Here is a 115,343-nt window from a genome sequence, read left to right on the forward strand (position 1 = left end):
AACCCTCTGAACCGGAAATTTTATCTTTCAAATCGCAATATCGACGTCAACTACTTATTGCATACTCATGCATAAGAGCATCTATATATAGTGCGTCTACTGGAACTTTCGCACTATATATCGTGCCATTCTAAAAAAACTGTTCTCCAAACAAATTAGTTTAATAATTTTTTGATCCGTAAAAAATGCTTGCATTTAGTTAAGCGGAGGGTTGAATGACGCTTTTAGGTGAGTTACCACTAACCAAAAATTTGCTTGCGTTTGATCGCTGTAAAAACCACCAGATATTGGGTTGCAATAAGACTAAAACCTCACTATCTTGTGCCATGTCCAGAGCGTTAAATACAAATAATTAATAACAGTTAAACAACGCTCGGTACTGCAAAAAAACCACGGATAAAACACAGGACATGACTTTTTCGACGTGACAAGTAGTCACCTGTGTGTGGAAAAACAAGATTGAAAAATAATAATGCGGCTTCCTTAAATTCAATGGATAGACACTGCCAAATTTTACGAAGTCCACTACAACACGCGCTAACTAAATTACGGCCAGCACTATGAATAATAATTTGTATGTCACCAAACGAAATGGTGAGAAAGAACCCATTGATCTGGATAAAATTCATAAGGTTATTACCTGGGCAGCAGACGGATTAAATAATGTTTCTGTATCACAGGTAGAGATTCGTGCTCATATTCAGTTTTATGATGGCATCACCACCAGTGAAATTCATGAAACGTTAATCAAGTCCGCAGCGGATCTGATTTCTACTGATGCACCAGATTATCAATATCTTGCGGCGAGACTTGCTATTTTTCACTTGCGCAAAAAAGCGTACGGTCAATTTGAACCGCCGGCCTTGCTGGATCATGTGAAAAAAATGGTTGCCAGTGGCAAGTATGACGCGCATATCTTAAAAGATTACTCAGAAGCTGAGATAGCCGAGATGGGCAGCTTTGTTGATCACTGGCGTGATATGACGTTCAGCTACGCAGCGGTCAAACAACTGGAAGGTAAATATCTGGTTCAAAACCGTGTTTCTGGCGAAATTTATGAAAGTGCACAGTATTTATACGTGCTGGTTGCTGCCTGTTTATTCGCTAATTATCCAAAAACAGAGCGTCTCAACTATGTACGCCGTTTTTACGATGCCACCTCAACCTTTAAAATTTCATTGCCTACGCCGATCATGGCGGGGGTGCGTACCCCTACCCGTCAGTTCAGTTCCTGTGTATTGATTGAAACAGGTGACAGCCTGGACTCGATTAATGCTACCGCCAGTGCGATTGTTAAGTACGTCAGCCAGCGAGCGGGAATTGGTGTTAACGCAGGTCGAATTCGTGCGCTGGGCAGCCCGATACGCGGCGGAGAAGCTTTCCATACTGGTTGTATACCCTTTTATAAGTATTTCCAGACAGCCGTGAAAAGTTGCTCACAAGGCGGTGTCCGGGGTGGTGCAGCTACGCTATTCTATCCGCTGTGGCATATGGAAGTTGAATCACTGCTGGTACTGAAAAATAACCGCGGAGTTGAAGAGAACCGTGTACGTCACCTTGATTACGGCGTGCAGTTCAACAAACTGATGTATCAGCGCATGATGAAAGATGACTACATTACTTTGTTCAGTCCTTCAGATGTGCCCGGGCTTTACGATGCATTTTTTGCTGATCAGGCCAAATTTGAGGCTTTATACGTTCAATATGAAAACGACGACAGTATTCGTAAAAAGCGCATTAAAGCAATGGAGCTGTTTAGTTTGTTTATGCAGGAGCGCGCCAGCACAGGTCGCATCTATCTGCAAAATGTTGACCACTGTAACACTCACAGTCCTTTCAACCCCGAGGTTGCGCCAGTACGTCAAAGCAACTTGTGCCTTGAGATTGCATTGCCAACCAAGCCTCTTGAGCACGTGAATGACGAAAACGGTGAAATTGCCTTATGTACTCTGTCAGCGTTTAACTTAGGTGCCATTAAATCGCTGGATGAATTTGAAGAGTTAGCCGATCTGGCAGTGCGTGCACTGGATAGCCTGCTTGATTATCAGGATTATCCGGTACCCGCTGCATATAATGCCACCATGAACCGCCGTACGCTGGGCATAGGGGTGATAAACTTCGCCTACTACCTGGCCAAAAACGGGGTTAAATATTCTGATTTCAGTGCAAACGGGCTTATTCACCGCACTTTCGAAGCCATGCAGTATTATCTGCTTAAAGCCTCTAATAATCTTGCAAAAGAAAAAGGCGCGTGCCCTAAATTTAACGAGACAACTTACTCTCAAGGCATACTGCCAATTGACAGCTACAAAAAAGAACTGGATCAGGTTTGCAACGAGCCTTTGCAGTACGACTGGGACGCATTGCGTGAAGATATAAAAACACACGGTCTTCGCAACTCGACGTTGTCAGCGCTTATGCCCTCTGAAACGTCATCACAGATTTCAAATGCAACCAATGGTATTGAGCCACCTCGCGGTCATATCAGTGTTAAGGCAAGTAAAGACGGTATCCTTAAGCAAGTCGTCCCTGAGTATGAAGAGCTTAAAGATAAATACGAACTATTGTGGGATATCCCCTCAAACGATGGCTACTTACAACTTGTCGGTGTAATGCAGAAATTTATCGACCAGACTATTTCTGCCAATACAAATTATGACCCGGGCAAGTACGAAGGCGGAAAAGTGCCGATGAAAGTTTTGCTGAAAGACTTGCTTACCACGTATAAATTAGGTGTGAAAACACTCTACTACCATAACACCCGTGATGGAGCTGCTGATCAAAGCACGCAAGATGTGAAAGCTGCAGAGCATAAACCACAGGAAGCAGTAATAGTAGAAGATGACGATTGTGCCGGCGGTGCGTGTAAAATTTAACACGCACCCTGCTAATCTATCTCTGTTTTTACGTTAATCAAAGATTTCTATTGAGCATTTATGAAATACACAACGTTTAACCAAAAAATTGTTAACCCTCTTGCTGAACCGATGTTTTTCGGAAATCCTGTTAACGTAGCGCGTTACGATCAGCAAAAGCATGACATATTTGAGAAACTCATTGAGAAACAAATCAGTTTCTTCTGGCGTCCAGAAGAAGTTGATGTTTCCAGGGACAGAGTTGATTTTCAAAAACTCACTGACCCTGAAAAACATATTTTTATCTCCAATTTAAAGTATCAGACACTACTGGATTCTGTGCAGGGCCGTAGCCCCAACATCGCGATGTTACCGATTGTTTCTTTGCCAGAATTAGAGACTTGGATTGAAACCTGGTCATTTTTTGAAACTATTCATTCGCGCTCTTATACCCATATACTCAGAAATCTGTTTTCTGATCCCAGCAGTGTGTTCGATGACATCGTTGCTAATGAAGAAATCAAGCGTCGAGCGACAGATATCTCTCGCTATTATGATGATTTGATCTTTGCCACCCAACTTTGGCAGACACAAGGCGAAGGTGTGCATACCGTTAATGGTGAAACACATGAAATCACCATGCGTGAACTGAAGAAGAAACTGTATCTTTGCATGAACTCGGTCAACGCTCTGGAGGCAATTCGCTTCTACGTGTCTTTTGCTTGTACTTTTGCTTTTGCAGAGCGCAAGTTGATGGAAGGTAACTCAAAAATCATTCGCCTTATCGCCCGTGACGAAAATTTGCACCTGACGTCTACCCAACATATTTTGAATATATGGGCCAAGGGCAAAGATGACCCCGAGATGGCTGAAATTGCCCAGGAATGTAAAGAGGAAGCCACTGCTATCTTTCTGACCGCAGTGGAACAGGAAAAAGGGTGGGCCGACTATCTGTTCCAGCATGGATCAATGATTGGTTTAAACAAAGATATTTTGTGCCAGTACGTAGAATATATTGCAGTACAACGTATGAGTGCAATTGGTCTTGAAGCACCGTTTTCAGTCAAGAGTAACCCCCTGCCCTGGATGAATAACTACCTGAATTCAGACAATGTACAGGTAGCACCGCAAGAGTCAGAAATCAGTTCGTATCTGGTTGGACAAATTGATTCATCCGTTAGTGGTGATGATTTCGCGGATATGGAAATTTAGGTCAGACATCCTTCATCATGTCGAACCGAAAAGATGATGCATTCCACATTGACGTTGTTGATGTGGGATGTGCCACATCATCATCTGATAAGACACTGCTGGAATCCCTTGAAACCGCGAACATTGAGATTCACTTTCATTGCCGTGAAGGGTTTTGTGGGGCCTGCCGTACACAGTTAATCGAGGGTGAAGTGGATTATACAACCGACCCACTTGCCTATATTAATGATGATGAAATACTCCCCTGCTGCTGCATCGCAAAGAGTAATCTCAAGATAAAAGTCCCGCTTTAAAGAATCCCAAACCGCGTTTGATTTCTGCCTGCCTGTTTAGCCTCATACAACAACTTATCCGCTTCTTCAATCATTGGCGTAATCGCATGGGGAGCTACAGCAGTTACACAACCCACGCTGAGAGTAACTCTTCCAACTTCGGAGTCCGCGTGCTCATGTTTTCTTTTCGCTAATGCCTGATGAATATTCATTGAAACCAGTTTGGCGCCTTTATCGTCGGTGGCAGGCAGCATCAGAATAAATTCCTCACCACCGTAACGGGCAACAAAATCCGTATTTCTGGCGGCTGTTTTAGATAATACCTGGGCTACGGAACGAAGACATTCATCCCCCTGCTGATGCCCGTATCTGTCGTTGTAACGTTTAAAGTAATCAATATCCAGCATCATCAGTGTGAAAACCTGATAATCTCTCTTTTCCTGAACATCATGTTCCTTTAAGTAATTTTCAAGATAGCGGCGGTTATAAACGTTGGTCAATCCGTCAAGCATTGCCAGTGTACTTAAGCGGTCGGTAATCAATTTTAACTTGATATGGGTTTGCAGGCGATAATTAAGCGTTTCAAACACGATGGGTTTGGGAACAAAATCGACACAGCCCACTTCCCAACACTTTAACTGCGTTTCCTTATCGTCATGGCCAGTTAAAAACACCACAGGTAGGGTTTCAAGTTGTGGTGTAGTTTTGATTTGTTTGCACAATTCGAGACCACTTAACGAGGGCATTTCCATATCCAGCATGATCAGATCAGGTTGCGCCTCTTTCATTTGTCTGATGGCGTCAAGAGGATTGTTGCAGCCAATCACGTGATAATCTTTACCCAGGTTATGCAGCAACATTTGCAAAGTTATTTCATCATCTTCAACAATAAAGATTTTGGCCCCTGAATTGGGTGTATTTAACACATGCTTAAGAAATGATGACATCTAACCCCTCATTAAAAATGTGCAGAATTATGACCTTAGAAATCATACATTAAATGAAAAAACCTTTAATTGCGAAAGGTTATTGTCAGTAACACAATCAGAATCGAATCTGGAATTCAGAGGTAGAAACATAAACACCCGCAAAATGCGGGTGTAATAAATTCCGCTTTAAAGCTCAACGCCCAACCGGTTAGCGACTTCGATATAGGTTTCGACCACGCTACCCAAACCCTGCCTAAAACGGTCTTTGTCCATTTTATTCTTGGTTTCAGCGTCCCATAGACGACAACCATCCGGGGTAAACTCATCACCTAGAACAATGTTACCTTCACTGTCCGTTCCAAACTCCAGCTTGTAGTCAACCAGTACCATTCCGGCATCCGCAAACAACGGTTTTAAAACGGCATTTACTTTAAAGGTTAATTCTTTCATCTTGGCAATTTGCTGTTCGGTTGCCCACCCAAATGAAAGAATGTGGAAGTCATTAACCATAGGATCATGGAGCGCATCATCTTTCAGAAAAAATTCGAAAACAGGTGGATCCAGCTCCTTGCCCTCTTCTACGCCCAGTCTTCTGACTAAAGAACCCGCTGCGACATTTCTTACCACACACTCGACAGGGATCATATTTAGTTTTTTAACTAATGAGTCGGTATCAGAAAGCAATGCCTCAACCTGAGTTTTGATACCCGCCTGTTCAAGCTTAGACATGATAAAATGATTAAATTTATTGTTCACTTCACCTTTGCGTTCTAATTGTTCAATCTTTTGCCCATCAAACGCAGAAGTATCATTTCTGAAATGCAGAATGAGTTTATCTTCTGCATCTGTCAGGTACACTGTCTTCGCTTTACCACGATAAAGTTCGTCGCGCTTTTCCATCATACGTCTCAAGTTAAATGTCTAAATCGTCTTCTGACATCACCTTTTTAAAAGGCTCATAAATGTCAGCAATCATATTGGCTTCAAATGGGTTACTTTCATTATCCATGAACGTAACCGAGGTTTTTTCACCTGCTTTCTTAACCTGCAGGCGGTAATCATCTTCTTCTAACAGCTCGTCATCGCTACTAAACCAGTCTGAAAACCAGCTAGAATCGTCGCCTACATAGGAAACGAAAAGTAAGCCTGTTGACTTATCTAAATCTTTTACGTCAAAGCCCAGTTTGCGCAATACCAGTAGCAACCGTGGCCATGTGATGTCATATTTTTCATCAATCACAAAGGCCGGATTGCCATCGGCGTCAAACCCCATGGACATCTCTAAGCCCTGCCGAATTTTGGTGAGCTTGCGACTGTCTTCCAGCTGAATCTGATACTCATAATGATTAATAACCTGATTTAAGATATCGACCTCTTCACGGCGTCTTTGTGCGTCACTGATAGACGCTACAACGTCATCGTTGGTCGTTGCCATATAATCTTTTAGTTCAACATGTAGCGCAGCTGTGCGGCCATGAGATTTTTTCTCTAATGAAAACTCAAAACGCTTGCCTATCTGGCTCTCTGTTGAAGACCATTTATACCACTTGCTATCGACTTCTTTGGTAATTACCATCCAGTCGGTAACCAATGTGTTAGCATCGGGATCAAATTTGTCGATACCGATGCCCTGCTCTTCAAGAAAACTTAACAACGAATTCCAAATCGCACGTTCAAGCGGCTGGCTGTCGTCAACCTGATCGAACCAGACTGTGGCAGCAGTTTGTCCTTCCTGCACGTGCGACCCGGTGACGAGAGGAAGAACCAGCGCAGGCGACTGCACGGAAAGATCTCTACCGAGCATGCGTTTGTCAGCTTTTTCTCCCAAGGGAGGAAGTTCGTAATCTCGGGAAAATTCAGGTTGATCGACGTCGTCTGGAATTTTCAGCGATGCCCTTTCCTGCTCTTCTAAATATTCATAACTGCCAGACGCTGTCGTGCGTTCCAGCTGGCTTGCACAACCTGTAAGTACGACTACTGTACCACTTACTAAAGCCAGAAGTGTTTTCATTTATTGTCCTTTATTACGTGCAACGAGTGCATGTTCTTCAAGTAAGGCTTCGATTTGTTTTTTACTTTTTAGTTCCGGAAGGACCAGCGGCAAACGCAAATTGGCAGACATAATTTTGCCCATTTTATATAGCGCCCATTTTGGCATAACCGGATTGGGTTCGATAAACAGCGCATGATGGAAGGCGTGAATTTGCTCATCCAGCACTTTACATTGGGCGAAATCGCCCTGCTTTGCTGCATTGCAAATAGCGGCGATAGTCGCAGGCAGGATATTGGCCGTTACCGAGATGACACCATGCCCACCTTCACATAAAAATTCGCAACTGGTTGCGTCGTCTCCGCTCAACAGAACGAAATCTTCAGGTACCAATGGCTGTGTTTGCTTAAGCCGGTTTATGTCACCCGTTGCATCTTTTAAACCGACGATATTTTTATGGTGCGCCAGCTCAGCAACTGTTGCGGGTAACATATCGGCAACCGTTCTACCGGGCACATTGTACAATATAAGGGGTATATCTGTCGCGTCTGCGATTGCATTAAAATGCGCAATCATTCCAGCTTGCTGAGGCTTGTTGTAATACGGTACAACGCTGAGAAATCCGTCCACTCCCAACGTCGCCATTTGCTCGCTAAGATAGATAGCTTCTGCGGTAGAATTTGCACCGCTGCCTGCAATAACAGGAACGGTTCCGCCGGTCATGGCAACTGTCTGTTTAACAACTTCAATGTGTTCTTCAAACGGTAAGGTAGCAGACTCACCGGTTGTCCCTGCCGCTACAATTCCATGTGTGCCACTTTCAATATGAAATTGAATCAACCTTTCTAAAGCCGAATAGTCTATCCTGCCTTGATCATCCATCGGCGTAATAAGTGCAACATAGCTGCCTTTAAACATTAGAAACCTCATCGTTGGGAAGGCAACATGGTAATTACCTAAACTAGTAAAAACAAGCGCTCTGTAGCGCACAATTGCAAAAACCGAACTTTTTTTTTGCATTTCAGATTGGATGTAGTAACAGGAAAAAACTCTGTGCTACCATTTGTGCTTCCCCAGACTGGAAATGTTTTCATGAAGCAGCAATTGATAGTGACAATCCTCGGTACTGACAAAAGTGGGATTTTGAGTCAGATAGCGGCAACGGTCTCTGAAGTACAATGTAATATTTTAGATAGCCGACAGGCCATTTATGGTAAAGAGTTTTCGCTTACCATGATTCTGGAAGGATCACACACGGCAATTACCCGAGCGGAATGTACGCTTCCAGCAGTTTGCCAGCGACTCGACTTACTCTCGCTGATGAAGCGTACCAGCCATCATGAAAAGCAAAATCTTGAGCACTTGTTTAATGTCGAATTCAGCGGTGCCGATGCAGCAGGGTTAGTACAAGCGGTCACGGGATTTTTTGCTGAACGTAATGCGTCAATCAGCGCATTTCGGCAACGCACCTTTCGCGACAGCCAGACACAACAGGAAACAATGCGATGTAAATTTGTGGTCAACGCGCCCAATTCGGTTGATTTCAGTGAGCTTAAATCAGCATTAAACAGGTTATTTGAGACATTAAATGTAACCGGTAAGGTTACCGATAAGCAAAAGAAGGAAGAAAATGAACACACTACAAGCTGGTGACAGCGCACCTTTGTTCACCTTACCTGATCAGAATGGTGATCAGGTGTCATTAAATGACTTCAAAGCCAAAAAAGTACTGGTTTACTTCTACCCTAAGGCAATGACGCCAGGCTGTACTGTCCAAGCCCAAAATCTTCGCGACAGCAAAACTGAATTGCAAGACAAAAATGTGGTGGTTCTAGGTATCAGCCCTGATCCGGTAAAACGTCTGCCCAAGTTCATCGAGAAAGAAAATCTGAATTTTACGCTGCTATCAGATGAAGATCATGCGGTAGCAGAACAATTTGGCGTATGGGGTTTAAAAAAGTTTATGGGCAAAGAGTACGATGGAATTCATCGTATCAGTTTCTTGATCGACGAAAACGGAAAAATCGAGAAAGTTTTCGACAAGTTTAAAACCAAAGAGCATCATCAGGTGGTGCTGGATTATTTAGCCTGAACAGCTTCGTTTTGCCCATCTAGGCTGGCGCTTCAGATGGGCAATTATACCTAGACGCTTTCTACCTTGGTGGCGTTTGGATTACTCGACCAGGCGGTGATAACAGCTTTCACCAGGGTTGCCAGTGGAATGGCAAAAAATACGCCCCAAAAACCCCACAAGCCTCCAAAAAACAATACCGCAACGATAATATACAGAGGATGCAGACTCACTGCTTCTGAAAATAGAATGGGTACCAGCACGTTGCCATCCAATGCCTGAATGATGCCGTACGCAGTCATCAGGTACCAAAACTCCGGGCTTATTCCCCATTGAAACATCGCCACTACCGCTATTGGAATCGTTACCACGGCCGCGCCGATATAGGGGATAAGCACCGACAAACCAACCAACACCCCTAACAACATGGCGTAGCGCAAATCCATTAGCACAAAAGTAATGCATGAGACGGCACCGACAATCACAATTTCAATGACTTTACCGCGGATATAATTAGCGATCTGCGCATTCATCTCGTGACCAACCTGGGTGATTAAACGACGTTCCTTAGGCAACAAACTGGAAATACTGGTTAGAAAAAACGCTTTGTCCTTAAGCATGAAAAACACCATCAGCGGGACCAGAATCAGGTACACCAGTAATGCAGCCAGATTTCCAATTGAACTGAATGAAGCCGATAATAACTGTTCTCCAAACTCAACCAGTTTATCATTAAGACCTTCCATCATATTGTGAATCTGATACACCTGCACATAGTCTGGATACTTTTGCGGGAGCGTAATCAACCAATCCTGAGCGCGCTGCCATATCAGCGGCGTTTCCTGAATAAGGTTCACGCTTTGCTTGGAAATAATTGGCATCAGCCCAATTAAGATAAGCACCGTAATACCGATGAAAAGTGAAAGCACCACGCCGCATGCCAAACCGCGCCCCACCCCGATTCGCATTAACCTGTTGACCGGCCAGTCAAGCAGATAGGCTATCACTGCAGCTACCAGGACGGGCATGATAAGCCCTCCCCAGAACACAATTACCGCTGTGGACAAAAGAATCAGTACAAGTAACATCGCTGCATCGGGATCGGAAAACTTTCGACGATACCAGCGACCAAACACACTTAGCATAATTATTCCCGCTAAAACGACCTCGGTTTCAGGATTGGCATGATAGGTAAATGCTTAAGCACCCGCAATATAATTATTCCGTTTGCTGATGCAAATATTATTCTCTCAACATGATATTTTATTGAATCTACGTTTGAAAATTAGGATAAGATGACCATTTAATACAAAGTCTTACACCAGACGTATTACTTTTTGCATTGGGGCATGCTCAGTACGGCTGCGTTAATTTGTCGTCAGTGTAAGACGAAATGCGAAACCTACTGATAGTAAATGACTCTAAGGCAGCATATACGCAATTGCAGTGCTCGATTTTGGCAGGATTAATGAGATTATTAGCGCGAACATTACGATTAACAGGGTGTTTAACTCTTGGCTTAGCATTAGCCGCAGTAGCCCAGGAAGGCACATTTAGTAATAAAAATGCGCTCCCGGAAATAGGTGTCGTCGCATCCGACGCCTTGCCATTAGATAAAGAAATCATCATTGGCGACGCCGTGATGCGTCAAATGCGTGCGCAGTCGCCGATTGTTGCTGATCCGCTACTTGATGAATACCTTCAGGATTTAGGTAACCGATTAGTCGCTCAAGCTGAAAACGTAAAATTTCCGTTCAAGTTTTTTTGGGTCAATAACAATGCACTGAACGCCTTTGCGTTTTTTGGCGGTCATATAGGCGTGCATACAGGGCTGATTTTTAAAGCTCAATCTGAAAGTGAACTGGCTTCGGTACTGGCTCATGAAGTGGCCCACGTTACCCAGCGGCACTTAGCGCGGCGCATACAGTCACAGCAACGCTCTACTCCTATTGCTATTGCTTCTTTGATTGGCGGAATTCTTGTTGCTATGGCCGATCCGCAGGCGGGTATGGCGGTGATGCAAACCGGACAGGCGGCGTCGGCGCAAATGCAAATAGACTATACCCGCTCAAATGAGCAGGAAGCTGACCGCATCGGTATTGCCATGTTGTCGCGCGCAAACTTTGATCCCGAAGGCGCCGCTTCGTTCTTTTCGACACTGGCAGAGGAATATCGTCTGGTTTCACGTCCTCCTGCGCGATTGCTCTCGCACCCGCTGACGGAGACCCGTATTGCTGATGCCAGAACACGAGCCAGCAGTTATCCCAAGGTGCATGTAGCTGAAAGCCTTTCATTTCATTTAGCCCGCGCGCGCGTGATGGCGCGCTATGTGTTTGAGCCAAACTATGCGCTGGACTATTTTAAAGCTGCGGTGGATAAGAAGGCATTCAAAATTGATCAAGCCGCGCATTACGGGCTGGCACTGGCATACTTGCGTGCAGAAAAATATAAAGAGGCAGAACAGGTATTAGCGCCATTGCTGAAACAGCACCCTGAAAATTTATTTTACCTTGATGTTGCAACCGACATTTCATTAGCCCAAAAACAATACGAAGAAGCCATCGACAGATTAGCGCCGCATCTTGCGCGTGCGCCACGAAATCAGGTGCTGGCCTTAAATCAGGCCAACGCAATGATTGAGGCGGGCCAACATCAAAAAGCCATTGCAATATTAAAAGATTTTTTGCTGGTCAACAGCCAGTATCAGTTGCCTTATCAGCTCTTAACCGAAGCTTATAGAAATTCTCGCCAGATGAAAGATATGCATCAGAGCAAGGCGGAAACCTTTGCACTTTATGGCGCATATTCTCGCGCCGTGGATGAGCTTCAACATGCCTATAACTTTGCTGAAGAAAATCATTTGGAAAAGCAAAAGATTCGCGCCCGCATCAAGCAACTGCGCGAGGAAGAAGAACGCTTAAAGCGATTGTGATTTAAGCGCATCGATTTTTTGGATAAGCCCGGCTTCAGTTTGCTCACCGAATAATGAAGCGGCGACTTTGCCCTCTGGCGAGATAATAAATGTTGCCGGTAAATAGCTTGGCGTTGGCGTGGGCAACGTGTTTTCCGGGTCATTTGGGATCACCTCGAACTGTATATCGAATTCAGCGATCATAGCTGCTAAATCAGCTGCTGCCATAGGGTCATAGTTAACCCCAAACAGCTTGATGTTATTTCCCGTCGATTTGGCAAAGCGATTTAACTCAGGTAACTCGCGTAAACAAGGCGCGCACCATTTGGCAAAATAATTCACTACTACCCACTTCCCTTCAAATTGCTGCCAGCGATATTCAACGCCGTTGGCAGTTTCAAAGTCAGCATTAACTCGATTAGCTGCGATAACTCCCAATACCAGACTGGCGATGCCGACTAAAAGTGCAATAACGAAAAAAACCCCTTTAGTTGGCGACGATTTACCCGTTTCTTGCATCGTCATTGATTACCTCTTGATAATTGTTTACAAAATCGCAATAGTGTCCGCATTCATATCATCATAGAAAAGAACATTATGTCTACTGTTAAAATTCTTCACAATCCACGCTGCTCGAAAAGTCGACAGACACTGGCACTGTTAGAAGAGAAAGGGATTCAGGCCGAAGTCGTCGAATACTTAAAACAGCCATTAAACAAGGCTGAGTTACAGCAACTCTTCCAACAGTTAAATATCAATGAAGTCATTCAAATGATGCGGCCAAAAGAGGTGGAATTTGCACAAGCGGGGTTGAGTAAAACGACTTCGTCTGATGACGCGCTGTTCGATGCGATGGTAGCCTATCCTAAACTGTTAGAACGCCCAGTAGTGATAAAGAATAATCAAGCACGCATCGGACGGCCGCCAGAATCTGTTTTGGAAATTCTTTGATGAATCCAATATTAGTGTTGTATTACAGTCGCAATGGCAGTACCAAAAAGCTAGCCGACGCCATCACCAAAGGGATTGAAAGTATTGATGTGCCGGTAATGGTAAGAACCGTTCCCTCATTAAGTCAGGAAAGCAAGCCAGCCGCATTAACGGGTATTCCTCCTGAAGTTACGCTGAAGGATCTTGAGTACTGTAGTGCACTGGCTATGGGTAGCCCAACTCGCTTTGGCAATATGGCGGCGCCGCTGAAACACTTTCTCGACAGTACCAGCGAAAGTTGGCTGAAAGGTGCATTAATCGATAAACCCTGTTGTGTGTTTACGTCTACCAGCAGTATGCACGGCGGACAAGAGACAACGCTGCTAAGTATGATGCTACCGCTAATACATCATGGCATGCTATATTGCGGGTTACCCTATTCCGAACCTGCGCTTCATGAAACCAGAACAGGAGGCTCACCTTATGGTGTTTCTCACGTTGCGTTTGATAATAACAGCGACCTATCTGAGCACGAGCGTGAATTGTGTTTCGCCCAGGGTAAACGACTGGCTGAGTTAGCCAAAAAACTCAATTGAATATGAAGTGATTGCTGTATGAATTTATCCACGTCTTTTTATCGTTATCTAGCGTTACTTTCTTATGCAGGGTTACTCATTTTGGTTGCCAGCTGGAATTTCGTAGTAGTAGAAGACACCCCCTATTCCGGACTGTTTATTTTTCTGGTCTATATTTTACCGCTACTACTTCCTCTTAAAGGCATCATCCAGGCAAAACCTTACACTCACGCGTGGGCAAATTTCATTGTGATGTTCTACCTCCTGCACGGTTTCACAATTAGTTACGCAGAACCCGCACTGCGTGTTTACGGCATTATTGAAATTGTATTGAGTACGCTCATGTTTATCGGTTGTAGTTTTTTTGCGCGAAAGCGGGGAAGAGAGTTAAACTTAGGATTGAAAAAACTAAAACAAGAAATGCAGGAAGAGCGCGACAGGTTTAAAGGAGTGTAGTAATGCGTTGGGTTTCATATCTAAGTGTGGCTTTTGTTGTCGGCTGTGGTGGCTCGGGAGATAACGATGGTCCGACTAACAGCCCTCCTCCCGCAAACGCCCCTGAATTAGTCATTTCTGGTCCCAGTGAAGTGGTTGTAGGTGACTCAGTTGGCCTGGTGGTCACAGCGAGCGATAATTCGTCTTTATCGTCGGTCAACTGGCGGGTAGATCAGGAAAATCTTAAACTGTTGACCGCTCACACTCAGGTGGTGGGTTTCGATGCCCCAACAGCAGGTGATTATCTGTTTACCATTAGCGCAAGAACCGCCTCAGGCCGTGCTATTAATACAGACTACAGCCTGACCGTTATTGAGGGGGAAACACCAGATGCGGTTGTCAGAGTAGACCATCAAGCTGCTGAAGGCGGACGTATCTCGTTGCGAGTGGATAACAATTCTACTAAAACGATAGAGTCTGTTAGTTGGCAACAGACCGCAGGGCCTGCTGCAGTTGATGTCGTGTATGACGACAATGATGATCCGAAACAAAACATTTATTTTGATGCACCCCGTGTCACTAGTGACGTGATCATCGCCTACCGTGCCACCATCCAATACGATGATGGTTCCGATGCATCGGATGAAGCACAGGTGCTGGTCAAAGACATGGAAATTGTCGATGATGCATTTTTCACCCGCAGCGAAATGTATACCTCCAGTCATATGCAGGCCTATCGTAAAGATAGTCCTTATGCTGACGCTCTGGATGAATGCGTTTATAACAACAGAATCACTTATCCGTGCGAATTTGAAACCCTTCCGCTGATAGGACAAGAAACAGAATCGCCAACCATCGACGACATTTTAAACAGAACCTATGTCTCTCACCCCTGGATGGGAAATGCATTTAAAAAGTATCTTGAGAACGCCCCGGCAGGTGATGACATGCTGTCATTGCTCAGGGCGGTGACAGCCGTAGTCATATCGTATGATATTCGCCCCTCGTTTTATTGGGTGGTAACCGGAGCAATATACCTGGATGCCAGAAACTTTTGGCGAACCCCCGCTGAACGAGATACGTTAAATACTGAACCGGATTACCGCAGTGCCTTTGGCAATGAGTTAGCTTACCGCACAACCTGGCGGTATGTAAAAGACGGTGAGTACTATTATCCGCAACCCGGTCTTGCCCCCGAACTTCGCAACACGCGCACACAACTGGGCGTTGAGCAGGCCATTGACTGGTTGCTGTACCACGAACTGGGTCACGCAAACGACTTTTTCAATTACGCCAGTTGGTCGCAGATCCCTCTTTCTACAACGCCATTCGACTGGTTTGAAGATAATGCCCCAAAATCAGATGGCCTGGAAACCAGCTTGCCGCTGATGTCACCTGAATTACATGCCTTGGCGCAGGTAAATTTTGGCGGCGAGACCGCCACTGCTGAACAAAAAGCCTATACCGCCGCCGATGTCGCCGCTTTTTACCAGGATGATGTGGCGTCATCGTTTTATTCGTATTACACCAGCAGAGAAGATTACGCTACGCTATTTGAGCAGTTTATGATGCTCTATCGTATAAAGGCATCGTCAGATGTAGGTGTGTTTACCGCCGAGACATTTGAAAACGAAGAATACGTTCTCACCTGGGGTCAGCGTAACCGCATCAATCAATCAAGCGTGCAACCACGGGCGAAGTATGTGGTAAACCGGATTTTGCCAGAATTAAACGTGGATGAGATCCAAGCTAGCCTTCCCGAGCCGCAGCTGTTACCTGAAGGTGAAGACTGGTACGAAACACTTGTTCTGGATGGCGAAACCATTGAATCCACCGAATCATTGTCGCTCTTCCGCTCACAAAAAGTATTGGCGAAAGACAGGCCTGAGATTCAGCCATTGTTACCGGTTGCCGTGATGGAAGGTAAGTTAAATTAATCGCGTTTGCAAAATGTTGTAACGCATTTCACTGCGGTTGAAAAAATAATTACGAAAGTTAAACCGGCTTGGGTTTAACTTTCGTCGTCAATGACTTGCCTGACCAGCGTTAATGTAAGACGCTTCTTCTCTTGCAGCGACCTTTCATCAAGACGATCAAGGACACTCAGTAACGAGGGGAGATCGCGATCACTTCGATTGAGCAGATAATCCAGCGCAGGTTCTGACAACTTCAATCCCCGCTGTTTAGCACGTAAGCGGATAACGGTTTTGCGGTCTTCTTCTGACAACGCCTGTAACTGAAAGGTAATTCCCCACCCCAGCCGTGAGCGAAGATCGGGCAAATTAAAATCTGGATGTGCGTGGCCGAGTTCAGATGTGCAGACAAGCGTAGAAATCCCGCCTTCTGATACCCGGTTGATTAAGTCGAACAAACCCAGTTCCCACTCACTGCTCCCCGCAATCGCATGAATATTATCAAGGCAAATAATAGTGACCTGCTCAAGACCATCGAGCACCTGGGGATGTAAATGTATGTAATCTTCAAGATTTAAATAGATATGAGTAGCCTGTCGCTCAGCCAGCTCGTGACATATAGAAAACAACAAATGACTTTTTCCTCGTCCTTTGCCGCCCACTATATTAATTAATGGCAGATTTTGACCCGAAATTAAGTCCAGTACCTGTCTGCCATTATCGAACGCCGTGTCCGCCAGTTGACTCAACAAGTCAACCAGTAGATCATTTTCCCCAACCACAAAACTGGAGAAGGTTTCATCTACGGGTAAGCTTACAGGCAATGGAAGTTGTACCGCCTGATTAGATATTTTGCTATTCATCCCAGTAAAAATTCAATCCTTCCAACGGCTGCCCAAAGGTATCGTTAACAGGCAATAGCCGAGACTGTAACGACAGATTTTTAATAAAATCGTCCACCGTGCCAACCAACTTCACATCATATGTGGCTACCGAGCCTTTTTGTTGTACTAATGTTGCGTTGCGTACCACGCTTAAACTTTCCAAATACCGTTGTGAATGAACATATTTTTCCAGCGAATTGATATTGGCGACGGATATTTGAATGATATCCGACTGCCCATCACCTGTGCCGGCAACCACAGCGAACTGCTGGCCAAGATGATCGGCAAACGCATTGATTATTGCTGCGGCTAACTCTTCAATAGAGTCACCGTATAAAGTGCCGAATTCAGATTGTGAACGACCAATGAAAATCCAGTCTGTGGCGTACTCGCCCTGCGCTTCATTGTCAGTTTCAGCACTGTTGTCGGCGGTCACCGCATAGATTCGCGCACCGATCACATAATCGGCACTATAGCGTTGTGAAGCCTGAGAAAGCGTTCTGGCAAACCTTCCCCACACATCATAAACAGAAATCGCGTCGTTGTCCGCCAGATCCATCAATGGCAAGCTAAGCGGTACGCCGCGTTCTACTGCGTTTTGTCGAATAGTACGGGTAATCGTTGACCGCTGCGCTTCATCGACGATAATGCGTTGTCCCCGTTCTCCCTCTATCGCCAACCACAATAGCGATTCGGGACGCCGATTGCCCCATACCGGTAAACCTTCCGCATGCAAACGCTGAAGCAGCGATTCGTAATCAAACTCGGCTACGAACATTAATTGATTCTGATTGGTTTCATATTGGTAAGAGCGCAAAAACCGTTGCGGATTAGCCAGCCATTGCTTGACCGAGGCCATTTCAAGGATATCTGCGCGCCCGCTCATTTTTACCAACGTTTGTTGCAGCGCTTGCTTTTCAGCCTTTTTCTGAGTCTGGCTGGATTGATCCTGTACCGGTACTTTCGCAATATTTGCCTGAACTGTCACACTGGCGTAAACGGAAGAAACCAGACTCAATGATATGATGCATGTAAGCGCAAAAAAGAATGTGGATCTAACAATAAAAGACATCAAACGATTGGCAACCTTCACAGAAAACTGAATTCGAAAAAATGAGGCGTTATTGTGTGCTATTTGAAAAAGTTTTTCACCTGCTAAAGTGTTTTTTATCCTTAATGAGCGTGCATGAAAAATCCGGTAACATGATTGGACTTACCATCACTACCTGATAGAATTCGCGTTTTTCCTACCACTACCGAACCAGGGCGATATTGTGAGCGATAAAACCACCCCACTTAGCTATAAAGATGCTGGCGTAGATATTGATGCTGGAAATCAACTTGTCGAGCGAATTAAAGAAGTTACCAAACGCACGCATCGGCCAGAAGTCAAAGGCGGCCTGGGCGGTTTTGGCGCACTTTGCGAAATTCCCGCCAAATACAAGCGACCGTTACTGGTATCGGGTACAGATGGTGTTGGCACCAAATTACGCTTGGCGATGGATGCCGGGGTGCATGATGGCGTTGGTATTGACCTGGTCGCCATGTGCGTCAACGATTTAATCGTTCTTGGGGCAGAACCACTCTATTTTCTGGATTATTACGCCACCGGGAAACTAGATGTGGATGTCGCCGCAGAGGTGGTTGCTGGCATAGGTAAGGGATGCGAGCAGGCTGGTTGCGCGTTAATTGGTGGCGAAACTGCTGAAATGCCTGGAATGTATCACGGCAGTGATTATGATATTGCTGGGTTTTGTACCGGCGTGGTTGAAGCTGACAAAGTGATTGACGGCAGTCAGGTTAAGCCCGGTCAGAAGATTATCGCATTAGCTTCATCGGGGCCGCATTCAAATGGATTTTCGCTGATTCGAAAGATCATAGAGGTGTCTGAAACCGATCTGTCCACTGAGTTTGATGGCAAGGCCATTAAGGATCATTTACTGGCCCCAACAAGAATTTACGTTAAGTCTGTGCTGGCCTTGCTGGAAAAAGTTAATGTTTCAGCAATAAGCCACATTACCGGAGGTGGCTTCTGGGAAAATATCCCAAGAGTTTTGCCTGATAATTGTAAGGCGGTGATTGATGAAAGCAGTTGGCACTGGCCGGCCATCTTTAACTGGTTACAACGTAAGGGCAATGTTGAGCGTCACGAAATGTACCGTACTTTTAACTGTGGCGTCGGCTTGATACTGGTGGTTGATGAGCATGATGTTGACCAGACCATCGCCTTTTTACAGGATCAGGGTGAAAATGCGTGGCTGATCGGCCAAATCGAAACAAAAGATACTGACAAGGCGGTTGAGATAAACTAATGACGTCTGCTGTACCTTCAATTTGTGTATTAATTTCTGGCAACGGGTCTAACCTGCAAGCGATGATTGACGCCATAGCCGCTGGAAAACTGGAAGCAAGCATCGCGTGTGTGATTGCCAATCGCGCTGATGCATACGGGCTGACCAGAGCCAAATTAGCCGATATACCTACGCATTGTCTTGATCATAAAGCCTTCGACAATCGTGAAAGCTACGACCAGGCGCTGATGGAATTAATAGACCAACATCAGCCCGACTGTATTGCGCTCGCTGGATTTATGCGCATCTTAACCGCAGAGTTTGTTAATCACTATGCTGGCAGAATGTTTAATATTCACCCATCTCTGCTGCCCAAGTACAAAGGTTTGCATACCCATCGGCAAGCCATTGACAATGGTGATCAGGAACACGGGGTCAGTGTGCATTTTGTTACGCCTGAGCTTGACGGTGGACCCGTGGTGATACAAAGCCGGGTGCCCGTTTTTGCTGATGACACGGAAGAGGAACTCGCCGCACGCGTCCAGGAGCAGGAACGACATATATATCCGCTTGTTTTGCAGTGGTTTTGTAAAGGCAGGTTGGTAATGTCTGAAAATGCCGCCATAATGGATGAACGACGTCTTCCACAATCAGGCTATGCCAGTGAGTAAATTGAGTAAGCTGAAATCGATTAAACATAGGGGCTTCTTTGCCATTATATCTTTGATTTTGGCTGCTCAGGTCAGCGCCGTGGCTGAGCCCCTGATCCCGTTTGAAGCCGAGTACCGAGCCTACAAATGGGATGATGATATTGGTACCGCAGCACTTAAGTTGGAAAAGCTTTCTAAAAATCAATACTCACTCACCTATTCTTCCGACGTATCGAAATTTTTCTTATCTGATAAACGTTACGAACACTCAATTTTTACCTTTGAGGATGGTCAATTTATCCCATCGCAGTACTACTACAGTCGCTCTGGAACGGGAGCTGACAAAAAATTAAAACTGAAGTTTGTTGAACAACCTGAGCGACAAATTTTAGTTAATGAATCGTCTGCTCTGGATTGGAAAGCAGAATTAGATAATCAGCTCTATCGGATCGATTTACCTCGTCAGATTGCCGCTGGGAAAAAATCACTGACCTACGATTTCATCAACTATCGCGGTGAGCCTAAAACCTATCAAATCGACGTAGTGGGTACAGAAACCTTATCCTTACCCTACGGCGAATTGAGTACCATAAAGGTCGAGATAGTCAGGCAATCAAGTACACGAGAAACTTACGCCTGGTTTGCGCCCGAACTGGACCATAACCTTGTGCGACTTCAACAGTTTAAAGACGACGATGAACAAGGGGATATAAAGTTAACAAGCTATTCCCGGCTGAACTAATTACCCTGCCCTTGTCGCACCGACCTAATCAGAATTGCCGTACAATTCGTATTCAATCACATTGAATTAACCTTGATCTTTTCCCGCTTTAATTATAGTTTTAAACTATTCTGGTCTGACCTCATTTCACGCTATAGAGTCGTGTCTGAGTAACCAATTCACGTTATGCAAAACTGAATTGCCAAGCCGTTTTTTGAGGAGACATACTAATGGCTGAATTTATCTGGTTGTTAATCATTCTGGTTGCCCTGAGTATAGCCAGTTACAAACGCGCGAGTCTGACCACCGCAGCAGCAGTGGTTGCGGGGATCATGGTCATCGGTACCTTGTTCTCTGAAATTGACTGGTTAGGCTGGCTGGTATTTCTGGCCATTGCCATACCACTGGTTGTGCCGTCATTACGTAAACAACTCATCACGAGCAAGCTTTTGGCATTTTATCGGCGCGTCATGCCTGAGATGTCCAGCACCGAGCAGGAAGCCATTGATGCAGGAACAGTATGGTGGGATGGTGATATTTTCAGCGGCAACCCCAATTGGGATAAATTACACAGTATCCCCAAAGGACGCTTAACCGCTGAAGAACAAGCTTTTCTTGACGGTCCGGTCGACCGTGTCTGCGCTATGGTTGACGAATGGCAAATTAACCATATCGACGCGGACTTGTCGCCTGAAATATGGGCGTACCTGAAAGAGCACAAATTCTTTGCGATGATCATTAAGAAGAAGTACGGTGGTCTGGAATTTTCAGCCTATGCTCAGTCACGGGTATTACAAAAATTGGCCGGCACCAGTGCAGTATTATCCAGTACTGTAGGTGTGCCTAATTCATTAGGCCCCGGCGAGCTGCTGCAACATTACGGTACGCAGGAGCAGCAGGATTATTATTTACCGCGTCTTGCCAGCGGCGAAGAGATCCCGTGCTTTGCTCTCACCGGCCCGGAAGCGGGTTCTGATGCAGGGGCGATTCCTGACGTTGGCGTCGTTTGCAAGGGTCAATGGGAAGGGAAAGAAATTGTTGGTATGCGTTTGACGTTTAACAAACGCTATATCACTCTGGCCCCGATCGCCACGCTCATCGGGCTGGCATTTAAACTACAGGATCCTGACGGATTATTGGGCGAAGAAGCGGACCTGGGCATAACCTGTGCGCTCATTCCTCGGGATACCAAGGGGCTGGAGATCGGTCGTCGCCATTTTCCGCTTAATACGCCATTTCAGAACGGTCCTATTCAGGGCGAAGATATATTTGTTCCGCTCGACTACATCATCGGCGGTCAAAAAATGGCGGGACGTGGTTGGCGCATGCTGGTGGAATGTTTGTCGGTTGGGCGCTGCATTACCCTGCCATCCACCGCTGCCGGAGGTGCGAAGCAAGTTGCTTTGGCAACCGGTGCATACGCACGTATTCGTCGCCAATTCCGTATTCCGGTAGGACAAATGGAAGGCGTCGAGGAGATGCTTGCCCGGATAGGCGGTAATGCTTATCTGATGGATAGCGTTACCCGTTTTTCTACCGTGGGAATTGGACTGGGTGAGAAACCCTCGGTTATTTCAGCAATAAGCAAATACCATTTGACCGAGAAAATGCGTCAGGTCATTAATGACGCCATGGATGTGCATGGTGGTAAAGGGATCATGCTTGGGCCAAACAACTATCTTGGCCGTGGTTATCAGGGCGCACCTATCTCAATTACCGTTGAGGGAGCGAATATCCTGACCCGCAACATGATGATATTTGGCCAGGGCGCCATGCGCTGCCATCCTTTTGTGTTAAGTGAAATTCACGCGGCCAACCTTGAAGATCGGGAAGAACGGTTAGATGAGTTTGATAAAGCCGTGTTTGGTCATATTGGTTTTACGCTGTCGAATTTCGTTCGCAGCAAGTGGTTTTCATTTACCGGAGGCTATTTACATAGTAGCCCATTCAAAGACAGTACAGCCCACTATTACCGACTTCTGCAAGGCTTCAGTGCAAACCTGGCACTACTCTCAGATGTCTCTATGGGCGTGCTGGGCGGCGATCTCAAGCGAAGAGAAAGATTGTCTGCACGATTAGGTGACATTCTCAGTGGTTTATTTTTAGCCAGCGCTACCCTGAAGCGTTTTGATGAAGATGGTCGTCTGCACGAAGATGCGCCACTGATGCACTGGGCCATGATGGACACACTGCATGATATTGAAACTGCCATCGATGATTTTCTGGCCAACTTTCCCAATAAACCCGTCGCGTTCTTCCTACGCGCAGTGGTAATGCCATTTGGTCGCCGATGCAGCAAACCGTCAGATCATATCGAGCATAAGATCGCCCTAATACTCCAACAACCCTGTGCGGCGAGAAGTCGTCTTGGAGAGGGGCAATATTTGGCTCGAGAAAGGGGCAACCCATTCGGTGAATTGGAGCAAACATTGGACGATATTTTAGCCAGCGAGCCAATTTTTGAGCGGATCAGCAAGCACAAAGGTGAAAAGCTCTCTTTCACCCGATTGGATAAACTAGCTGACGAAGCGCTTGAGCAGGGTTGGATAAACGAGGATGAGGCTGCACAACTTCGTAAGACCGAAGCAGGCCGTTTGCACATTATCAATGTAGACGATTTTGAGCATGAAGAATTAATCGCCAATCAGACTACCAAGTCTAAATCAAAAAACGGGCGTAAGACGAAAGCGGCTTAGCCACGCTGCCACCGTCTATTTTAATATGAAATAGAATTTAAGGGCTGCGTTTGCAGCCCTTTTGCTATCTAGCGTGACAAGTCAGTGTGATCAAAGGATGCTAACGGTATCGATAAGTAAACTGGGGTAACAGGTAAATAAAAGTAAAAATTAATCTGTTGATTTGCGTTTTTTTATTTCGTTTTTTTCGGCCTCAGGCAAAAACGCTTGCTCCAACGCATTTAACTGAATCTGCGCTAATTCCGCTTTGTTGAACCCAATCACGTCATGCGCAACCTTATATTCATGAGCTAAATCAATAGCCGACACGCCTGGATCATCGGTATTCAGCGTGACCGCAATCCCCTGGTCGAAAAACGAACGCATTGGATGACGGGCAGTATCTACCAGTGTAGTGGTTTGATAATTCGAGGTGGGGCAACTTTCAATACCAATTTGGTTAGTAGCCAGGTAGGCTAAAAGCTCAGGATCATCCTTTGCTGCCACGCCATGACCAATTCTGCTAGCGCCCAGTATTTTGATTGCATTCCAGATACTGTCACTGCCAGCGGCCTCGCCTGCATGCACGGTTATGGACCAACCCGCATCTCTTGCTTGTTTGAAATGTCGGTCGAATAAGGGAGCAGGAAAACCAGCTTCATCGCCGGCCAAATCAAGCGCGACAATCTCCCCCTTATGCGCAAGCAGACCCTGTAATTCTATCTGGCAAACGTCCGCGCCAAATGTGCGACTTAGAATGCCAATCAGATTAGCCTTCACCCCGAACTCAGCTTCACCATCGCGCACCCCCTGAACAACGGCCTCCACCACTGCTTCGACCGACAACTGGTGTGTTTTCGCCATATAATATGGCGAAAAGCGAAGCTCAACATAGTCAAGTTGTTCTGCTTTTGCGTCCTGCAAGTTTTCATAGGCAACACGATAACAGGCATCCAGATCAGCCAGAACTGATACGCCATAATCGAGTTTTTTCAAAAACGCCAACAGGTCACTGGTACGATCGTGAATCTGGGCAAGCGCAGAAACTTCTTCAGCATTGTTTGCTGGTAAAGCAATATGATGTTGCTGCGCTAAATCCCAAATAGTGGAGGGTCTGATGTTTCCATCTAAGTGCCGATGCAGATCAATAACGGGAAGCCCATAATCAATCATGCTAAACCAATTGCAATTTGGTCATTATCAGCACTGCCTGAGTACGTGTTTTGATGTCTAGCGTACGCAGCACTGCACTGATGTGAGCTTTTACCGTTGCTTCTGTCACATTCATCTTCTCTGCAATTTGGCGATTCATCAAACCCGCATGCAAATGCTGCAACACTTCCACTTGTTTTCCGGTCAGGCTTCTAAACCGATACAAAATATCGATTAAGCTGGTATCCGCATGCTGGATTTCATCATCCATCGAGTCAGGTAACCACTTTTCGCCTTCTTTTACTGCAGAAAGCGCTTCAGCAACCTGGGCAATTGAACCTGATTTTGGAATATACGCATTGGCACCTAAATCCATCACTAAGGCAACTACATCCACCTCTTCGGTAGCTGAGATGACAGCTATTGGAATTTTAGGGTATTTTTCACGTAGTGTAATGAGACCATTAAAATACGCACAGCCAGGCATGGTTAAATCAAGCAAAATGAGCTCAATAGAGGGATGTTCTTGCAAAGCAGTCAGCATGCTTTCCAAGTCATATGCCTGATACATGGTTGAATCAGGAAAGTGAGGTTGCAGGGCTGACATCATCGCTTCCCTGAACAGTGGATGATCATCTGCGATTAATAGTTGCGTCATTGAATAATCAGTCAGCTATATTATTATTCTCTAAGGGTAATACGTATAATGCTGAAGTTGAAGACTTAAGTCAAAATTGTTGCAAAATTAACCACAAAAATGCGAAAAATTTGGCAATTCAGTCTAAGCAGGTAAAATAAGCGCCCTCAAAACCATTGGTGAATAACATGGCACATAAATCGGACAACATATTTGCAAAACCCATGCAGTCAGTGAGAGATTTTGCATTTGATGAAGCGGTTGCAGATGTCTTCCCTGATATGATCCAACGCTCGGTCCCGGGGTATGAATCCATCATTCACACCATTGGCGAAATCGCCAGCCGCCATGTCAGCACGCACTCAAGAGTTTATGATTTAGGTTCTTCGCTGGGTGCAGCCAGTTTATCAATCGCGCGCGCCACCGCAGACCATCCCTGCGAAATAATTGCCGTAGATAATTCACCAGCCATGACTGAACGCTGTAAACGTATCGTCGCCGGCTTCTCGTTACCCAATCCAATAAAGGTTATCTGCGACGATATTCAAAATGTAGTGATTGAAAATGCGTCTATGGTAGTCATGAATTTCACTATGCAATTTATTCCTCCTGCTGACAGAAAAGCTTTACTAAACAAAATCTACGCGGGATTAAACCCAGGTGGTGTGCTGGTGTTATCGGAAAAGATCCGACATCCGTCAACTGCAGGTAACGAACTGTTAATTGATTTACACCATCAATTCAAGCGCAATAATGGTTACAGCGAGTTAGAGATCAGCCAGAAAAGAGCGGCGCTGGAGAAAGTCATGTTAATTGACACGTTCGCTGACCATGAAAAACGCTTACGTGATAGCGGTTTTGCGGATGTAGTGATGTGGTTTAAGTGCTACAACTTCACTTCGCTTGTGGCGATAAAGTAAATCCACAGTACAAGAATAAAAAAGGTAAAAAAGATTTTCATGAGTCGTTTACAGGATATCTGGTTCGCACACTGTTATCAGAGTTTGCTCAATACCCCGCTCGCCCACTGGCTGCAAACCTTGCCTGCACAGATTGAACACTGGCAGAAACACGAGTTGCATGGCGAATTTAATAAGTGGTGTAAATTACTGCAAAAATTACCTGCGACCTCTCCCGATGACATACAACTGCACGACAGTGTCACCATCGGCAAATCTGAGGACATCACCGATTATCAGCATAAGCAGATCACAGGGTTACTGAAGCAATTTATGCCATGGCGGAAAGGTCCGTTTCACGTACATGGCATTCACATAGATACTGAGTGGCGCTCAGACTGGAAATGGGATCGTGTGTCACCCCATATTTCTTCATTAAAAGACCGGTATGTGCTGGATGTGGGTTGTGGTAGCGGTTACCACATGTGGCGCATGCTGGGCGAAGGCGCCAAAGGTGTGTATGGCATTGACCCGACACAGCTTTTTTTAATTCAGTTTCACGCCATCCAGCATTTTATTAAACACGAACATATCCATTTTTTACCCTTGGGAATAGAACAGATGCAGCCGTTAAACGCTTTCGACACAGTGTTTTCCATGGGCGTGTTATACCATCGTAAAGATCCCATGCTGTTTTTAAATCAACTGAAGCATCAACTTCGGCGCGGCGGTGAGCTTGTGTTGGAAACCCTGGTAGTCGACGGCGATGAAAACACCGTGATGATGGCAGGTGAACGTTACGCACAAATGCGCAATGTCTGGTTTTTACCGAGTGTTGAGGCGCTTAAAGTGTGGTTAAGCCGACTGGGCTTTGAAGATATCAAAGCAGTGGACGTAAATACCACGACGTTAGAAGAACAGCGCAGCACTGAGTGGATGACCAATAATTCGTTGAAAGATTTTCTTGATCCTAACGATGTGTCAAAAACGATCGAAGGAGCCCCTGCCCCAAAACGTGCAGTTCTGGTTGCAACGCGAGCTTAATCCGCTGGCTGACTTCACGCTAATCTTATCACTAGACTAAATCGTTATTACAGTATAGGTGTGCAGGAGTTGCACACAGCGGTAAAAAGCGCCACCAGTTCGCCTTTGGGTAATCCGTTCTTTGTTTACAAATTTTCGCAATTGGCACATTTGTTGTAACCTCAACGTATTGATTTTGTGCATCAGAATCATCACGAGGTTGCATCATGGATATAAACGACTTTCTCACACGCCACCAACTGCCTGAAGCTTACCAGGCAGTTGCACAACAATGGTTCATTCCCCTGGCTGAATCGCTGGTATTGCAGCTTAATGGTGCATCACGCCCTTTTTTTATTGGTATCAATGGGTGTCAGGGGTCCGGAAAATCAACGCTGACCGATTTTCTTTCTGAGTATCTGCAGTCTGAACACAAGCTTCAGGTTGCCAGCCTGTCACTGGATGATTTTTACCTAAACCGTGAAGCAAGACTTAGCTTAGCCGATACGGTTCATCCACTGTTAAAAACCAGAGGTGTCCCCGGTACTCATGACGTTGAACTGATGAATACAGTTTTTGCCCGGTTAACCGCACAAGGTAAGACCGCCCTGCCCCGATTTGATAAAGCAAATGACAACCCGGTACAGAAAGAAGCCTGGCCGGTGATCAATACGCCGCCCGATATCGTTATAGTAGAAGGATGGTGCTGGGGTGTGCCGCCGCAATCTGAGCATGATTTAGTCCAGCCAATTAATACGCTTGAACAAACCGAAGACCGCAAAGGTATCTGGCGTCGTTTCGTCAACGAGCAGCTTACCCAGCACTATCAGTCTTTGTTTTCAAAAATGGATTATTTCATTATGCTCAAAGGCCCATCGTTTGAGCATGTTTACAAATGGCGATGTGAACAGGAACACAAACTTGCCGCACGGTTGTCGGCCAAGGCGAGCGGTATAATGAGCGATGAACAGATCGCGCGATTCGTACAACATTACCAACGTCTTACTGAGCACAGTTTTACTGCGTTACCGGCAAAGTGTAATCTGGTGTTTGAATTAGACGAAAACAGACAAATTGTTAACGCAATTAAAAAAAATATCAATAACAATCAATGAAAGGTACGCAATTGAAAACGGTTATTTTTACAGACATGGATGGCACCTTACTTGATCATGAGACTTACAGTTTTGAACCCGCCAGGCCAACTCTGGAGGAACTTGCTGCGGCAAAGATTCCTGTTATTCCCACCACCAGCAAAACCTTTGCTGAGTTAATTGACCTTCGCACCACGATTGGTCTGAACGGGCCGTTTATTATTGAAAATGGTGCCGCAATTTACATTCCCCACGGTTTTTTTGAACAGAAGCCGTCGGGTACAACCTGGCAAGATGGCTTTTGGTGTAAAACTTTTATTTCCAATAAAGGCTACTGGTTGAAACAGTTAGATATCGTAAAACTGGAATTTGGCAGTGAGTTTAACCATTTCAGCAACATGGACATCAGTGAAATTCAAAAAGTGACCGGCCTGGATGAAATTTCTGCAGCCAAAGCGGCGCAAAGACAATTTGGCGAACCCGTCCTGTGGCTGGGGTCTGATGAACGCAAGCAAGCGTTTATCCACGCGATGACCGAAAGAGGCGCAAATCCTCTGGAAGGGGGGCGCTTTATTCACATTTCAGGAGAATGCAATAAGGGCACTGCGTTGACCTGGTTTATGGAAGAATATCAACGCCAGCTGGCTGAGGCAGCGCAGGCAATTGCCCTGGGTGACGGCAAAAATGACATCGCTATGCTCGAAGTTGCGGACATTGCGGTACGTATCAGGTCCACTCATCACCAGCCTCCCCCGCTGGACAAAGAAGACAACGTATATACCAGCACTCTCACCGGCCCAGAAGGCTGGCGAGAGATGCTTAATCAACTTGTATTAGAAATCTAGCAGGAGCGCTAATGGCCGATTTTCATCAAAATGGTATCGTTACTACTCTCCACAATCTGGCAAACCGCCCAACCGAAGATGTAGAAGCGGATCTACTGCGTTTTTCCCAGAAGCGTCCGATGGCGCTTATTCTGCCCTCGCTTTATTCCGAGCTGGAAGGTGAAGCCCTACCCCTGATTGTAGACGAGTTAACCAATGTGCCCTATCTTTCTGAAATTGTCATCGGCTTAGATAGAGCAAACGAAAAACAGTATAACCATGCGTTAGAATTTTTCTCCACCCTGCCCCAACACCATCGTATTTTATGGAATGATGGGCCGCGGTTAAAAGCGTTGGACAAGGAATTAGCGGATCTTGGTCTAGCACCCAAAGAGCTCGGCAAGGGGCGAAATGTGTGGTATTGCATGGGATATATTCTCGCTTCGAATCGCGCTGAATCGGTCGCCTTACATGACTGTGATATTGTGACTTACAACCGCGATCTGTTGGCGCGGTTAATCTATCCTGTCGCCAACCCCATGTTTAACTATGAGTTCTGTAAAGGATACTATGCCCGTGTGGCCAATGGGAAAATGAACGGTCGGGTCTCGCGACTGCTGGTAACGCCGTTGTTACGCGCGCTCAAGCGCATAATTGGTGACAATGAGTACTTAGAATATATGGACAGTTTCCGCTATCCACTAGCCGGAGAGTTTTCGTTCAGACGCGATGTGTTAAGCGATATCCGAATTCCCAGCGATTGGGGGCTGGAAATCGGCGTGCTGTCTGAAATGCACCGTAACTACGCCCACAACCGTCTTTGTCAGGCTGATATTGCCGATGTTTACGACCACAAACATCAGGATTTGTCCTATGACAATGATCAAGGTGGCCTGTCAAAAATGTCGATTGACATCACCAAAGCTATTTTTCGCAAATTAGCCACGCAAGGATTTTCATTCAGTAATGAGATGTTTCGCTCGGTTAAAGCGACCTATTTCAGAATTGCATTAGACTTCATCGAGACCTACCACAATGACGCCATCATGAATGGGCTCACCCATGATGTTCACAATGAAGAGAAAGCCGTGGAAATGTTTGCCAGCAATATCATGAAAGCGGGACAAAGCTTTCTGGAAAACCCAATGGAAACGCCTTTCATTCCAAGCTGGAACAGGGTCACCAGCGCTGTACCTGATATTCTTGATCGACTATTAGAGGCCGTAGAAGCCGATACTTCTGAGCATTTAGGGTAAATTATGACCACCAACTGGACCATTCTTCATGAAAAAGTCATGCACCACCTGGACGCAATTTATGCAGATATACCGTTGGATTTGCCTGTTGACACACTGGCTTCCCAGCTAATTAAAAGCATAGGAATACACCAGGAAGAAGACATTGTCATGCCAGACGCCTATGTAAATTACTGGGATGAGCAGGACATGGTCATGATCACCTACGGTGACAGTGTCATTAACCAAGGTGAGTTGCCCCTTACCACCCTATACAACTTTCTCAACAAATACTGTAAGACAACGATCAATAACGTCCATATTCTGCCCTTTTTTCCGTTTAGTTCAGATGATGGTTTTTCCGTTATTGATTACTCCAGTGTGAATGAGTCGCTGGGAGACTGGGAGCAAATCTCCCTTATCGCCAGGGATTATGGTTTGATGGCAGACCTGGTCATTAATCATTGTTCCGCAAGAAGCGCCTGGTTTGAAAACTTCGTCAAGGGCGAAGGCCCCGGTTCCGATTTTTTCTTCACCGCCTCACCTGACGATGATCTTTCGATGGTGACTCGTCCGCGGGTTTCGCCATTACTAAGAGAAACCCAGACAGCAAATGGAACGCGACACGTGTGGTGCACCTTTAGTCACGATCAGGTCGATTTTGATTTTCGTAACCCCAGGGTACTGCTGGCATTTATTGACATCATTCGGCTATATATCGACAAAGGTTCGAAAATTTTTCGTCTGGATGCAGTGGCTTTTTTATGGAAGGTGGTGGGCACCAACTGTATCAATCTGATGCAGACCCATGAAGTCATTCGATTAATCCGCACGTTGGTTGAGCACGTTGATCCTTCAATTCTGCTGATTACAGAAACCAATATTCCCAATAGTGAAAACCTGACCTACTTTGGTAACGCTAACGAAGCCCATGCTATTTACAATTTTTCGTTGCCCCCCTTATTGGTCAACACATTGGTTACCGGAGACTGTCGCTATTTAAAGAGCTGGATCATGAGTATGCCGCCAGCACAAAACGGCACTACTTACTTTAATTTTATTGCATCCCATGATGGCATTGGCCTTCGGCCCGCAGAAGGATTGCTGGACGAAGAAGAAATCTCAGAATTAGTTCACACCATGCAACATTTTGGCGGCAAAATTTCCTGGCGTGCATCAGCGCATGGTCAGCAAAAACCCTACGAAATTAATATTACTCTATTTGATGCACTACAAGGCACCACTAAGGGGCCAGACAAGTGGCAAATTGACCGCTTTATTTGCGCGCATGCAATCATGCTCGCTATGGAAGGCATTCCCGGCATATACATTCACAGCATGTTGGGTACCTCTAACGATTATGAAAAGGTAGCGAATACCGGGCAAAACCGCTCCATCAACCGCAAGCGCTGGGTATTGCCTGAGCTGGAAGCGTTGTTGGACTCGCCTTATTCACAGCACCACAAAGTCTTAACGCGAATGTCGCAACTTATTCGCATCCGCAAAACGCAGGCGGCGTTTCATCCCAATGCAACTCAGTATACTTTGCAAATGGGAGACCAGATTTTTGGTTTCTCACGGCAAAGTCTGGATCGCAAACAAAGCGTCTTCTGTATCAGCAATATCAGTGATCATGAACAATCTATTTTGCTTTCGGATATTAATCTGGTAGGAACGGATAACTGGCTGGAACTGATCTCACGTGAGGTAATCCATGATATTAACGCCTTTATGACGCTGCAGCCTTACCAAACAATCTGGATCAGCAACCAGGACAGCGAATAAACTTTAGCAGTTAGCGTTTACCCCGCTCAAAAAGTGGGAGATAATTTCTGTTTGCCCAGCGTTTCAAGGAGTTGATGTCATGCAGCAAACTGTTTCGTCCTCATTACTGCCATTAGCTGAGGCCCTGGCTAAAATACATCAAATTGTTGCACCGATCACTGCTACAGAAATTGTTCCACTTAATCACGCGATAAATCGCGTTATCGCCCAAGACGTCTTTTCAACCATTGATGTCCCAGGTAGTGACAGTTCTGCAATGGACGGATACGCTTTATGCTTTCATCGGACTGCAGACCACCTTCAATTTGAAGTGATCGGAGAAATCACCGCAGGTATGGCAGCCTCATTCTCACTCAACCAGGGTCAGGCCGCTCGAATAATGACTGGCGCACCACTACCCCCAAATACCGATGCGGTGGTGATGCAGGAAAATGTCATTGCGGATGATAAGGTGGTTGAACTCAAGTCACTACCGATTCGAAACGCAAATATTCGCCGCAGTGGTGCAGATATTTGTCGTGGCGAGACACTCTTGCGACCGGGCGAACGATTAACCGCTGCCAGACTGATGCTGTGTGCCAGTGCTGGAATTGACACTGTTGAGGTGTATAAAAAGATTCGAGTGGGTATTGTATCTACCGGCAACGAGGTAATTGAGCCCGGAACCCCGCTTTCACAAGGAATGCTGTATGACTGCAACCGGATAGGGATAGCCAGTTTACTTCAGCCACTGAATGTCGAAGTTACTGATTACGGTATCGTCCCTGATCGACTCGCGGCATTACAAACCGTATTTACGCAGGCTGAAAGCGAGGTTGACGTGCTTATCAGTAGCGGAGGCGTATCCGTTGGTGCAGCGGACCTGGTAAAAGAAGCGTTGAGCCAATCAGGTCAAATCGACTTTTGGAAAGTCGCGATCAAACCAGGTAAGCCATTCGCGCTAGGTCGCATAGGGACATTGTTATTTTGCGGGCTGCCCGGCAATCCTGTTTCTGCATTTGTCACCGCCCAAAAACTGGTTATTCCGGCAATCAAGCAATTACAACATGAGCTAATGCCGCACCCCATTGAGGGGTATTTCATTCACGCAAAACTGATGCGCGACATTGACCGCCAGCCCGGTCGGCAGGAATTTTTGCGGGCAAATTTAAGCCAGAATGAGCAAGGTGAATTAGTTGTAGCGCCTCAGGCAAAACAAAGTTCAGCTGCCTTACAAGCATTGGCATTGGCAAACTGTTATATTGTAGTACCTGCCGAGGTAAGTAGAATTGCTGCGGGTAACTTCGTAGATGTTGAACCCTTTTAAATAAATGTGAGCCGCTTTAGATGCTTCTAGTTTCAAGACGTTTTGCCTTAGAGAGCAAACGCCTTATTAGCCTTGCCTGGCCTTTACTGATCGCCCAGATAACGCAGATGTTGATGGGTGTTAGCGATACAGTGATGGCGGGCCGATACAGTGCCGTAGACATGGCTGCAGTGGCGTTAGGGTTCAGTATAACTATCCCATTGCTGTGTTTTCTACAGGGTATTGCGTTTGCACTGCCGCCATTTATATCGCGGCTGCAAGGAAAGCGTGCGTTTCACGATATTCCACATATTACCCAGCAGTCTGCTTATTCATTGATTTTAATCAGCCTTCCTATGTTGCTGCTCTACCCTGTGGCCGACACGATGGTGGGCTTTTTCCCCATGGAGCCAGAACTGTCAGCGATCACGGTTGAGTACACACGATACGTCATACTTGCCCTGCCTGCATTCGGGTTGTATCAATGGCTGCGCAATTATTGTGAAGGGCTGGGCAGTACCAAACCCACGATGGTGATAACCGTTATTGGTTTGTTAGTGAATATTGCCGCCAACTATGTACTGATTTATGGTGTCGGGCCTTTCCCTGAAATGGGTGGCGCAGGCTGCGGCGTGGCAACCGCATTAGTGTTTTGTGCCATGTTGATTGCCACATTCGTCTATACGTTAATTGCGCCTAAAATTAAACAATATTCGTTGTATACGGTGTTTCACAAACCAGACCTGGCGTCGCTTAAGCGCATTTTCAAACTGGGGCTGCCTATTGCGATGACCCTACTGTTTGAGGTCACTTTATTCGCGGTAGTCGCCCTGTTACTCACGCCGTTTGGGGCCATCACTATTGCTGCTCATCAGGTAGCCTTAAACTTTTCATCCCTGATGTTTATGTTTCCCCTGAGTATGGGCATGGCTGTGTCTATACGCATAAGCTACCGCATGGGACAACAGCGTATCGAACAAGCCAGAACCGTGGTGCGTAGCGCATTGACCATTGGATTATCTGTGGCTTTTGCCACTGCCACATTCACAGTATTGGCGAAATCATTCATCATCGGGCTGTATACGTCAGATGAGGAGGTTTTTCTAATTGCAAATTCATTATTAATTTATGCCGCCTTGTTTCAGTTTTCCGATGCCATTCAGGTTATCTCAGCAAACGCGCTAAGAGGATATAAAGACACTACCGCGATGTTTTACATTACCTTTTTTGCTTACTGGATTATCGGCTTACCGGTTGGAATAATCTTAGCTAGAACAAGCTGGTTTACCGCTCAACCCATGTCCGCAGCAGGTTTCTGGATTGGGTTTATTGTGGGGTTAAGCAGCGCCGCAGTTATGCTGGGAGCTCGGGTGATGTATATTCAAAAACAATATGCCGCTGGCGAGCGTGCGTTTAGTCTCGATCATGTGTAGAGGAGTGATCCTGTTTCCATAAATCGCCGATAACAGGATCATCGTTTTCCTGCTCTTCCCACGCATATTTCTTCAGTTTGGGTTTAGGATCGTTTCGCCATAACATCAGCGCAGCAAGCGTCCCTCCTACGGCCCCAAAAAAGTGGGCCTCGTAAGAAATGCCGGGTTCCCGGGGAAAAATTGTCATCACCATACCGCCGTACATAAAGAACGCGATCATCATCAAACCGACCGACCGCGCGTCTTTTCGTAAAATGGAGACAACAAACAAATAGAAAAATAAGCCGTGACTAACGCCACTGGCACCAAGATGGACCGAGTCACGTCCGAATAAGAAAATTCCAGAACCTGAGACCAGCCATGCCAACCCGATTGCCCACCACCGGGTGCGAGGGTAACCATAAAGCAGTGCGCTACCGAGAATAATTAACGATAACGTGTTGTTAAACAGGTGTTCGTACGAACCGTGAACCAGCGGTGCAGTCAGAATTTTCCACACCCCCGCCACATCAAATGGCCTCACACCAAAATAATGCAAAGGCAAGTCGAACAACACACCGGCTGACTGTATTACCCATAGCAGACTGACTGCAAATGTGCTTAACAGCACCGCCCGTTGAATTGAATAGTGTTTCGAGGTCTCATTCATTTATCTGATATAAGGATAAAATCGTGAATCACAATTGTTACCGGTGATATAAGATGTCGTATTGGGTTATGCCTGAGTTTATTTAACGGCCTGACGACGTACATCAAGTACCAGCGTTTCAGAAATTTTATCCTGAATGGCTTGCCGATTGGGATCCCAGTATATCTGCAAAAAACCTAACAACCCGGTTGCAAGACCAGCGCCGTAGCCTCCATAGCGACCAAAGCTTTCCCACAATGTCAAAGGGCTGTTATCCAGCTTAACCACACGCAATCCGCATAACTTTTTACCCGGCGTAATCCCGCCCCACCAGGCAGTGAACACGCTAAAATACAATGCCGCCCAGCCAAAGCCTAACCCAAGATCGGCAGCAATTCCTTTGACCCATTTAATAACACTATAGGTATCGTTTTCGGCAGTTCCCTCATCGGATATCTCTGAAGGAAAAAAGTCCACTGTCATTTCCACTTTTGTTCTTTCCTTTTCAGTGGCGTATGCAGTTAAATAGTGAGTAATAATTTCTTTTTGGTCCAGATCAGAGATTTCTTTATCGGCTAACTGACTTTTGATCAACTGCTCTACGCTCGCCCTGCTCATCCCCGTTTGAGCCAACTCTGGAGAGAGTGTTAGCGCCAGTTCACGATGGCAGGATACCTCTGAACCGCATTGCTCAAGGGCTATCAAGCCAATGCCGGTAGCGAGCTGTTGACTTACCTCGTCAGAGGACGAACTTGCTGACGTTGTAATATCGTCATCAATAGCATCTACGACGCCAAAGATAGTGATAAATAATAATAAAGCCGCCCCTGCTTTTAAGCATTTACGCGCCAAACCGCGTTTTGGCCGGTCACCCAGATGACTGCCCGCCCGTAAGAACGTGATGGCAGCAAAAAACGCTAAGACCAGGGCACTGGCGAAGCTCACTACCGCTATCAGCAAGAGGTCCACCAGCAATGCCAGGCACCGCTTGCTTGGTGAGGCCAGTGGCTTACCTAATAACGCCGGGGATACCTGAAAAGCATAAGGGGTAACAGTCTCTTTGGTTTCCGATAAAGTGGCTTTTTCTGGTAACGCAGTATCCTTCATTGAATCGGTGATAAGCTCGTTCATGGCGCAATGGGTTTTGTTTTCTAATTTGATTTTATTTTCAACTAATTAGCAATACAGCGCAACATTGAAATCGTCGACCCTGCGGCAAGCTTTTCATAGACTGGAGTCAGCACTTTCAGGACAATGATGTCAGGTCTAGCTAATTATCGCGGGCATCCACTACCATCTTAGCGGTGCGTTCAAAGGTGATAGTCATGCGCGCGAACATCCCTTCGATTAAGGGCAAATACTCTGATGCATTGTCGTCGGTGTTTAGCTCCTGTAACACTTTGTCGCAAGCAGACTTAAATGCTGGCGAAGTCTGTCCTTTCGCGGCGTGATAAAAAGCTGTGGCCAAGGCTTGTTGCCATTTATCCAGTATCGGTAACATCTCCTCATCTATGGCTCCTCGCATTAACGCGCGTAGCCTCAGCGATGAATGACCAAGGTTTAATGCGGTAAGCCCCAGGTCGGTTACCACCCGTTTTTCGCTCTTTACACCCTTTTCATAATTTGCGATGCGTAGCAGGCGATCCCCCATACGCGCATTGAACCAGTCTTTAGCAGAACGGTGACGCCCCGCCCGCCTGATATCGCGACGCATGGCGTTAAGCAGCCGCCACTGCACGCGCGACACGCCAGGCCCGGTGAACAATTTGAACACCCAATACAGTACTGTTACACCCACCACAATCGCAAAGGCGTTGCTCAAAGTAAAATCGATTTCAAAAGATGACGCCATATCATTGCCCGGTCTCACCAGTACCGCAAAAGGAATACAAAATCCAATTCCGTACGGTAGCGATTCCTGTTTAGAGATCGCCATCAGGCCAAGAAAAAATGGTCCTGCCAGCACCAGGATCAGCATCTCAAAATCACCGCTGCTTTGTGCCAGCAATCCCAGCGCAAAAAAGATTGCTACAGGAATGGCAATAAATACACCAACGAGTACTTTCCATAATGCTTCTCTCACCCCTTCTGGAGGAAGGCGGGCAAACATGATCGAATAAATAACCGGTAGTATCATCAGCATGATCGCAGCAGGTGAACCGGTACCTGTCCACAGCAGGGCACCAATACCGAAAACGAGAAACGAGCGAAACCCCGTAGTCAGGCCGATCAGCGGATCACGGTAGGGCAACTGACTGGACGCTTTGAGCAACGAATCCTTGCCCTGCTTCATCGCATTGAATGCACGCAATACCACAACTAAATCAGATACCATTTCCTGCGCCGCGCGCAATAGTCTGAGTTCAAGTGGCGGTACATCGGTCGTCTCATTGACAAATTTCAGCAGTTTTCTGCGCTGAGCCTGCGCCGTGTTGTAACAGCGTTCAAAATCTTCAGATTCTGAAATGGTTGTAAAGGCTTCACGCAAGCCGTCTATTAACTCAGCCAGCACGTCGGTAACCAGTTCTGGATTATTACGTTGAAGGCGGCCAAAAATCTGAATGGTGGCCACCAGCGACAACACGCGATTAGAAATAACAATGGCCGCTCGCGAACGCCCTGGGCCGTCAGGCCCTTCGTATACCACTGCGCTGGCATCATCATTAAGCATGGCCAGGGTGTCGAGAATTTTATCAATCCGTTCATGACGGGCTTCATGAGAACCAGCCGGATCGAGCTCCAGCGACAGATACTCCATGGTCTGATTAATAACAGTCTGCGCCTGAGTATACAGGCCATCAAGGACGCGCCTGGGCCACAACAAAAAACTCACCAGCATGGCGCATAATGCGCCGACGATGATTTCGCTGGTGCGGGCCTGGGAAATGTGAAAAATGGCCGCGCTTGTTACCGTTTCTGGCTGTGCCATGACCAGCAGAATAATGATACACGGTGTGACACAAGCCATCGCAAACAAATAAATAAAATTAACCCTGCGCACCATGGCAGAGAGGGTCGAATTAACTCCCACCCACAGGGCCAGCGACATTAAGGCCGGAAGCGGGCTGGCATGAAAGTGTTGTAGTATGATCAGGCCTACCACCCCACCGATTAAGGTGCCGCCTATCTGGCACAACGCTTTTTCAAGCACCATGCCGCTTTCCGGACGGGTTTGCAGAAACACCGCCGACACCATGGCCCAATAAGGCCGCTCCAGGTTTAAAAACATGGCGAAGTACAGCGCCAAGGCCATGGCAATGACGCCCTTCAAAGCAAACGTCAATGTCGCCCTGTCGGGTGTCAGATAGGTTGCCTGAAGTGGGGAAAGTGTCACTGGGGTGTTATCTCCAAATGGACTGACACTGTCATACCGGCTACCAGTTTACGTTCCGCTGCAACCGAATCGAGTCTAATATCCACCGGAATTCGTTGCGCCAGCCTGACCCAGTTGAAAGTCTGCTGAACCTGGGGTAAAAGCTGATCATCTTTGGTGGTATTAGTATTAGCGATAGCGTCACCGATACTTACCACGCTACCGGTAAGCGGCTCTCCACCGCTCATGAGTTTGATGGTAGCCTGCTGCCCTACTTCGATCAGAGGCAGTTTGGTTTCTTCGAAATAGCCGGTAACGTAAAAAGAGCCGGCCTGAACAAGCGAAATCACCGGTTCTCCTTTTTCAACGTAATTCCCTTGCCTTAGGCCTAAATTGATCACCGTACCATTAGCAGGGGCTTCGATGCGGGTGCGGGCCAGGTTAATTCTGGCGGTTTCCAGTTGTGCCTTGGCCAGCTCGTAATCTGTTCTGGCAAGTTGCGAGCTGATACGCTTAGCTTCGCGACTTTCTTCACTAATACCGTCTTCGCCATTCAATTTTTTACGCCGTTCGTATTCGTGTTCCGCCAGCTCCCAGGCGTACTTTTTGTTTGCCACCATTGCTTTAAACTCTTCAATAGCTGCCTGATAGCGGGTATCGTCAACGACAAACAAGGTTTCACCTGCCTTAACCCGCTGATTGTCCTTAATTGATATTTCTGTCACCCAGCCAGACACATCTGGCGCAATAGTAATAACTTCCGCCCTGACACGCCCATCACGGGTCCAGGGCGAATACAGATAGTGCTCCCATACCCAGCGACCTGAGAAAATAGCCAGGGCGACCACCAGCAATGTAATGAATATGCGTAAAATAAGTTTCATCGGTGTGCTAACTCCCTAACCAAACAACGACTGCCAGATAGCAAACATAGAGTGATACTTCCACCCAGGCGGGCTTCCACAACTGGCTGTAAACGCCAGTTTGATACATAACAATCCGAGTAACCACCGACATCAAAAATGCCAGTGGCATCATCAGTAACAACGGGCTAAACAACATGCCGCCCAGAGCAAGCTCCTGAAACATGATTTCTCTGAGTTAAGTGTTTGTTTTAATAGATTAGCAATAATCCAAGCCAGGGATCACCTCTTACAATGAATATATAGAACAAACACGTCAATGCGACATAGGTCGCAACCTCCCGGTAATGGCTCTGATTTACATATCGAAGAAAGGCGTTATTGCGACGAAAACCGCAACTTCCCGGGAATGGCTCTGCTTTACGTCTCGAAGAAAGGTGTCATCGCGGCGAAGGCCGCAACCTCCCAAGCTATCTGACTGAGCCAAAAAACACTGCTTTCACCACTTATTTTTTTGACTTATCGTTAAACGATTAACACTCAATCGGATGGTGAGACAGACAAGGTAACTATCATTAAAATATATTTTCATTCTGTAAAAAATGATAATTTATCTTACCTGTACATATTTATACTTGGCACGTTCATGAAATTAGTTGTGTTACTGTTTAGCTTATCGGTATTTGGGATCCACTCCAGTTACGCCAGCACTGCGCAAATACAAGTCAGTAAAGGCCAGCTTGAAACCATCGACAATTTTAAGTCCGAATATGTAGATGATCGCTTTTTATATGTGTGGCTACCGCCGGGATTCACCAAAGATAATAGCTACGATGTACTTTACATGCATGACGGTCGCATGTTGTTTGACAGCAAAACCACATGGAATAAGCAGGAATGGCGCGTCGATGAAGTAGCCGGAGCCTTAATAGAACAGGAAAAAGTATTTCCTTTTATCGTGGTAGGTATTCCCAACGCAGTGGAAAATCGTCATAGCGAGTATTATCCCCAACAGCCGTTTGAAAACCTGAGCAGAGAAAAACAACACGCTTTGTATCAGCTTGAGAAATACCCAGGCTACAAACTGTTTGCTTCTAAGGTATTTTCAGATAACTACTCGCGTTTTTTAGTACAGGAAGTCATTCCCTTTATTGAGTCGCACTACAACGTAAACAGAGGCGCACAGCACCGTTACATTGCAGGCTCCAGTATGGGCGGGCTTATCTCATGGTATACATTACTTAACTACCCTGATGAGTTTGCAGGCGCTATCTGCATGTCTACCCACTGGCCTGGTATTTTTGAAGAAGATAGTGAAGTATTTGCTGAATTTAAGCACTACATTGCCGACAACATTTCAAAGTTGAAGAATCACAAAGTGTATTTCGATTACGGCGATGCCACCCTGGATGCCCTGTATCCACCGTTACAAAAGGAAATCGATTCGCTATTTAGCAAACAAGAATACCCTGCAAAGCTTTGGCAGAGCCAATACTTTCCGGGAGAAGAACATACCGAAGATGCATGGGCAAAACGCTTACACATTCCTTTAAAATTTATGTTTGGAAAACCAGACAATTAATACTTAACTGATCGGGAGATTTCCGTTGTCGCGTGGCCGTACCCCCTCGCGCGACAACGTAATACCGCTATATCATCTGACTACTTCCACAAAGTCTTTTAGCGCAAGTAATCTGTTTTCCCATACTTTTTCCAACTGGGAGATAAACCGCTGCGCCTGCTGAAGCGATTTAATGTCTAATGCGACTTTCGTTTCTCTGCCTACACTATTGAGCGAAGCAATATTTGCATTCACTAATATCTGCAATTGCTTTCTTGCGCCCTGTCTGGAGATCCCTAAATCCTGGCAGAGTTCGCCGATTGCACATGAACGTTTACTGGAAAGACGTTTAACAATTTCCAACCGAATTGGATCGCCAAGCGCTTTGTAAATTTCTGCCTCTGTCGTCATATTTTGTTAAAGTGCTCCTCTAACCTTTCGAGCATATAATTCCAGCCGTTGGAATTCTGCTTGAGCGCATCGTCTATCATTTCAGGTGGAAGATCCGCAAAACCCGACTCTAGCAAAATTACTTTGCATTTTTGTCCTTTCAGCTGCTCCAGACGAAACTCCACCAGGGTTGTTGGGACACTTAATACATCACCCACATAACATTCGCTACCGGGTACCCAGCGAAAGGCGAAATAGTCAGGTGCTCTGGCGTCCACAATATAAATCTGACATTTACCATGTCCACCAAACCCCAGGATGGGCTGTTCGCCAACCGTGAAGCGGCCTTCAATGCTATCCGGGAACCAGTTAGTGATCTGTGCCGGATCTGAAATCGCTCGATATACCCGCTCAATTGGCGCATTTACAACAATCTCTCGCCGAATAGCCTGTTGCATACGTCCCCACTTTTCAAAGAACCTTCTGGTATCTATTAGTAAAGCACAGATATGCAAACATGCAACCAAATGGTTGCATGTTTAATATTTCAGTTGAAGTAAAATGCTTTTAATTTTTAAGGCGAAAAAGGCCAATTGCCGCGTTCCTGCCGGCATATGGCTTTCTTTTTACCGTGATCGGCTCAATGCACCAATGCCTTCGGATAAGCCATCAAGGGTGAGTGGATACATTTTACTGTTTACCAGATCACTGATGATATTGATTGAGTGATAATAGGACCAGTATTGTTGAGGTTGGGGATTTAACCAGATCACCCGTTCAAAGTGCTGGGTCAGCCTTTGCATCCAACTCGCGCCTGGCTCTTCATTCCAGTGCTCTACACTGCCACCCGGATAGGTTATTTCATAGGGGCCCATGGTCGCATCACCAACGAAAATCACCTTATAATCGCTGCCATAGCGATGAATGATATCCCAGATTGGGATACGCTCTTCATCCCGTCTGTGATTGTCTTTCCACACTTCTTCGTACACACAGTTGTGAAAGTAAAAGTATTCCAGATATTTAAATTCAGAGTGCACGGCGGAGAAGAGCTCCTGGGTAGCCTGTACATGCGAATCCATTGAACCGCCAATGTCAAAAAACAACAGTACCTTGACTGCGTTATGCCGCTCCGGTGTCATATGGATATCCAGCATACCGCCTTTACGGGCCGTCTCCCCGATGGTAGTGGACACATCCAGTTCTTCGCTTGCGCCTGTACGTGCGAATTTTCTTAACTTACGTAACGCCATTTTAATATTGCGCGTACCTAATTCGACATCGCTGGAGAGGTTTTTAAACTCGCGTTTATCCCACACTTTGGCGGCTGAAAAGTTGCGATTGCCATCCTGACCAATACGTACTCCTTCCGGATTATAACCGTATGCGCCAAACGGCGACGTGCCGCCAGTGCCAATCCATTTGTTGCCGCCCTGATGGCGCTTTTTTTGTTCTTCCAAACGCTGTTTCAGCGTTTCCATTAATTTATCCAGGCCACCTAATGCTTTGATTTGTTGCTTTTCTTCCTCGCTAAGCTGTTTTTCAAACATTTTGCGAAGCCACTCCTCTGGAATGTCATTGTCGAAGATATCGATGCTTTGCACGCCATCAAAATACTCGGCAAACGCCCTGTCGAAGCGATCATACTGGGTCTCATCTTTTACCATAATGGTGCGAGCCACATAGTAAAAAGCTTCAATATCTGCATATACCACTTGCTTGTCCAACGCTGCAAGCAGGTCCAGCAATTCACGCAGGCTGGTTTTTACCCGATATTTTCTTAATGTATAGAAAAAATCAATGAGCATTAGCGACGAGCCATAAACGCCAGTTTTTCGAAAAGATGGATATCCTGCTCATTTTTAAGTAGCGCGCCATACAGGGGTGGAATACTGTGTTTCTTATCTTTATTATGTAACGCTTCTGGCGGGATATCTTCGGCAACCAGCAACTTTAACCAGTCAATTAATTCTGAGGTGGACGGCTTTTTCTTTAAACCCGGTACGTCACGTAAGTCGAAGAACGCAGTAAGCGCTTCATCTAACAATCGTTTCTTAATGTCGGGAAAATGAACGTTAACAATTTCACGCATTTCATCTGGCGTGGGAAATTGAATATAGTGAAAAAAGCACCGGCGCAAAAAGGCATCAGGCAGTTCTTTTTCATTATTGGACGTAATAATCACAATCGGTCGCTGTTGGGCCTGAATCCGTTGCTGTGTTTCATAAACGTAAAATTCCATCTTATCCAGTTCTAACAGCAAATCGTTAGGAAACTCGATGTCCGCCTTATCGATCTCATCAATCAGCAATACCGGCCGCTGCTGCGCTTCGAAGGCCTGCCACAATTTACCTTTTACAATGTAATTTTTAATGTCATGAACCCGTTCGTCACCTAATTGAGAGTCGCGCAGTCGAGAAACGGCGTCGTACTCATACAGCCCCTGCTGCGCCTTAGTGGTCGACTTAATGTGCCACTGAATTAATTCCGTTTGCAGGCTGTTGGCCAGTTCTTCCGCTAACATGGTTTTTCCCGTACCAGGCTCACCTTTGATCAGCAGAGGACGTTGCAACGTGATAGCGGCATTTACCGCCAGGCGGAGCTCTTTGCTGGCGATGTAGTTGTTGGTCCCGGTAAAATTCATGTAGAGTCCTTAACGTATTGTAAATGAATCGCTATCATGAGAATTAGCGATAAGATATAGCGAAAAAACACTTTGCATTTTATCAAATGCAACCAATGATATAAGGGTAAAGTGGGATAAACCAATAAGATGTCGATATTGCCATGTTGGCTTGGGCGCATAAAAGACGATTATCCCGGAATTAGCTAAGGAATAACTATGCAAATTTTTGACGACAATTCAATTTCAATTGGCCGCACCCCACTGGTGAAACTCAATCGCGTAACCTCGGGTAACGTATACGCAAAAATGGAGTCTCGCAACCCCAGCTTCAGCGTTAAATGTCGCATTGGCGCCAACATGATCTGGGATGCTGAAAAACGCGGCGTGCTCACTGCTGGCAAAGAAATTGTAGAGCCTACCAGCGGTAATACCGGCATTGCGCTGGCGTTTGTTGCAGCATCACGTGGCTATAAGCTTACCCTGACCATGCCAAGCAGCATGAGTTTAGAACGACGTAAATTGCTAAAAGCGTTGGGTGCTAACCTGGTACTGACAGAAGCGCCTAAAGGCATGAAAGGTGCAGTTGCGGCAGCACAGGAAATTGTAAACAGCGATCCTGAAAAGTATGTTTTGCTACAGCAATTTGATAACCCCGCAAACCCGGCGATCCATGAGAAAACTACCGGCCCGGAAATCTGGGAAGATACCGAGGGCAAGATAGATGCATTCGTAGCCGGGGTTGGTACCGGCGGTACGATTACCGGTGTCAGTCGTTACATTAAGAAAACCCAGGGTAAAGCGATTACGTCTGTCGCCGTCGAGCCTACCGACTCCCCAGTCATTACTCAAGCGAAAAGAGGCGAAGAGCTGACCCCGGGTCCACATAAAATTCAGGGTATCGGCGCAGGCTTTATTCCGGGTAACCTGGACCTGGATATGGTGGATGAAGTTGAACAAATCACCAATGAAGAATGCATGGAGATGTGCCACCGTCTGATGAAAGAGGAAGGTATTCTTGCTGGTATTTCTTCTGGTGCTGCGGTGGTTGCTGCAAAACGCTATGCTGAAAGACCTGAAAATAAAGATAAGGTGGTGGTGGTATTGCTTGCCAGTGCAACTGAACGTTACCTTAGCAGCCCACTGTTTGCTGGTGCGTTTTCAGATCAGGAAGAAATGCAGTAAGGGGTTATTTATGCAGGAGGGGTATGCCCTCCTGCTGCTCTTTGACAGCCATAAGTTTAGCGCTTCTTGCGACCAATAAACTAATCATAGCCCCGCAGGTTATTATTTGGTATCATGCGCCCTTAAGTTGTAGGTGCTCATTGAAGCCGAGCAATGCTTTTTCCACGAAATCGCCGTAAGTCCCGCAAGTGATTCACTGTCTGATAGTAACCGTTCTAAGCACTACCCAATCTACAAGCCCGTCAACACAGCTACACTTCGTAGCCTGAAATTTTTGGAACGAACTATGTCATTTGAAACATTAGGACTTAACCAGTCTTTACTTGATGCGATTACTAAGCAGGGTTATAAGACCCCTTCTCCTATTCAACTAAAAGCGATCCCGGTCATTCTCGATGGCAACGATATTTTAGCCGCGGCGCAAACAGGTACTGGTAAAACAGCAGCGTTTACCTTACCTTTACTACAGCGACTTACGAGCAGTGCTAAAAAAGTAAAGTCTAACAACGTAAGAACACTCATCCTCACCCCAACAAGAGAACTTGCCGCACAGGTAAGTGAAAACGTGACAGCCATGAGCGCCACACTACCGCTTACTTCCACCGTAGTTTTCGGTGGCGTTGGCATCAATCCGCAAATGAAGCGACTTCGTTCGGGGGTAGATGTTTTGATTGCCACACCGGGTAGACTGCTTGACCTCTACCAGCAAAATGCGGTGCGGTTTGATCAGTTAGAGGCGCTAGTATTGGATGAAGCCGATCGTATGTTAGATATGGGTTTTATCCATGATATAAAACGCATTCTGAAACTGCTGCCATCAAATCGTCAAACATTGCTATTTTCAGCCACCTTTTCAACTGAAATTACACAATTGGCAGAAACGATTACCCGTAATGCGGTAAAAGTCTCAACCACACCGGCCAATACCACCGTGGAAAAAATTGAACAGCGCCTGATACCCGTTGATAAATCAAGTAAAATAGCCGCATTAACACACTTAATTAAAGACAAAGAATGGCAGCAGGTTTTAGTATTCAGCCGCACAAAACATGGCGCCAATCGCATTGCGACCAAGCTAAGCAAAGCGAATATTTCCAGCGATGCCATTCACGGTAATAAAAGTCAGGGCGCGCGAACCCGTGCATTGTCCAATTTTAAAAGTGGTGACATTAAGGTGTTAGTTGCCACCGATATTGCAGCACGCGGCATAGACATTAGCGAGCTACCCGTTGTAATCAATTTAGATTTGCCTAATACCGCAGCTGATTATGTGCACCGGATTGGTCGTACAGGTCGTGCAGGATCGGCGGGTCAGGCGTGGTCGTTTGTCAGTATCGATGAGCTGCAGCAACTGAAAGATATTGAAACCCTGATTCAGTCACTTCTACCAAGAGAGCATCTGGCAGGCTTTGAACCACAACAAACCGTACCAGATACGCATTTAACTGCACCTAAAAAGCCTAAGAAACCCAAGAAGCCGAAAGCAGCCAACGTACAGGAACAGGACAACGCACGAGCAAAAACTGCGTCCCCTTCACGCAGAAGAAAGCCGACCCAGAGCGCCCGTCGCAGGCGTCCGTCACACGTGGACGCATAAAAATAAGTCAGTTTATTGCACGGTTATTTGGCAACACATTGATTTAATCGTGCATAGTCAGTTATTTTTTCTTAAACTAGCATTACAACGTCAACAATTTACAGTTTACTTAATGCAAAACAAACGGTTACTTTTTATATTCGGCATGCTTTTTTTGCTGCTTTCCTGCAAAGGGGACAATGAAGAAGGGCTAGGCAAATATGGCATGCTGGATGAAAGCACACCAGAATATGCTGCCGTCAGATTCATGACCAGTATCTATAACGACCCGAATATTGACGTGGCGGTATCATTAAGCACCCCTAAAATGGCGCGTATTTTGTCGCGATACCATACCAACCGTAACGTTCAGCGCCATCTGTTAAATCTTAAATTTGATACGGTGACTATCTCACCTGAAGAAAGAAGTCGGGTAGGACGAAATGAGTTCTCAGAGAAAGCGACTATTACGTTGTTTTTTAGTGGCAAATTGAATGACAGCAAACAGGAAGACTTGCGTCGAATTGATTTAGTGAGAGAAGATGGTCAGTGGCTGGTCGAGCGCATTCATCCTGATCACTTTATGTAAGTCGAAGTGCGCACATCCACTCTATCCTGTTGTGAATATGCACACCGCGGCCATTTATAACTTACCCATGGCGCTTCAAAAGCTTTTTAATACAGTCTTTTCTCGCAAATAACTTCACGAATATTTGAGCCAGTGGCCGACTGGCTGCGGCATTTCAAATCTTTTGCATCAGCACCATAGGTAGCGATATGTTCAGCCACAAGCGGCTCCATCGCCTGGATGAATTCTGTAGGTAATGCTTTTTCTACTCTATCGTAGAAAGTTCGCCACTTAGCCGTTTTTTGCTCCATCGCCACGTTGAGCCACAACCAGCCCACTTGATAATCTTGCTCGACATGCAGCCCATTGAAATACATTTCAGCCAAATAAAACTGCGCCGTTTTATTTCCCCAATTGGCTGATTCGCTGAGTAATTCAAATGCTTTTTCATGTTTACCGGCGTTTAGCGCAGACAAGCCATTATTCAATGTATTGTTATATTCCATCGCCCATATATTTTCTTTAGTTCGCTTTTGCGCAGCAGCATCAAAACAGGTGAGCCCAAGGGCAACCAGCAAAACTCCATGAATCAATTTCATCTTTCTTTCCTTTTCAATTAGATGCATAAAGTTTAGCCAGATATAATGTGACGATCTGTTCGATAATGTAAGCGAATGTTACCGCCCCACTGCAATGCCTTCTCGCCGGGGGTCAGCACCACCAATAAGCTTGCCATTGCGCAACTCAATGCCGTGCAACCCACTATTCAAATCCATTATTCTAGTTTTATGACCCCGACTGCTGAGTTCCGCTTCTAATTTTTCCAGAACCGTGCCTTTTTCCAACGCTGTATAGTCGTTTCTATTGGTGACTTTAGGCAGGTTTATCGCTTGTTGAATGTCCAGCTGATAATCCAGTACACCAATAAGCGTTTGCGCAACGTAGCTGACAATACGGCTACCACCGGGCGATCCCACTAGCAGTTCAAGCTGGCCCTGGTCATCGAACACCATCGTTGGACTCATTGCGCTACGCGGCCGCTTTCCTGGCTCGACCCGATTGAGTACCGGATAGCGATCTTTTTGTGGTTGAAATGAAAAATCGGTCAGTTGATTGTTAAGTAAAAAGCCTTCTACCATCAATCCTGAGCCAAACATAAATTCAATACTGGTCGTCATTGAAACTGCATTGCCTGCTTTATCGACAATGGTCACATGGCTGGTATTCGGTTGTTCAAATGACATACCGACGCCAATTTTGGCATCAGCATAAGGCCGCCCAGCCCTTACAGGGTGCCATTTCTCATCTAGATCAATGCCCTGACCACGGCGATTCAGGTAAGCCGTATTGATCAGCGCGGCATAGGGTAAATTGGTAAAATCAGAGTCAGCAATAAATTGTTCACGGTCTGCATAAGCCAGTCCTGTGGCTTGAGTAAATAAGTGGATAAAGTCAGCACTCATCAATTCAACTTTCGATAAGTCATGGCGTTCCAGCATCTTCAAAATTTGATAAACGTTTATCCCCCCAGAACTAGGTGGTGCCATACCACAAATAGAGTGCTTTCGGTACATGCCGCAAACCGGATCGCGCTTAACAACCTGATAATCTGCCAAATCGCGCTCCGTCATATTTCCCGGATTAATCTTCGATGAATTAACCGCTTTGACAATTTTCTCCGCCAGGCCCCCTTCATACATATAAGCTGAACCTTGTCTGGCAATCCTGAGCAAGGTTCGGGCTAAAGCACGATTCTTGCGAATGGCGCCCTCTTGTAATGGTTTACCTGATGGATAAAAATAGGCCGCACTTGCCGGGAATTTTTTTAAGCCGGGATGGTAGTCCATCGCAATCAGATCAGCTAACCGTTTTGATACCCTAAACCCCTTATCGGCGGTATTGACCGCATCATCGAATAAATCTTCCCAGGCTAGCTTTCCAAAGTCACGTTGTGCAACTTCAAGCGCTTTCATCACACCCGGTACGCCTACAGACTTGCCTCCCGCAACCGCATCAATCCACTCCATGGGTTGTTTACCCTGCATAAACCAATAGGCATTGACATTTGCTGGGGCCATTTCACGGCCGTCGTAGGTATGCAATGTTTTATTCTTGTTATCCCAGTAAAGAATGAATGCACCACCACCAATTCCAGAAGATTGCGGCTCTACCAGCGTTAACATTGCCTGAACAGCAACGGCAGCATCAATGGCACTCCCGCCTTTTTCAATGACATTACGCCCAGCCCACGACGCATAAGGGTTAGCCGCAACCACCATATACTCTTTGGCTACGAACGCCTGCTTCTCCGTGTAACCCGTCGCGGCTTCAGGTTCTGCCCGACTTACCGTTTCCTGAGCAAATGCGCAGCATTGCAACAGGATAAATACCATCCCCGTGGAAAGAGTACGTGATAACGTTGCTATCAAAATTACACCTTTATATTTTGTTATAGTTATTTGAATTTAGTGCGATCGACCGGCCGTTTTTCTAAAAACGCTGAAAAGGCTTCTTTCGCCGACTCAGTCGCCATGGCTTCAAGAAAAACATCTAACTCAGTATTCATTTGCTGTTGTATTGCATCCGTTTCATTCGCCATCAATTGCTTGGTCTGCGTTAAGGCAAATGCAGGCTTCTCAACCAAAGATTGACAAATTGCTGATACCGTACCTTCCAGCATATCGGATTCTATGATTCGACTGACCAGACCGAATGTAATTGCTTCTCGTGCATCAAACGGTTCGCCTAGCATCAGCCACTCACTCGCCTTGCGCCTTCCAGCCAATCGCGGCAAAACATAGCTTGATGCGTATTCGGGCACCAGGCCCAGATTAATAAACGGAAGCACAAAGCGCGTGTCTGGTGCACAATAAACCAGATCGCAATGTAGCAGCATGGTCGTGCCAATCCCTACAGCCATTCCATGTACCTGCGCAACAACGATTTTCTCACATTCAACCAGCGCCTGCATAAAGGCAACCGTGTCAGTCACATTTTCACTTTGACTCTGGTTGGCAAAATCATGAATATCATTTCCCGCAGTAAAACAGCTTCCTGCACCATCTATCCTTATTACACGCACATTTTCATCGGATCGTGCCTGCGTAATTGCCTGTGCCAGCTTCCTGTACATGTCCCGGGTGAGAGAATTCTTTTTATTCTCACGATCCAGAGTGAGCCGCATAACGCCTTTATCTACATTTATTTCAATACTCATAGTGCTCCCTTTTTACTACACCTGACCAGAAATTTAATCTGGTGTGAAAATCGTTAACCGTTAAAAATTGCGCTTTATCTAGTTTAACGTGTCTTCGGTACTATAATTTACGTTATGATAGCGCGCTTAGCCAATTACCCAATGCCAAGCTTAAGATATGTTTAAAAAACCTGCCCGCCCTGCTAATTTTGTCGGTCCTCTGATTATTGCATTTGTCGCCGTGGTTCTCTACCTGCTGGAACCGGCCTCCGGACAATTATTGGCATACGACCGCTACGCCATTCAGGGTACTGAAACCTGGCGCATGCTGAGTGGAAATCTGGTGCATACCAATGGCGTACATCTCCTATTGAATTTGGCCGGGCTGGCGCTGCTGTGGGCATTACATGGGGAGCATTATTTTCTGCCGACCTTTTTAAGGGTGTTTTTGTGGACCTGTGTGGGTTGCAGCGTAGGTATTTACTTCTTTTCAGAAAATTTGATTTGGTATGCTGGATTATCCGGCGCCTTACATGGAGTTTTCGTCTGGGGCGCATTGAAAGATATAGAAAAAAACATTCTTTCCGGGTGGGTATTACTGGCAGGCGTTGGGTTAAAAATTATCTACGAGCAGACAACAGGAGCCAGTGCGGAGCTGGAGCAATGGATTGATGCTGCCGTAGCCATCGATGCACATCTATATGGTGCAATAAGCGGTTTGGCATTGTTTATAATAATGCGCCTACTAAACGCGTTCGGCGCACGCTGGACGTTATTAACTCAAAAGTAAACATCAGTAACCGAACCGCCATCACGAATGATGACGGTTCGGTTGGCTTAGAGGTTCGTTTCGAACAACTTATAGATTCTGCGGTATTCATCTAACCAGGAGCTAGGTTGGACGAATCCATGTGGTTCCACCGGATAAATAGCGGTTTCAAAATCCTGTTTTTCAAGTTCAATCAGACGCTGTACTAAGCGAACGACATCAACAAAAAACACGTTATCATCTACCATGGGAGCATTAATCAATAAAGGCTTGGTCAGCCCTTCCGCAAAGTAAATAGGCGAGCTTCGCTCGTAAGCAATTGGATCGACATCAGGGGTATTTAAAATGTTGGCAGTATACCCCGTGTTATAGTGTGCCCAGTCACTCACAGGTCTCAACGCGGCACCCGCCTGGAACAAATCAGGCTCATTAAACAGTGACATAAAGGTAAGGAAGCCACCGTACGAACCGCCGTAGGTGCCGATACGTTGTCTGTCTACATTGGCGTTTTCAACCAGCCAGTCTACCCCATCCTGCAAGTCTTGAACTTCCGGTGTACCCATTTGACGATAAATCGCCGTTCGCCAGTCGCGACCATAGCCAGCTGATGCCCGATAATCCATATCCAGCACCACATAGCCTTGCTGTGCCAGCATGCTATGGAACATATATTCACGGAAATACCCTGACCAGCCTAAATGTGCATTCTGCAAGTAGCCGGCTCCGTGATTAAACACCACTGCTTTGCGCGGTGCACCCTGCTTGTAATTTTCGGGTAAATATACACGCGCGTATATGGGCTGTGTGGTATGACTGGATTCAACCGCCACTACCTGAGGCACTGTCCATGGCAGCGATAAGTACTGCTCACTCACTGTATTGGTAACCTGTACAGGCGCTGAATTACTATTGACGTTACTCAGATAAAGTTCAGGTGGCCGAGTGACCTTACTATGCGTTAGTAAGAGGTGCTGTTCATCCGGCGACAACTCGTATTCAGTCACGCCATTCAAATCGGTGAGTGTTTCATGTTGCTTGGTTGTCAGATTAACGCGATATATTTCGTATATGCCTGGATGTTTCTTGTTGGCTTCAAAGTAGAGCCATTTATCATCACGCGTAAGTACGGGATTGTCTACTATGTACTGACCGGAGGTCAGAGCAACAGGTGCCTGGCCGGGCTGTTGCAGATACAGGTGTGAATATCCGCTATGTTCAGACTGATAAAACAGCGTCTCACTCTGGTGAAGCCAGCCGAATTGATTAAACCGATAATTCACCCACGCATCATCATGTAGACGATGCTGATTGACTAACTTTTTGTTGCCAAAATCAACAGTCGCAATCCAGCGATCTTTGTTGTCCCAGGCTTCCAGCATAAGTGCAACTTGTTGGCCATTCTGGTGCCAGCGAACCGATGGTTCTGACCAGTACCAGCTTTCCAATAAGGTGATTTCTCGCGGCAGACGATTGACCTGATAGGTTTCGCCTTTAGCTTTGGCATTTTCAGCTTTTACTTCTGCTAAAACATCTTCGTTATAGCCGGGTAAAGCAGTAAACTCGAGTTGGTGCTTTTGATTGGTCGACAGGTCAACTAACCAGACTTCATGATTTTCGGGTTCTGCATCCGCTACTCGCTGACGCGCATTGATTGAAGCAATGCGTCCATCTTCCTGAATATAATGAGGCATGATGTCGGTATCATTGCGCCAGGGTTTGTCTTCGGTAGTCACCACAATGGCGTAGTTGCCAGCGGGAGAAACATTTGCCGTCACCAGTCGGTGCTTTTTATTAAAATAGACAGACTCAGGCGCGAAGGCCTGATTTGCGTTGGTGAATTTTTTGTTTTCGTCATACATCAACTGCCGGTCATCCCGTTTATTTTTGATGTACTCGATTAATTCGATCTGTTGCTCAGCGATGTAATCCTTCGGCGCTTTTACTGCTTCAGGTTTATCTTCAAATTTCCAACTGACCAACTGTTCACGCACGCCAGTATTTACATCTATTGCAATCACCCGGTTGGCAGTTTGCGCCATCAGGCGCCCGTCGGTCATAAAGTGTATCCCGCGTAACGCACTGCCACCACGGGTTAACTGGCGAAGTTCATTATTGGTGTAGACAAAAATACTGTCACCGGCCCTGATAGCAGTAGTATCACCGCCTGCACTCACCGCTTTTTCATCAAATTTATACAGATGGCGTTTATCGTATGGAACATCAGTGGCCTGTGTCGGATTGGTCAGGCTGGCCGCAAATACTTCCTTAATAGGAGAACCTTGTTGCTTACGGGAATACACGAGCGATTGACCATCAAGCGAAAATCCGGGATTTTCCGGCTGACGGCCTAACCAGTCAGGGTCAGACATGATTTGCTCTAGGGTAATTACCCCGCTTTCGTCACCCGTCGGCGTTACCTCAGGTTTAACGACTTTTACCACCTCACGTGCATCCGTCGATGGCGTTGCATTGACCGGCTTCTCTGTTGTCATACAAGCTGACAGTGCCGTTGCGACTGCTCCGACAGCAAAATAAAGGGTTATTTTCTTCATATATTTTTCTGTTAATTAGTTCATTAAGAGTCCCGCCCCATTATACGCAGCCTTCAAAGTAGATGGTCAAGTTTGATCTACAATCCTGTGGCTTTGGTCTTGCAGCGCGAACAAAAACCGCGCAGAATCAGATTAATCATCCAATACGAGAATACCTTTATGAAAAAAAGAACATTAGCGATTGTCTTGGCGTTATTGTCACCGGGTGCACTAGCAGACACCTGTCCTTCGGTGCTTAAATTCATGAAGCGTAAATTAAATTCTCAGGAAACGGTCAATCTGTGTAACGAGTATCAGGGCAAAACACTGTTGATTGTAAACACCGCCAGTTATTGTGGGTTTACTAAGCAATTTAAAGGGCTGGAGGCGATGTACGAGAAATATGCCGATAAAAATTTTACTGTGCTGGGATTTCCTTCTCACGATTTCAATCAGGAAGATAAAGATGAGAAGAAAACAGCCGAGCTGTGTAAACTGACTTATGGCGTGAAATTCCCTATGTTTGAACCCACCGCAGTTAAAGGTGAGGATGCGGATCCCTTGTACAAAATGCTAGAAAAAGAAACAGGTGAAGAGCCATCATGGAACTTCAACAAATATTTGGTGGATAAACAGGGAAATGTTCTTAAACACTACGGTAGTAGAGTTAAACCCACCGATCCAGAACTAGTCAACGACATTGAACGCGCAATAGAGATGTAAATAAAAAAGCCCCGCAACTCCTGCGGGGCAATCAAGCACACTCAACTTGGAACACACTTTAGCGAAAAGGCGTATTCAACATGATTTCAACATGACCGCAAAATAACGCTTTTTGCTAACTGCATAAATTTAGTCAACACCGCTTAAAGTTAGTTCCGTTTTATACACTAAACCAGAAACACAGCAACGTTTCTTTAAACTCTACAAACCTTTACTTTTCAAATAATTAGAACAACAAACATTAGGTTACTCAGGCAGGTTAAATTTATTTAATGCCTGTGAAAAATCATTGACCAGATCATCTATATCTTCAATTCCCACCGAAAGCCTGACCATGTTGTCATCAATTCCCATTAACTTTCTTTCGTCTGCCGAGTTTTCAGCATAAATGGTTGCTGCCACCGGCAGCGCCAGTGTACGGTTGTCACCAAGATGGGTTGCACAAATGACTAAATCCAGAGCGTTTAAAAATTCGACCAGATCGATTCCTTCGCCAAGGGTTATGCTCAGAATAGCACCGTAGCCCTGCGGAAAATGCTCTCGGGCCAGAAAGTGTTGTGGATGATGAGATAGGCCTGGGTAAAAAACATTCTTGATTTTTTCGTGATTATCTAAAAATGTAGCCAATTTAAGTGCATTGTCGCAGGATTTCTGGATACGTAACGCCAACGTCTCAAGACCGATAGAAATGGCATGGGCACTTTGCGGTGCCAGGGTTGCGCCCAAATCTCTTAATCCTTTCTTTTTTATCTGCGTCAGCCCCCATTGGATGGGATCGCCAACTTTGTACTGTTGCTGGATGTTGGGATAGTGCTGCCAGTCATAGTTGCCAGTATCGATTACGGCGCCGCCCAATACATTACCATGCCCTGACAGATATTTGGTAAGAGAGCTGAGAACCAACGAGACATTCATAGCCTTCGCATCAAAAATAATCGAGGGCGTCATGGTGTTATCTAATATAAAGAGTATATCTCGCTCTTTGCAGTAACGACCTATCGATTGAACGTCGGCGACCTGAGTGACGGGGTTGGCAATGGTTTCACAAAATACTGCGCGCGTGTTTGGCTGATACGCATCAATCACTTCGGTTAATCTGGTTACATCAACGTAACTGATGTGAATACCAAACGACTCAAGGGTACCCATAAAGCTACGTGTATTGCCGAATAAATACCGGCTGACTATAATGTGATCACCCTGTTTAAGCAGCGCCAGTAAGGTACTGGAAATCGCTCCCATACCGGTGGCAAAACAAAGTGCGCCGGCGCCTTTTTCTAAACGACACAGCATCTCCTGCAACGCACTGACCGAAGGTGAAGATGAGCGGGAGTACACATGGCCCGGTTTTTTGCCCTGAAATACATCAATGATGTCCTGGGCATTTTTATATTCAAACAGGACCGAATTAGTGGTCGGTGAATGCACTGCACCATGCTCAATGCTGCTGTTTTTTCTATCAAGATGGACTAGCTGTGTCGTCAAGCCTTGCCTGGTCACCTATTCTTACTCCGTCACTTTGCACTGGGCTGGATATCTGGCATTCACCGTAGCATAAAATCTATAAATTGTTTGCATTTGTTGTTCGATATTTTCATCAACGCATATCACTGGCCCAAATATTAATTTTTTGCGTTTATAATCCAGTCCCACGCACTGTACAGGCACATTCGCGGTTTGAGCGATATGCAAGAAACCTTTACGCCATGGGAAGACAGCCTTGCGTGTCCCTTCGGGTGCCAGTACTAGCACAATTCTTTGCTTTTGACGTATGTCTGCTGCGGCCTGGGCGACTACACCATGGGACCGGCTTCTATCGATAGGTATGCCACCTATACGCTTCATAAACCACACCAGAGGTGGCCTGAATAGGGTGTGCTTACCGAAAAACGACACCTTTAACCGCATTGCCATAATAAACAAGACGCCGAGTACGAAGTCCCAATTGGATGTGTGGGGGGCCACGGTCAATACGACCTTGGGTGATTTAATCATTTCACCTTCCGCTCGCCACCCTGATATCCTGAGAAGCCACTGGCACAACGTCGACATTGGCAAATTGCCCCCCGACTGAAAGGTGTCAGGTTTGATTTTTGGCGTGATCAGGACTGAATTTGACATACTGTTAAATTTGTAACACGTTGATACTTTGTATATTAGCAAAACCAGCTCACTGATCTAGCTTTACAAAGGCAAATGTCATTGAAGCCACCTCCAAATAGAGTACTATCCCCCCTGACAACAAGCCTTTGGGAAACCACGCCAGCTATGGTGTATCAAAGTAGTACCCGCTTTTCGCTGCTAATTTGAAGCAGGGATAAAAAGAATTTATTCGTGACAATACTCGATCTTTTGCCGAGCGATGGCATAATGCGTTTCATCAACGATCATTTTCTCAGCCTAAGGAACCATTGTGTTTGAAGTGTTAACTCCCCTTGCACCCGATCCCATACTAGGACTTTCTGTTGCATACAACGAAGACAGCCATCCACAGAAGATAGATTTAGGTGTGGGCGTATATAAAGATGAGCAAGGCAACACCCCTATTCTAAAAGCAGTGGCAAAGGCGCAACAGAAGCTATTAGCATCAGAAAAATCTAAAACCTACATCTCGCCACAAGGTCATCAAGGTTATATCGATGGCATGCTTACATTACTGCTTTCGAACAAGAGCAAGGCTTTGTTGAGCAACCGGGTTGCAGCAGTGCAGGCACCGGGTGGTTGTGGGGCATTGAGAATTCTGGCCGAGTTAATAGCCCGTGCTAACAAAGAAGCCAGAGTGTGGGTCAGTGATCCAACCTGGGCTAATCATATTCCGCTGATTGGCTCTGCTGGTCTGGCTATTGAAACTTATCCGTACTTTGATAAAGACACCGCCAGTATTAATTTTGACGCAATGATCAGCACATTGCGACAGTGCAAAAAAGGTGACGTGGTGTTACTGCACGGCTGCTGCCATAACCCTACCGGTGCTGATTTGACTAACGCACAATGGGATGAAGTATTACAAGTCGCCAAAGAGCGCGAGTTTTTACCCTTTCTGGATGTTGCATATCTGGGATTCGGCGATGGGCTCGACGAAGATGCTTACGGTATACGATTGTTAACTGATAACTTGCCAGAAGTGCTGATTGCAGCTTCATGTAGCAAAAACTTTGGACTTTATCGTGAACGGGTTGGTTTAGCAGCCATCGTTACCAGAGACACGGCTAGCAGCCGGATCGTTCAGGGTCAGATCCAGTCAGTCGCCAGAGGCATTTATTCCATGCCACCCAGCTACGGCGGCGCCTTAGTCGACATGATATTAAATGACGAACAACTTAAACATGAGTGGGTTACTGAAGTTGACGAAATGCGCGAACGTATGAAATCACTGCGCGCCATGCTGGTTGATCAACTGGCTGCCAACGGTGCCGACAGAGATTTCAGCTTTGTGAACAAGCAGAAAGGAATGTTCTCTTTCCTGTGCATTACCCCGGAACAAGTCAGAGAAATTCGTGCTAATCACAGCGTTTACTTTGTTGAGTCAAGCCGCGTGAACATTGCCGGAATCAATCAAAGCAACGTCGAAGCCCTGGCTAAAGCACTCGTTGCAGTCGTTAAGTAAAAAGTAAGGCAGTGATGGGGAGCTGAAATATGCTCCCCACCATTTACTGTGACCATGCGCGAGCACATCCTTCATTTCCCAGGCCAAACGCCCACAGGCTCATTTTTTATTTAGTTCCCCTTCCCCGCTATTACGAGACGTCTATTGGTTCGTCGGCAACAAACGAGAAACCAGATTTATGTTCTGCAAAGATTCATTTCGTGATTGTGCTGTTCAATTTGTAATTTACTCATTTATAACAAAACCTGAACCAGCGATTAAAATTCAATCAATTTGAGGGTATTTTAATCCGTTGACAATATTTAAAGCTGCGCAATACTCTATTAGTTAAATTGAATAAACTTTCTGCAACGGCTTTATCTATCAGAGGATGGCGTGAGATATGTGGAAGGTTTTGTTCAACTTTTTATAATAATTTGAAGAAAATTTAATGCGGCACTGGTATCATTCGCGCCCGCAGTGATAGCTGATTTCCAACATCAGCGAAACATTAAATATCGGTTGTCGTTTTAAAATTATAACGGTACCGCGTCAGATAAATTAAAAAATAATAAAAATATTTGAGTCAACAACGCATATTGCGGAGAAAACACATGCTTAAATTTACCCGAGTAGCCCTACTGGTCACAAGTGCACTTGTGACCGCTGGTCAGGCTTCGGCACAAGAAACGTCTTCAGAAATTCGTGGTCAGGTTGTTGATACTTCCGGCAACCCAATTTCTGGCGCAGTGGTCGAAGTAATTCATACCCCTACAGGAACCAGAAAGGTATTAACCACTACGGAGAGCGGAATATTCCAAACTTCAGGTTTGACCGTCGGCGGCCCCTATGTTGTCCGCTTACAAGACGGTTCTCAGTATGAAGCACAGACCATTGACGATCTGTTTTTGCAATTAGGTCGCACGGCCAGCGTCTCGCTAACCGCTGCAGAAAGTCAACCTGAGTACGAAAAAATTTCAGTCACGGGTCAGGTTGCTATGTCTGGCGCGTTTAAGAAAGGACCCAGTTCAGAATTTACTGAAGGTGACATCAATAAAACACCTTCGATTAGCCGTGATATCAAGTCGCTGCTAAAGCGTGATTCTAAAATTATTGTCGACCCCACGGCTGATGGCGGTCCGGCTATGTCGATTGCTGGCGGTAATGTGCGTGGTAACAGCTTGACCGTAGATGGCGTAAAGCAAAACGACGATTTTGGTTTAAACAAAAATGGCTACCCGGGTCGTCGCACGCCTATTTCATTAGATGCTATTGAACAGTTATCAGTGAATATTGCGCCGTTCGACGTGACTTACGGTGACTTCCAGGGTGGTAACGTTAACATCGTGACTAAGTCGGGCACTAACGAATTCCATGGCTCTGCCTTTTATTTTCGTTCTGACGACAGCCTGATTGGCGATGAAAGTGAAGGTCAGGATCTTAACATTGGTGAATTTAAAGAAGACACCTACGGTTTCTCCATTGGCGGACCTATCCTGGAAGATAAACTGTTCTTCTTTGCCTCGTATGAAAAATTTGAAGCGACCTCGCCCTACTCTTTCCCGCTGGACAACCAGAACGGTAGCATTGAACCCAACGAGCGTATTGGAGTAACACAAGCTGACTTTGACCGTATTGCGCAGATTGCACAAAGTGTGTGGAACTACGACATCGGCGGTTACAATGTTCCCAAAGAGGAAGAAGATGAAAAACTGCTGGTAAAATTAGACTGGTATATAAACGATGATCATCGTGCGTCACTGACCTACCAGGATAACGAAGGCAATACTGTTCGTGATTACTGGGTTGAAACTTTCCCTAACTCAAACATCGCCAGTGCGCAGTCAAACCGCTACAACCAGGCTGAAACGTTAGAAGCAGTCAGTTTGCAGGTTTTCTCTGACTGGAATGAAGATTTTTCATCAGAAATTAAAGTATCCAACAAAAAAGTTGTGACTGCACAGGACCCTTTATTAGGGGCTAATTTCGGTCAGATGCTGATCACTACGGACAATGGTGGCCAGCTTTACATCGGTCCAGACCAGTTCCGTCATGCTAACGAGTTGGATAACAATCGCTTTGCGCTTAAGTTAAAAGGTGATTACTACCTGAATGACGAACACAAATTGACTTTCGGCTGGGAACACGAAGAGCTCGAAATTTACAACTTGTTCGTTTTCGGTTCAAAAGGGATGTCAATGTTTGAAAGCGTCGAAGCGTTTGAAAACAACCTGGCATTCCATGTGTTCCAAAACTCACTGGACGGCAATCCTCGCAGTGCGGTAGATGAATTTGAATATTCTATTGATACGTTTTACTTACAAGATGAGTGGAATATCAATTTCGACCTGACACTAACCTACGGTTTCCGTTATACCACCTACACGAATGATGACAAGCCTGTACTAAATGAAAATTTCGTTACTCGCCATGGTTACACCAATCAGGAAAATTTTGACGGTCTGGACTTGTTTGAGCCTCGTGTTGGCTTCACCTACAACTTTGACGATGAAACTATTTTCCGTGGTGGCGTTGGCTTGTTCGGTGGTGGCGGTCCCAATGTATGGCTGTCAAACTCTTACGGTAACGATGGTGTAAGAAAGGCATTTGCTGGCTGCTTCGGCAGTTGTTTCGACGGCCGCAATACACCACAGGAAGTGCTGGACATGCTGGACATGGGTGGCTTTGCCGGCGTTCGTGGCGCGGGTGATACCAATTCTATCTCCCCTGACTTTGACATTCCGAGCGTATGGAAGCTGAACCTGGGCGTAGAACGCAAACAGGACATCCCTTTCCTGGGCGAAGAGTGGACATTAAGCGCAGACTTCATCTTAAGTGAAGTTAACAATGCAGCCATTTATCGCGAACTAAACCTTGAGCAGGTTGATACTGCTCCAGACGGACGTCCGGTATTTAGTGAAGTTGCTCCGTTTGACCTTTCCTTAGAAAACACTGGTAAAGGCGGCGGTCAGGTATGGAGCTTTGGTGCTAATAAAAACTGGTATACCGATTACGGTATGTTTGGTTTGGATCTGGGTTATACCTATCAGGATATCGACGAAGTCAATCCTGGCAATGCATTCGTCGCGTTTGAAGGCTACTCTATGCCTGCCAACTTCGACTTCCAGTCTGAAACGCTGTACAACTCTGAATATGAAGTACGCCATGCTTTATCAGCCAACTTCAGTTGGAGTGAAGCATTGTTCGGCGACAATATGACTACCGTTAACGTATTGTACACCGGCCGTTCTGGCAGACATTACAGCCACACCATGCGTTCGACCACGGCTGAGTTCGGCGGGTTTGTGGCGGCACCTTTTGCTGACTGGACTGCCTATAACTCACAATCTCTGTACATTCCGACAGGGCCTAACGATCCTATTGTGAGCTTTGCACCTGGTTTTGATCAAGCTGCGTTCTTCAGCTATATCGGTGATAATGATTGCTTAGCGGATAATGCCGGCACCATTTCTCGCCGCCACGCCTGTGAAAGCTCCTGGATAAACCGTATTGATGTGCGTTTCATGCAGGAAATCATGATCACAGACGAGCAGGCAATCGAAGTTATCTTCGATATCGAAAACCTGGGCAACCTGTTAAACGATGACTGGGGCCGTGCTGAAGGCTATGTACAGCCGTTTAATGCACCTGTTGTTGACGTATCTATTAACGATAACGGACAGTATGTGTATGATAACTTCTCAGAACCTCAGCCATCTGTAGCGTCAGTGGCATCGGTTTGGAAAATTCAGTTAGGTGTACGCTACAAGTTCTAATTAACACCTGGCATTTAGCGAAGCTAATTAAGTAAAAAAAGACCCTCGAGTGAGGGTCTTTTTATATCTGCATTACGTGTTGTTTTTAACTTTCTTCCGTTTCCTGTTTTTCCGTACTTTGCATGTTATAGGTGAAATTTAGTTTCTCACCGTCATACTCGACCGTCACATTGCCACCTTTATTCAGTTCACCAAATAAAAGTTCGTTGGCCAGTTCTTTCTTGATTTCTTCCTTAATCAAGCGAGACATAGGACGTGCACCCATCGCTTTGTCATACCCTTTTTCAGCCAGGTATGCACGGGCGCCTTCGGACACCTCAAGCGACACCCCTTTCACATCCAATTGGGCCTGTAACTCAATGATAAACTTATCTACTACCTGCAGAATGACTTGTGCATCCAGATGGTTAAACCAGATGATGCCATCAAGACGGTTTCTAAACTCAGGCGAAAATACCTTGTTAATTTCAGATAAGGCGTCATGGCTATGGTCCTGCTGGCGGAACCCAATTGACTTGCGTACCGTTTCCTGTACGCCCGCATTCGTAGTCATTACCATCACCACATTGCGAAAGTCTACTTTACGGCCATTGTTATCGGTCAGGGTACCGTGGTCCATTACTTGAAGCAGTATGTTGTATATATCACTGTGTGCCTTTTCAATTTCATCCAGCAAAACCACTGAATACGGATGCTTAATGACTGCATCCGTAAGCAAACCGCCCTGGTCGAAACCTACATAGCCAGGAGGTGCGCCAATCAATCGGCTTACCGCGTGACGTTCCATGTACTCAGACATATCAAAGCGAACCAGTTCTACGCCCATGATTTTAGCCAATTGCTGGGTAACCTCTGTTTTACCAACCCCGGTGGGGCCAGCAAACAGGAAACTACCAATAGGTTTCGTTTCTGTCCCCAGACCGGAACGAGACAAGTGAATGGCATCAGTTAAGGTTTCAATCGCTTTATCCTGGCCAAATACCACCATCTTCAGGTTGCGCCCTAAGTTTTGTAGCACCTCTTTGTCAGAGGCGGATACCGATTTCTCGGGTATACGTGCCATTTTCGCGATAATTTGTTCTATATCACCTACGTTAATGGTTTTCTTCCGTTTCGACTGTGGTAGCAACCGTTGACTCGCACCCGCTTCGTCAATGACGTCAATCGCCTTGTCAGGTAAATGACGCTCATTGATATATTTGGCCGAGAGCTCGGCAGCAGCCTGTAAGGCTTTTTGGGTAAAACGCACGCTGTGATGTTCTTCATAGCGCGACTTCAGCCCTTGCAGAATTTTGGTGGTATCACTCACGCTGGGTTCAGATACATCGATTTTCTGAAAGCGGCGAGCCAGTGCACGATCTTTTTCAAAAATCCCCTGATATTCCTGAAATGTAGTGGAACCTACGCAACGCAGTTCCCCACTGCTTAACTTGGGTTTGAGCAAATTTGATGCGTCCATCACGCCACCTGAGGCTGCGCCGGCACCAATTATGGTGTGGATTTCATCAATAAACAAAATTGCGTTTTCGTCTTTACTGAGCTCACGCAAAATTGATTTTAAGCGTTTTTCAAAGTCGCCGCGGTATTTGGTTCCGGCCAGCAAACCACCTAAATCAAGTGAATAAATGGTGCTGTTTTCAATAACCGCTGGCACGGTTTCATGCTCGATACGATAGGCCAGACCTTCTGCGATCGCAGTTTTACCCACCCCGGCTTCACCCACCAGTAGCGGATTGTTTTTACGTCGACGGCAAAGGATCTGGATAGTGCGTTCCAACTCAGCATCGCGACCGATCAAGGGGTCAATCTTACCCTCTCTGGCAAGCCGGTTTAAGTCAGTTGCGTATTTTGATAAGGCAGAGCCACCTTCTTCTGCATCTGCGGTGTCTTCCGCTGCATCAGGAGCCGCCCCACCTTCTTCATCGGCTTTGCTGACGCCGTGGCTGATGAAGTTCACCACATCAAGTCGGGTCACGTCAGACTTTTTGAGTATATAAACCGCCTGTGACTCCTGTTCACTAAAAATAGCCACCAGTACGTTTGCACCAGTCACCTCATCTTTTCCAGAAGATTGCACATGAAACACCGCACGCTGCAGCACGCGCTGAAAACCCAGCGTAGGCTGCGTTTCGCGTTCGTTGCTTTGATCTTCCAAAATCAACGGTGTGGTATCTTTTACAAATTCAATCAACTCACTCTTGATAGAGTCAATATTCGCTCCGCAAGCTTTTAGCGCCTCCCTGGCAGCGCTGTTATCCAATAGTGCTAGCAGCAAGTGCTCTACTGTCATGAATTCATGGCGATGTTCTCTGGCAAAAACAAACGCTTCATTTAAGGTTTGTTCTAATTCTTTATTCAACATAATACGCGCCCTCTATCGGTTAACTACGCCTGCTCCATGGAGCACATAAGCGGGTGTTGATGCTTACGCGCATACTGATTGACCTGCATAACCTTGGTTTCGGCAACTTCAGCGGTAAATACGCCGCAAATCGCCTTGCCCTGATAATGAATTGTCAGCATCAGCTGATTGGCCTTTTCAGCATCCATATTAAAAAAGTGCATGAGCACTTCAACTACAAAATCCATCGGGGTGTAATCGTCATTATTCAATAACACCTTGTACATTGGCGGCGGCTCAACCTTTTTGCGCACCGTCTCTCGTAGTTTTTCTTTCTCAATACTTATCGAGTTGTCTTTACTCATAATCTAATCATAGTTTGTACCCAGCGGATTACTTAGAATTTTTTTAATATTAATTCTTTGATTTAACCTTGACATCCGGTGGTTAAAATATCTACAGTTTGGTTTGTGATGAAGATCGTGACAGCTTTATCACGATGTCTCTAGCTTTATTGTGGGGACATATTTGTATGAGTTCAAGGATTAAGAGGAAGTCGAAGTATGGCGGTTGGTAAAGTAAAGTGGTTTAACAATGCAAAAGGTTTCGGATTTATCGTTCCTGAAGACGGTGGAGAAGATATCTTCGCGCATTACTCAACCATTCAAATGGAAGGTTATCGTTCTCTCAAAGCTGGTCAGGAAGTGACCTTTGAAGTTCAGCAAGGTCCTAAAGGGCTGCACGCTGAAAATATCGGTTTAAAAGACGAACCTGAGCGTTGAGTTCTAACCTGAATTAATTTTTAAAAAAAAAGGTCTTTTATTGATTCCTTTTGAATATAAAAGACCTTTTTTATGGCTGTAGACCGACCTCAATATGCGGTTGGCAAAATAGATGCAAGCAGAAGTACGAGTGATTCACCCTTCTGGATGATAGTGTTGTGCCAGAATTAATGACGAATATTCCATTAAGTATAAAAAAACCCGGCAATTAGCCGGGTTTTTTAATTGCTAGTTAACGTTATTGCAAAATTTCATGTAGCGTTTTGCTGGGTGACATTGCAGCATAAACCTTATCTTCATCGGGGTAGTAGTAACCACCGATGTCCTGAGGCTTACCCTGCGTGCTGTCGATTTCAGTAATGATAGTCTCAATTTTTTCAGCCAGTTGGTTATGCACTGTCTTGAACGTTGCCGCCAGGTCAGTATCTTCAGTCTGGTTGGCAAGTTCCTGTGCCCAGTAGAGCGCCAGATACACGTGGCTACCACGGTTGTCCAATTCGCCTGCTTTACGCAACGGTGATTTGCCATTATTGAGCAGTTGCTCTGTGGCCTTGTCCAACGCCTGAGAGATCAACTTGGCTTTACCATTGCTCTGTTTTATTGCCAGATCTTCTAACGAAACCGCTATAGCTAAAAATTCGCCTAACGAATCCCAACGCAAATGCCCCTCTTCAACGAACTGCTGCACATGCTTGGGAGCCGAACCACCTGCGCCGGTTTCATACAAACCACCACCCGCCATCAGCGGCACAATGGAAAGCATTTTAGCACTGGTACCTAACTCCAAAATCGGGAACAAGTCAGTCAGATAATCACGCAATACGTTACCCGTAACCGAAATGGTATCCAACCCACGAATGGCTCGTTCCATGCTGTAACGGATAGCACGAACTGGTGACATGATTTGAATATCTAAACCGTTCAAATCATGATCCTGCAGGTACTTTTCTACTTTCTTAATCAATTGTGCATCGTGGGCACGTTCATCATCCAGCCAGAATACCGCCGGCATGCCGGATTGACGCGCGCGGGTTACCGCAAGCTTAACCCAATCCTGGATTGGTGCGTCTTTGACCTGACACATACGCCAGATATCGCCTTGTTCGACGTTATGCTCGATTAGAACCTTGCCGTCCTGATCGACGATTTGCACAGTACCATCGGCTTCCATTTCAAATGTTTTGTCATGTGAACCATATTCTTCTGCTTTTTGCGCCATCAAGCCCACGTTAGGCACCGTACCCATGGTAGTGGGATCAAACGCTCCGTGGGTTTTACAGAAGTTAATGACTTCCTGATAAATGGTCGCGTAGGTGCTTTCAGGAATGACCGCTTTGGTGTCATGGGCTTTTCCATCCGGTCCCCACATCTGACCCGAGTTACGGATCATCGCCGGCATCGACGCGTCTACGATAACATCACTTGGCACATGAAGATTTGAAATGCCTTTGTCAGAATTCACCATCGCAATGGGGGGACGATCGGCATAGCACTTATTGATGTCTTTTTGGATCTCCGAGCGCTGTGACTCTGGCAGACTGGAAATTTTATCGTAAACACTGCCCAGACCGTTGTTAGGGTTAACACCAAGCTCGTTAAACAGGTCACCGTATTTATCGAATAATTCTTTGTAGAATACTTTCACACAATGCCCAAATACGATGGGGTGGGACACTTTCATCATGGTGGCTTTAACGTGCAATGAGAACAACACATTGGTGTTCTTAGCATCTTCAATTTGCTCTTCAAAAAACTTGCACAACGCGTTTTTGCTCATGAACATGCCATCGATGACTTCGTCTTTTTGCAGCTCAACTTTTGGCTTCAGCGTTTTCTTATTGCCATTTTTGTCAGTAAACTCAATGCTGACATGACCCGCTTTATCAATTGTGGTCGATTTTTCGCTGGAGAAGAAATCGCCGCCACGCATGTGGGCAACGTGCGAACGAGAAGCCTGGCTCCACGCCCCCATTGAATGGGGATGCTTGCGTGCATAATTTTTTACTGCGGTTGGCGCACGGCGATCTGAGTTACCTTCACGCAGCACAGGATTTACTGCGCTACCCAGAATTTTTCCGTAACGCTCTCGAATGTCTTTTTCTTCATCCGTTTTTGGCGCTTCAGGGAAAGGAGGAACATTAAACCCTTTCGCGTTTAATTCTTTGATCGCGGCTCTTAACTGAGGAATTGATGCGCTGATATTGGGAAGTTTGATGATATTGGCATTTTCATCCTGCGTCATCTCACCCAGTTCTTTTAACGCGTCAACAATGCGCTGTTCATCTGAAAGATATTCAGGAAAGCTTGCAAGAATTCGTCCTGCAAGAGAAATATCACTTAGTTCAATGTCAATTCCTGCTTCGCCCGCAAACTTCTGAATGATAGGCAACAGGGAATACGTGGCCAGCATTGGCGCTTCATCTGTTTTGGTATAGATGATTGTCGACTTGGCTTTAGTCATTATATACCTCAATGTTATCGGTACTATTTACCGTTTCGTTCCGTTTTGATTTTTTGCTGATATGACCTAACGTGGCTGTTTCTTGCTATCATTCAGCGAAACAGGTATTTAGATTTACGCAGAACCCCAACAAATTGGTTAGTATATTGCGTAAAATACCCGCTAAAGGTCAGGTCATAATAAAAACCGCGCCCATTAGTATAGGGTCGATTACCTCAGTTACAAGTCATACCAATGGCTTATAAACAATTCAAACGACTAAAATTGTCGTTTTATCTGTAAATTGTAAGGATTATCTGACGCTCGATGAAAAAACAGTCAACCCCATCATCTCCGCTCATCGTTTTATTCAATAAGCCATTTAATGTGCTGTCTCAATTTACCGATGGGGATAACCGCCAAACCCTTAAAGACTTCATTGCACTCCCCAATGTGTACGCGGCTGGCAGACTCGATCGCGATTCTGAAGGACTGTTAGTGTTAACCAATGACGGTAAGCTGCAACATAAACTGACTCACCCAAAAGCGAAAACCAGTAAAACTTATTGGGTACAAGTCGAAGGGGAACCTGACGAGCAGGCAATCAATGCGTTGCGAAGCGGCGTAGAACTTAAAGACGGCTTAACCGCACCAGCTAACGTCAAGCGCATACCGCCCCCTGAACTTTGGGAACGTAACCCTCCGGTGCGCTTCAGAAAACATATTACTACTTCATGGTTAAGCATCACTATTAGTGAAGGACGCAACCGACAAGTGCGCAGAATGACAGCGCATGTTGGTTACCCTACTCTGCGGCTTGTTCGCTACCGGGTTGGCAACTGGACCATCGACGGTATTGAGAATGGCGAATACATAACACTAAGTTAACCCTGTTGTTACGTCAGGTTCACGTGTTCAATAAAGCGCGCCAAGCACGTGTCAATTGCTAAAAAATTCTGCTAAAATCCGCGACTTTTAATGACCCTCAGAGGATACAAGGTAGACGCCGTGTCAACATCTTCACCATCCATTGCCGAGCCAGCTGCGAAAAAAGTTATCGTAGGAATGTCTGGCGGCGTAGATTCATCCGTTTCTGCTTACCTGCTTAAAGAGCAAGGTTATCAGGTGGAAGGCCTGTTTATGAAAAACTGGGAAGAGGATGATAATGACGAATACTGCGCTGCGGCAGAAGATTTAAAAGACGCGCAGGCAGTGGCTGATAAGCTGGATATCCCCTTACACACAATCAACTTTGCTGCTGAATACTGGGACAACGTGTTTGAATATTTCCTGGCTGAATATAAGGCCGGGCGTACGCCTAACCCTGACATTATGTGCAACAAAGAGATCAAATTTAAGGCTTTCCTTGAATTTGCCGCAGAGGATTTAGGCGCTGATTACATTGCCACCGGGCACTATGTCCGTCGCCGCCATCACAATGATAACTGGCAGTTACTACGCGGGCTGGACGAAAACAAAGATCAAAGTTATTTCTTATATACACTAGGCGAACAGCACGTCGCTAAAACTTTGTTTCCCGTGGGCGAACTGGAAAAACCATTAGTCAGGAAAATAGCCGAGGAGCAAGGGCTTATCACTCATGATAAAAAAGACTCCACTGGCATTTGTTTTATTGGTGAACGCAAATTTAAAGATTTCCTCTCACGTTATCTGCCTGCCCAACCCGGTCAGATAGAAACGGCAGAAGGTGAAGTGATTGGTGAGCATGAAGGCCTGATGTATCACACGTTAGGGCAGCGTAAAGGATTGCACATAGGTGGTTTGAAAGAACACGGTGACGATCCCTGGTATGTAGTTGACAAAGATGTGCAACGAAACGTTTTGGTTGTTGGTCAGGGTGCCGATCATCCCCGTCTTTATTCGAACGGATTAATCGCCAAACAGCTACACTGGGTGGACCGACGCGAACTAAACACCCCAATTAAAGCCGTGGTTAAAACTCGTTATCGTCAAGCTGATATCCCCTGCACTATCACCCCTGTAGGTACAGACGAAATTAAAGTGATGTTTGATTCACCACAAAAAGCAGTAACCCCTGGCCAGTCAGCGGTTTTTTATCAGGATGAAGTCTGCCTGGGTGGTGGAATTATAGAGAGTTATATTCGTTAATCATGACACCACAAATTGAACAACATCTTGCTTTGGCCGGTGTATGCCAGGCGGCTGCGCTGGTTAAGCAATTAGCGCGCAAAGGCACTGTCGATCAACAGGCATTTGAAGCCAGTCTCTCCAGTATTCTGGTAACGGATCCCGATACGCCACAACAGGTTTTTGGTAGCTTGGACAACCTTAAACTGGGTTATCAGGTTTTAGTATCGCAACTGTCGGACAAATCGAACGCCAAAGATACCGAAATCACGCGCTACATCGCCAGTGTTCTGGGCCTTGAGCGCAAACTAGCGGCAAAAACTGATGCGCTGGATGAACTGGCGAACCGGATTTCTCACGTACAGCGCCAACTTGCTCACGTTGATTTTGAAAACACGCAAATTACGTCCTCGTTAGCGAGTATTTACAGTGACATTGTGAGCCCTTTAGCGCCTCGGATTCAGGTGGCGGGAAATCCTGATCATCTGAGCAGCGTAACAAATCAGCAACGGGTTCGCGCGTTACTGTTGGCAGGCGTCCGCGCCGCGGTCATGTGGCGTCAGATGGGTGGTAAGCGCCGCCAGATACTATTTAAACGCAAGCAAATTTTACGCAGTGCTTATGAAGCACTTAAGTTAATCAATTAATCGAGGTGTTACAGGTGGAACTGACTCAGTTAACCGCAATTTCTCCCGTAGATGGACGCTACGCGGGTAAAAGTGAAGCATTAAGAAGTATTTTTAGTGAATACGGGTTACTCAAATATCGCGTGCAGGTAGAAGTTCGCTGGTTACAGATGCTTGCAGAACACCCACAGATAACTGAAGTACCGGCTTTTTCGGAAACCGCCAACCAGTTGCTTGATGAGATTGTGGCAAACTTTTCGGTGGAAAACGCCCAGCGTATCAAAGAGATTGAACGCACCACCAATCACGATGTAAAGGCAGTGGAGTACTTCCTTAAAGAGCAAGTGGCCAGCAATGCAGAGTTAAACAAGGTAAACGAATTCATTCACTTTGCCTGCACCTCCGAAGACATTAATAACCTTTCTCATGGACTGATGCTCGCGGAAGCGCGTGACTCAGTGCTACTACCCTATTGCGATAAATTGATTGCTGCCATCAGTCAACAGGCCAAAGCCCTTCGCGATATTCCCATGATGGCGCGTACCCACGGCCAGCCAGCCTCCCCAACAACAATGGGTAAAGAGATGGCGAATGTTGCGCTACGTTTAATTAGACAACGTAAACAAATAGCTCAGGTTGAGCTAATGGGTAAAATAAATGGTGCGGTTGGCAATTACAACGCTCATTTATCCGCGTATCCGGATATTGATTGGCACGCGCTCTCAGAAAACTTTGTCAGTCGCCTTGGGCTAACCTGGAACGCGTTTACGACCCAGATTGAACCGCATGATTATATCGCCGAACTCTTTGATGCAGTGGCACGCTTTAACACTATTATGATCGATTTTGACCGTGACGTCTGGGGCTATATCGCATTAGGTCACTTCAAGCAAAAAACCGTAGCCGGCGAAATTGGCTCATCTACTATGCCGCATAAAGTCAATCCCATTGATTTTGAAAACTCAGAAGGCAACCTGGGCCTGGCGAATGCAGTGTTCAACCATTTAAGCGCCAAGCTTCCTATTTCTCGCTGGCAGCGTGACCTGACCGACTCAACCGTTCTGCGTAACCTGGGGGTGGGTGCGGGATACTCTGTGATTGCCTATGAAGCGACGTTAAAAGGCATCGGCAAACTGGAAGTTAACGAAGCCAGCCTGCGCGCTGAGCTGGATGCAAACTGGGAGCTGCTAGCCGAACCCATTCAAACGGTCATGCGCCGTTACGGCATTGAAAAGCCTTATGAAAAGTTAAAAGAGTTAACCCGTGGTAAAAAGGTAAATGCTGAAGTTATTGCACACTTTATCGATGACCTGGACTTGCCTGAGAACGCCAAAACTGAGCTAAAGGCCTTAAGTCCGGCAACCTATATTGGCGATGCGATCAGGCTGGTAGATCAGTTACCTTAAGCCTTCAAGGTGGGTAGTCTTGTTTCTGGTTTTTATCATCTACCAGAAACAAGGCTGTGCACCAGAATTATTCACGCCGCTCTGTTGACAGAGCTTATCCCTATCAGGCGAGTATCGTTAAGCGCACTATTGCTATCGCTTTAGTGTTTCTGCTCGCACAATATCCTCTGGCAATGATATACCATGCGTACATCACCTCCGCCGCCGTCACTAATTTAGTAATACATTCACTGCTATTATCCATCGCTTTAGGGGTTTCGTATGCTAATCGATGGCGAATTGCCAGAACGATACTCACCATGACGTATTTGTCGTTTATCACTTGCGCAACCATCATCTGGCAGCAAGATCTTTGCATTCAGCATTTTTTACTCTTTGGTGTACTGGTAAGTAACAGTTTCTATTTGCACCACGAGAAAACACGCAAACGCGTAAACATTGCCTTGTTGCTCATAATGTTTCTTACGCTGGAAACCTATTTTCTACTGCCTTTTGACCACTGGTTAGCCACAATTCGCTTGGTAAACAGTGTAACCCTGGTATTGGTGAGTTGCGTCATACTGGCTCTGATCCAACACTATGCCAATCAACGCTGGCAGCAGCTCAAAGCGCTGCAGGCGAAAACCAATGACGTGGTTGAATCGTTTCTGCCGCAACCGCAACATCTAAAGCAAACTCAATGGCCCGTAGGATACCAGGAACGCTTTGATAACGTCTGTGTTCTGTTCGCTGATTTACATGGTTATACCCAGTTATCTCAGCACTACGATGACGATGAGATTGTGGCGATTCTGGACTCTCTGTACCGACAGTTTGACCAGCTTGCTTCACGCTTTGACATCGAAAAACTTAAAACGAATGGCGATGAATATATGGCGGTAGCTGGCCTGCCCTTTAAAACGGACTCAAGCTTAACCAAACACGACTGTATTGAAAATGCGGTTTTATTCGCGAAACATCTGGTAGATGCGGTTAACAGTGTTTTTGCTCAACTGCACCTGCCCTGTACCATCCGCATTGGTATTGCCATGGGGTCGGTCACTGGTGGAGTTATTGGGAGTCAGCGACCATGTTTCGACGTATGGGGTAAGACAGTCAATCGTGCTGCCCGATTAGAGCAGTGCGTAACGCCCGGCTATATCGCGGTATGTAATGTAATTGCCCGCATTCTGCAAACATCTGACAGTCGTCAGACTTTGCTGGTGCAGCGGGACAACGATGCCCATTATGTCCTGGTACCCGAAACGATAACTTGCGTGTGATGTTGCAAGATGCGTAGGTAAATCGCATACTTCACCCACTTAAATAATTAGCGTTCTGATGTGCATGCCTTTTGATCCTGCTACTTTTCTCAACAACTACTGGCAAAAAAGACCGGTGGTATTGAAGCAATTTTTTCCCAATTTTAATGATTTTATTGATGAACACGAATTAGCTTACCTGGCTCAGGACAGCGATCTGGATAGCCGCGCTATAATTCAGCATGGAGATGACTGGCACGTCATTCAGGGGCCATTTGAAGAGTTTTCCCATGTTTGCCAGCATCAGTGGACACTGTTGGTACAGGGAGTTGATAGGGTGCACCCTGATGCGTCTGCACTGATGGACGCCTTTAACTTTATCCCCTACTGGCGCATGGACGATTTGATGGTTAGTTATGCCGTGCCGGGCGCAGGTGTGGGTCCTCATCTCGACCAGTACGATGTGTTTTTAGTGCAGGGAAAGGGATCCCGACGCTGGTGCGTGGGCAAACCCGGCCACCACAAAGCGGTGTATCCGCACCCACAGCTTTCGCAGATTGAGCCTTTTGACGCTGACATTGACGTCGAACTCCAACCCGGTGATGTATTATATATTCCTCCTGGCTGGCCACATGAGGGTATTGCCACCAGCGAATGTCTCACTTACTCCGTAGGCTTCAGAGCGCCGGACACAGAAACTCTAACCCGCAGTTTTGACGCTCTTTTTACCGATACTACTTTTGTTAATAACCGCTACACCGATCCCGACCTGGCCACACAGACACATCCTGGTCTGGTAACCAGGGACGCAATAGTGAAGTTAAAAAATCAGCTCATTGACGCGCTGAACCACCCCGCATGGGAATGTTCACTTTTGCGACTTGCCAGCGAACAAAACTTATTGGTGCAGCCGCCCAAACAGTTGATAACAGCAGAACAATTGCAAAGCAGACTGGTTGCGGGAGAATATTTTAATCGCCTACCGGGTTGCCGACCGTTATACACCGAAAACAATGATCACTTACGTATTTTCGTTGATGGAGAGTACTTCGATGTGGTTAACGATGTTGATGTCATCAAACACTGTATTGATAGTGAATCAATAAGCGAACAAGACCTGGGCGCATGTCTCGACCCAAAAGGTTTCACGTCATTTTTTGTCGATATGATTAATAAGGGGTATTGGGTTGGTGAAAGTGATGACTAATGCAGATCTTTGTGAAACCTGTTCTATCGTGAAACGAGAATCAGACTGCCTTCCCAAAGGTGGTCTGACTTACCGCAGTTAAATTGAAATTTTTTTCTTTCATCTCAATTATCGCCAATCTTAAATAACTTTAATGTATATTTTTTGCACAGCCATTCGTATTGACTAAACTATTACATTAGGGGGAGTAGGATTTCTACCCGCTGAAATAGGTTAGTAAAGGACGTCTAAATTTTTAATTTTCTACTTTTTCTGGATATTTTATGACGTTTCATGTCGAAAACGTCGATTGGCAGAGTGGTAAAGATCGACTAACCCAATTACGCGAACAGGTATTTGTCTTTGAATGGCAATTACCACGGGATGCTGAATTTGATAAAGATGATTTAGAAGCAGCGCATGTCCTGGTATGCGATGAAATGCTAATTCCTATCGCAACAGGTCGGCTGACAAAATCGGGAGAGATTGGCCGCATAGCAGTACGCAGAGAGTATAGGAGCAGTGATGTATATCAGTCGTTATTCGCTGCCCTGCTCGATATCGCAAAACAGCAGAAACTAAAAACCGTCAGAGTTAATTGCGAATTACAAAGTGTCGAGTACCATCAGAAGTTAGGCTTTAAACCATCTGGTCCCGCATTTATGGAAGCGGGAATTCCAAGACAACTAATGGCATGCCCGCTAAGACGGTTTGCGCAACCCGACGTTACGCAAATGCATTGATGAACTTTGTGGGCGGGTCATCATGCCCACAATTCTTCTTTATCCTTGATTCTAAATAAACCTTCCGAACGATTTTCCAAGTACGCAGCGTACTCAATTTGTGTCAGATCGTTAACCGCAGAAGCGCGCAGGTTTGCTGCTTTCATTTGCCATCTGAGGGCAAAATAATTGAGCAACTCTCGAGCATCTTTTGCGTTTTCGTGATGTGTAAAATCAGCAGGTACATCACCAGAAATCACCCAGAAATATTTACCATCGGTCGTTTTTATCTTCCAGACCGCTACCAAAGGCGCAAGATAACGGCACTCTTCGGTAACTACCGAGTCAAATAAAATACCATTCTCAGCAAGGTGTAGGTTCGCTCTTTGAAATTGTTCGCGTGCCCAGTTACTTTGTGTTTCTTCTGAAACTTGAGGAGAGGATTGATCAGTCATATGAGATACTACTTTATAAAAATGAAGTCACACCAGTCTTGGCTGGCTCTTGGTTGAAGTATAATCTACCTTCAATGCAAGGGCATGTCGATAGTAATTATCCACCAAAGCGTTATCAGCGCTAAAAGGCTTCACACTACCTTGATTGCGTTCAATTCAGCAGTTGCAACATTACCTGAACCGGGTGTTTAGGTTTGAAGCCATCAACACGCGCTACCTGGCTACGACAGGAGTACCCCGTCGCCATGATCTGTTGTTTCTCATATCGCTTAATCGCCTGCTCCCAACTCAACGCGTAGATGCCCAGCGACTTTTGTTTTTGATCTGCCTCATGCCCATAGGTCCCCGCCATACCGCAACAACCCACGGCAACGATATCAATATTCTGCTTTAACCGGGCAAAAATCTGCTGCCACTGACTTTCTGTCTTTGGTAACGCTGTTTTTTCGGTGCAATGAGAAAATAAAGCGTAAGGCTTAGGATTATTAGAAGTATTGATTGATTCGTATTGAGTTGATTCGAATAAGTTAATCAGCCATTCATGCGCCAGTAGCACGTGGAAATCGCCACGGCTGTCCTGTAAGGCTTTAGTATATTCATCCCGATAGCAAAGCACTAACGACGCATCAATTCCGACCATCGGAATGTTAAGGGTGGTCAGTGAATTTAGGAACGTCGCAGTGTTGCTGGCGGTTTTCGCAAACCGGGACAAAAACCCTTTTACATGCTCTGGTTTTCCGTTGGGTTTGAAAGGTAACAGCACCGGTGTTTTACCCAGTTTGCTTATTAGCTGGCAAAAATCAGCAACCACTTTCGCATCATAATAACTAGTGAAGGGATCCTGCACGATCAGTACCCGCTGCTGACGTTCTTTGTCACTCAATTGTTCCAGCGCGCGAAAATCAAAGCGTTCAACGTTAGTTCCCAGTTGATTGGCTAATGACGGAGAGCTGAGCATAGGCGTATCAACATATCCAATCGACTTTTCGATGAACGATTGGGCAACGGGTAACTTCAGGAAAAAGTTTACCAGCTTGGGTGCTTTCGCCATCAGCGGTGCCATGCGTTCAATATTCGCTACCATAAAATCTTTCATGGGTCGGCTGTAACGCTGATAGTAAAGTGACAAAAAGCGAGCGCGAAAGTCTGGCACATCGACTTTAACCGGACATTGGCCCGAGCATGATTTACATGCCAGACAGCCCTCCATTGCTTCCATTACCTCGTGAGAAAAATCGTCTTCATCCTTTCTTGTGTTTAGCCAACGGCTCCACCAGGACGAAGAAAACTGTTCAGCTTTTAAACTCGTCGCGTTCACCCCCTGCTCTGCCAGCAGCCTGATCCATTCTCGAATTAATCCGGCTCTACCTTTCGGGCTGTGACGCCGATCACGGGTTATTTTACTGGACGGGCACATGGGCGACGTCGTGTCATAATTAAAACACAAGCCATTACCGTTACATTCCATGGCGGGCGCAAATTCATTTTTAAAAGTGACTGGGATGGTGCGATCAAAGGTTGCTCGCTTAGTGTCGCTGACTTTTACCAGTGCATCCGCACTGTCTATGGGCGTGCAGATTTTTCCAGGGTTCATCTTATTGTGCGGATCAAATGCGGTTTTAATTTTACGCAGTTCGGTAAACAAACTTTCACCAAAAAAGGCTGGCCCGTATTCGCTGCGATAGCCTTTACCGTGCTCCCCCCACATTAAGCCGCCGTACTTGGCTACCAGCTCGACCACTTGATCAGAAATGCGATGCATCAGTTGTTCTTGTTCTACATCACATAAATCCAACGCTGGCCTGACATGCAATACCCCGGCATCCACATGACCAAACATGCCATAATGTAAACCGTGACCGTCTAAAAGATCGCGAAACTCCATAATAAAATCTGCCAGATTTTCCGGCGGTACGGCGGTATCTTCAGCAAACGCTATCGGCTTTTGTGAGCCTTCCACTTTTCCCAGCAACCCCACCGCTTTTTTGCGCATCGCATATATTTTACTGATATCTGATTTCGCGAACGTCACCTGATAACCAATTACACCGGATTCGCCGGTTTCTGCCGCTTCGGTAAGCTCTTTCTCAAGCGCGGCAATACGTGCTTTAATTTCTTCTTCGTCGTCGCTGTTATACTCAACCATGTTGAGGCCCTGTAATTCCTTGCCAGGAACATCGGTAATGAGATCAGCGATGGAGTGCCAGATAATATCGGTTTGTGCAAGATTAAGTACTTTGCTGTCCACGGTTTCCACCGAGGTTGCCTTCGCGGCAATCATTCGCGGAGCATGCCGAAGGGCTGCTTCGAAACTGGCATACTTTACGTTAACTAGCGCTTTATGCGGCGCCAGAGGAGTCAGGTTCAGTTTCGCTTCGGCCACCATGCCCAGCGAGCCTTCAGAGCCGGCAATAATTCGACTGACGTCGATTATCTGGTTATCAGCGTCATATGCGTGTTCTAAATCATATCCGGTTAAAAAGCGGTTCATGCGCGGGAATTTGGCCAGGATCTCATCACGCTTATCCACGCAGGTAGCCAGTACCTGGGTTAAAATCTGGCCGTAAGAATCCGATTGCGTTGCTTTTGATTTGGCCTCTTCAACAGAAAGAGGTGTCGTCTCTAACATCTCTCCGTTGGCCAGAACGGTTTTCAATCCCAGCACGTGATCGCTGGTTTTGCCGTACACCAGCGAGCCCTGACCAGAGGCATCGGTGTTAATCATCCCTCCCACTGTCGCACGGTTACTGGTTGATAAATCAGGCGAGAAAAAATAGCCATGAGGACGTAATGCGTCATTAAGCGCGTCTTTTACCACACCGGCCTGAACTTTTACCCACCCCTCTTCAGGATTGATTTCCAGCACTTTGTTCATGTGACGGGAGATATCCACCACGATACCATCCGTCAGGCTTTGCCCGTTTGTGCCCGTGCCCCCGCCGCGCGCGGAAAACTTTACCACTGGGTGAGAATTTGCCAGTTGCCCGAGTGTTTGCAGATCCTGTGTGGTTTTAGGGAAAATAACCGCCTGCGGTAATTTTTGATACACCGAATTATCAGTGGCAACCGCTAATCGGCTGCCATAGCTGTACTCGATATCACCGCTAAAAGACGAAGAAGCAAGCGCAGAAAGATACGCTCGATATTCAGATTGAACACTGCTTTGCGGGGCAACTCGTGGAAAACTCAAGAATAAATACCTCTTACCTGCTGCAAGCGACTAGTATAACTGGACGACCAGCCCTTCTCCAGCCCAATGTTAAATGGATAAGACACATTTAATTACATAGTAATTATTGCATTTGTCGTGAACCGCTTTATGCTCGGTACTATAAGAAAGGAAAAAACATGAAACCAGCAAGAACACTCCTTGGCGGTGCCCTTGTACTGGGCGGCATAGTATTAACCATTCTACCCGGTTCAACCCTGCTGATACTGGCGGGGCTGGTGTTGTTAAGCGTAGACTTTCCCCGCGCCAGGACCTGGTTGAAGCAGTGTCAAACCGGTATGAGTAATGGCGCGCGCAAACTTGATCGCTACTTATTGAACAGAAAGCTGCGTTAAGCGTGCTCGCGTTTCAATTGAAAGCCAAACCACCCTGCCACAGCGCTTACGGTGGTCAGAAAAATACCCCAGCTCCAGTCAACCAACGCCACCATAATGTCATAATCTGCAATGATGCTGTAATTAGTTAAATTGTATGCGCCATAGCTGGCGAGCCCAAGCAATGCCCCATCAATCCCCGCGTAATAGAGTGATTTATCACGGTTTGCCACTACCGCAAGAACAAAGATGACGCCACCGTAGATAAGATAAAAGACCACCCATGGCCACACGATGAAGGATTCTCTCAGCAGATCTCCCAGCGAGCTGCGATAGAAATCACCGGCTAATAAGGTGAACCAGATACTTTCTAAAATACCAAAACATAAAAAGATTGCCGCCATGGACAAGAGAATGTTGGTAGAAAAACGTACGATATTTGCCAGCACTGCCAATTACCTGTTAACGCTCAGAATATTTTTTACATAGCAAGGAGCAAAATAGTTTAGGAGGTTAAGTTTTTCAATTAATTTGAACAATGTATCGTTTTCGACTTATTCGAGTTTCAAAGTGGCTTTAACAGGCGTGATATGTATTATGGGCGCGCTTTACGTGTTCTGGTGGTAGTACTGCATTGACAATAAAAAGGCCCGCTAATTATGCGGGCCTTTTACTTTTGTCTTCTTAATTTGTAGGGTAAGAAGTAAAACTTACTTTTGGTTTTCCGCCAGGTATAACCAGGTTTCGACCACGGTATCCGGGTTAAGTGAAACCGAGTCTATACCCTGCTCTACCAGCCATTGCGCAAAGTCTTCGTGATCCGACGGCCCTTGTCCGCAGATCCCAACATATTTACCGCGTTTTTTAGCCGTCTGAATTGCCATCGAAAGCAGCGCTTTTACTGCTTCATTACGCTCATCAAACAGGTGGGCAATCAAACCGGAGTCACGGTCAAGACCTAACGTTAACTGGGTTAAGTCATTTGAGCCGATGGAGAAGCCGTCAAAGATATCCAGAAACTTATCGGCCAATAAGGCGTTTGAAGGCAATTCACACATCATGATGACGCGTAGACCATTTTCGCCTTTAACTAAACCTTGTTCAGCTAGCAACTCGATAACTTTTTCACCTTCTTCTAAAGTACGTACAAAGGGGATCATGATTTCAACGTTAGTTAATCCCATCTTATTGCGCACGCGCTTAATTGCTTCACACTCTAAAGCGAAACAGTCACGGAAGTCTTCAGAAACATAACGGCTGGCACCGCGGAAACCCAACATAGGGTTCTCTTCGTCTGGCTCATACTGGTATCCGCCGACTAAGTTGAAATATTCATTCGACTTAAAGTCCGACATACGCACGATGACTTTCTCTGGCGAGAACGCAGCACCAATGGTTGAAATCCCTTCTACCAGTTTCTCAATATAAAACTCAGTCGGTGATTCGTATCCGGCGATCATATCGCCAATTTCTTCTTTTAATTCTTCTGGCTGGCTATCGAAATTAAGTAACGCTTTCGGATGCACCCCGATCATGCGGTTGATGATGAACTCCAGACGCGCCAGACCCACCCCTTTATGTGGCAAGCGGGCGAAATCAAAAGCACGATCCGGGTTACCCACGTTCATCATCACTTTTAGCGGAATATCCGGCATTGAATCAATGCGTGACGTGGTGACATCAAATTCAATCTCGTTGCCATAGATGTAGCCTGTATCACCTTCGGCGCAGGACACGGTTACTTTATCGCCCGTTTTAATAAGTTCAGTGGCGTTACCGCAACCGACTACCGCCGGGATACCCAGTTCACGGGCGATAATCGCCGCGTGGCAGGTGCGTCCACCGCGGTTAGTAACAATCGCAGAGGCTTTTTTCATGATGGGCTCCCAGTCAGGATCCGTCATGTCTGTCACTAACACATCACCGGCCTGAATTTTGTCCATTTCTTCAATTGACGCCAGTACCTTCGAAGTACCTGAACCAATTTTGTGTCCGATGGCGCGACCTTCACATACGATGTTACCCTGGCCTTTAAGCTGGTAGCGCTCGATACTCTGACTGTCTTCCCGACTGCGCACCGTTTCTGGGCGTGCCTGCACAATGTAAAGTTTGCCATCAGTGCCGTCTTTGGCCCATTCGATATCCATAGGACGTTTATAGTGCTTTTCGATGATCAATGCTTGTTTGGCTAACTCCTGCACTTCGTCATCGGTTAACGAGAACTGCATGCTTTGGGCGCGATCGATGTCCACGATAGACACTTGCTTACCGTGCTCCTGATCATCAGAATAAATCATCTGCACCAGCTTGCTGCCCAGGTTACGGCGAACAATCGCCGGCTTGCCGGCATTCAGGGTAGGTTTATGCACGTAAAATTCATCAGGGTTTACTGCGCCCTGTACCACCATTTCACCTAAACCGTATGAACTGGTAATAAACACCACGTCTTCGAAACCTGATTCAGTGTCAATAGAAAACATCACGCCTGATGACGCGATGTCGCTGCGTACCATGCGTTGAACACCTGCAGACAATGCAACGCCTTTATGGTCGTAGCCCTGATGCACGCGATATGAAATCGCACGATCGTTGAATAATGAAGCGAAAACATGCTTGATAGCGACCAGCACGCTTTCGTAACCTTTAACGTTTAGAAACGTCTCTTGTTGCCCGGCAAAGGATGCATCAGGCATATCTTCTGCAGTAGCCGATGAGCGAACCGCAAACGAAGCTTCGTTGTCCGCATCGCCCTGTAAGGTTTCAAAGGCTGATTTAATTGCCTCTTCCAGTTCAGGCTGAAACGGCGTGTCGATGATCCACTGGCGGATGTTTTTACCCGCTTCTGCCAGTGCGCTAACGTCATCTACATCAAGTGAATCCAGCACTTCATGGATCCGCGCTTCCAATCCGCTCTGTTCAAGAAACTTATTAAATGCATCTGCCGTTGTAGCGAAGCCACCAGGGACTTGCACCCCTGCATTAGCAAGGTTAGAGATCATTTCTCCTAATGATGCGTTCTTGCCTCCAACACGACCAACGTCATGCATTCCCAATTCCTGATACCAAAGAACGTAATCTTGCACTGCCGAAGCCTCCAGCTTTTAAAATGGTTTTGTTCACACCAAATATGAGCGAACATTGACATGTTGTCTTACGCCAATTTTACAGGAAAGTTTTCCAGTACTGGCTTTTCGACGAAACCATCATAGAATGGGCGAAAAATGAAAGTAAAATTTTTATTACTTTTGTAATTAATTTACAACAAAATACAAAGGACCTCTTGTGCGTACAGCTTTTTATATTTCCGATGGCACCGCCATAACTTCCGAGGTATTTGGCCACGCTTTGCTGTCTAACTTCCCTATTCAGTTCAAACATAAAACCATTCCATTTGTTGAAACGGAAGAAGAGGCTTATAAAGTTTTAGAGAAAATATCTGAAAGTTTTCAAGATAGCGGTCAACGCCCGCTCGTTTTTTATACAATTGTGAATGTGGATGTTAGAAAAATAATTTCCCGTTCGGTTGGAATTAACTATAACTTTCTTGACCAATTTGTCGCGCCTCTGGAAAAAGTGCTCGGCGTTTCGTCTAAACCCGAAAAACATCGCACCCACAGTATCCACGAAACGACTTACGATATTCGAATTGAAGCGGTGAATTATGCACTGGCTAATGACGACGGCTCAAATATTAAGGAATACAAACAGGCCGATATTATTTTAGTGGGAGTATCACGCTCAGGTAAAACCCCCACCAGTCTCTATTTAGCCCTGCAATATGGCATCAAGGCGGCCAATTATCCGTTTACTGAAGAAGACATGGGCGACATGCTCAAATTGCCCCCCGCACTTCGCCAGTATAAAGAGAAGCTGTTTGGCCTGACTATTCACCCTGAACGTTTGCACCAGATTCGTTCAGAACGGCGTGCCAATAGCAAGTATGCCTCGTTGCAGCAATGCCGCATGGAGTTACGCGAAGTAGAGAACCTGTATCGACGAGAAAAAATTCCGTTTTTAAATAGTACTAAATATTCTGTTGAGGAAATCTCAGCGAAGATATTGGCAGAAACCGGGTTGCAGCGCCGCAAATATTAAAGAAAAACGCGGTTAGTGTAATAATCGCTATAATGTTGAATAAAGTCATTATCATTTCTGCCAGAATGAAAGTGTGTGGACAGGTTTCCTTGCAACTCAGTGATTTTTAGCGGAGCATAGACACTGATCATAATCTTCAGACTATGTTTGGAAATAAGGTTAATAAAATTATCACATGCGCAAAGAAGAAGAGTTATTAGTTGCCCTGCGTAGGGTTATGCGAGCGGTAGATTTACGTAGTAAGCAACTAAGTAAAGATGTGGGCTTAACCGGGCCTCAATTGCTGGTAATGCAAAATATTGATCTGCAGCCAGGCATCATGGTACGCGAAATTGCAGAAAACATTAATCTAAGCCCCGCCACGATCACCAACATTCTTGATCGTCTTGAAGCAAAAAACCTCGCCAACCGCGTTCGCAGCACTAAAGACAAACGTCGGGTCGGGGTATTTCTCACTGAGACGGGACAAGCTGCAATCGAAGATGCTCCTCGCCCATTACAGGAACACTTCATTGAACGGTTTCATCAATTAGAAGAGTGGGAACAAAGCCAAATGGTCGCAACTGTTCAACGAATTGCCGCCATGATGAACGCGCAAAGCATTGACGCTTCCCCCTTTTTGGAGGTGGGCAGCCTGGCCGACAAACTATCCGAATCCTGAACAATTGCGTCAGGTTTCGGCCGCTGCGGCATCTTTGCTTATTAACAACATTCACCGCTATCACTCGTCTCCCCCCCGCAACCGACTCACTTCAGACCAATTCCACTATAAATTTTCCTCACCAAATCAAAATGTTAAATTTTCGTCTACACTTACCTGAGCAGTAAACTGAATTTGAACTCTTGCGTACAGGATGTATATAAGAAAAAGTTAACCATATCCTCAGGTGGCCTCTAATGAGCTTTAATAACCCAGCCAAATTAGTTTTACTGGCACTGGCTTTTCCAGTGAACGCATGGAGTCAGACGGCATCGGTCGATGCTAACGAATTGACGATTCTTCGCCAACAAATACAAGCACTGCAACAACGCCTGTCAGAATTGGAACAAGCACAACAGGCCCAGCAAGCAGAATTGGCCGAAACCAAAGCGGCCTATCCTGAAGAAGAGAGAGCACAAAACCAAGCAGTAGCTGCTGAAGAGGAAACAGAACAGACTGTCAGCTTTGGCGGCGCTATCCGCACCAATTACAGCTACACATCCTATGATGATGACAGTAAAAATCGCGGGGGAGACTTTGATTTTGATATCTTCCGGATCAACATGGATGTCAACATTGATGATGTAATCCTGTCAGGAGAAATACGTTTTTTTGATTACATGACGGCGATTAAATATGCCTACGCCGGTTACAACTTTGATGAGGACTGGCAGGTTCTCGTGGGCATCGCCCCCGTGCCTTTTGGTCACCGCCCCTACAATTCACAAAACTGGTTTTTTAGTACTAATTACTATCTGGGTTTAGAAGATGACTTTGATTTAGGTCTATTATTTCGACGTAAGATGGCTGACAGCTGGCAACTGGATCTGGGTTTCTTCAAGAACGATGAGCTTGGCGGGGTAGATGGATTTGTTGACAACCGAGCCGACCGTTACTCATATGACATCGTCGGGATACGCGGTGAAGACGAAGGCATTTTTGCTGACCCGGCTACCCCCGCAGGAGAATACAATACCTTCAGTGGCAGACTGGCCTACCAGATAAATGCGATGGGAGTTGACTCTCAGATAGGGGCCTCCTTGCTTACTGGCGGCATTCATGGCGTTGAAGATAAGGCCGGAGACTACCATGCCTGGGCAGTGCATTGGCAGGCAGAATGGCATAATTGGCTACTACAACTGCAACACACGCAATATCAGTACGACGTCGGTGACGCTGAACGCATGGCGGTAGGCGCTTATTCTTTCTTCGATTCAATCGCCGCCGAAGCAAAATCTACCACTTTCAATCTGGCCTACACCTTCGCCGTAGATTGGGGGCCGGTCAGCAGCTTACAGGTTTATAACAATTACGGCCTGGTCTACGACAAATCAGATCGCTCCAGAAATACATTAATGAATATTACCGGCCTCGCGCTGGCAGCGGGCGGTCTTTACACTTACTTCGATTTTGTTACTGCACGCAATCAACCTTTTGTGGGCGGCAGCTCGGTGGGTAACGATGACGACACCGAACAACGATTCAATATTAATATCGGTTACTATTTTTAGTGACTACACGGCGACATTTTAATCAATTAATAACAGGAATGCCGGAGCACATATGAACCAACCTAACGACCCCTTGCGTCCTGACGGCAAGGTAAACCCCATCGATACAGATTATCAGGTGGGCCAGGACAACATTGTAGTGAACCTCGGTCCTTTTGGCCTGGACATCCATAACCGGGTTTTCGCCATTTCAGGTCTTACGGTAATAGTGTTTGTTATTCTCACGTTGGTTTTTCAGACCCAGGTAGAGCCATTATTTGAAAGTGCGCGGGGATGGCTGACTACTAATCTTGATTGGTTCTTTTTAAGTGCTGCCAACATTTTTGTCATTATCTGTATCGGCATTGTGTTATCTCCCTTGGGTAACGTGCGCCTGGGGGGGACCGAAGCGACGCCGGACTACGGTTACCTGGGATGGTTTTCAATGCTTTTTGCCGCTGGAATGGGCATTGGTCTGATGTTCTATGGCGTTTCTGAGCCGATATCGCATTTTGCCAGTAGTCTGGGCGGCGTCACGGAAAGCGAAGGGTTACGCACCGACTGGTCGCCGTTGACCGGCGCGGCTGATAATCCAGAAGAGGCCAGACGACTGGCCATGGCGGCAACCATATATCACTGGGCGCTACATCCCTGGGCAATCTACGCGATTATGGCGTTGGGCTTGGCACTATTTTCCTTCAACAAGGGGCTTCCCCTCACGATCCGCTCCGTTTTTTATTCTGTATTGGGTGAACGTGTGTGGGGCTGGCCAGGCCATGTTATCGACATCCTCGCTGTCTTTGCCACCTTATTTGGTCTTGCTACCTCTTTAGGTTTAGGCGCATCTCAGGCAGCCTCAGGGTTACATTTCTTGTTTGGTTTACCGCTGGGTACAACAACTCAGGTCATATTAGTTATTTTCATAACAGCCATTGCCTTAATTTCAGTTGTTGCAGGCCTTGATAAGGGGGTTAAAAGGCTATCTGAATTTAATATGATTACGGCGGCTGCCTTACTGTTATTTGTAATCATTGTGGGGGCGACGACAACCATTCTATCTGGCTTCTTCAACAATCTCGTTTCTTACATCACTTACCTGCCTGCACTTTCATCCCCCGTGGGTCGCGAGGACATTAACTTTTCGTCGGGTTGGACTGCGTTTTACTGGGCGTGGTGGATTTCATGGAGTCCTTTCGTTGGAATGTTTATCGCACGCGTATCGCGTGGACGTACGGTCAGAGAATTTATAATTTCAGTGCTAATTATCCCGTCGCTGGCCTGCGTTTTATGGATGACGGTATTTGGCGGCACGGCTATTACCCAACTGGTTGACGACGGTTACCAGAAAGTGGTTGATGCCGAGTTACCGCTGCAATTGTTTTACATGCTTGATGCATTGCCACTGGCCAGCATTACTTCGTTTATCGCGATTGTATTGGTCATCGTATTCTTCGTCACGTCATCCGATTCCGGCTCGTTGGTCATTGACGTAATCGCCGCAGGGGGTAAAGTTGAAGCACCTACACCACAGCGTGTATTTTGGTGTACATTTGAAGGCTTAGTGGCAATATCACTGATTTTAGGCGGCGGCTTGGTAGCTTTGCAGGCGATGGCGGTATCCACGGGGCTTCCATTTACACTGGTATTGTTGGTTGCAACCTTCTCAATTCTTAAAGGGTTGGCAGATGAACCGAGGTTGAAATGACACAATGCTGTTACCACACCTATTGGCATCCATAAGTTAACTCGTGCAGGCTGACTTTCCTGAATTACTGGGGTTCTTGCGACAGCATCCCCCATTTAACGATCTTCCCGAAGAAGCGCTGGAAAGGCTGGGTGCCCAGGTAGAAATCGCTTATTTTAAAAAAGGCACTGAGATACTTAGGCTTGGCGAACGTATCGACAAGTGGTGCGTGATCCGGCAAGGTGCCGTGGAAATCTTCAGGCGCGATGGGACGCTTCATAACAGGCTAAGTACCGGTGGTTTTTTCGGAGAGTTAAGCTTATTACAGAGCAAGCCCGTTCGTTTTCCCGTTAAAGCGCTTGAGGATACGCTGTTGTACCTGGTCAGCGCTGAAGAATTTCATCATCTTTTTGATCACTACGATTCTTTCGCTGATTTTGTTGAAGTTGAAGATCGGCGCAGATTGCGCCATGCCGTGCGCAAGTCTGAAGATGTACAAAACTTACTGACCGCCAGAGTAAGTGAATTGGTCAGCAAATCTCTGGAGTCGATTTCACCGCATACATCGGTAAAGGATGCTGCGCTGATTATGTCAGCTCAAAACACCTCATCGTTACTGGTTGAGGGAGAAATAGACGGCAACCCTGTGTTGGGCGTGTTAACCGATGAGGATCTCCGCGCTAAAATTATTGCTAAAGGGTTGCCGACATCAACCCCGGTGCGCGAAGTTATGCAAAGTGATTTCCCCAGTATCGCTGCCGATCGGTTTGTCTATGAAGCAATGATGTCGATGTTGCAAAAAGATGTTCAACATCTTGTAGTGTTACAAGAGCCGCCACCGCCTAAGCGTGATGTAAACACAGCAGACAAAGACGTCGCCAACGTTTCACCACTGTTGCCTCAGGGCATTATCAGCAATCTGGATCTCATTCGTTACGAATCGCAAAATAGTCTATTTGTGGTCAGCAACATTTTTGCAGCGAGTTCTGTTACTGCGTTAACGGAACTAAGAGAAGATGTGGTGGCCAGTTTCCTACGTATGGTAAATGAGGATGCCAATTCTGCCATGATCGGCGGTTCGTTAGCGGCCATAGGGCGCAGTTTTAAACAGCGTTTACTTGAGTTAGCAGAAGAAAAACTTGGCCCGCCCCCCGTTCCATACTGTTTTATCGCGTTGGGATCGATGGCACGAGAGGAACAATTACTGGTAACTGATCAGGACAATGGCATCATTTTAAGCGATGCGTTCAACGAATCTCAGCACGATGAATATTTTGCCGAATTAGCCCACTTTGTTTGTGATGGCCTTGACCAATGTGGTTATCCGTACTGCAAGGGCGATATCATGGCAACAAACAAGCAATGGCGACAACCGTTTAGTCAGTGGCAACGTTATTTTAATGAATGGATAGAACACCCGACGCCAGAATCTTTGTTGAACAGTAATATCTTTTTCGATCTAGCCGGAGTGTTTGGTAAAACCGAATGGGCCGAAGAATTGAATCGATTAGTGTTGAATAAAGCCTACAAACATCCGCGATTCCTGGCGAGCATGACTCGCAACGCGCTCAGGCGAACACCTCCCCTTGGTTTCTTCAAGGATTTTGTGATGGAATCTGACGGCCGCCATTCCAATTCCATTGATATGAAAAAGCGCGGCACATCACCCATTTCTGATCTGGTCAGAATTCATGGGTTAGAAATTGGCTCGTCCACAGCCAATACCTATGCGCGATTAAAAGATGTAATTGGTGCCAAAATACTTCCTAATGGTAGAGGAGAGGATCTTCGTGATGCAATGGAACTGATTGCAATGGTAAGAATTCGGCATCAGGCGATGGATGTGCAACAAGGCATTGAGCCAGACAATAATATTGAGCCGGACAATTTATCCGAATTCGAACGTAAACATTTAAAGGATGCCTTTGAAGTGGTCACCAATGCCCAACGCTATCTCAAGTATCGATATCAAGCTGGCCGACAGTTTAATCGATGAGGTGTGATTATCGCTACCCACTTCTCGTAAGCTGATATTAACCATGTTTTATCTTTCCAAAAATCACGTACAAAACAAACCGACGCCGCTTCGCGACTGGCCGACTTTTTACCGTCAGCTGCAGCAAAAAAGTTCGAGTACGATGTTACAACGCTTTTATGCGCATCCTCCGCCTGAAAATCACACCCTGCTTGCCAGCGTGCCCTTAGTCGCACTGGATCTGGAAACAACCGGATTAAATTGGCAAAAAGACAGCATTGTCAGTATCGGACTAGTGGAGTTCAGCACCACGAGGATCCGCGTAAATACTGCCAGATACTGGATGGTAAACCCACCTACCCGTTTACATGAGCAATCCATATTGGTGCATAATATTACCCACAGTGAGCTGGCCTCTGCACCGGATGTGGCGACAATTTTAGCAACACTGATGCCCCTGTTGGCGGGCAAGGTTATTGTCGCGCACCACAGTGCAATTGAGCGTCAGTTTCTGTTGAGATCGGCGCAAACTGCTTTTGCAGACGACTGGTATTTTCCTACCATCGACACAATGGCATTGGAACGAAAACTGGTGACCGAGAGGCAAACCTGGTGGCAGCGATTTACCCGCCCTGCTCGACCATCACTTCAGCTCAGAGCATGCCGGGCCAGGTATGGCTTACCGGCTTATCGTCAACACCAGGCACTGACTGATGCAATTGCCTGCGCAGAACTGTTTCAGGCACAAGTGTCACGCCTGAGTGAACATGCTGTACTTGCTGACTTTTTAGACCGAAAATAACGGCGTAAATTGGACTCATTGACACGAATTGAGTACATGCGTAGCGTTAATCGGTAATCTAAAAAATGAATGGTGAAAGCGAAGCTGGGTTACTCGCGCTGGTTGCTTTTTAGTGGGTTGGGACGTCCACCGGTCACCTTATCTGCGCGCCCTTCCAATTTCGCTTTTTCAGCGCGACGTTTACGCACTTCCTTCGGATCAGCTATTAAGGGGCGATAGATTTCGATCCTGTCGCCGTCTTTCACTTCATCCTTTAATTTTGCCACCCGACTCCAGACACCTATTTTTTGTGTCTCAAGGTCAATTTCTGGATACAGTGATTGAATATTCGATAATTCAATGACCTCCTGTATGCTCGCTCCCTGTGCAATAGACACTTCAACAATAGATTGTTTTTCAGGCAGCGCATAGGCGACTTCGACTTTAATCATGCTCATGCGTAAACCGTGCGTGCGCGCTCCGTGAACGCATTGACCATACTGGCAGCAAGCGAACTGAAAATTTTGCCAAACGCCATTTCGGCGAGTTTATTACTAAACTCGAACTCTAAATTCAGTTCGATTTTGCAGGCGGATTCGGATAACGCTGAGAACGTCCAGCCCCCCTGCAATTGTTTAAACGGTCCTTCTACCAGTGTCATATCAATACGTTGTGTGGGGTGTAACGTATTTAGCGTGGTAAACCACTGTTTTACGCCCGCTTTCGTGACTAACAACGACGCGTGCATTTTTTCTTCGTCAGCGGCAAGCACTTTGCTATCAGCGCAACCAGGTAGAAACTGCGGATAAGATTCAACATCATTGACCAAATCGAACATGGCTTCGGCACTATAGGCCACCAATGCGCTGCGCTGAATACTTGGCATAAAATAGGATCTCTTAAACAAAATAAAGCATAGTAATAACCAGCGCAGAGTGTATCACGAGAAATTTCTACCACCTACCCTTCTGTTTTTGCTGGCCATCCCCATAAAATGTTTTCGAGATCACCTAAAGACTTTAGCGAATGAGTGGGTATAATAAGGCGCATGAAAAAGAATAAAGACAACAAAAACAGTTCCGGCACGATCGCACTCAATAAAAAAGCCCGTCATGACTATCACTTAGAAGATAAGTTTGAAGCCGGGATCGCGCTTCAGGGCTGGGAACTTAAAAGCCTTCGAGCGGGCAAAGCCAATATCACCGATTGCTATGTCATCATTCAGAATGGTGAAGCCTTTTTGGTTGGCGCACGCATTTCGCCGCTTACACAAGCTTCTACGCATGTTATTTGCGAGCCTGATCGTTCGCGTAAATTGTTACTTAACAAACGTGAACTGGACAGATTAATGGGTGCCCGCGACCGTCAGGGCTACAGCATTATTGCCACTGCCATGTATTGGAAAAAATGTTGGGTAAAACTGGAAATATATCTGGCTAAGGGTAAACAGGCGCATGATAAGCGCGATGCGATAAAAGATCGCGACTGGCAACGTCAAAAAGAGCGGGTGATGAAAAAGACGCTTTAGCTATCTATCTCTGATGGTCAGATAATGCCTGGGTGATTGCCTCAGCCAGGCATTATGATAGTCAGAGAAACGCTAAGTTTCAGGCATCCAGGCGTACATTCAAGCTAAACACTTCCAGACCGTCATTTACTCTCAGCACCATTACATTACAAATAAAAAATTATCCGTGCAGTGACCGAATATCGTGTAATCTTAATTAAAACTTCCTCCAAAACAGTATCATAGTGATAATGCTAGAGCGGCCTTTCAAACAAACACATGGATTCAACTAACTGAGCTAAGCAAAATGCAAGTATACATTCACGCAGGCACCTACAAAACTGGCAGTACTGCTATTCAACAGACCTTGTTTTCTTTGCGCAAGCAGTTAATCAATCAGAAAATACTTTACCCCACATCAGGCATATCGGCACAGGCTGAAGAAATAGGCCACCGACACAGCCGTTTTGTATATGAATATGGCCTTAAGGCATGGGATATGGAAGTTGAAAAGCTGATTGCTGAGATCCGCGAACACTCACCCGATCTGCTTGTACTATCAAGTGAAGCCTGGTCAAAACCGAAGGGAACCAAGCGGATGCTTGCGCTAATCGACAAGCTTCGGTTATTTGATATAGAGCGCGTCAATGTGACCTTTGTAGTAAGAAACGGTTTTGACTATTCCGTCAGCTTTTTCCGTGAATTCGTTCGGCGCTGGGGTCAGCGCAGAGTATACAGAGACTATACAGAAAAACGCATACCCTATTATGACTACAATAATTTGTTCCTGCCGTTTTTGAATGAAGAAAAATTCAATGTGAAATTTATTCCTTACACTGAAAATAGTGTGACGGAGTTGTTAGCTGATATAGGGCTCGGCAAGTTTAAGGCACAAACGCAGCGCGAAGTGAATTCCAGTTTATCGACTCTGGATATCGAAATTCAACGCCGCATCAACATTTTAACCAAAAGCAAAGCACACCCGTCACCAACGGCAAATGAACTGTTCAGTAAAATCGGCGTGGAGCTTACGCGCGATGACATTATTGAAGATCACCCGCCAGAATCGCTTCTGCAGTTGTATTCAACCGCATACCAGCGGCAATTTTCTGAGTTGACAGGCTTATCTGCAGACGTATTACAAATTGAAAACTCGGATTACTTTACGCAGAGCCAGGCTGAATTGCGTGTATTCGAACCTATTTTGGATCACCTGCTCCCATTACCAAAGAAAAGCTAAAATTTTCACGTTATGGCTTATTAAATCCCTACAATCTATGATAAACTTTGCGATCTGAAATAATTAGTATTTCACCAAACCTGGGGCTGATTAGGATTCGACAGGATCTAGGAAGCTGGAGGTGCATGCAGAGGTGCGGTTTGCCTCTTAAAAAAGCCGCATTTAAATAGTCGCAAACGACGAAACTTACGCACTAGCCGCTTAATACCCGGCATAGGCCCTTCCCCCACAGCTTTGTTTGCTAGCGTGGATCCGGAAGGTCATATAAGCAAACTAGCGAGGGAAACTCTCCTGAGGTTGAACCGCGAAATAGTATCAGGACCGCTACGAGGAATCCTGTTTGCCGGAGTCCGAAGTAGTTAAATAAAAGACAAACTAAGCATGTAGTACCAAAAGTAGACATTTTCTGGACGCGGGTTCAAATCCCGCCAGCTCCACCAACTCCCAAACCCTGTGCCCACGGCACGGGGTTTTTTATTGGTAAACCTCTATCCTATTCCGCCCCTTAGCTTTAGCCTGATAAAGCGCCTTGTCGGCCATACCGACTAATTGACCGCTGGTAAGGGCTATGGTGCAGGCTTGCGTCGCAATACCTATGCTGACAGAGAGGATTTTGTTACCTGGAGATCCATCAAACGGTATCGCTAACTCTTCTAGCTTTAGTTGTATCAGTTCAGCAATGTAGTGGGCTTGCTTGGCATCTGTTTGTGGCAAAATAACGGCAAACTCTTCACCACCGTACCGGGCGGCTAAATCGTCGAAGCGACGGCAACATTCGTGCAGTGTTTTTGCTACGAGTTTCAGTGCTTCATCGCCGGCGCTATGTCCATAGGTGTCATTAAACTGTTTGAACAAATCGACATCGATGAACAGTAAGCTTAGCAAATCGCTGTCTCTGATGCCGCGGCGAATTGCACTGTCCAATGTGTTGTCAAATTGTCTGCGGTTGGCGATACCAGTCAAACCATCAGAATTGGCCAAATGATCTAATTGTTTATTTGCCGCTGCCAGTTCGGCGGATACTTGTTCCAATGATTGCTTGTTTGACATGGCTGCAAGAGTGTTGCTGACAATTTCACCTATCAGTTTTAGGTATCTGACATCATGTTCGCGCCAACTAAATGCACTGCCAACAATATCGCAGCCGATAAAGCCAAATAGTTTTTCGTTAAGATAAATTGCGACACATAAAACCGCACCGATGCCCTCTCTTTGAAATTCCTGTTTTTCGAGAGTGGCGACTTCCGGCAGTTGTTCTACATCGTCTACTTTGAATATTTGCTCTGATTTAATAACCTGATGGAAATAAGGCAGGTCATCGGCGCTCAGCCCTTTTAACTCTTCTTTATGAGGAGTGATACCGGGCGCTACCCATTCATGGGTATTATCCATCAGATTGCCGTCGTTATAGAACTGAAAAATATAACAGCGATCTACGCCGCTAAATTCACCAAACGCACCCAACTTCTTTTCTATCAGGCAATCCAGATTCTCTGAGTTCAGATTGATTAGCTGAGAGGATATTTTCGAAAGTAGTCTATTAAATGCCAGGTGGTTATCAAGGGGTGAGTTTTTGGCGAATGCGAGCTGACTTATGTCATTATCCTGCGCGCTGGTCAGGTTTAGGACAATCCACTGTTGGTTTTCAGAATAGATGACTGTGCCCGATACAACACAATTTAAGTTCTTTGCTGTGCTGGTGATTCTGACATGTAAGTTGATAGTGCCTTCTTTCGCACACTTATTGAAAGGGTGCGAATCTTCGGTCAATTCGTGTTTCGATTCTGGATCATAAAAGGCTAATGTTTCCAGAAACGCTTCACGCGCAGAACCAAGTCCAAACAATTTAAAACAGGCTTCGTTGGCATAGACTTCACTTCCATCTACGCATTTATAAAGCAGACTTGCTGGCAACTGCTGTAACAGTTTCATGTCATCCGTCTTGATCAACTCAACCCCACTCATAACAATGATTCAATTACGGTAAGCAACGATAATAAAAAAGCATCGCCTATCAATTATATAGCATGGTATATAGGTATGGATACAGTAAAAGGCGGTCAGTTGAACCACACTGTTCACCACAATTCGAAATATTAGTACAAATCGTAACAATCTTTCTGCTGTAAAAAATTAAATTCCACTCATAAACTAACATAAGAATTAGTTGAATCCGGAATATATAATGCTTTATCTGAGACGCGCAAATGAGCGTGGACTAGCTGATTTTGGATGGCTGCGCAGCAGGCATTCATTCTCGTTTGGCCATTATTATGACCCACAGCACATGGGCTTTTCCGTTCTGCGTGTCATCAACGATGATGAGGTAGTCGGAGGTGCTGGTTTTGACACCCATGGCCATCGTGATATGGAAATTATCTCCTATGTTATGCAAGGAGCCATCGAGCATAAAGACAGTGAAGGTAATGCTTACGTAGTACCAGCGGGTGATGTTCAGCGGATGAGTGCGGGCAGCGGAATTAAACATTCTGAATTCAATCACTCGAAAACCGAAAAGCTGCGCTTCTTACATATTTGGATCCAGCCAGACAAGCAAGGCATCAAACCCGGTTACGCACAGAAAACAGTACGTCAGAATGCGATGTTGACGCCATTAGTTACCGCGGACGGACGAGATAGCTCTCTAACGATGCAGCAAAATGCCAGTTTGTATCGCCTTGCCATGAAGCAAGGCGAAACGATTACTTTATCGACTGACGCAAGTTGGGGCTATTTACACCTGATTGAGGGTACAGCGCAGGTCCGTGACCTGATGCTCGATAATGGCGACGCAATTGGCCTAACAGAAGGTGACTTAGAAGTTAAAGCCATAAGCGCGCTGACCGCGTTGTGGTTTGAATTGCCGCCAGGCTAAATCTGCCCAAGTGCGCAGGCGCGCTGCTAGGCAGCGCGAGTTACGTTTGTCTTGCGGCGTCGCTCAACGTTTTCCATTCCTGTTGATCTACCGGCATGATAGATAGCCGATGTCCCTTTTTGACCAGTCCAATATTTGTGATGTCTGGCATTTGTTTGATGGTTTTAAGGGGCAACACCCTGGCAAACTTCTCTTTAAACTTTACATCGACGCGAAACCACCTCGGGTCGTCGCGATCCGCTTTGGGATCATAGTACGCTGAATCAGGATCAAATTGGCTTTCATCAGCGTAGCCTGCTCTAACTACAGTGGCAATACCTGCAATTCCAACCAGCTTGCAGCTCGAATGGTAAATAAACACGTGGTCACCTTCTGCTACCTCGTCACGCAGAAAGTTTCTGGCTTGATAATTACGCACACCTTCCCAGGGTTCAGTCTGCTCGGGTCGGTTAATCAGGTCATCGATACTAAAGGTGTCTGGTTCGGTTTTAAATAGCCAATAATTCATGCGGAAAAAAAATGAGCGAATGGTGTACTGTTAGCTTAATTCAGGGAGTTGATTTCACAAGGTATTTTTATATTTAATCCACCAACTGGTTAAATTTTGAGTATAACCTAGGCGACACCCTCCCTCGCCTGCTATAATACGCGCCCGTTTTATACTGGTTACTGTTATGCAAGCAACGATCAAAGCAGACCGCAGTCTGTTTTCTTACCCAAAATACTGGCCCCACTGTCTGGGTACAGCCCCGTTTCTTCCTATGTCAAAACAAGAAATGGATGAACTGGGATGGGACAGTTGCGACATCATTCTGGTAACAGGTGATGCATACGTTGATCATCCAAGTTTTGGTATGGCAGTAGTTGGGCGTGTACTTGAAGCCCATGGTTTCCGCGTCGGCATCATTGCCCAGCCAGACTGGACCAGTAAAGACGACTTTATGAAGCTGGGCGCACCCAATCTGTATTTCGGTGTCACGGCGGGCAATATGGATTCAATGATTAACCGCTATACGGCAGATAAGAAAATTCGCCATGACGATGCGTATACACCAGATAACGTAGGGGGCAAGAGGCCTGACCGTGCGGTTACCGTATACAGTCAGCGCTGTAAAGAAGCTTACAAAGGTATACCTGTTATTATTGGCGGCATTGAGGCCAGTTTACGACGAATTGCTCATTATGATTACTGGTCCGAAAAAGTCCGCCGTAGTGCGCTTTTTGATGCCAAAGCTGACATGCTGATGTTCGGAAATGCCGAGCGTCCGCTGGTTGAAGTGACCCACCGCTTAGCCGCCGGTGAAAATATCGCTGATATACGTGATGTGCGTGGTACCGCAATTATTGTGAAAGAAGCGCTTCCCGAATGGCAAGGGGTCGACTCAACTTCCATCGACAGACCCGGCAAGATCGACCCAATCCCCAGCCCTTACATGGAAGAACCTGAGTGCGACAAAAAAGATACGTCCGCAAATGACTCGGGCTCGGCCAAAGCTATAGTGGTGCAACCTGCTGAACGCCGTAAACCCTGGGAAAATGTATACGTAAAGCTGCCTGCATTTGAAACGGTAAAAGAAAACAAAGTACTTTACGCGCATACCTCGCGTATTCTGCATCAGGAAACTAACCCTGGCTGCGCCCGTGCTTTAATGCAACGTCATGGTGATCGACACATCTGGATCAATCCGCCAGCCATGCCACTGGAAACCGAAGAAATGGATGCAGTGTTTGATTTGCCATATCAGCGGGTGCCACATCCGGTGTATGGTAAAGCCAAAATTCCTGCTTACGATATGATCAGATTCTCTGTAAATATCATGCGTGGTTGTTATGGTGGATGCACATTCTGCTCAATTACCGAACACGAAGGGCGAATAATTCAAAGTCGCTCTGAAGACTCAATTATTCGTGAAATAGAACAGATCCGCGATAACGTACCGGGCTTTACCGGTGTGATTTCGGACTTAGGCGGGCCTACCGCCAACATGTATCGTTTGCGCTGCAAAAGCCCAAAAGCCGAAGCGACCTGTCGTCGCCCTTCGTGCGTTTATCCAAGTATTTGTGCGCACATGGACACTGACCATACGCCTACTATCGATTTATATCGACGAGCACGCGAACTGCCTGGTATCAAGAAGATCCTGATTGCATCAGGGGTGAGATACGATCTGGCGGTAGAAGATCCGGCCTATGTGCGCGAACTGGCATTGCACCATGTAGGAGGTTATTTAAAAATTGCCCCTGAGCATACCGAAGATGGCCCGCTTAGTAAGATGATGAAACCAGGTATGGGCAGCTACTATCGCTTCAAAGAGTTGTTTGACAAATACTCAGAGGAAGCGGGTAAAAAGCAGTATCTGATCCCTTATTTTATTGCTTCGCACCCCGGCACGACGGACGAAGACATGCTTAATCTGGCGATTTGGTTAAAAGAAAATCGATTCAAGTTGGATCAGGTTCAAAACTTCTATCCTTCACCGATGGCCACAGCGACCACGATGTATCACACTGAGGTTAATTCGTTACGAAAAGTCACCAAGGATAGTGAAGCGGTACCTTCAGCCAAAGGTGAAATACACCGCCGCTTGCATAAGGCAATGTTACGCTATCATGATCCTAAGAACTTTGCCCAGATCAGAGAGGCGTTGATTAAGATGGGACGGGAAGATCTGATTGGCCGCGGCCCGCAGCATCTTGTACCGCCGGCGTCGGCGAAAGAAAAACAGCAAAAAGTACGTCCCGGCAAACGAGGCGAACGCGCTCTGACTAAGCACACGGGTCTGCCCCCACAGCCAAAATTCAAAAAACAGCCTACGAAGAAAAAGGCAGTAAACAAAGGATAATACTGCCGCGTAAAGCTAGCTGAACCGATAAAAAATGCCCGCTTTTGCGGGCATTTTTATTAACTTAATTCAGTGTGTTAGGCTACTTCAGCGATTTCTTCATCAACCTGGTGCGTCAATAAATATTCAAACGCCGCCAGTGAAGCTTTGGCACCCTCACCCATTGAAACCACGATTTGCTTATAAGGCACGGTTGTTACGTCACCTGCTGCAAATATACCCGGTTCAGATGTCAGACATTTTTCATCGACAATAATTTCACCATGTTTAGTGGTATCGACAACCCCTTTAATGAATTGGCTGTTAGGCACTAGACCAATTTGTACAAATACGCCTGAAAGTGGCTGCGTGTTTACCTCTTCAGTAGCGCGATCTTTGTACTCAATACCAACTACTTTACCGTTTTCAGCTACAATCTGCTGAGTCGCAACGTTTTTCTTAATGGTGATATTGCTACGCTTTTTGGCTTGCTGAACCAGTACGCTGTCCGCTTTAAGTTCCGGCATAAACTCGAACACGGTTACCGATTTAACGATCCCGGCCAAATCAAGCGCCGCTTCTATCCCCGAGTTACCGCCACCAATCACCGCAACATCCTTACCTTTAAAGAATGGACCGTCGCAATGTGGGCAATACGCCACCCCGTTACCAATGTTTTCTTTTTCGCCGGGAACACCCAGCTCACGCCAGCGTGCGCCGGTCGCAACAATGACAGAACGGCTAGTGATTGTTTCACCAGAGGATAACGTGATGGTTTTCACGTCACCACTTTCAACGCTGGACACATGAACGTGCTCTTTCAGCGTAATATCATAATCTTTCATATGATCGGCGAGGTTGCCAACCAATTCCGGCCCGGTTGTTTTTGGCACCGAAATCAGGTTTTCAATCCCCATTGTATCTTTAACCTGACCACCAAAGCGGTCTGCAACAACGGTAACTTTCAACCCTTTTCTTGCGCTGTAAATGGCCGCACTTACGCCTGCCGGACCACCACCTATTACGGTTACATCCTGCATGGGCAAACTTTTACCCTTATTAACTTCGGTCAACTGTGGGTATTTCTCCGTCAGTTTGTTGATTAAAGTCGCGGCATCCACCTTACCACTAGCAAACAATTCACCATTCAGGTATACGCTGGGCACCCCTTGAATGTCGCGTTCTTCTACCAGGCTCTGATAAAGACCACCGTCAATCATTTCCGCTGAGATGTTCGGATTCAACAACGCAAACTGATTTAAAATCTGAACGACGTCAGGGCAGTTGTGACAGCTTAAGCTAACGAAAACTTCAAAATGAAGCTGTTCCGACACTGCTGACACCATTTTGCGCACACTGTCGTCAAGTTTTAACTTTGAGCCGGATGCGTGCAAGATAGCCAGTACCAGTGAGTTGAATTCATGACCACTGGGGATCCCTGAAAACCGGATGCCTGAGTCTACCTCGTTTACTTCCAGCATGAAGCTAAGGCCGCTTCGCAACTTACCATCGGTGTCACGTTCAACAAGCTTTATACGGTCGCTGGTGTCTGCAATGCTGATTAGAAACGTTTTTAGTTCATTTCTTTTACTGTGCTCACCAGTTTGCAAAACAAACGTGACATCGTTTTGCATTGACTCAAAATAACCTTTTAATGCGTTAACTATTTCTGGGGTTAACATAACGAATTTGTCCTTGTACTGATTAGAGGAATGGCGCGGCCAGACGGCCGCGCAACGCGCACGTTTGTCAGCAGATTTAGATCTTACCTACCAGGTCTAATGAAGGTGCAAGGGTCGCTTCACCTTCTTTCCATTTCGCCGGGCACACTTCACCCGGGTGGTTAGCTACATATTGTGCAGCTTTAATCTTACGTACCAGGTCATCGGCATCACGGCCGATACCTTCCGCAGTAATTTCCATCGCCTGGATAATACCTTCAGGGTCAACCACAAATGTTGCGCGGTCAGCTAAACCCATGGTTTCACGCATACAATCGAAGTTACGCGTAACCTCTCCAGTAGGGTCACCAATCATGGCAAATTTGATTTTACCAATGGTTTCAGAAGCATCATGCCATGCCTTGTGGGTGAAATGCGTATCGGTAGAAACCGAAAATACTTCAACACCACGAGACTGTAATTCTTCGTACTTGTCAGCGACATCGCCCAACTCTGTCGGACATACAAACGTAAAATCGGCTGGATAGAAAACAAATACCGCCCACTTACCTTTTATATCTTCGCTGCTGACTTCAATAAATTCACCGTTCTTAAATGCATTCGCTTTAAACGGTTTAATTGCTGTATTGATAAGTGCCATATAATTACTCTCCATTAATATAAAACGGCAATATGCCAAGTGAATTAAAGTGGGTAACGCACCGTTACCGAACTCGATTGGCTATAGAATAAGGAAGTAATAGTAAGAAAGATAATTGATAAATTAGAACGAGGTAATCATAAAATGCGATTAGAAGCTCAATTGATGAACGCTTTTTATAATTAGGGGTGAATCATACTCGCAGTGTGATGCTGAAGCAACCTACCTTATCTATGAGGCAATGGCTTTGCTCTTTTCCCATTCGACCGAGATGCCGATGGCTTCGATATAGTCGTCCCGTTTGACAACTTGTGCCGCTGGCAAGTTACCTTCCATCAATAACGTGGCCGCATTTTTGGCATATTCCAATTGCTCCAAACTTAGTGGCTCTTTCAAATTTAGTTGTACCAACACTTTTAGCAAACTCAGCGCAATCTGCTTGTCTGCGGGCGCCAGCGTAAACGCCTGTTTTAAATTGTTGTACGCCGGTATCATGCGGTTCTCTTTATAGTTCGTCGCTGCCATCGACTTAAGCTCTTTGGTGGTAAAGTTTATTTCTTTTCGCTCAATCGATTCCTGCTTCAAATACTCGTCAACAACCTGGCTGGTAAAGGTATCGCCTTCAATTTGCTTTCGTAGGGAATCAAGCATTTTTAAACACTGTTCCTTCATACCCATCTCATGAAACGCTTTCATCTTGTCCAGACTATCTTCCATAGACAGATTGGCAATAGACGGCTTCTGCTGTTTCATGATTGCTTCAGCGCCCTGCTTATCGTTCTTGAGGCAACGCATCCGTGCTTCTATTATTGTAAACTGCGGGCCCAGTTGGGTTAACATGCCCTTTTGCTGTTTAATATCCTGAAGTTCGGTCTCAAGCTTTTGCATGGTTTTACGCGACGCTTCACCGCTTTGTGTTGTCGCCAGATCGAGCGTAGCACGCACCACATTTAACTGTAATTCCGGTGAATCGTGAATGGAATTTTTGGCGTACTTTGCCATATTTCTGACTGCGATCAGCTGCCCTTCTTTATCTCGGTTGAGACGCGCCAGATCCCACACTTTTTTATTCCTGTTGATGTTGCGAGGAGCCAGTAGACTGGCTTGTTTCATTTGTTCATATGCCAAATCAAACCGTTCCCGTTCGATATAGTATTGTGCCATCAGATCATAAACCTGAAAGCGGGTATCAGAGCGCAGCAACAGGTTGTCAATCATGGTCGCTGCCTGCTCAATTTTACCCAGTTTTAACTTAGCGCGGACAAGCCCCACGTGCATCCAGGCGTGATCCTGTTCGCCTAATAATTTTATAAAATAACGTTCAGCTTCTTCATATTGAAACAATTGAAACAGACAGTTACCTATTGTTCTGCGCAACTTGGGGTGATATTCCGCTAACGACGGGTCCTGCAACAGGCGCTCTGCCTGATAAATAGCGCCTGAAAAATCACGCTCCACTAAACAATGATGTACCCGGTTTAGCTTTGCCCTGATGTTAAGTAAATGACCTAACCGCTGTTCAACGCGTGTTCTGGTCAACGGTTTGACCCAAAAATCATCAGGCTGAAGCTCAAGTATACAGTTAACCAGCTCCTGACTGGTTTCTGCACTCAGAAAAACCACTGTGGTTTTCGCAGTGACAAATTGTTTGTGTTTAAGTTCTTCATATAAATGAAAACCGTCTTTATCTTCACTTACGTTAAACGCAACCAAAATAAAATCGAACTGTGTCTGTTCGCACAGGCGAAGCGCGTGAAACGAATTCATCGCGCTGCTAACTTTGGTGATACCTATTTCAGCCAGCGCGGCTTTAATGATGTCGTGTACCAGGCTTTGATTGTCAATGATAAGGAGACTGTGGTCTTTTACCGGAGGTGGAGAGGGAAATTTTTCCAACATAATATTCAGCGTAGCTTCAACATTTGTCCATTAATGCCGGCGAACAACTTCAGTAATCCCGAGCTAGTTGTCAGCCAACGCTTGTGCTGTATCCATTTCAAACAGCTTTATAGTTAATATAACGAGCTAATAGTGACTTGTCTACACACCCCGATTTATTCGCCCTGTTCCTCATACCATTGATGGTGGGGCCCCAACCAATCCATCAAACCTTAGATGTGATATGCTACACGCAATATTTAGCTTGATATAATGCGATCATTTTCGGTAAAAATACGGTATAAACTATTGTTATAGCAGCGCTATTTATTTAGGCCATACCGTGGCAATCATGCTGCGTTTATCTTTTCAGTTCGTAGGAGAGTTTTTTAAATGAGTCAGGACCAAACTGTGGTGGAAGATACCGAGCATCATCTTGAGTTGCGCAAGCTGCGCCTTGATGATTACGAACACGTTAAGGAACTAATGAATCAGGTGTATGCGAGCGTTGGAGGAGCCTGGCCTTACAAGAATTTCAAGGCACAAGTAACCACCTTTCCTGATGGCCAGATCTGCATTGAAGACAAAGGCGAAGTGGTCGCGTTTGCAATTTCTGTCATTGTTGATTACGAGCAATTTGGCGACAAGCACAGCTATGATGAAATAACCGGTGATGCTTATCTTACCACTCATGATCCAAACGGTGACGTTCTTTACGGCGTAGAAGTTATAGTTTCACCTGATTATCGCGGATTGCGACTAGGTCGCCGGTTGTATGAGGCGCGCAAAGAGCTTTGCCGTAACCTTAATTTAAAATCAATTATGGCAGGGGGACGAATTCCAAACTACGGTAGTTATGCCAGTGAGATGACTCCTTATGAGTACATTGAACAGGTCAAGTCGAAAGATATCTATGACCCGATTTTGACGTTTCAGCTTTCCAATGGCTTTGAAGTCAAGCAAGTGCTGCATGCCTACCTTCCTGAAGACCAAGATTCTCACGGCTATGCAACCTTATTGCAATGGCACAACATCTATTATGAGCCCGGCAATCCGAAGCTCTTTGGCGGCTTAAAACCCAGTGCCAGAATCGGCTGCGTGCAGTGGCAAATGCGCTATTTTGAAAATGTCGCCGAAATGCTCCAACAAGCCGAGTACTTTGTTGATGCACTATCTGATTACAAGTGTGACGTTGCACTGTTTCCGGAATTTTTCAATGCTCCGCTGATGGGACTCAGCCCGTCAGAATCCTCTATTGATGCTATCTGGCACCTGGCTACTTATACTGACGAAATACTTACCGCAATGTCGCATTTAGCGGTGTCTTATAACATTACCATTATCGCTGGTTCGATGCCGGTGGTGGAAGACGATGAATTGTATAATGTAAGCTACATTTGCAAACGTGATGGTACCATCGAAAGCCAATATAAGCTGCATCCTACCCCTCACGAAAAATCTGACTGGATTATGAAAGGCGGCAATAGCCTACGTGTTTTCGACACAGATTTTGGTAAAATTGGTGTCCTGATATGTTATGATGTAGAGTTTCCTGAGCTGGGCAGAATACTTTCAGAACAAGAAATGCAAATTCTCTTTGTACCATTTTGGACCGATACCAAAAACGGTTACTTAAGAGTCCGTCGCTGCGCCCAGGCCAGAGCGATAGAAAATGAGTGTTATGTGGTAATTGCTGGTAGTGTTGGTAACCTGCCAAAAGTTGATAATGTTGATATTCAGTATGGTCAAACTGCTGTGTTCTCACCTTCTGACTTTGCGTTTCCACATGACGCCATCGTGTCTGAAACGACACCAAATACAGAAATGACGTTAATTGTTGATTTGGATCTGGAAAAATTACGCCGGCTTCAGAATGAAGGTTCCGTGCGAAACTATCTGGATCGTCGTCGAGATTTATATCGAGTGGAGTGGATTGGAAATTAGTAATGCAGATTAAGTTTTTATGCATTAGTTTGTTGGTTTGTATTTTCTCGCTGTCAACCTGTGCGTTGACAGCAGAAGAACGCTTTTATGAATCTCACTCAGATCCGTTGAAGCAATTTCAATCGACCCTGCAACAGGCTAGAGAAAGTAATACGCTTGTGCTGTTGATTATTGGCGCTAATTGGTGTCACGACTCACGCGCCCTGGCTAAGCAGATGCAGTCAAACTCGGTGAACAAAGTTCTCACCAGACATTATTCGCCTATGGTGGTCAATGCAGGTTGGCTTACTGACTTATCTCCATTACTGGCGCCACTTGGACATCCAGCCTATTTCGGTACACCCAGCGTATTTATAATTGATCCCGAACATCAAATTATTCTAAATCGGGGCTCTGTGCAACGCTGGCAGAGTGCTCACAGCGAGAGCAGCTCATCGTTAGCACATTATCTGGCGCTGCAAAAAAAGAATGCAGCAGAGAATAGCCAGCGGATACGTTCACGACGCGAAAACTATCAGCAAAAGGTGGACGAGATCGTTGCCTTCGAGCAGCAACAGGCAGCACGTTTATACCAGGCTTACGCTCTTATCGGCCCTAAATTAGCCGATGAATCTAAATCAGGTCAGGGTCAGGATCTTGAAATACTGTGGGAAGAAGTGAGACGTTTTCGTTATAAGTTGCAACACGATTTGGTTAACCTATATCAATCGCTGGACGCAGAAGCCATTTCAATACCCGAATATCAGCGGTTATCTTTTGAGTAACCTGCTGATGGCTATGTAGCTTTCAGGTGAAAATAGCGCTAACATCGCGATATTGAGTATATAAAGCCTAAAGTTTTAAATTTGTAAAGAGAGCTTATGTCAAATAATTCACGTGACGATGATTTTCCGAAAATTTTAGTCGATGAAGAAGACCGTCGTGCTTATCATCAGAAGAAACAAGTTGCTGCGCATACCATACGTAAAGATGCGCCAGAGCAACCTGTTTCAAATAATGGTCACTCCGACGGCAAAGCTAAAAGTAACCCCATATGGATGGTGCTAATTGCGGCGATTGCGCTCGCGGCATGCGGTGGCTGTTATTACCTGTATACACTGTTACAACAACAGCAGGTAAATGCTGAGCAAGCGGAAGCAAGAATCGTTGAATTAGAAAATAAACTGTCAGCAACGGGTGAAGAAATTGGCGAATCAACCGTAGCACTGCAAGTGAAAGTGACTGACTTATCCAAAAGAACCAACGATTTGTGGGAGCAAATGGATAAATTGTGGGCTTCAGCATGGCGTCGCAATCAAAAAGAAATTGCAGATTTAGTCGAGAAAACTAACGGTATCCAGAGTTCACTCACCTCTTCCGTGAGTACAGCAAATCAAAACATAGAAAGTCAGAAAGGCCAGATTGCCAACCTTAAAAATGAAATCGCCGCGATGGCTGATGAAGTACTTGCCTTGAATGTTCGACTTGAGCAAACCTCGGGTGACAAAGCACAACAGGCACAAACTGTTAAAAACCTGACCGACAAGCTGAGCGTTTTAGAGCAGCGTAACAACACGCTAGCCAGCAGGATCAGTACGTTGGAAAATGAACTTAGAACGATGGCAACCAAAGTTGTCAGTGGCCCGAATCCTTCTGGTCAATAACCGCCTCGTTTACTCTAAGCCCTCCCCCAAATTCATCGTTCCCGCCTCTGCGGGAATGATGAAAAGACTCGAAAATAACCAAACGTGAGCAGGACTGATTTGCTCGCTGGCTGGCGCATTAACTTATTATGATTTAACGGTTCACATAGATTAGCTCAGTCTTTACCCAGCAAAAGTGGATGGCTCACCATTGAACCTGAAAATTTCAGATAATGAGCATGATCACATTTGATAGACTTCTTAACATGTGTTGCAGACCCTTATCAATTGAGCCTATACCGTTCTTTATCTCGTGCGTTAGAATGCTAATATCGTTGTGTAACAGCAATATAACTATCAAATTGTAGGCATTTTTTGAAACGATTGTAATCAACTGCTAGTGAGAACTGCGCTGGATATTTTTCCCCCAAGAACAACTTTGTTTTTGAGCAGTATTTTATTGTCTAAAATTAGTGAGTAAAAAGTTGGATACAAATATTACCATTCGCGAATTTAAAGAGTCAGACCTCAAATCAGTTAAGCAAATTATCAATGATAACCAGATGTTTCCATCTGAATACTTAGACGACATGGTGTCTGGGTTTTTAAAAAAAGAAACCGAAGAACTTTGGTTTGTTTCAGAAACAGACGAAAATGAAGTCATTTCAATTGCCTATTGCGCTCCAGAACGTATGACAGAAGGAACTTGGAATCTTTTGCTTATAGCAATTTCGAAAAAGATGCAGGGGCGAGGCATCGGTAGCGACTTGGTGGCGCACGTTGAACAGGATTTAAAGTTAAAGGATGCTCGAATCCTCCTCGTAGAAACTTCAGGTCTACCTGATTACACGTTGACTAGAAACTTCTACTCAAAATGCGGTTTTACGCAAATCGCAGTGATACCAGAGTATTATGATGATAGTGACGATAAAATTGTCTTTTGGAAGTTACTAAAGTAACAATTTAATGAAAGTAACGGACATTATTGATGTCCGTTTTTGTTTTTGACCGTTGTGGATCCTGTCAATTCAATGGCCTCTCTGCTGATTTTTCGTGAACTAATATCTTCATACATATAAAGTGATCGATAATAGAGCTCAGTCAGAACAGGCTAAGCTACCTAAGTTTCCACTCTCTTCTCGTCTTGTTGTTTAACCTTAAAATATCAACGCTGTTTTAGAACAAAAACCAGTACACGAAGAACCCGGCAAAGCCGATTAATAATAGCAAACAGCACCAACTGTAGAGCCTGTATGCACCTTTAATTCGCATTTCTATTGGAACGTTAGGTAACGACATCGCCCTTAAATTCAACCAGGCAAAAACAGGTGCAGTAACAAACGCAATCGTAGTGGCAAAATCTATCAACAGTTTGAGTTGACCGGCGAATAGATAAATGACCAACCAGCCGCCGAGACAAATCATAGGAATGATGCTCTTGTAACATAACAGATGCTTTTGTTGGGGTAATGAGAATTGCTTCTCTGCAATACGTGTAATCACTTGACTAAATCCATCGGCGACTGCAAGACAAGTTGAATACATGGCGATAAATATCAGAACACTAACTAGCGGCCTGCTCCAGTCGCCTAATACTGTGGTAAAAATGGTAATGAGTTGTGCCGAAAAGCCAATAGCCGAGTCTTGTAATGCCTGTCCTTGACCGAAGAACAGTTTCGCACCGAATACCATGAACATGAGTGCGAATACCACGCAAAAAATATATCCAATATTAAAATCTAATATGACTTTGGAAACTTGCCTTAACTTCGAATCTTTAAGAGGCGCAGCAGATTTACTTGGATGATGCACATCAGCGGATTCCAGGCGATTTTTCTCTACCACCCAGAGTGAGTGCCAAACAGACACTTCAATCGCTGTTGGCATCCAACCCACCAGCGCCACCATAAATGCAATACTGGTTGCTGTAGAATAGTCAACCTGAACTGACGCTGGTGAAGGCAAATCAACCACAAATAGAGCGACAAAAGTAACCAGGCAGAGAATAGCGAACACCAGCATCATCCAGCGGATCAGTTTATTCAATAATGCGTAACCACCCCCCACCAACAAGCCGATGACACTAAACATGACAATGGCCGACCAAAGGTTTACCGACAAATTAAACGGCAATATATTTGCTAGTACACCTGCAGCGACAATGCTTACCGCCGCCATGATGATAAACATAGTCACAAAATTAACCAGTACCGCAATGCCGTACGCCAGCTTTCCTTGTCTGTGATATGCATCCAACAAACTCTCACCGGTGATCGCTGCATACACTGCCCCTACCCTAAAAAAAGGCAATTTCACCAAATGAGCAATAATGATAAGTGCGGCTAAAGTATAACCAAAGTCAGCGCCCGCCCGAGTAGCCTGGACTACATGTGATACGCCGATACTAGTGGCGGCAAATACCATCCCTGGCCCTATTAATCGCAAACCTGCGTGGAAATTCATAACCATTGCTCCCCCTGAACATTCACTGACATGACGATTAATGCAGCCCTACCTTGCCTTCCATCGCTGAAAATATGGCTTGCGAATCGTAAAATGTGCCTTCTTTAACAGCCCATCTAATGCGTTTGAGGTTATTCAAATCCTCGCTCAAATCCCCTTCAAATACCGCCAAATTGGCCAGTTTTCCAGTCTGGATTGTGCCGATCTGATCGGCTCTTCCCAAAAAGGTAGCGCCATTCAGTGAAGCAATCTTGATCGCTTGGCTTAGCTCAAAGCCCGCTTCGACCAGCAGTTCAATAGCTCTAAGGTTTGATATACCTGCCACAACGCCGCCATAGCCCGTTGGATCCGTACCAACGACAAGTTGTCCGCCAGCCTCCACAAATTTCTTTTCCCAGTGCATCTCACGTTTTAATAATTCAGACCAATCGTTGTTTTCACTTGCCTGTATTTTTGACCAACGATCTAAGTATTGCTGTTTAACGTCTGGGTTCATCAGGCGCAATGCTTGCTGCCAGGCTAACGGCCTGCCTTTAGCGAAAGTCTCATAGATGGTCAGAGTTGAAGTAATGGTGACACTATTTTTCACCAGATGCGCAATCAGTTTATCAATCTCTTTGCTGTCTAAGGGCTGTTTCAATAACGATTCCATTACCTCTTTACTAGCAGGACACTCGTCTTTCCTTTTCGATTTCACAAAATCTGTCGCCGTTACAAATCCGTGTTCCAAATTATCAATACCAAAGTCGGCGGCCTCGCTAAAGGTGACAGAGCATAGGTGCCCGGTAACTTTCTGCTGATTATCATGTGCAAGCTGAATTATGCGCTGCATCTCTTTTTGACGGATATGCATATATAGCTTGTAGGACTCGACCCCCTCGGACAACCAATACTTCACCTGATTTTCGGCATCATCAGCCCCCATCAGCGCTCTTACTTTCATAATCGGTAATCCCGGGCCATTAAGATATGGTGCGGTGACATTGATGTTCGGTCCAATTATCTCTTTATCCTTGATGGCATTACTAACGTTTAAATCTGCATAAGGTGCCATCGTGCCGGCAGTTCTAATAGTTGTCGCTCCACCCGCCAGATATAATTTTGGAAAGCTATACACCATGTCTGAGTAGTTCCCTAATCCAGTTGGATAAAACAGGTGCTCATGCAACATCACAAAGCCAGGAACAATAGTATGTCCGGACAGGTCAATCTCTGTGTAGCCACTGGGTAATAATTCATCCGCGTTTAATACCGCCTCAATGCGCTCACCATTTAACAGAATAGTTTGTTCATACCGAACCGGACTGCCGGTCCCGTCAAACACCGTGACGTTCTTCAAGGCAAATTTTTGCGCTTCATGAACAATAAATTCATTACTATAAGCTTGCGCCGAAAAAATGCTAACTAGCAGCAAAAGCCAGTAATGGAGTGTCAGCTTGAATTTCATTTTAAACCTCAGTAGCACTGAACTAAGAATCGAGTATTTACAATAACTATTGCTAGAAATTTATTTTTGTAAATATACATTCACATATTATACTGAGCATAAAGTGATTTTGTAAATATTGATTCACATTAATGCCGAATATTATTCACGCGCGTCAAAAGCGCAGCGCTATAACTCAAAACAAAATTTTGAAATCTCTGCATGACAGCTTGAACGATAAGTACTTCGAACACATTAGCATCGCTGAACTGGCAGAAGGAGCCGGCGTATCTGTGGGAACCTTTTATCGTCGATTTAAAGATAAAAATGCGCTGATACCATTGTTGTACGAAGATTTTGGAAAGGAGTTAGATGCCTGGGTAACTGAGTTAGAAGTTCATAACTTGGTCGATAAAGAAAAGGTATTTGAATTTCTGATTCACGAAACTGTGCAGTTTATTCGCAAACGCTCCGGTGTGTTTCGCACCCTCCACCTTTACGCCAGGCTTTATCCCGGACTGGTTCCGGAAAATAAAATGACAGCGCGAAAAAAGGAATTTGAACGTATTGCGCGGTGGATAGAAAAACAATTGTTTAACGGTAGCGCATCAGGTCAGCAAGCTGCTAAAACAAATATGTGGGTTTTCATTGCAGTAGATACTTTAATTGAAAAAACACTCTACAACAATGTCACGCCTGCATTGGCCTGCAATATGGAAATCAATGAGTTTGCACTTCATTTAAGCCAAAATCTATATAACGATTACAAGGAAACATTATGAGATTAATTACTGCCCTTAGCTTTTTCATTTTACTCTTTTTTACCGAGATCGCGGTCGCTAATCCCGATAAGAAAATTGCCGAACTAGGGCTTAATTTATCAGAAAAGGGAGAACCTACAGCCACCTTCGTTTATTCGGTTCAAACAGGCAACCTGCTATTTACTGCGGGTCACGTATCGGTCACCCCTGAAGGCAAAGTTATTAAGGGTAAACTAGGTAAAGATCTCACCACTGAACAAGGCGCAGAAGCAGCAAGAATGGCGGGAGTTTCTCTATTAGCCACAATAAAACAAAACCTTGGCTCATTGTCCAGAGTTAAACGATTGGTAAAAGTGACCGGTATGGTAAATAGCACTCCTGACTTCACCCAGCACTCTCAAGTGATTAACGGTTTTTCTGATTTAATGGTGGAAGTATTTGGCGATAACGGACAACACGCCCGTTCAGCGGTTGGCATGAATTCATTACCCTTGAATTCCGCAGTAGAAATAGAAATCATTTTGGAAATAAAAGAGTAATCGCCTTTCAATTTTCGAACTCTTTTTACATAAGGAACGCCTGACAACCCTATTCACTTTCTCAGGCGTGATGTTGTCATTACGACGAAAGACCAAAACAGTATCGCTTGGTCATCCCACCACTGCAACAATAACTACTTATTTTCATTTTCAGATGTGGGCGTAAGCATATCGATTCCTTTATTGGGTACGTCGTCGAATTGCTCGTTATCATCTCCCGATCCTTCAGTTAAGTAAACGGCCCAGTATTCCACATGTGGTGAGTCATTCTTCCTAATGAAGGCGACACCTATTTTATCCTGCTTCAGATAAACCGGATGCTCACCCAACAAGTGTTTGCGGTGATGTTCAGATTGTTTAAATGCACGCCAGACTTTTTCAGCGCTGCTATACCCGCCCGCAACCGCTTCTACCTGATTCGCCATGAAGGTGCCATAGTACTTGGGAAGTTCGAAACCTGCATTTCTCAGTCTTTGATTCGGACTTCCACCTAAGTTATGCATCACTAATCCATGATTAGCCATGATTTCAACTTTGTCCTCAGCAACCTCAATCAAAACACTGCTGCATTGCATAGATGAGCGTCTCTGATGCTCATCATTTAAAATCAGCCTGACTAACTCCTGCGCTTGCTCATTACTGCCGCATTCTAAAAGCTCATTCGCCTCTCCGGGAACGGAGATCAAAATTGTGAGCGCTGCGATGTATTTCAGGTACTGCATAACTTCCCCCTGAGCCTGGCTCTGTCCCTATGATTAATCCCTTTTTCAGTCAAAAAAAAAAAGCGCCATAAGGCGCTTTTTTCAGAAACACGTACTTAGCGGCGTAAGCCCAGACGCTTGATAAGGTCAAGATAACGCTCAGCGTTCTTACCTTTCAAGTAATCAAGCATTTTACGACGTTGGCTAACCATACGTAATAAACCACGACGTGAATGGTGGTCTTTCTTATGGCCAGCGAAGTGGTTTTGCAATTTGTTGATGTTGTGAGTCAACAAAGCAACTTGTACTTCTGGTGAACCAGTATCACCTTCTTTTACGCCGTAATCAGCAATAATTTGTGCCGTTTCTTCTTTAGTTAGTGACATAGTCATCTCCTGTAATTAAAAGTTTGGCCAATCACTAATTCAGCCAAACAGATGAGAGCGCGTATTATAGCGGCAAGTAACTAATTTGCAAGGGCAGCGCGCTAATCTGTGACGCCTGCCCTACGCTTATGTTCTATCATCAACGGGTTGCGCGAGCGCTAGTAAACTACCCGTCTTCTGGGCATGACGAACAGTCCTTCATCCCGCACATGCGCCGGTTGATCTTTAGGCTGTCTGATGGCTTCACCCACCCCTAAAAAGCGAACAGGATCTTGTTGATAGACCCGATACAGATCGCCGTCATTAATTGATAAGCGCTGCGGTAAAATACTTTGACCGTGTTCGAACCTGTCTACCTGCTCGTCATCAAGCTGAATAGCATCCAACGACATAACGGCTTTATCCATTGGCAACAGCAATGAATCCAGCGGGGAAAAATCCTGCTGTTGATGAGCCTGCTCGGCCAAAGCAACGAGCTCATCTAAGGCAATCATTTTATCTGCTGGATAATCTGCAACCTGTGTTCTGTGTAACATGGTGACGTATGCGCCACACCCTAATTTCTGACCTATATCATCCACCAATGAGCGTATATAAGTGCCTTTACTGCAGTGAACCGTCATGGTGATTTCGGGCAAGCTAATCTGATCAATGGTGAGGGAAAAAATCGTGATATCCCGCGCTTTACGCTCAATAGTGATACCTTGTCGTGCGTACCAGTAAAGCGGCTTACCCTCGTGCTTTAGTGCTGAAAACATAGAAGGGATTTGTTTACTCTGTCCGATAAATGCCAAACAGGCATCCATCGCCTCCTGCTCACGGACGTTAACAGGCTTTTCTTCTACCACTTCTCCATCTGCGTCAGAGGTGGTTGTGCGTATACCTAATTTGGCTGTGACCTGATAGGTTTTGTCTGCATCTAACAAAAACTGTGAAAACTTGGTGGCTTCTCCCAGACAAACTGGAAGCATTCCGCTGGCCAAAGGGTCCAGCGCGCCTGTGTGGCCGGCTTTTTCGGCCTGATACAACCATCTTACTTTTTGCAGAATATTGTTTGACGAGCCTCCAACGGGCTTGTTTACCAATACAATACCATTGATTTTACGGCCTTTTCTGCGCCTTCCCATCGTGATTACTCGTTATCTTCAGACTGCTTTTTCGCATTATCCTTCGCTACGGTTTGCGATACTAAGTTAGAAATCCGCATCCCTTCCTGGATAGATTTATCTTCGAAGAAGTGTAAATGGGGAACCGAACGCATTCTCACACGCTTGGCCAATAAACTTCTAATGAAGCCTTTATTATCCTCTAACTGCTTCATCTGCGTCTTAACTTGTTCCGCTTCGCAGTTGTATAGCGTAATAAAGATCTTTGCATGCGCTAAATCTCTGGACACCTCAACATCAGAAACGGTGATCAGCGGTAAGTTACCCACCTTATGCTTGTATTCGTTCTGCAAAATACTGGCGATTTCTTTGTGAACCTGTTGAGAAACTCTATCTGTACGCGAAAATTCACGTGCCATAGTCATTCTCCTTAAATTGAACTGATAGGCAGAAAAATGGGGGCTAAGTTGCCCCCATTCAATGTTTATTAAATTGGTTGCTACTGAATGTGACGCGCTACTTCGATGATTTCGAATACCTCGATCTGGTCACCGACCTTAACATCGTTGTAGTTCTTAACCCCGATACCACACTCCATGCCATTACGAACTTCCTGAACATCATCTTTAAATCGACGTAAAGACTCAAGTTCACCTTCGTAAATTACCACGTTGTCACGAAGTACACGGATTGGATTGCTACGCTTAACATTACCTTCCGTAACCATACAACCAGCAATTGCACCCAGCTTCGGTGACTTAAATACGTCACGAACTTCAGCCAGACCAATAATTTCCTGCTTGAACTCAGGCGCAAGCATACCACTCATGGCTTGCTTGACTTCGTCAATCAGGTCGTAGATCACACTGTAATAACGCAGATCAGTCTCTTCTGCTTCAATAACACGGCGAGCAGTTGCATCAGCACGTACGTTAAAGCCCAAAATAATGGCACCGGATGCGGCGGCAAGCGTCGCATCGGTTTCGGTGATACCACCAACTCCAGAACCTACGATATTAACTTTTACTTCGTCAGTGGACAATTTGACCAATGAATCTGAAATAGCTTCAACAGAGCCCTGAACATCCGCTTTAAGAACGATATTCAAGTCGCTCACATCGCCTGATTCCATATTGGCAAACATGTTTTCGAGCTTCGCTTTTTGCTGACGAGCCAGCTTAAGTTCGCGCTGTTTTTGATGACGTTTGGCAGCGACTTCACGCGCTTTACGCTCGTCTTTTACTACCACGGCGTCTTCACCCGCAGTAGGTACGCCAGATAACCCTAGCACCTCAACGGGGGTTGATGGACCAGCAGTTTTGACTTCGTTACCATTTTCATCGCGCATCGCGCGTACACGGCCGTATTCTTCACCGCAAAGCAGGATATCACCCGCATTAACCTGGCCTTGCTGAATAAGCACAGATGCAACCGGTCCACGTCCTTTATCCAGACGCGATTCGATAACAATACCGCGCCCTGGTCCTGAATCCACCGCTTTAAGATCTAACAGCTCAGCCTGCAGATTGATCGCTTCAAGTAATGAATCTACCCCTTTACCGGTTTTGGCAGAAACGTTAACAAATTGATGCTCACCACCCCACTCTTCTGAAATTACTTCTAACTGAGACAGTTCCGTTTTCACCCGATCTGGATCAGCGGTTTCTTTGTCCATTTTGTTAACAGCAACAATCAACGGGACATTCGCAGCACGCGCGTGTTGAACCGCCTCTTTGGTTTGCGGCATTACGCCATCGTCTGCAGCAACAACCAAAATAACAATGTCAGTGGCTGTCGCACCACGAGCACGCATAGCAGTAAAGGCCGCGTGTCCAGGTGTGTCTAAGAAACAGATTTCGCCATTATCGGTTTCCACTTTGTAAGCACCGATGTGCTGAGTAATACCGCCAGCCTCACCAGCAGCCACTTTCGCGCGGCGAATGTAGTCAAGCAAAGAGGTTTTACCATGGTCGACGTGGCCCATAATAGTTACCACAGGTGCACGGGTAATCGCTTCACCCTGGTCTGTGTTGGCCAGTAATTCGTCTTCAAGCGCGTTGTCATTGACCAACTCGTATTTATGACCCATTTCCTCAATCACTAATACGGCAGTATCCTGATCGAGAACCTGATTGATGGTCGCCATTTCGCCCATTTTCATCATGGCTTTGATAACTTCATTGGACTTCACCGCCAGACGGTTTGC

At 45.7% G+C, this 115,343-nt stretch carries 102 protein-coding genes and 1 other RNA gene (2 of these 103 running past the window's edge); 57 read left to right on the forward strand and 46 right to left on the reverse strand.

All coding sequences use genetic code 11. From position 1 onward, the window contains the following. The 4 genes from ubiG to yfaE form a co-directional block, all read left to right on the forward strand. Positions 1–75, forward strand: partial view of a bifunctional 2-polyprenyl-6-hydroxyphenol methylase/3-demethylubiquinol 3-O-methyltransferase UbiG gene (gene ubiG / locus HCJ96_RS13700; protein WP_169211638.1) — the 3' end only. It extends 624 nt beyond the left edge of the window; only the last 75 of its 699 coding nucleotides appear in the window; the start codon falls outside the window, past its left edge; its stop codon occupies positions 73–75. 485 nt (positions 76–560) lie between these two features. Then, a complete protein-coding gene (gene nrdA / locus HCJ96_RS13705; RefSeq protein WP_169211639.1) occupies positions 561–2,876 on the forward strand; it encodes a class 1a ribonucleoside-diphosphate reductase subunit alpha in 2,316 nt (771 codons plus the stop codon). Between the two features lie 60 nt (positions 2,877–2,936). Further along, complete coding sequence (nrdB, locus tag HCJ96_RS13710; protein ID WP_169211640.1) at positions 2,937–4,067, forward strand: class Ia ribonucleoside-diphosphate reductase subunit beta; 1,131 nt, start codon at positions 2,937–2,939, stop codon at positions 4,065–4,067. 17 nt (positions 4,068–4,084) lie between these two features. After that, positions 4,085–4,360: a class I ribonucleotide reductase maintenance protein YfaE gene (yfaE, locus tag HCJ96_RS13715; RefSeq protein ID WP_169211641.1), complete on the forward strand. Its 276-nt coding sequence runs from the start codon at positions 4,085–4,087 to the stop codon at positions 4,358–4,360. On the opposite strand, the gene HCJ96_RS13720 is transcribed toward yfaE, so the two are convergent. From HCJ96_RS13720 to dapA, 4 genes are all read right to left on the reverse strand, one after another. Continuing rightward, complete coding sequence (locus HCJ96_RS13720) at positions 4,357–5,286, reverse strand: GGDEF domain-containing response regulator (protein ID WP_169211642.1); 930 nt, start codon at positions 5,284–5,286, stop codon at positions 4,357–4,359. The genes yfaE and HCJ96_RS13720 overlap by 4 nt on opposite strands. A gap of 168 nt (positions 5,287–5,454) precedes the next feature. After that, positions 5,455–6,168, reverse strand: a complete 714-nt coding sequence (gene purC, locus HCJ96_RS13725) for a phosphoribosylaminoimidazolesuccinocarboxamide synthase (RefSeq protein WP_169211812.1) — start codon at positions 6,166–6,168, stop codon at positions 5,455–5,457. A 13-nt stretch (positions 6,169–6,181) separates the two neighbouring features. After that, the gene (gene bamC / locus HCJ96_RS13730; protein ID WP_169211643.1) at positions 6,182–7,279 is read right to left on the reverse strand and encodes an outer membrane protein assembly factor BamC; all 1,098 of its coding nucleotides are present in this window, start codon (positions 7,277–7,279) and stop codon (positions 6,182–6,184) included. Beyond that, entirely contained in the window at positions 7,280–8,176 is an 897-nt protein-coding gene (gene dapA / locus HCJ96_RS13735) for a 4-hydroxy-tetrahydrodipicolinate synthase (RefSeq protein ID WP_169211644.1), read from the reverse strand. It abuts the gene before it with no gap. 174 nt (positions 8,177–8,350) lie between these two features. Here dapA and HCJ96_RS13740 point away from each other — a divergent pair, with 174 nt between their 5' ends. After that, positions 8,351–8,911 (forward strand): glycine cleavage system transcriptional repressor, encoded by a 561-nt coding sequence (locus tag HCJ96_RS13740; protein WP_169211645.1) that lies wholly within the window; start codon positions 8,351–8,353, stop codon positions 8,909–8,911. After that, a complete protein-coding gene (gene bcp / locus HCJ96_RS13745) occupies positions 8,889–9,350 on the forward strand; it encodes a thioredoxin-dependent thiol peroxidase (protein WP_169211646.1) in 462 nt (153 codons plus the stop codon). The genes HCJ96_RS13740 and bcp overlap by 23 nt, the downstream gene beginning before the upstream one ends. 50 nt (positions 9,351–9,400) lie before the next feature. Here bcp and HCJ96_RS13750 read toward each other — a convergent pair whose 3' ends face one another. Next, positions 9,401–10,474, reverse strand: a complete 1,074-nt coding sequence (locus tag HCJ96_RS13750; RefSeq protein WP_169211647.1) for an AI-2E family transporter — start codon at positions 10,472–10,474, stop codon at positions 9,401–9,403. A 323-nt stretch (positions 10,475–10,797) separates the two neighbouring features. On the opposite strand from HCJ96_RS13750, the gene bepA reads away from it, so the two are divergent. Then, positions 10,798–12,261, forward strand: coding sequence for a beta-barrel assembly-enhancing protease (gene bepA, locus HCJ96_RS13755; RefSeq protein WP_169211648.1), 1,464 nt, complete (start codon positions 10,798–10,800; stop codon positions 12,259–12,261). Here the strand turns inward: bepA and HCJ96_RS13760 are convergent. Further along, positions 12,247–12,765 carry a TlpA family protein disulfide reductase gene (locus tag HCJ96_RS13760; protein ID WP_246261415.1) on the reverse strand — a complete coding sequence of 173 codons (519 nt, stop codon included), beginning with the start codon at positions 12,763–12,765 and terminating at the stop codon, positions 12,247–12,249. The genes bepA and HCJ96_RS13760 overlap by 15 nt on opposite strands. Before the next feature lie 72 nt (positions 12,766–12,837). On the opposite strand from HCJ96_RS13760, the gene arsC reads away from it, so the two are divergent. The 4 genes from arsC to HCJ96_RS13780 are packed head-to-tail and all read left to right on the forward strand — an operon-like array spanning position 12,838 to position 16,117. Further along, the gene (arsC, locus tag HCJ96_RS13765; protein ID WP_169211649.1) at positions 12,838–13,191 is read left to right on the forward strand and encodes an arsenate reductase (glutaredoxin); all 354 of its coding nucleotides are present in this window, start codon (positions 12,838–12,840) and stop codon (positions 13,189–13,191) included. Further along, positions 13,191–13,766, forward strand: a complete 576-nt coding sequence (wrbA, locus tag HCJ96_RS13770; RefSeq protein ID WP_169211650.1) for an NAD(P)H:quinone oxidoreductase — start codon at positions 13,191–13,193, stop codon at positions 13,764–13,766. The genes arsC and wrbA overlap by 1 nt, the downstream gene beginning before the upstream one ends. Before the next feature lie 18 nt (positions 13,767–13,784). Further along, a complete protein-coding gene (locus HCJ96_RS13775; RefSeq protein WP_169211651.1) occupies positions 13,785–14,201 on the forward strand; it encodes a DUF2069 domain-containing protein in 417 nt (138 codons plus the stop codon). A 2-nt stretch (positions 14,202–14,203) separates the two neighbouring features. Continuing rightward, positions 14,204–16,117: an Ig-like domain-containing protein gene (locus HCJ96_RS13780; protein ID WP_169211652.1), complete on the forward strand. Its 1,914-nt coding sequence runs from the start codon at positions 14,204–14,206 to the stop codon at positions 16,115–16,117. Positions 16,118–16,191: 74 nt separating this feature from the next. On the opposite strand, the gene hda is transcribed toward HCJ96_RS13780, so the two are convergent. Next, positions 16,192–16,956: a DnaA regulatory inactivator Hda gene (hda, locus tag HCJ96_RS13785; protein WP_169211653.1), complete on the reverse strand. Its 765-nt coding sequence runs from the start codon at positions 16,954–16,956 to the stop codon at positions 16,192–16,194. Further along, on the reverse strand, positions 16,949–17,995 hold the full coding sequence (locus HCJ96_RS13790) for a DUF2066 domain-containing protein (RefSeq protein WP_169211654.1): 1,047 nt from the start codon (positions 17,993–17,995) through the stop codon (positions 16,949–16,951). Before HCJ96_RS13790 ends, hda begins: the two co-directional genes overlap by 8 nt. 256 nt (positions 17,996–18,251) lie before the next feature. Between HCJ96_RS13790 and purM the strand changes: the two genes are divergently transcribed. The 4 genes from purM (at position 18,252) to fadE (ending at position 23,335) form a co-directional block, all read left to right on the forward strand. Further along, the gene (gene purM, locus HCJ96_RS13795) at positions 18,252–19,289 is read left to right on the forward strand and encodes a phosphoribosylformylglycinamidine cyclo-ligase (RefSeq protein WP_169211655.1); all 1,038 of its coding nucleotides are present in this window, start codon (positions 18,252–18,254) and stop codon (positions 19,287–19,289) included. Next, positions 19,289–19,939, forward strand: a complete 651-nt coding sequence (gene purN, locus HCJ96_RS13800; protein ID WP_169211656.1) for a phosphoribosylglycinamide formyltransferase — start codon at positions 19,289–19,291, stop codon at positions 19,937–19,939. The genes purM and purN overlap by 1 nt, the downstream gene beginning before the upstream one ends. Continuing rightward, positions 19,932–20,660 carry a DUF3108 domain-containing protein gene (locus HCJ96_RS13805; RefSeq protein WP_343034724.1) on the forward strand — a complete coding sequence of 243 codons (729 nt, stop codon included), beginning with the start codon at positions 19,932–19,934 and terminating at the stop codon, positions 20,658–20,660. The genes purN and HCJ96_RS13805 overlap by 8 nt, the downstream gene beginning before the upstream one ends. 209 nt (positions 20,661–20,869) lie before the next feature. After that, on the forward strand, positions 20,870–23,335 hold the full coding sequence (gene fadE / locus HCJ96_RS13810) for an acyl-CoA dehydrogenase FadE (RefSeq protein ID WP_169211657.1): 2,466 nt from the start codon (positions 20,870–20,872) through the stop codon (positions 23,333–23,335). A gap of 150 nt (positions 23,336–23,485) precedes the next feature. On the opposite strand, the gene add is transcribed toward fadE, so the two are convergent. Then, positions 23,486–24,487 (reverse strand): adenosine deaminase, encoded by a 1,002-nt coding sequence (gene add, locus HCJ96_RS13815; RefSeq protein WP_169211658.1) that lies wholly within the window; start codon positions 24,485–24,487, stop codon positions 23,486–23,488. A 1-nt stretch (position 24,488) separates the two neighbouring features. Further along, positions 24,489–25,124: a response regulator transcription factor gene (locus tag HCJ96_RS13820; protein WP_169211659.1), complete on the reverse strand. Its 636-nt coding sequence runs from the start codon at positions 25,122–25,124 to the stop codon at positions 24,489–24,491. Positions 25,125–25,291: 167 nt separating this feature from the next. On the opposite strand from HCJ96_RS13820, the gene cmoA reads away from it, so the two are divergent. From cmoA to HCJ96_RS13860, 8 genes are all read left to right on the forward strand, one after another. Further along, entirely contained in the window at positions 25,292–26,023 is a 732-nt protein-coding gene (gene cmoA / locus HCJ96_RS13825) for a carboxy-S-adenosyl-L-methionine synthase CmoA (RefSeq protein ID WP_169211660.1), read from the forward strand. Between the two features lie 39 nt (positions 26,024–26,062). Further along, the gene (gene cmoB / locus HCJ96_RS13830; protein ID WP_169211661.1) at positions 26,063–27,046 is read left to right on the forward strand and encodes a tRNA 5-methoxyuridine(34)/uridine 5-oxyacetic acid(34) synthase CmoB; all 984 of its coding nucleotides are present in this window, start codon (positions 26,063–26,065) and stop codon (positions 27,044–27,046) included. A 206-nt stretch (positions 27,047–27,252) separates the two neighbouring features. Beyond that, positions 27,253–28,140 (forward strand): kinase, encoded by an 888-nt coding sequence (locus HCJ96_RS13835; RefSeq protein WP_169211662.1) that lies wholly within the window; start codon positions 27,253–27,255, stop codon positions 28,138–28,140. Between the two features lie 11 nt (positions 28,141–28,151). Beyond that, entirely contained in the window at positions 28,152–28,964 is an 813-nt protein-coding gene (locus HCJ96_RS13840; RefSeq protein WP_425483746.1) for an HAD-IIB family hydrolase, read from the forward strand. A gap of 11 nt (positions 28,965–28,975) precedes the next feature. After that, positions 28,976–30,199 (forward strand): glycosyltransferase family protein, encoded by a 1,224-nt coding sequence (locus HCJ96_RS13845; protein ID WP_169211664.1) that lies wholly within the window; start codon positions 28,976–28,978, stop codon positions 30,197–30,199. A 3-nt stretch (positions 30,200–30,202) separates the two neighbouring features. Further along, positions 30,203–31,963, forward strand: coding sequence for a sugar phosphorylase (locus tag HCJ96_RS13850; RefSeq protein WP_169211665.1), 1,761 nt, complete (start codon positions 30,203–30,205; stop codon positions 31,961–31,963). 79 nt (positions 31,964–32,042) lie between these two features. Then, the gene (gene moeA / locus HCJ96_RS13855; protein WP_169211666.1) at positions 32,043–33,269 is read left to right on the forward strand and encodes a molybdopterin molybdotransferase MoeA; all 1,227 of its coding nucleotides are present in this window, start codon (positions 32,043–32,045) and stop codon (positions 33,267–33,269) included. Between the two features lie 20 nt (positions 33,270–33,289). Continuing rightward, positions 33,290–34,681: an MATE family efflux transporter gene (locus HCJ96_RS13860; protein WP_169211667.1), complete on the forward strand. Its 1,392-nt coding sequence runs from the start codon at positions 33,290–33,292 to the stop codon at positions 34,679–34,681. Here HCJ96_RS13860 and HCJ96_RS13865 read toward each other — a convergent pair. The 5 genes from HCJ96_RS13865 to HCJ96_RS13885 all read right to left on the reverse strand — a co-directional run bounded on the left by HCJ96_RS13865 (position 34,662) and on the right by HCJ96_RS13885 (position 39,711). Then, positions 34,662–35,330 carry a rhomboid family intramembrane serine protease gene (locus tag HCJ96_RS13865; RefSeq protein WP_169211668.1) on the reverse strand — a complete coding sequence of 223 codons (669 nt, stop codon included), beginning with the start codon at positions 35,328–35,330 and terminating at the stop codon, positions 34,662–34,664. The two genes, HCJ96_RS13860 and HCJ96_RS13865, sit on opposite strands and share 20 nt — an antisense overlap. 78 nt (positions 35,331–35,408) lie before the next feature. After that, positions 35,409–36,440, reverse strand: a complete 1,032-nt coding sequence (locus tag HCJ96_RS16385) for an RDD family protein (protein ID WP_246261417.1) — start codon at positions 36,438–36,440, stop codon at positions 35,409–35,411. A gap of 139 nt (positions 36,441–36,579) precedes the next feature. Continuing rightward, positions 36,580–38,643, reverse strand: coding sequence for an FUSC family protein (locus tag HCJ96_RS13875; RefSeq protein WP_169211669.1), 2,064 nt, complete (start codon positions 38,641–38,643; stop codon positions 36,580–36,582). Next, positions 38,640–39,506, reverse strand: a complete 867-nt coding sequence (locus tag HCJ96_RS13880; protein ID WP_169211670.1) for an efflux RND transporter periplasmic adaptor subunit — start codon at positions 39,504–39,506, stop codon at positions 38,640–38,642. The genes HCJ96_RS13875 and HCJ96_RS13880 overlap by 4 nt, the downstream gene beginning before the upstream one ends. A gap of 7 nt (positions 39,507–39,513) precedes the next feature. After that, positions 39,514–39,711 carry a DUF1656 domain-containing protein gene (locus HCJ96_RS13885; RefSeq protein ID WP_169211671.1) on the reverse strand — a complete coding sequence of 66 codons (198 nt, stop codon included), beginning with the start codon at positions 39,709–39,711 and terminating at the stop codon, positions 39,514–39,516. 420 nt (positions 39,712–40,131) lie between these two features. Between HCJ96_RS13885 and HCJ96_RS13890 the strand changes: the two genes are divergently transcribed. Further along, entirely contained in the window at positions 40,132–41,067 is a 936-nt protein-coding gene (locus HCJ96_RS13890) for an alpha/beta hydrolase (protein WP_169211672.1), read from the forward strand. Between the two features lie 72 nt (positions 41,068–41,139). On the opposite strand, the gene HCJ96_RS13895 is transcribed toward HCJ96_RS13890, so the two are convergent. The 4 genes from HCJ96_RS13895 to HCJ96_RS13910 form a co-directional block, all read right to left on the reverse strand. Next, entirely contained in the window at positions 41,140–41,457 is a 318-nt protein-coding gene (locus HCJ96_RS13895; protein ID WP_169211673.1) for an ArsR/SmtB family transcription factor, read from the reverse strand. Further along, the gene (locus HCJ96_RS13900; protein WP_169211674.1) at positions 41,454–41,894 is read right to left on the reverse strand and encodes an SRPBCC family protein; all 441 of its coding nucleotides are present in this window, start codon (positions 41,892–41,894) and stop codon (positions 41,454–41,456) included. The genes HCJ96_RS13895 and HCJ96_RS13900 overlap by 4 nt, the downstream gene beginning before the upstream one ends. Positions 41,895–42,062: 168 nt before the next feature. Continuing rightward, complete coding sequence (locus HCJ96_RS13905) at positions 42,063–43,244, reverse strand: vWA domain-containing protein (protein ID WP_169211675.1); 1,182 nt, start codon at positions 43,242–43,244, stop codon at positions 42,063–42,065. Next, on the reverse strand, positions 43,244–44,080 hold the full coding sequence (locus tag HCJ96_RS13910) for an AAA family ATPase (protein WP_169211676.1): 837 nt from the start codon (positions 44,078–44,080) through the stop codon (positions 43,244–43,246). Before HCJ96_RS13910 ends, HCJ96_RS13905 begins: the two co-directional genes overlap by 1 nt. A 198-nt stretch (positions 44,081–44,278) precedes the next feature. On the opposite strand from HCJ96_RS13910, the gene cysK reads away from it, so the two are divergent. From cysK to HCJ96_RS13925, 3 genes are all read left to right on the forward strand, one after another. Further along, positions 44,279–45,244, forward strand: a complete 966-nt coding sequence (gene cysK / locus HCJ96_RS13915; RefSeq protein ID WP_169211677.1) for a cysteine synthase A — start codon at positions 44,279–44,281, stop codon at positions 45,242–45,244. A gap of 286 nt (positions 45,245–45,530) precedes the next feature. Beyond that, a complete protein-coding gene (locus tag HCJ96_RS13920; protein ID WP_169211678.1) occupies positions 45,531–46,841 on the forward strand; it encodes a DEAD/DEAH box helicase in 1,311 nt (436 codons plus the stop codon). Between the two features lie 112 nt (positions 46,842–46,953). After that, a complete protein-coding gene (locus HCJ96_RS13925) occupies positions 46,954–47,409 on the forward strand; it encodes a nuclear transport factor 2 family protein (protein ID WP_169211679.1) in 456 nt (151 codons plus the stop codon). An 86-nt stretch (positions 47,410–47,495) separates the two neighbouring features. Here HCJ96_RS13925 and HCJ96_RS13930 read toward each other — a convergent pair whose 3' ends face one another. From HCJ96_RS13930 to HCJ96_RS13940, 3 genes are all read right to left on the reverse strand, one after another. Further along, the gene (locus HCJ96_RS13930) at positions 47,496–47,987 is read right to left on the reverse strand and encodes a sel1 repeat family protein (protein WP_169211680.1); all 492 of its coding nucleotides are present in this window, start codon (positions 47,985–47,987) and stop codon (positions 47,496–47,498) included. 78 nt (positions 47,988–48,065) lie between these two features. Next, entirely contained in the window at positions 48,066–49,781 is a 1,716-nt protein-coding gene (ggt, locus tag HCJ96_RS13935) for a gamma-glutamyltransferase (protein ID WP_169211816.1), read from the reverse strand. 62 nt (positions 49,782–49,843) lie between these two features. Then, complete coding sequence (locus HCJ96_RS13940; RefSeq protein WP_169211681.1) at positions 49,844–50,605, reverse strand: enoyl-CoA hydratase; 762 nt, start codon at positions 50,603–50,605, stop codon at positions 49,844–49,846. Positions 50,606–50,762: 157 nt separating this feature from the next. Between HCJ96_RS13940 and rrtA the strand changes: the two genes are divergently transcribed. Then, positions 50,763–51,374 (forward strand): rhombosortase, encoded by a 612-nt coding sequence (gene rrtA / locus HCJ96_RS13945; protein ID WP_169211682.1) that lies wholly within the window; start codon positions 50,763–50,765, stop codon positions 51,372–51,374. Positions 51,375–51,421: 47 nt separating this feature from the next. Here the strand turns inward: rrtA and HCJ96_RS13950 are convergent, their stop codons facing one another. Next, positions 51,422–53,905 (reverse strand): S9 family peptidase, encoded by a 2,484-nt coding sequence (locus tag HCJ96_RS13950; RefSeq protein WP_169211683.1) that lies wholly within the window; start codon positions 53,903–53,905, stop codon positions 51,422–51,424. A gap of 159 nt (positions 53,906–54,064) precedes the next feature. Here HCJ96_RS13950 and HCJ96_RS13955 point away from each other — a divergent pair, with 159 nt between their 5' ends. After that, positions 54,065–54,607, forward strand: a complete 543-nt coding sequence (locus tag HCJ96_RS13955; protein ID WP_169211684.1) for a glutathione peroxidase — start codon at positions 54,065–54,067, stop codon at positions 54,605–54,607. Positions 54,608–54,853: 246 nt separating this feature from the next. Here HCJ96_RS13955 and HCJ96_RS13960 read toward each other — a convergent pair whose 3' ends face one another. Next, on the reverse strand, positions 54,854–56,107 hold the full coding sequence (locus tag HCJ96_RS13960) for a cystathionine gamma-synthase family protein (protein ID WP_169211685.1): 1,254 nt from the start codon (positions 56,105–56,107) through the stop codon (positions 54,854–54,856). A gap of 6 nt (positions 56,108–56,113) precedes the next feature. After that, positions 56,114–56,728: a lysophospholipid acyltransferase family protein gene (locus tag HCJ96_RS13965; protein WP_169211686.1), complete on the reverse strand. Its 615-nt coding sequence runs from the start codon at positions 56,726–56,728 to the stop codon at positions 56,114–56,116. A 292-nt stretch (positions 56,729–57,020) separates the two neighbouring features. On the opposite strand from HCJ96_RS13965, the gene HCJ96_RS13970 reads away from it, so the two are divergent. Both HCJ96_RS13970 and HCJ96_RS13975 read left to right on the forward strand, forming a co-directional pair. Then, entirely contained in the window at positions 57,021–58,214 is a 1,194-nt protein-coding gene (locus HCJ96_RS13970; RefSeq protein WP_169211687.1) for an aromatic amino acid transaminase, read from the forward strand. 593 nt (positions 58,215–58,807) lie between these two features. Beyond that, positions 58,808–61,969 (forward strand): TonB-dependent receptor, encoded by a 3,162-nt coding sequence (locus HCJ96_RS13975; RefSeq protein ID WP_246261419.1) that lies wholly within the window; start codon positions 58,808–58,810, stop codon positions 61,967–61,969. An 85-nt stretch (positions 61,970–62,054) separates the two neighbouring features. Here the strand turns inward: HCJ96_RS13975 and clpA are convergent, their stop codons facing one another. Next, positions 62,055–64,331: an ATP-dependent Clp protease ATP-binding subunit ClpA gene (clpA, locus tag HCJ96_RS13980; protein WP_169211689.1), complete on the reverse strand. Its 2,277-nt coding sequence runs from the start codon at positions 64,329–64,331 to the stop codon at positions 62,055–62,057. Between the two features lie 23 nt (positions 64,332–64,354). Next, positions 64,355–64,675 carry an ATP-dependent Clp protease adapter ClpS gene (gene clpS, locus HCJ96_RS13985; protein WP_169211690.1) on the reverse strand — a complete coding sequence of 107 codons (321 nt, stop codon included), beginning with the start codon at positions 64,673–64,675 and terminating at the stop codon, positions 64,355–64,357. A 198-nt stretch (positions 64,676–64,873) separates the two neighbouring features. On the opposite strand from clpS, the gene cspD reads away from it, so the two are divergent. Next, positions 64,874–65,092: a cold shock domain-containing protein CspD gene (gene cspD, locus HCJ96_RS13990; RefSeq protein ID WP_169211691.1), complete on the forward strand. Its 219-nt coding sequence runs from the start codon at positions 64,874–64,876 to the stop codon at positions 65,090–65,092. A gap of 238 nt (positions 65,093–65,330) precedes the next feature. Here cspD and HCJ96_RS13995 read toward each other — a convergent pair whose 3' ends face one another. Then, a complete protein-coding gene (locus HCJ96_RS13995; protein WP_169211692.1) occupies positions 65,331–67,553 on the reverse strand; it encodes an NADP-dependent isocitrate dehydrogenase in 2,223 nt (740 codons plus the stop codon). Positions 67,554–67,859: 306 nt separating this feature from the next. On the opposite strand from HCJ96_RS13995, the gene HCJ96_RS14000 reads away from it, so the two are divergent. From HCJ96_RS14000 to HCJ96_RS14030, 7 genes are all read left to right on the forward strand, one after another. After that, positions 67,860–68,420 carry an rRNA large subunit pseudouridine synthase E gene (locus HCJ96_RS14000; protein WP_169211693.1) on the forward strand — a complete coding sequence of 187 codons (561 nt, stop codon included), beginning with the start codon at positions 67,860–67,862 and terminating at the stop codon, positions 68,418–68,420. 120 nt (positions 68,421–68,540) lie between these two features. Continuing rightward, positions 68,541–69,662 carry a tRNA 2-thiouridine(34) synthase MnmA gene (gene mnmA, locus HCJ96_RS14005; protein ID WP_343034725.1) on the forward strand — a complete coding sequence of 374 codons (1,122 nt, stop codon included), beginning with the start codon at positions 68,541–68,543 and terminating at the stop codon, positions 69,660–69,662. A gap of 2 nt (positions 69,663–69,664) precedes the next feature. Further along, positions 69,665–70,288 carry a high frequency lysogenization protein HflD gene (gene hflD, locus HCJ96_RS14010; protein WP_211162832.1) on the forward strand — a complete coding sequence of 208 codons (624 nt, stop codon included), beginning with the start codon at positions 69,665–69,667 and terminating at the stop codon, positions 70,286–70,288. Between the two features lie 14 nt (positions 70,289–70,302). Next, positions 70,303–71,673, forward strand: coding sequence for an adenylosuccinate lyase (gene purB, locus HCJ96_RS14015; protein WP_169211695.1), 1,371 nt, complete (start codon positions 70,303–70,305; stop codon positions 71,671–71,673). A gap of 56 nt (positions 71,674–71,729) precedes the next feature. Further along, on the forward strand, positions 71,730–72,935 hold the full coding sequence (locus HCJ96_RS14020) for an adenylate/guanylate cyclase domain-containing protein (RefSeq protein ID WP_169211696.1): 1,206 nt from the start codon (positions 71,730–71,732) through the stop codon (positions 72,933–72,935). Positions 72,936–72,999: 64 nt separating this feature from the next. Next, positions 73,000–74,121, forward strand: coding sequence for a cupin domain-containing protein (locus tag HCJ96_RS14025; RefSeq protein ID WP_246261421.1), 1,122 nt, complete (start codon positions 73,000–73,002; stop codon positions 74,119–74,121). A 263-nt stretch (positions 74,122–74,384) separates the two neighbouring features. Then, positions 74,385–74,843, forward strand: coding sequence for a GNAT family N-acetyltransferase (locus HCJ96_RS14030; RefSeq protein WP_169211698.1), 459 nt, complete (start codon positions 74,385–74,387; stop codon positions 74,841–74,843). A 20-nt stretch (positions 74,844–74,863) separates the two neighbouring features. Here the strand turns inward: HCJ96_RS14030 and HCJ96_RS14035 are convergent, their stop codons facing one another. Then, positions 74,864–75,277, reverse strand: coding sequence for a DUF4826 family protein (locus tag HCJ96_RS14035; protein ID WP_169211699.1), 414 nt, complete (start codon positions 75,275–75,277; stop codon positions 74,864–74,866). Positions 75,278–75,428: 151 nt separating this feature from the next. Beyond that, a complete protein-coding gene (ydiJ, locus tag HCJ96_RS14040) occupies positions 75,429–78,467 on the reverse strand; it encodes a D-2-hydroxyglutarate dehydrogenase YdiJ (RefSeq protein ID WP_169211700.1) in 3,039 nt (1,012 codons plus the stop codon). Between the two features lie 158 nt (positions 78,468–78,625). Here ydiJ and HCJ96_RS14045 point away from each other — a divergent pair, with 158 nt between their 5' ends. Beyond that, positions 78,626–78,841 (forward strand): PGPGW domain-containing protein, encoded by a 216-nt coding sequence (locus HCJ96_RS14045; RefSeq protein WP_169211701.1) that lies wholly within the window; start codon positions 78,626–78,628, stop codon positions 78,839–78,841. Here HCJ96_RS14045 and HCJ96_RS14050 read toward each other — a convergent pair. Beyond that, positions 78,838–79,269 carry a DUF2177 family protein gene (locus tag HCJ96_RS14050; protein WP_169211702.1) on the reverse strand — a complete coding sequence of 144 codons (432 nt, stop codon included), beginning with the start codon at positions 79,267–79,269 and terminating at the stop codon, positions 78,838–78,840. The genes HCJ96_RS14045 and HCJ96_RS14050 overlap by 4 nt on opposite strands. A gap of 261 nt (positions 79,270–79,530) precedes the next feature. After that, on the reverse strand, positions 79,531–81,903 hold the full coding sequence (ppsA, locus tag HCJ96_RS14055; RefSeq protein WP_169211703.1) for a phosphoenolpyruvate synthase: 2,373 nt from the start codon (positions 81,901–81,903) through the stop codon (positions 79,531–79,533). Positions 81,904–82,102: 199 nt separating this feature from the next. Here ppsA and ppsR point away from each other — a divergent pair, with 199 nt between their 5' ends. The 6 genes from ppsR (at position 82,103) to HCJ96_RS14085 (ending at position 89,566) form a co-directional block, all read left to right on the forward strand. Next, positions 82,103–82,915, forward strand: a complete 813-nt coding sequence (gene ppsR / locus HCJ96_RS14060) for a posphoenolpyruvate synthetase regulatory kinase/phosphorylase PpsR (protein WP_169211704.1) — start codon at positions 82,103–82,105, stop codon at positions 82,913–82,915. 175 nt (positions 82,916–83,090) lie between these two features. Then, positions 83,091–83,576 carry a MarR family winged helix-turn-helix transcriptional regulator gene (locus tag HCJ96_RS14065; protein ID WP_169211705.1) on the forward strand — a complete coding sequence of 162 codons (486 nt, stop codon included), beginning with the start codon at positions 83,091–83,093 and terminating at the stop codon, positions 83,574–83,576. A 236-nt stretch (positions 83,577–83,812) separates the two neighbouring features. After that, positions 83,813–85,126, forward strand: a complete 1,314-nt coding sequence (locus tag HCJ96_RS14070) for a porin (RefSeq protein WP_169211706.1) — start codon at positions 83,813–83,815, stop codon at positions 85,124–85,126. Between the two features lie 52 nt (positions 85,127–85,178). Beyond that, the gene (locus HCJ96_RS14075; protein WP_169211707.1) at positions 85,179–86,810 is read left to right on the forward strand and encodes a BCCT family transporter; all 1,632 of its coding nucleotides are present in this window, start codon (positions 85,179–85,181) and stop codon (positions 86,808–86,810) included. A 43-nt stretch (positions 86,811–86,853) separates the two neighbouring features. Then, complete coding sequence (locus HCJ96_RS14080; protein WP_169211708.1) at positions 86,854–88,785, forward strand: DUF294 nucleotidyltransferase-like domain-containing protein; 1,932 nt, start codon at positions 86,854–86,856, stop codon at positions 88,783–88,785. 43 nt (positions 88,786–88,828) lie between these two features. Further along, positions 88,829–89,566 (forward strand): 3'-5' exonuclease, encoded by a 738-nt coding sequence (locus HCJ96_RS14085; RefSeq protein ID WP_169211709.1) that lies wholly within the window; start codon positions 88,829–88,831, stop codon positions 89,564–89,566. An 89-nt stretch (positions 89,567–89,655) separates the two neighbouring features. Here the strand turns inward: HCJ96_RS14085 and HCJ96_RS14090 are convergent, their stop codons facing one another. Continuing rightward, positions 89,656–90,003, reverse strand: a complete 348-nt coding sequence (locus tag HCJ96_RS14090; protein WP_169211710.1) for an RnfH family protein — start codon at positions 90,001–90,003, stop codon at positions 89,656–89,658. Beyond that, the gene (locus HCJ96_RS14095) at positions 90,000–90,431 is read right to left on the reverse strand and encodes a type II toxin-antitoxin system RatA family toxin (RefSeq protein WP_169211711.1); all 432 of its coding nucleotides are present in this window, start codon (positions 90,429–90,431) and stop codon (positions 90,000–90,002) included. Before HCJ96_RS14095 ends, HCJ96_RS14090 begins: the two co-directional genes overlap by 4 nt. A 162-nt stretch (positions 90,432–90,593) precedes the next feature. Between HCJ96_RS14095 and smpB the strand changes: the two genes are divergently transcribed. The 3 genes from smpB (at position 90,594) to ssrA (ending at position 92,732) form a co-directional block, all read left to right on the forward strand. Beyond that, positions 90,594–91,073: an SsrA-binding protein SmpB gene (gene smpB, locus HCJ96_RS14100; protein WP_169211712.1), complete on the forward strand. Its 480-nt coding sequence runs from the start codon at positions 90,594–90,596 to the stop codon at positions 91,071–91,073. 286 nt (positions 91,074–91,359) lie between these two features. Then, positions 91,360–92,292 carry a hypothetical protein gene (locus HCJ96_RS14105; RefSeq protein ID WP_169211713.1) on the forward strand — a complete coding sequence of 311 codons (933 nt, stop codon included), beginning with the start codon at positions 91,360–91,362 and terminating at the stop codon, positions 92,290–92,292. A gap of 82 nt (positions 92,293–92,374) precedes the next feature. Then, positions 92,375–92,732: a transfer-messenger RNA gene (ssrA, locus tag HCJ96_RS14110) on the forward strand. A gap of 34 nt (positions 92,733–92,766) precedes the next feature. Here the strand turns inward: ssrA and HCJ96_RS16470 are convergent. After that, positions 92,767–94,224, reverse strand: a complete 1,458-nt coding sequence (locus HCJ96_RS16470; protein ID WP_169211714.1) for a sensor domain-containing diguanylate cyclase — start codon at positions 94,222–94,224, stop codon at positions 92,767–92,769. Between the two features lie 253 nt (positions 94,225–94,477). Here HCJ96_RS16470 and HCJ96_RS14120 point away from each other — a divergent pair, with 253 nt between their 5' ends. Next, positions 94,478–95,167 (forward strand): pirin family protein, encoded by a 690-nt coding sequence (locus HCJ96_RS14120; protein WP_169211715.1) that lies wholly within the window; start codon positions 94,478–94,480, stop codon positions 95,165–95,167. Between the two features lie 40 nt (positions 95,168–95,207). Here HCJ96_RS14120 and HCJ96_RS14125 read toward each other — a convergent pair whose 3' ends face one another. Next, positions 95,208–95,675, reverse strand: coding sequence for an EVE domain-containing protein (locus HCJ96_RS14125; RefSeq protein WP_169211716.1), 468 nt, complete (start codon positions 95,673–95,675; stop codon positions 95,208–95,210). Positions 95,676–95,841: 166 nt separating this feature from the next. Here HCJ96_RS14125 and HCJ96_RS14130 point away from each other — a divergent pair, with 166 nt between their 5' ends. Beyond that, complete coding sequence (locus tag HCJ96_RS14130) at positions 95,842–98,010, forward strand: YgiQ family radical SAM protein (protein ID WP_169211717.1); 2,169 nt, start codon at positions 95,842–95,844, stop codon at positions 98,008–98,010. A gap of 77 nt (positions 98,011–98,087) precedes the next feature. On the opposite strand, the gene ahpF is transcribed toward HCJ96_RS14130, so the two are convergent. From ahpF to HCJ96_RS14145, 3 genes are all read right to left on the reverse strand, one after another. Then, positions 98,088–99,671, reverse strand: coding sequence for an alkyl hydroperoxide reductase subunit F (gene ahpF, locus HCJ96_RS14135; RefSeq protein ID WP_169211718.1), 1,584 nt, complete (start codon positions 99,669–99,671; stop codon positions 98,088–98,090). Between the two features lie 76 nt (positions 99,672–99,747). After that, a complete protein-coding gene (gene ahpC, locus HCJ96_RS14140; protein WP_169211719.1) occupies positions 99,748–100,311 on the reverse strand; it encodes an alkyl hydroperoxide reductase subunit C in 564 nt (187 codons plus the stop codon). A 231-nt stretch (positions 100,312–100,542) separates the two neighbouring features. After that, a complete protein-coding gene (locus HCJ96_RS14145; RefSeq protein ID WP_169211720.1) occupies positions 100,543–102,210 on the reverse strand; it encodes a response regulator in 1,668 nt (555 codons plus the stop codon). Between the two features lie 372 nt (positions 102,211–102,582). Between HCJ96_RS14145 and HCJ96_RS14150 the strand changes: the two genes are divergently transcribed. From HCJ96_RS14150 to HCJ96_RS14165, 4 genes are all read left to right on the forward strand, one after another. Continuing rightward, positions 102,583–104,133 (forward strand): bifunctional GNAT family N-acetyltransferase/carbon-nitrogen hydrolase family protein, encoded by a 1,551-nt coding sequence (locus HCJ96_RS14150; protein ID WP_169211721.1) that lies wholly within the window; start codon positions 102,583–102,585, stop codon positions 104,131–104,133. A gap of 2 nt (positions 104,134–104,135) precedes the next feature. Continuing rightward, positions 104,136–104,897 (forward strand): thioredoxin family protein, encoded by a 762-nt coding sequence (locus tag HCJ96_RS14155; RefSeq protein WP_169211722.1) that lies wholly within the window; start codon positions 104,136–104,138, stop codon positions 104,895–104,897. 96 nt (positions 104,898–104,993) lie between these two features. Further along, entirely contained in the window at positions 104,994–105,776 is a 783-nt protein-coding gene (locus HCJ96_RS14160) for a hypothetical protein (protein ID WP_169211723.1), read from the forward strand. A gap of 464 nt (positions 105,777–106,240) precedes the next feature. After that, the gene (locus HCJ96_RS14165) at positions 106,241–106,714 is read left to right on the forward strand and encodes a GNAT family N-acetyltransferase (RefSeq protein WP_169211724.1); all 474 of its coding nucleotides are present in this window, start codon (positions 106,241–106,243) and stop codon (positions 106,712–106,714) included. Between the two features lie 217 nt (positions 106,715–106,931). On the opposite strand, the gene HCJ96_RS14170 is transcribed toward HCJ96_RS14165, so the two are convergent. Continuing rightward, positions 106,932–108,218 carry an NRAMP family divalent metal transporter gene (locus HCJ96_RS14170; RefSeq protein WP_169211725.1) on the reverse strand — a complete coding sequence of 429 codons (1,287 nt, stop codon included), beginning with the start codon at positions 108,216–108,218 and terminating at the stop codon, positions 106,932–106,934. Between the two features lie 37 nt (positions 108,219–108,255). Then, the gene (locus HCJ96_RS14175) at positions 108,256–109,665 is read right to left on the reverse strand and encodes an amidohydrolase family protein (RefSeq protein ID WP_169211726.1); all 1,410 of its coding nucleotides are present in this window, start codon (positions 109,663–109,665) and stop codon (positions 108,256–108,258) included. 209 nt (positions 109,666–109,874) lie between these two features. Here HCJ96_RS14175 and HCJ96_RS14180 point away from each other — a divergent pair, with 209 nt between their 5' ends. Next, the gene (locus HCJ96_RS14180) at positions 109,875–110,426 is read left to right on the forward strand and encodes a TetR/AcrR family transcriptional regulator (RefSeq protein ID WP_169211727.1); all 552 of its coding nucleotides are present in this window, start codon (positions 109,875–109,877) and stop codon (positions 110,424–110,426) included. Continuing rightward, entirely contained in the window at positions 110,423–110,944 is a 522-nt protein-coding gene (locus HCJ96_RS14185; protein WP_169211728.1) for a RidA family protein, read from the forward strand. The genes HCJ96_RS14180 and HCJ96_RS14185 overlap by 4 nt, the downstream gene beginning before the upstream one ends. Positions 110,945–111,078: 134 nt before the next feature. Here HCJ96_RS14185 and HCJ96_RS14190 read toward each other — a convergent pair whose 3' ends face one another. From HCJ96_RS14190 to infB, 5 genes are all read right to left on the reverse strand, one after another. After that, positions 111,079–111,666, reverse strand: a complete 588-nt coding sequence (locus HCJ96_RS14190) for a CAP domain-containing protein (protein WP_246261423.1) — start codon at positions 111,664–111,666, stop codon at positions 111,079–111,081. A gap of 95 nt (positions 111,667–111,761) precedes the next feature. After that, on the reverse strand, positions 111,762–112,031 hold the full coding sequence (gene rpsO, locus HCJ96_RS14195) for a 30S ribosomal protein S15 (protein WP_169211729.1): 270 nt from the start codon (positions 112,029–112,031) through the stop codon (positions 111,762–111,764). A 158-nt stretch (positions 112,032–112,189) separates the two neighbouring features. After that, positions 112,190–113,158 (reverse strand): tRNA pseudouridine(55) synthase TruB, encoded by a 969-nt coding sequence (gene truB / locus HCJ96_RS14200; RefSeq protein WP_169211730.1) that lies wholly within the window; start codon positions 113,156–113,158, stop codon positions 112,190–112,192. 5 nt (positions 113,159–113,163) lie between these two features. Then, positions 113,164–113,556 carry a 30S ribosome-binding factor RbfA gene (gene rbfA, locus HCJ96_RS14205; protein ID WP_169211731.1) on the reverse strand — a complete coding sequence of 131 codons (393 nt, stop codon included), beginning with the start codon at positions 113,554–113,556 and terminating at the stop codon, positions 113,164–113,166. 80 nt (positions 113,557–113,636) lie between these two features. Then, positions 113,637–115,343, reverse strand: partial view of a translation initiation factor IF-2 gene (infB, locus tag HCJ96_RS14210; protein WP_169211732.1) — the 3' portion only. 900 nt of this gene lie beyond the right edge of the window; the window shows 1,707 of its 2,607 coding nt (coding positions 901–2,607); its start codon lies off the right edge, out of view — the gene reads right to left on this strand; its stop codon occupies positions 113,637–113,639.

Origin of the sequence: Alteromonas ponticola, assembly GCF_012911815.1 — a bacterium.
GTDB classification, from domain to species: domain Bacteria; phylum Pseudomonadota; class Gammaproteobacteria; order Enterobacterales; family Alteromonadaceae; genus Alteromonas; species Alteromonas ponticola.

Bases quoted from the DNA above. Each gene is read 5' to 3' on its own strand.
- nrdA (WP_169211639.1), top strand. From the start codon at position 561: ATGAATAATAATTTGTATGTCACCAAACGAAATGGTGAGAAAGAACCC.
- nrdB (WP_169211640.1), top strand. From the start codon at position 2,937: ATGAAATACACAACGTTTAACCAAAAAATTGTTAACCCTCTTGCTGAA.
- yfaE (WP_169211641.1), top strand. From the start codon at position 4,085: ATGTCGAACCGAAAAGATGATGCATTCCACATTGACGTTGTTGATGTG.
- HCJ96_RS13720 (WP_169211642.1), bottom strand. From the start codon at position 5,286: ATGTCATCATTTCTTAAGCATGTGTTAAATACACCCAATTCAGGGGCC.
- purC (WP_169211812.1), bottom strand. From the start codon at position 6,168: ATGGAAAAGCGCGACGAACTTTATCGTGGTAAAGCGAAGACAGTGTAC.
- bamC (WP_169211643.1), bottom strand. From the start codon at position 7,279: ATGAAAACACTTCTGGCTTTAGTAAGTGGTACAGTAGTCGTACTTACA.
- dapA (WP_169211644.1), bottom strand. From the start codon at position 8,176: ATGTTTAAAGGCAGCTATGTTGCACTTATTACGCCGATGGATGATCAA.
- HCJ96_RS13740 (WP_169211645.1), top strand. From the start codon at position 8,351: ATGAAGCAGCAATTGATAGTGACAATCCTCGGTACTGACAAAAGTGGG.
- bcp (WP_169211646.1), top strand. From the start codon at position 8,889: ATGAACACACTACAAGCTGGTGACAGCGCACCTTTGTTCACCTTACCT.
- HCJ96_RS13750 (WP_169211647.1), bottom strand. From the start codon at position 10,474: ATGCTAAGTGTGTTTGGTCGCTGGTATCGTCGAAAGTTTTCCGATCCC.
- bepA (WP_169211648.1), top strand. From the start codon at position 10,798: ATGAGATTATTAGCGCGAACATTACGATTAACAGGGTGTTTAACTCTT.
- HCJ96_RS13760 (WP_246261415.1), bottom strand. From the start codon at position 12,765: ATGACGATGCAAGAAACGGGTAAATCGTCGCCAACTAAAGGGGTTTTT.
- arsC (WP_169211649.1), top strand. From the start codon at position 12,838: ATGTCTACTGTTAAAATTCTTCACAATCCACGCTGCTCGAAAAGTCGA.
- wrbA (WP_169211650.1), top strand. From the start codon at position 13,191: ATGAATCCAATATTAGTGTTGTATTACAGTCGCAATGGCAGTACCAAA.
- HCJ96_RS13775 (WP_169211651.1), top strand. From the start codon at position 13,785: ATGAATTTATCCACGTCTTTTTATCGTTATCTAGCGTTACTTTCTTAT.
- HCJ96_RS13780 (WP_169211652.1), top strand. From the start codon at position 14,204: ATGCGTTGGGTTTCATATCTAAGTGTGGCTTTTGTTGTCGGCTGTGGT.
- hda (WP_169211653.1), bottom strand. From the start codon at position 16,956: ATGAATAGCAAAATATCTAATCAGGCGGTACAACTTCCATTGCCTGTA.
- purN (WP_169211656.1), top strand. From the start codon at position 19,289: ATGACGTCTGCTGTACCTTCAATTTGTGTATTAATTTCTGGCAACGGG.
- fadE (WP_169211657.1), top strand. From the start codon at position 20,870: ATGGCTGAATTTATCTGGTTGTTAATCATTCTGGTTGCCCTGAGTATA.
- add (WP_169211658.1), bottom strand. From the start codon at position 24,487: ATGATTGATTATGGGCTTCCCGTTATTGATCTGCATCGGCACTTAGAT.
- HCJ96_RS13820 (WP_169211659.1), bottom strand. From the start codon at position 25,124: ATGACGCAACTATTAATCGCAGATGATCATCCACTGTTCAGGGAAGCG.
- cmoA (WP_169211660.1), top strand. From the start codon at position 25,292: ATGGCACATAAATCGGACAACATATTTGCAAAACCCATGCAGTCAGTG.
- cmoB (WP_169211661.1), top strand. From the start codon at position 26,063: ATGAGTCGTTTACAGGATATCTGGTTCGCACACTGTTATCAGAGTTTG.
- HCJ96_RS13835 (WP_169211662.1), top strand. From the start codon at position 27,253: ATGGATATAAACGACTTTCTCACACGCCACCAACTGCCTGAAGCTTAC.
- HCJ96_RS13845 (WP_169211664.1), top strand. From the start codon at position 28,976: ATGGCCGATTTTCATCAAAATGGTATCGTTACTACTCTCCACAATCTG.
- HCJ96_RS13850 (WP_169211665.1), top strand. From the start codon at position 30,203: ATGACCACCAACTGGACCATTCTTCATGAAAAAGTCATGCACCACCTG.
- moeA (WP_169211666.1), top strand. From the start codon at position 32,043: ATGCAGCAAACTGTTTCGTCCTCATTACTGCCATTAGCTGAGGCCCTG.
- HCJ96_RS13860 (WP_169211667.1), top strand. From the start codon at position 33,290: ATGCTTCTAGTTTCAAGACGTTTTGCCTTAGAGAGCAAACGCCTTATT.
- HCJ96_RS13865 (WP_169211668.1), bottom strand. From the start codon at position 35,330: ATGAATGAGACCTCGAAACACTATTCAATTCAACGGGCGGTGCTGTTA.
- HCJ96_RS16385 (WP_246261417.1), bottom strand. From the start codon at position 36,440: ATGAACGAGCTTATCACCGATTCAATGAAGGATACTGCGTTACCAGAA.
- HCJ96_RS13880 (WP_169211670.1), bottom strand. From the start codon at position 39,506: ATGAAACTTATTTTACGCATATTCATTACATTGCTGGTGGTCGCCCTG.
- HCJ96_RS13885 (WP_169211671.1), bottom strand. From the start codon at position 39,711: ATGTTTCAGGAGCTTGCTCTGGGCGGCATGTTGTTTAGCCCGTTGTTA.
- HCJ96_RS13890 (WP_169211672.1), top strand. From the start codon at position 40,132: ATGAAATTAGTTGTGTTACTGTTTAGCTTATCGGTATTTGGGATCCAC.
- HCJ96_RS13895 (WP_169211673.1), bottom strand. From the start codon at position 41,457: ATGACGACAGAGGCAGAAATTTACAAAGCGCTTGGCGATCCAATTCGG.
- HCJ96_RS13900 (WP_169211674.1), bottom strand. From the start codon at position 41,894: ATGCAACAGGCTATTCGGCGAGAGATTGTTGTAAATGCGCCAATTGAG.
- HCJ96_RS13905 (WP_169211675.1), bottom strand. From the start codon at position 43,244: ATGCTCATTGATTTTTTCTATACATTAAGAAAATATCGGGTAAAAACC.
- HCJ96_RS13910 (WP_169211676.1), bottom strand. From the start codon at position 44,080: ATGAATTTTACCGGGACCAACAACTACATCGCCAGCAAAGAGCTCCGC.
- cysK (WP_169211677.1), top strand. From the start codon at position 44,279: ATGCAAATTTTTGACGACAATTCAATTTCAATTGGCCGCACCCCACTG.
- HCJ96_RS13920 (WP_169211678.1), top strand. From the start codon at position 45,531: ATGTCATTTGAAACATTAGGACTTAACCAGTCTTTACTTGATGCGATT.
- HCJ96_RS13925 (WP_169211679.1), top strand. From the start codon at position 46,954: ATGCAAAACAAACGGTTACTTTTTATATTCGGCATGCTTTTTTTGCTG.
- HCJ96_RS13930 (WP_169211680.1), bottom strand. From the start codon at position 47,987: ATGAAATTGATTCATGGAGTTTTGCTGGTTGCCCTTGGGCTCACCTGT.
- ggt (WP_169211816.1), bottom strand. From the start codon at position 49,781: ATGGTATTTATCCTGTTGCAATGCTGCGCATTTGCTCAGGAAACGGTA.
- HCJ96_RS13940 (WP_169211681.1), bottom strand. From the start codon at position 50,605: ATGAGTATTGAAATAAATGTAGATAAAGGCGTTATGCGGCTCACTCTG.
- rrtA (WP_169211682.1), top strand. From the start codon at position 50,763: ATGTTTAAAAAACCTGCCCGCCCTGCTAATTTTGTCGGTCCTCTGATT.
- HCJ96_RS13950 (WP_169211683.1), bottom strand. From the start codon at position 53,905: ATGAAGAAAATAACCCTTTATTTTGCTGTCGGAGCAGTCGCAACGGCA.
- HCJ96_RS13955 (WP_169211684.1), top strand. From the start codon at position 54,065: ATGAAAAAAAGAACATTAGCGATTGTCTTGGCGTTATTGTCACCGGGT.
- HCJ96_RS13965 (WP_169211686.1), bottom strand. From the start codon at position 56,728: ATGTCAAATTCAGTCCTGATCACGCCAAAAATCAAACCTGACACCTTT.
- HCJ96_RS13975 (WP_246261419.1), top strand. From the start codon at position 58,808: ATGCTTAAATTTACCCGAGTAGCCCTACTGGTCACAAGTGCACTTGTG.
- clpA (WP_169211689.1), bottom strand. From the start codon at position 64,331: ATGTTGAATAAAGAATTAGAACAAACCTTAAATGAAGCGTTTGTTTTT.
- clpS (WP_169211690.1), bottom strand. From the start codon at position 64,675: ATGAGTAAAGACAACTCGATAAGTATTGAGAAAGAAAAACTACGAGAG.
- cspD (WP_169211691.1), top strand. From the start codon at position 64,874: ATGGCGGTTGGTAAAGTAAAGTGGTTTAACAATGCAAAAGGTTTCGGA.
- HCJ96_RS13995 (WP_169211692.1), bottom strand. From the start codon at position 67,553: ATGACTAAAGCCAAGTCGACAATCATCTATACCAAAACAGATGAAGCG.
- HCJ96_RS14000 (WP_169211693.1), top strand. From the start codon at position 67,860: ATGAAAAAACAGTCAACCCCATCATCTCCGCTCATCGTTTTATTCAAT.
- hflD (WP_211162832.1), top strand. From the start codon at position 69,665: ATGACACCACAAATTGAACAACATCTTGCTTTGGCCGGTGTATGCCAG.
- HCJ96_RS14025 (WP_246261421.1), top strand. From the start codon at position 73,000: ATGCCTTTTGATCCTGCTACTTTTCTCAACAACTACTGGCAAAAAAGA.
- HCJ96_RS14030 (WP_169211698.1), top strand. From the start codon at position 74,385: ATGACGTTTCATGTCGAAAACGTCGATTGGCAGAGTGGTAAAGATCGA.
- HCJ96_RS14035 (WP_169211699.1), bottom strand. From the start codon at position 75,277: ATGACTGATCAATCCTCTCCTCAAGTTTCAGAAGAAACACAAAGTAAC.
- HCJ96_RS14045 (WP_169211701.1), top strand. From the start codon at position 78,626: ATGAAACCAGCAAGAACACTCCTTGGCGGTGCCCTTGTACTGGGCGGC.
- HCJ96_RS14065 (WP_169211705.1), top strand. From the start codon at position 83,091: ATGCGCAAAGAAGAAGAGTTATTAGTTGCCCTGCGTAGGGTTATGCGA.
- HCJ96_RS14070 (WP_169211706.1), top strand. From the start codon at position 83,813: ATGAGCTTTAATAACCCAGCCAAATTAGTTTTACTGGCACTGGCTTTT.
- HCJ96_RS14075 (WP_169211707.1), top strand. From the start codon at position 85,179: ATGAACCAACCTAACGACCCCTTGCGTCCTGACGGCAAGGTAAACCCC.
- HCJ96_RS14085 (WP_169211709.1), top strand. From the start codon at position 88,829: ATGTTTTATCTTTCCAAAAATCACGTACAAAACAAACCGACGCCGCTT.
- HCJ96_RS14090 (WP_169211710.1), bottom strand. From the start codon at position 90,003: ATGAGCATGATTAAAGTCGAAGTCGCCTATGCGCTGCCTGAAAAACAA.
- HCJ96_RS14095 (WP_169211711.1), bottom strand. From the start codon at position 90,431: ATGCCAAGTATTCAGCGCAGCGCATTGGTGGCCTATAGTGCCGAAGCC.
- smpB (WP_169211712.1), top strand. From the start codon at position 90,594: ATGAAAAAGAATAAAGACAACAAAAACAGTTCCGGCACGATCGCACTC.
- HCJ96_RS14105 (WP_169211713.1), top strand. From the start codon at position 91,360: ATGCAAGTATACATTCACGCAGGCACCTACAAAACTGGCAGTACTGCT.
- HCJ96_RS16470 (WP_169211714.1), bottom strand. From the start codon at position 94,224: ATGAAACTGTTACAGCAGTTGCCAGCAAGTCTGCTTTATAAATGCGTA.
- HCJ96_RS14120 (WP_169211715.1), top strand. From the start codon at position 94,478: ATGCTTTATCTGAGACGCGCAAATGAGCGTGGACTAGCTGATTTTGGA.
- HCJ96_RS14125 (WP_169211716.1), bottom strand. From the start codon at position 95,675: ATGAATTATTGGCTATTTAAAACCGAACCAGACACCTTTAGTATCGAT.
- HCJ96_RS14130 (WP_169211717.1), top strand. From the start codon at position 95,842: ATGCAAGCAACGATCAAAGCAGACCGCAGTCTGTTTTCTTACCCAAAA.
- ahpF (WP_169211718.1), bottom strand. From the start codon at position 99,671: ATGTTAACCCCAGAAATAGTTAACGCATTAAAAGGTTATTTTGAGTCA.
- ahpC (WP_169211719.1), bottom strand. From the start codon at position 100,311: ATGGCACTTATCAATACAGCAATTAAACCGTTTAAAGCGAATGCATTT.
- HCJ96_RS14145 (WP_169211720.1), bottom strand. From the start codon at position 102,210: ATGTTGGAAAAATTTCCCTCTCCACCTCCGGTAAAAGACCACAGTCTC.
- HCJ96_RS14150 (WP_169211721.1), top strand. From the start codon at position 102,583: ATGAGTCAGGACCAAACTGTGGTGGAAGATACCGAGCATCATCTTGAG.
- HCJ96_RS14155 (WP_169211722.1), top strand. From the start codon at position 104,136: ATGCAGATTAAGTTTTTATGCATTAGTTTGTTGGTTTGTATTTTCTCG.
- HCJ96_RS14160 (WP_169211723.1), top strand. From the start codon at position 104,994: ATGTCAAATAATTCACGTGACGATGATTTTCCGAAAATTTTAGTCGAT.
- HCJ96_RS14170 (WP_169211725.1), bottom strand. From the start codon at position 108,218: ATGAATTTCCACGCAGGTTTGCGATTAATAGGGCCAGGGATGGTATTT.
- HCJ96_RS14175 (WP_169211726.1), bottom strand. From the start codon at position 109,665: ATGAAATTCAAGCTGACACTCCATTACTGGCTTTTGCTGCTAGTTAGC.
- HCJ96_RS14185 (WP_169211728.1), top strand. From the start codon at position 110,423: ATGAGATTAATTACTGCCCTTAGCTTTTTCATTTTACTCTTTTTTACC.
- HCJ96_RS14190 (WP_246261423.1), bottom strand. From the start codon at position 111,666: ATGCAGTACCTGAAATACATCGCAGCGCTCACAATTTTGATCTCCGTT.
- rpsO (WP_169211729.1), bottom strand. From the start codon at position 112,031: ATGTCACTAACTAAAGAAGAAACGGCACAAATTATTGCTGATTACGGC.
- truB (WP_169211730.1), bottom strand. From the start codon at position 113,158: ATGGGAAGGCGCAGAAAAGGCCGTAAAATCAATGGTATTGTATTGGTA.
- rbfA (WP_169211731.1), bottom strand. From the start codon at position 113,556: ATGGCACGTGAATTTTCGCGTACAGATAGAGTTTCTCAACAGGTTCAC.